109 protein-coding genes, 1 riboswitch and 3 other annotated features (2 of these 113 only partly in view) are annotated in these 115343 nt (G+C 38.5%); of the genes, 84 read left to right on the top strand and 25 right to left on the bottom strand.

What is annotated here, in order from left to right; translation table 11 throughout:
• A protein-coding gene (pckA, locus tag ACFX40_RS11910) for a phosphoenolpyruvate carboxykinase (ATP) (RefSeq protein ID WP_028411848.1) crosses the window boundary here: on the bottom strand, window positions 1-954 show its 5' portion. Its footprint begins 636 nt before the window's first position; only the first 954 of its 1590 coding nucleotides appear in the window; the start codon lies at window positions 952-954; its stop codon lies beyond the left edge, outside the window.
• A 374-nt stretch (window positions 955-1328) separates the two neighbouring features.
• A riboswitch (SAM riboswitch) is annotated at window positions 1329-1446 on the top strand.
• Between the two features lie 132 nt (window positions 1447-1578).
• Here pckA and metK point away from each other — a divergent pair.
• Entirely contained in the window at window positions 1579-2781 is a 1203-nt protein-coding gene (gene metK, locus ACFX40_RS11905; RefSeq protein ID WP_013059536.1) for a methionine adenosyltransferase, read from the top strand.
• 32 nt (window positions 2782-2813) lie between these two features.
• Here the strand turns inward: metK and ACFX40_RS11900 are convergent, their stop codons facing one another.
• From ACFX40_RS11900 to ACFX40_RS11890, 3 genes are all read right to left on the bottom strand, one after another.
• Window positions 2814-3959 carry a glycosyltransferase family 4 protein gene (locus ACFX40_RS11900; protein WP_377238718.1) on the bottom strand — a complete coding sequence of 382 codons (1146 nt, stop codon included), beginning with the start codon at window positions 3957-3959 and terminating at the stop codon, window positions 2814-2816.
• 18 nt (window positions 3960-3977) lie between these two features.
• A complete protein-coding gene (locus ACFX40_RS11895) occupies window positions 3978-4502 on the bottom strand; it encodes a phosphatase PAP2 family protein (protein ID WP_014457968.1) in 525 nt (174 codons plus the stop codon).
• Between the two features lie 191 nt (window positions 4503-4693).
• Complete coding sequence (locus tag ACFX40_RS11890) at window positions 4694-5221, bottom strand: gamma carbonic anhydrase (protein ID WP_377254983.1); 528 nt, start codon at window positions 5219-5221, stop codon at window positions 4694-4696.
• Between the two features lie 107 nt (window positions 5222-5328).
• Here ACFX40_RS11890 and ACFX40_RS11885 point away from each other — a divergent pair, with 107 nt between their 5' ends.
• Together ACFX40_RS11885 and ACFX40_RS11880 are read left to right on the top strand one after the other, a co-directional pair.
• Window positions 5329-6105, top strand: coding sequence for an alpha/beta fold hydrolase (locus ACFX40_RS11885; RefSeq protein WP_013059532.1), 777 nt, complete (start codon window positions 5329-5331; stop codon window positions 6103-6105).
• A gap of 31 nt (window positions 6106-6136) precedes the next feature.
• Window positions 6137-7195: a tetraprenyl-beta-curcumene synthase family protein gene (locus ACFX40_RS11880; RefSeq protein ID WP_377254980.1), complete on the top strand. Its 1059-nt coding sequence runs from the start codon at window positions 6137-6139 to the stop codon at window positions 7193-7195.
• Window positions 7196-7207: 12 nt separating this feature from the next.
• Here ACFX40_RS11880 and mnmM read toward each other — a convergent pair whose 3' ends face one another.
• Together mnmM and mnmL are read right to left on the bottom strand one after the other, a co-directional pair.
• Entirely contained in the window at window positions 7208-7777 is a 570-nt protein-coding gene (gene mnmM, locus ACFX40_RS11875; RefSeq protein WP_377254977.1) for a tRNA 5-(aminomethyl)-2-thiouridylate-methyltransferase MnmM, read from the bottom strand.
• The gene (gene mnmL, locus ACFX40_RS11870) at window positions 7774-8736 is read right to left on the bottom strand and encodes a tRNA modification radical SAM protein MnmL/YtqA (protein WP_377254975.1); all 963 of its coding nucleotides are present in this window, start codon (window positions 8734-8736) and stop codon (window positions 7774-7776) included. Before mnmL ends, mnmM begins: the two co-directional genes overlap by 4 nt.
• Before the next feature lie 169 nt (window positions 8737-8905).
• On the opposite strand from mnmL, the gene ACFX40_RS11865 reads away from it, so the two are divergent.
• The 7 genes from ACFX40_RS11865 (at window position 8906) to ACFX40_RS11835 (ending at window position 16438) form a co-directional block, all read left to right on the top strand.
• Window positions 8906-9169 carry a YtzC family protein gene (locus ACFX40_RS11865; protein ID WP_013059528.1) on the top strand — a complete coding sequence of 88 codons (264 nt, stop codon included), beginning with the start codon at window positions 8906-8908 and terminating at the stop codon, window positions 9167-9169.
• A gap of 12 nt (window positions 9170-9181) precedes the next feature.
• The gene (locus ACFX40_RS11860) at window positions 9182-9337 is read left to right on the top strand and encodes a hypothetical protein (protein ID WP_013059527.1); all 156 of its coding nucleotides are present in this window, start codon (window positions 9182-9184) and stop codon (window positions 9335-9337) included.
• A 158-nt stretch (window positions 9338-9495) separates the two neighbouring features.
• Window positions 9496-10683 (top strand): MDR family MFS transporter, encoded by a 1188-nt coding sequence (locus ACFX40_RS11855; RefSeq protein WP_033579590.1) that lies wholly within the window; start codon window positions 9496-9498, stop codon window positions 10681-10683.
• Window positions 10684-10838: 155 nt separating this feature from the next.
• On the top strand, window positions 10839-12161 hold the full coding sequence (locus ACFX40_RS11850) for a GntP family permease (protein WP_028411840.1): 1323 nt from the start codon (window positions 10839-10841) through the stop codon (window positions 12159-12161).
• Window positions 12162-12572: 411 nt separating this feature from the next.
• Window positions 12573-12791: a binding site (T-box leader), on the top strand.
• Window positions 12792-12855: 64 nt separating this feature from the next.
• Entirely contained in the window at window positions 12856-15270 is a 2415-nt protein-coding gene (leuS, locus tag ACFX40_RS11845) for a leucine--tRNA ligase (protein ID WP_377254972.1), read from the top strand.
• A 239-nt stretch (window positions 15271-15509) separates the two neighbouring features.
• Complete coding sequence (locus ACFX40_RS11840) at window positions 15510-15821, top strand: rhodanese-like domain-containing protein (protein WP_060747096.1); 312 nt, start codon at window positions 15510-15512, stop codon at window positions 15819-15821.
• Window positions 15822-16258: 437 nt separating this feature from the next.
• A complete protein-coding gene (locus tag ACFX40_RS11835) occupies window positions 16259-16438 on the top strand; it encodes a sporulation protein Cse60 (RefSeq protein WP_013059521.1) in 180 nt (59 codons plus the stop codon).
• A 4-nt stretch (window positions 16439-16442) separates the two neighbouring features.
• Here ACFX40_RS11835 and ACFX40_RS11830 read toward each other — a convergent pair whose 3' ends face one another.
• Entirely contained in the window at window positions 16443-17714 is a 1272-nt protein-coding gene (locus ACFX40_RS11830) for a BaiN/RdsA family NAD(P)/FAD-dependent oxidoreductase (protein ID WP_098249352.1), read from the bottom strand.
• A 210-nt stretch (window positions 17715-17924) separates the two neighbouring features.
• On the opposite strand from ACFX40_RS11830, the gene ACFX40_RS11825 reads away from it, so the two are divergent.
• Together ACFX40_RS11825 and ACFX40_RS11820 are read left to right on the top strand one after the other, a co-directional pair.
• Window positions 17925-19568, top strand: a complete 1644-nt coding sequence (locus tag ACFX40_RS11825) for a putative polysaccharide biosynthesis protein (protein WP_013085248.1) — start codon at window positions 17925-17927, stop codon at window positions 19566-19568.
• Between the two features lie 51 nt (window positions 19569-19619).
• A complete protein-coding gene (locus tag ACFX40_RS11820; protein ID WP_028410484.1) occupies window positions 19620-20336 on the top strand; it encodes a pseudouridine synthase in 717 nt (238 codons plus the stop codon).
• Window positions 20337-20558: 222 nt separating this feature from the next.
• Here ACFX40_RS11820 and ACFX40_RS11815 read toward each other — a convergent pair whose 3' ends face one another.
• Window positions 20559-20780 carry a DeoR family transcriptional regulator gene (locus ACFX40_RS11815; protein WP_013059517.1) on the bottom strand — a complete coding sequence of 74 codons (222 nt, stop codon included), beginning with the start codon at window positions 20778-20780 and terminating at the stop codon, window positions 20559-20561.
• A gap of 408 nt (window positions 20781-21188) precedes the next feature.
• On the opposite strand from ACFX40_RS11815, the gene pepV reads away from it, so the two are divergent.
• Window positions 21189-22592, top strand: a complete 1404-nt coding sequence (pepV, locus tag ACFX40_RS11810; protein ID WP_060747098.1) for a dipeptidase PepV — start codon at window positions 21189-21191, stop codon at window positions 22590-22592.
• A gap of 32 nt (window positions 22593-22624) precedes the next feature.
• On the opposite strand, the gene cysK is transcribed toward pepV, so the two are convergent.
• The gene (gene cysK, locus ACFX40_RS11805) at window positions 22625-23557 is read right to left on the bottom strand and encodes a cysteine synthase A (RefSeq protein WP_013085245.1); all 933 of its coding nucleotides are present in this window, start codon (window positions 23555-23557) and stop codon (window positions 22625-22627) included.
• A 190-nt stretch (window positions 23558-23747) separates the two neighbouring features.
• Between cysK and thpR the strand changes: the two genes are divergently transcribed.
• From thpR to ACFX40_RS11785, 4 genes are all read left to right on the top strand, one after another.
• The gene (gene thpR, locus ACFX40_RS11800; RefSeq protein WP_028410487.1) at window positions 23748-24302 is read left to right on the top strand and encodes an RNA 2',3'-cyclic phosphodiesterase; all 555 of its coding nucleotides are present in this window, start codon (window positions 23748-23750) and stop codon (window positions 24300-24302) included.
• A 135-nt stretch (window positions 24303-24437) separates the two neighbouring features.
• Complete coding sequence (locus tag ACFX40_RS11795) at window positions 24438-25364, top strand: hypothetical protein (RefSeq protein WP_028410488.1); 927 nt, start codon at window positions 24438-24440, stop codon at window positions 25362-25364.
• Between the two features lie 92 nt (window positions 25365-25456).
• A complete protein-coding gene (gene pulA / locus ACFX40_RS11790; protein ID WP_098331531.1) occupies window positions 25457-27598 on the top strand; it encodes a type I pullulanase in 2142 nt (713 codons plus the stop codon).
• Between the two features lie 191 nt (window positions 27599-27789).
• A complete protein-coding gene (locus tag ACFX40_RS11785) occupies window positions 27790-28584 on the top strand; it encodes a phosphotransferase family protein (protein ID WP_028410490.1) in 795 nt (264 codons plus the stop codon).
• A 6-nt stretch (window positions 28585-28590) separates the two neighbouring features.
• Here the strand turns inward: ACFX40_RS11785 and ACFX40_RS11780 are convergent, their stop codons facing one another.
• The gene (locus tag ACFX40_RS11780; protein ID WP_013059510.1) at window positions 28591-28869 is read right to left on the bottom strand and encodes a YtzH-like family protein; all 279 of its coding nucleotides are present in this window, start codon (window positions 28867-28869) and stop codon (window positions 28591-28593) included.
• Window positions 28870-28996: 127 nt separating this feature from the next.
• Here ACFX40_RS11780 and trmB point away from each other — a divergent pair, with 127 nt between their 5' ends.
• Window positions 28997-29647 carry a tRNA (guanosine(46)-N7)-methyltransferase TrmB gene (trmB, locus tag ACFX40_RS11775; protein ID WP_013059509.1) on the top strand — a complete coding sequence of 217 codons (651 nt, stop codon included), beginning with the start codon at window positions 28997-28999 and terminating at the stop codon, window positions 29645-29647.
• 75 nt (window positions 29648-29722) lie between these two features.
• A complete protein-coding gene (locus ACFX40_RS11770; RefSeq protein ID WP_028410491.1) occupies window positions 29723-30580 on the top strand; it encodes a YtnP family quorum-quenching lactonase in 858 nt (285 codons plus the stop codon).
• On the opposite strand, the gene ACFX40_RS11765 is transcribed toward ACFX40_RS11770, so the two are convergent.
• Window positions 30549-30860 carry a PepSY domain-containing protein gene (locus ACFX40_RS11765; RefSeq protein ID WP_028410492.1) on the bottom strand — a complete coding sequence of 104 codons (312 nt, stop codon included), beginning with the start codon at window positions 30858-30860 and terminating at the stop codon, window positions 30549-30551. The two genes, ACFX40_RS11770 and ACFX40_RS11765, sit on opposite strands and share 32 nt — an antisense overlap.
• A gap of 152 nt (window positions 30861-31012) precedes the next feature.
• Here ACFX40_RS11765 and ACFX40_RS11760 point away from each other — a divergent pair, with 152 nt between their 5' ends.
• The 8 genes from ACFX40_RS11760 to murC all read left to right on the top strand — a co-directional run bounded on the left by ACFX40_RS11760 (window position 31013) and on the right by murC (window position 40646).
• The gene (locus ACFX40_RS11760) at window positions 31013-32086 is read left to right on the top strand and encodes a M42 family metallopeptidase (RefSeq protein WP_272766890.1); all 1074 of its coding nucleotides are present in this window, start codon (window positions 31013-31015) and stop codon (window positions 32084-32086) included.
• A 58-nt stretch (window positions 32087-32144) separates the two neighbouring features.
• Window positions 32145-32669, top strand: a complete 525-nt coding sequence (locus tag ACFX40_RS11755; RefSeq protein WP_098524610.1) for a DUF84 family protein — start codon at window positions 32145-32147, stop codon at window positions 32667-32669.
• Window positions 32670-32822: 153 nt separating this feature from the next.
• Window positions 32823-33140, top strand: a complete 318-nt coding sequence (locus ACFX40_RS11750; protein WP_013059504.1) for a thioredoxin family protein — start codon at window positions 32823-32825, stop codon at window positions 33138-33140.
• A gap of 72 nt (window positions 33141-33212) precedes the next feature.
• The gene (locus tag ACFX40_RS11745) at window positions 33213-34025 is read left to right on the top strand and encodes a DUF1444 domain-containing protein (RefSeq protein WP_014457994.1); all 813 of its coding nucleotides are present in this window, start codon (window positions 33213-33215) and stop codon (window positions 34023-34025) included.
• 2 nt (window positions 34026-34027) lie between these two features.
• Entirely contained in the window at window positions 34028-34633 is a 606-nt protein-coding gene (gene ytpR / locus ACFX40_RS11740; protein WP_013085234.1) for a YtpR family tRNA-binding protein, read from the top strand.
• A 429-nt stretch (window positions 34634-35062) separates the two neighbouring features.
• Window positions 35063-38167 carry a DNA translocase FtsK gene (locus tag ACFX40_RS11735; RefSeq protein ID WP_377254968.1) on the top strand — a complete coding sequence of 1035 codons (3105 nt, stop codon included), beginning with the start codon at window positions 35063-35065 and terminating at the stop codon, window positions 38165-38167.
• Between the two features lie 338 nt (window positions 38168-38505).
• Window positions 38506-39159 (top strand): hypothetical protein, encoded by a 654-nt coding sequence (locus ACFX40_RS11730; RefSeq protein ID WP_013059500.1) that lies wholly within the window; start codon window positions 38506-38508, stop codon window positions 39157-39159.
• 185 nt (window positions 39160-39344) lie between these two features.
• Complete coding sequence (gene murC / locus ACFX40_RS11725; protein ID WP_013059499.1) at window positions 39345-40646, top strand: UDP-N-acetylmuramate--L-alanine ligase; 1302 nt, start codon at window positions 39345-39347, stop codon at window positions 40644-40646.
• 39 nt (window positions 40647-40685) lie between these two features.
• Here murC and ACFX40_RS11720 read toward each other — a convergent pair whose 3' ends face one another.
• Entirely contained in the window at window positions 40686-41801 is a 1116-nt protein-coding gene (locus ACFX40_RS11720) for an aminopeptidase (RefSeq protein WP_013085232.1), read from the bottom strand.
• Window positions 41802-42083: 282 nt separating this feature from the next.
• On the opposite strand from ACFX40_RS11720, the gene ACFX40_RS11715 reads away from it, so the two are divergent.
• From ACFX40_RS11715 to motS, 7 genes are all read left to right on the top strand, one after another.
• The gene (locus ACFX40_RS11715) at window positions 42084-42569 is read left to right on the top strand and encodes a DUF948 domain-containing protein (RefSeq protein WP_013085231.1); all 486 of its coding nucleotides are present in this window, start codon (window positions 42084-42086) and stop codon (window positions 42567-42569) included.
• A 27-nt stretch (window positions 42570-42596) separates the two neighbouring features.
• The gene (locus ACFX40_RS11710) at window positions 42597-43052 is read left to right on the top strand and encodes a YtxH domain-containing protein (RefSeq protein WP_013059496.1); all 456 of its coding nucleotides are present in this window, start codon (window positions 42597-42599) and stop codon (window positions 43050-43052) included.
• A gap of 213 nt (window positions 43053-43265) precedes the next feature.
• Window positions 43266-43589: a bacillithiol system redox-active protein YtxJ gene (ytxJ, locus tag ACFX40_RS11705; RefSeq protein WP_013059495.1), complete on the top strand. Its 324-nt coding sequence runs from the start codon at window positions 43266-43268 to the stop codon at window positions 43587-43589.
• Between the two features lie 329 nt (window positions 43590-43918).
• A complete protein-coding gene (locus ACFX40_RS11700; RefSeq protein WP_028410497.1) occupies window positions 43919-44995 on the top strand; it encodes a bifunctional 3-deoxy-7-phosphoheptulonate synthase/chorismate mutase in 1077 nt (358 codons plus the stop codon).
• Between the two features lie 558 nt (window positions 44996-45553).
• A complete protein-coding gene (ccpA, locus tag ACFX40_RS11695; RefSeq protein ID WP_025750682.1) occupies window positions 45554-46552 on the top strand; it encodes a catabolite control protein A in 999 nt (332 codons plus the stop codon).
• 53 nt (window positions 46553-46605) lie between these two features.
• Window positions 46606-47409, top strand: a complete 804-nt coding sequence (gene motP, locus ACFX40_RS11690) for a flagellar motor protein MotP (RefSeq protein ID WP_028410498.1) — start codon at window positions 46606-46608, stop codon at window positions 47407-47409.
• A complete protein-coding gene (gene motS, locus ACFX40_RS11685; RefSeq protein WP_098249344.1) occupies window positions 47399-48055 on the top strand; it encodes a flagellar motor protein MotS in 657 nt (218 codons plus the stop codon). Before motP ends, motS begins: the two co-directional genes overlap by 11 nt.
• Before the next feature lie 29 nt (window positions 48056-48084).
• Here motS and ACFX40_RS11680 read toward each other — a convergent pair whose 3' ends face one another.
• From ACFX40_RS11680 to ACFX40_RS11670, 3 genes are read right to left on the bottom strand one after another with little or no spacing between them, the layout of a single operon-like run.
• A complete protein-coding gene (locus ACFX40_RS11680) occupies window positions 48085-49248 on the bottom strand; it encodes an acetoin utilization protein AcuC (RefSeq protein ID WP_028410500.1) in 1164 nt (387 codons plus the stop codon).
• Window positions 49248-49889: an acetoin utilization AcuB family protein gene (locus ACFX40_RS11675; protein WP_028410501.1), complete on the bottom strand. Its 642-nt coding sequence runs from the start codon at window positions 49887-49889 to the stop codon at window positions 49248-49250. Before ACFX40_RS11675 ends, ACFX40_RS11680 begins: the two co-directional genes overlap by 1 nt.
• Window positions 49890-49919: 30 nt before the next feature.
• Window positions 49920-50552: a GNAT family N-acetyltransferase gene (locus tag ACFX40_RS11670; protein ID WP_098333415.1), complete on the bottom strand. Its 633-nt coding sequence runs from the start codon at window positions 50550-50552 to the stop codon at window positions 49920-49922.
• A 284-nt stretch (window positions 50553-50836) separates the two neighbouring features.
• Here ACFX40_RS11670 and acsA point away from each other — a divergent pair, with 284 nt between their 5' ends.
• Entirely contained in the window at window positions 50837-52552 is a 1716-nt protein-coding gene (gene acsA, locus ACFX40_RS11665; protein WP_028410503.1) for an acetate--CoA ligase, read from the top strand.
• Between the two features lie 139 nt (window positions 52553-52691).
• Window positions 52692-52902 (top strand) — a binding site (T-box leader).
• 75 nt (window positions 52903-52977) lie between these two features.
• Window positions 52978-54237 carry a tyrosine--tRNA ligase gene (tyrS, locus tag ACFX40_RS11660; protein WP_028410504.1) on the top strand — a complete coding sequence of 420 codons (1260 nt, stop codon included), beginning with the start codon at window positions 52978-52980 and terminating at the stop codon, window positions 54235-54237.
• 74 nt (window positions 54238-54311) lie between these two features.
• On the opposite strand, the gene rpsD is transcribed toward tyrS, so the two are convergent.
• Both rpsD and ACFX40_RS11650 read right to left on the bottom strand, forming a co-directional pair.
• Window positions 54312-54914 (bottom strand): 30S ribosomal protein S4, encoded by a 603-nt coding sequence (rpsD, locus tag ACFX40_RS11655; RefSeq protein ID WP_013059485.1) that lies wholly within the window; start codon window positions 54912-54914, stop codon window positions 54312-54314.
• Window positions 54915-55330: 416 nt separating this feature from the next.
• Complete coding sequence (locus ACFX40_RS11650; RefSeq protein WP_028410505.1) at window positions 55331-55810, bottom strand: GAF domain-containing protein; 480 nt, start codon at window positions 55808-55810, stop codon at window positions 55331-55333.
• A 217-nt stretch (window positions 55811-56027) separates the two neighbouring features.
• Here ACFX40_RS11650 and refZ point away from each other — a divergent pair, with 217 nt between their 5' ends.
• A complete protein-coding gene (gene refZ / locus ACFX40_RS11645) occupies window positions 56028-56675 on the top strand; it encodes a forespore capture DNA-binding protein RefZ (RefSeq protein WP_013059482.1) in 648 nt (215 codons plus the stop codon).
• On the opposite strand, the gene hisJ is transcribed toward refZ, so the two are convergent.
• Window positions 56667-57461, bottom strand: a complete 795-nt coding sequence (hisJ, locus tag ACFX40_RS11640) for a histidinol-phosphatase HisJ (RefSeq protein ID WP_377254965.1) — start codon at window positions 57459-57461, stop codon at window positions 56667-56669. The two genes, refZ and hisJ, sit on opposite strands and share 9 nt — an antisense overlap.
• 213 nt (window positions 57462-57674) lie before the next feature.
• Here hisJ and ezrA point away from each other — a divergent pair, with 213 nt between their 5' ends.
• Window positions 57675-59366: a septation ring formation regulator EzrA gene (ezrA, locus tag ACFX40_RS11635; RefSeq protein WP_013059480.1), complete on the top strand. Its 1692-nt coding sequence runs from the start codon at window positions 57675-57677 to the stop codon at window positions 59364-59366.
• Window positions 59367-59396: 30 nt separating this feature from the next.
• Here ezrA and brnQ read toward each other — a convergent pair whose 3' ends face one another.
• Window positions 59397-60752 (bottom strand): branched-chain amino acid transport system II carrier protein, encoded by a 1356-nt coding sequence (gene brnQ / locus ACFX40_RS11630; RefSeq protein ID WP_028410508.1) that lies wholly within the window; start codon window positions 60750-60752, stop codon window positions 59397-59399.
• Window positions 60753-60974: 222 nt separating this feature from the next.
• On the opposite strand from brnQ, the gene ACFX40_RS11625 reads away from it, so the two are divergent.
• The 4 genes from ACFX40_RS11625 to ACFX40_RS11610 all read left to right on the top strand — a co-directional run bounded on the left by ACFX40_RS11625 (window position 60975) and on the right by ACFX40_RS11610 (window position 65325).
• A complete protein-coding gene (locus ACFX40_RS11625) occupies window positions 60975-62117 on the top strand; it encodes a cysteine desulfurase family protein (RefSeq protein WP_253351905.1) in 1143 nt (380 codons plus the stop codon).
• Between the two features lie 6 nt (window positions 62118-62123).
• Window positions 62124-63335: a tRNA uracil 4-sulfurtransferase ThiI gene (gene thiI, locus ACFX40_RS11620; RefSeq protein WP_014458016.1), complete on the top strand. Its 1212-nt coding sequence runs from the start codon at window positions 62124-62126 to the stop codon at window positions 63333-63335.
• Between the two features lie 88 nt (window positions 63336-63423).
• On the top strand, window positions 63424-63612 hold the full coding sequence (locus ACFX40_RS11615) for an alpha/beta-type small acid-soluble spore protein (protein ID WP_013059477.1): 189 nt from the start codon (window positions 63424-63426) through the stop codon (window positions 63610-63612).
• A 123-nt stretch (window positions 63613-63735) separates the two neighbouring features.
• Window positions 63736-65325, top strand: a complete 1590-nt coding sequence (locus tag ACFX40_RS11610) for an amidohydrolase (RefSeq protein ID WP_377254961.1) — start codon at window positions 63736-63738, stop codon at window positions 65323-65325.
• Window positions 65326-65351: 26 nt separating this feature from the next.
• On the opposite strand, the gene ACFX40_RS11605 is transcribed toward ACFX40_RS11610, so the two are convergent.
• Window positions 65352-66152 (bottom strand): NAD kinase, encoded by an 801-nt coding sequence (locus ACFX40_RS11605; RefSeq protein WP_028410511.1) that lies wholly within the window; start codon window positions 66150-66152, stop codon window positions 65352-65354.
• A gap of 149 nt (window positions 66153-66301) precedes the next feature.
• Here ACFX40_RS11605 and sppA point away from each other — a divergent pair, with 149 nt between their 5' ends.
• From sppA to ACFX40_RS11565, 8 genes are all read left to right on the top strand, one after another.
• Window positions 66302-67312: a signal peptide peptidase SppA gene (gene sppA / locus ACFX40_RS11600; protein WP_013059474.1), complete on the top strand. Its 1011-nt coding sequence runs from the start codon at window positions 66302-66304 to the stop codon at window positions 67310-67312.
• Window positions 67313-67322: 10 nt separating this feature from the next.
• Entirely contained in the window at window positions 67323-67826 is a 504-nt protein-coding gene (locus ACFX40_RS11595; protein WP_013059473.1) for an RDD family protein, read from the top strand.
• Between the two features lie 235 nt (window positions 67827-68061).
• Window positions 68062-68760 (top strand): DUF2953 domain-containing protein, encoded by a 699-nt coding sequence (locus ACFX40_RS11590; protein ID WP_013059472.1) that lies wholly within the window; start codon window positions 68062-68064, stop codon window positions 68758-68760.
• 13 nt (window positions 68761-68773) lie between these two features.
• Window positions 68774-69241: a GerW family sporulation protein gene (gene ytfJ / locus ACFX40_RS11585; protein WP_028410512.1), complete on the top strand. Its 468-nt coding sequence runs from the start codon at window positions 68774-68776 to the stop codon at window positions 69239-69241.
• Window positions 69242-69417: 176 nt separating this feature from the next.
• On the top strand, window positions 69418-69912 hold the full coding sequence (gene tpx, locus ACFX40_RS11580; protein WP_013059470.1) for a thiol peroxidase: 495 nt from the start codon (window positions 69418-69420) through the stop codon (window positions 69910-69912).
• Between the two features lie 147 nt (window positions 69913-70059).
• The gene (locus ACFX40_RS11575) at window positions 70060-71052 is read left to right on the top strand and encodes a class I SAM-dependent methyltransferase (protein WP_098965592.1); all 993 of its coding nucleotides are present in this window, start codon (window positions 70060-70062) and stop codon (window positions 71050-71052) included.
• 196 nt (window positions 71053-71248) lie between these two features.
• Window positions 71249-72439: an acetate kinase gene (locus ACFX40_RS11570; protein ID WP_013059468.1), complete on the top strand. Its 1191-nt coding sequence runs from the start codon at window positions 71249-71251 to the stop codon at window positions 72437-72439.
• Window positions 72440-72667: 228 nt separating this feature from the next.
• A complete protein-coding gene (locus ACFX40_RS11565) occupies window positions 72668-73513 on the top strand; it encodes an EcsC family protein (protein ID WP_240717346.1) in 846 nt (281 codons plus the stop codon).
• A gap of 26 nt (window positions 73514-73539) precedes the next feature.
• Here the strand turns inward: ACFX40_RS11565 and ACFX40_RS11560 are convergent, their stop codons facing one another.
• Window positions 73540-73854, bottom strand: a complete 315-nt coding sequence (locus ACFX40_RS11560; protein WP_098965594.1) for a hypothetical protein — start codon at window positions 73852-73854, stop codon at window positions 73540-73542.
• 314 nt (window positions 73855-74168) lie between these two features.
• On the opposite strand from ACFX40_RS11560, the gene ACFX40_RS11555 reads away from it, so the two are divergent.
• The 7 genes from ACFX40_RS11555 (at window position 74169) to ACFX40_RS11525 (ending at window position 81024) form a co-directional block, all read left to right on the top strand.
• Complete coding sequence (locus ACFX40_RS11555; protein ID WP_013059465.1) at window positions 74169-75377, top strand: argininosuccinate synthase; 1209 nt, start codon at window positions 74169-74171, stop codon at window positions 75375-75377.
• On the top strand, window positions 75374-76762 hold the full coding sequence (gene argH, locus ACFX40_RS11550; protein WP_013059464.1) for an argininosuccinate lyase: 1389 nt from the start codon (window positions 75374-75376) through the stop codon (window positions 76760-76762). The genes ACFX40_RS11555 and argH overlap by 4 nt, the downstream gene beginning before the upstream one ends.
• Window positions 76763-76926: 164 nt before the next feature.
• A complete protein-coding gene (locus ACFX40_RS11545; protein ID WP_013059463.1) occupies window positions 76927-77094 on the top strand; it encodes a hypothetical protein in 168 nt (55 codons plus the stop codon).
• A gap of 150 nt (window positions 77095-77244) precedes the next feature.
• Complete coding sequence (gene ald / locus ACFX40_RS11540) at window positions 77245-78366, top strand: alanine dehydrogenase (protein ID WP_013059462.1); 1122 nt, start codon at window positions 77245-77247, stop codon at window positions 78364-78366.
• Between the two features lie 113 nt (window positions 78367-78479).
• Window positions 78480-79157 carry a metal-dependent hydrolase gene (locus ACFX40_RS11535; RefSeq protein WP_377254957.1) on the top strand — a complete coding sequence of 226 codons (678 nt, stop codon included), beginning with the start codon at window positions 78480-78482 and terminating at the stop codon, window positions 79155-79157.
• 232 nt (window positions 79158-79389) lie between these two features.
• On the top strand, window positions 79390-79626 hold the full coding sequence (locus ACFX40_RS11530; protein ID WP_028410516.1) for a hypothetical protein: 237 nt from the start codon (window positions 79390-79392) through the stop codon (window positions 79624-79626).
• Window positions 79627-79707: 81 nt separating this feature from the next.
• Window positions 79708-81024 (top strand): CBS domain-containing protein, encoded by a 1317-nt coding sequence (locus ACFX40_RS11525; RefSeq protein WP_013059459.1) that lies wholly within the window; start codon window positions 79708-79710, stop codon window positions 81022-81024.
• A gap of 26 nt (window positions 81025-81050) precedes the next feature.
• On the opposite strand, the gene ACFX40_RS11520 is transcribed toward ACFX40_RS11525, so the two are convergent.
• Complete coding sequence (locus ACFX40_RS11520; RefSeq protein WP_013085203.1) at window positions 81051-81347, bottom strand: YtpI family protein; 297 nt, start codon at window positions 81345-81347, stop codon at window positions 81051-81053.
• Window positions 81348-81598: 251 nt separating this feature from the next.
• Between ACFX40_RS11520 and ACFX40_RS11515 the strand changes: the two genes are divergently transcribed.
• Complete coding sequence (locus ACFX40_RS11515) at window positions 81599-82537, top strand: DHH family phosphoesterase (RefSeq protein WP_377254953.1); 939 nt, start codon at window positions 81599-81601, stop codon at window positions 82535-82537.
• A 38-nt stretch (window positions 82538-82575) separates the two neighbouring features.
• Here ACFX40_RS11515 and ytrI read toward each other — a convergent pair whose 3' ends face one another.
• Together ytrI and ytrH are read right to left on the bottom strand one after the other, a co-directional pair.
• On the bottom strand, window positions 82576-83094 hold the full coding sequence (gene ytrI / locus ACFX40_RS11510) for a sporulation membrane protein YtrI (protein WP_028410519.1): 519 nt from the start codon (window positions 83092-83094) through the stop codon (window positions 82576-82578).
• Window positions 83091-83426: a sporulation membrane protein YtrH gene (gene ytrH, locus ACFX40_RS11505; protein ID WP_013059455.1), complete on the bottom strand. Its 336-nt coding sequence runs from the start codon at window positions 83424-83426 to the stop codon at window positions 83091-83093. The genes ytrI and ytrH overlap by 4 nt, the downstream gene beginning before the upstream one ends.
• Before the next feature lie 141 nt (window positions 83427-83567).
• Here ytrH and dnaE point away from each other — a divergent pair, with 141 nt between their 5' ends.
• The 7 genes from dnaE to ACFX40_RS11470 all read left to right on the top strand — a co-directional run bounded on the left by dnaE (window position 83568) and on the right by ACFX40_RS11470 (window position 93822).
• Entirely contained in the window at window positions 83568-86918 is a 3351-nt protein-coding gene (gene dnaE / locus ACFX40_RS11500; RefSeq protein WP_334038298.1) for a DNA polymerase III subunit alpha, read from the top strand.
• Between the two features lie 200 nt (window positions 86919-87118).
• Window positions 87119-88348 (top strand): NADP-dependent malic enzyme, encoded by a 1230-nt coding sequence (gene ystJ, locus ACFX40_RS11495; RefSeq protein WP_013059453.1) that lies wholly within the window; start codon window positions 87119-87121, stop codon window positions 88346-88348.
• A gap of 79 nt (window positions 88349-88427) precedes the next feature.
• Complete coding sequence (locus ACFX40_RS11490) at window positions 88428-89030, top strand: FadR/GntR family transcriptional regulator (RefSeq protein WP_016765715.1); 603 nt, start codon at window positions 88428-88430, stop codon at window positions 89028-89030.
• 227 nt (window positions 89031-89257) lie between these two features.
• Window positions 89258-90139 (top strand): acetyl-CoA carboxylase, carboxyltransferase subunit beta, encoded by an 882-nt coding sequence (gene accD / locus ACFX40_RS11485; protein ID WP_013059451.1) that lies wholly within the window; start codon window positions 89258-89260, stop codon window positions 90137-90139.
• Entirely contained in the window at window positions 90133-91110 is a 978-nt protein-coding gene (gene accA, locus ACFX40_RS11480) for an acetyl-CoA carboxylase carboxyl transferase subunit alpha (RefSeq protein WP_013059450.1), read from the top strand. The genes accD and accA overlap by 7 nt, the downstream gene beginning before the upstream one ends.
• A 479-nt stretch (window positions 91111-91589) precedes the next feature.
• Complete coding sequence (gene pyk / locus ACFX40_RS11475) at window positions 91590-93350, top strand: pyruvate kinase (RefSeq protein ID WP_028410522.1); 1761 nt, start codon at window positions 91590-91592, stop codon at window positions 93348-93350.
• Window positions 93351-93429: 79 nt separating this feature from the next.
• Window positions 93430-93822, top strand: a complete 393-nt coding sequence (locus ACFX40_RS11470; protein ID WP_025750656.1) for an FxsA family protein — start codon at window positions 93430-93432, stop codon at window positions 93820-93822.
• A gap of 39 nt (window positions 93823-93861) precedes the next feature.
• Here the strand turns inward: ACFX40_RS11470 and ytvI are convergent, their stop codons facing one another.
• Window positions 93862-94971 carry a sporulation integral membrane protein YtvI gene (ytvI, locus tag ACFX40_RS11465; RefSeq protein ID WP_060745479.1) on the bottom strand — a complete coding sequence of 370 codons (1110 nt, stop codon included), beginning with the start codon at window positions 94969-94971 and terminating at the stop codon, window positions 93862-93864.
• Between the two features lie 113 nt (window positions 94972-95084).
• On the opposite strand from ytvI, the gene ACFX40_RS11460 reads away from it, so the two are divergent.
• The 19 genes from ACFX40_RS11460 to thrS form a co-directional block, all read left to right on the top strand.
• A complete protein-coding gene (locus ACFX40_RS11460; RefSeq protein ID WP_013059446.1) occupies window positions 95085-95546 on the top strand; it encodes a DUF441 domain-containing protein in 462 nt (153 codons plus the stop codon).
• Window positions 95547-95906: 360 nt separating this feature from the next.
• Window positions 95907-97025, top strand: coding sequence for a citrate synthase (gene citZ / locus ACFX40_RS11455; protein ID WP_016765709.1), 1119 nt, complete (start codon window positions 95907-95909; stop codon window positions 97023-97025).
• 75 nt (window positions 97026-97100) lie between these two features.
• Window positions 97101-98393 carry an NADP-dependent isocitrate dehydrogenase gene (gene icd, locus ACFX40_RS11450; protein WP_255255780.1) on the top strand — a complete coding sequence of 431 codons (1293 nt, stop codon included), beginning with the start codon at window positions 97101-97103 and terminating at the stop codon, window positions 98391-98393.
• Window positions 98394-98421: 28 nt separating this feature from the next.
• Window positions 98422-99360, top strand: coding sequence for a malate dehydrogenase (gene mdh, locus ACFX40_RS11445; RefSeq protein WP_013085194.1), 939 nt, complete (start codon window positions 98422-98424; stop codon window positions 99358-99360).
• Window positions 99361-99493: 133 nt separating this feature from the next.
• Window positions 99494-99970, top strand: coding sequence for a MaoC family dehydratase (locus ACFX40_RS11440; RefSeq protein ID WP_028410524.1), 477 nt, complete (start codon window positions 99494-99496; stop codon window positions 99968-99970).
• 178 nt (window positions 99971-100148) lie between these two features.
• Window positions 100149-100865, top strand: a complete 717-nt coding sequence (locus ACFX40_RS11435; RefSeq protein WP_013085192.1) for a response regulator transcription factor — start codon at window positions 100149-100151, stop codon at window positions 100863-100865.
• Window positions 100858-102630 (top strand): two-component system histidine kinase PnpS, encoded by a 1773-nt coding sequence (pnpS, locus tag ACFX40_RS11430; protein WP_098249335.1) that lies wholly within the window; start codon window positions 100858-100860, stop codon window positions 102628-102630. The genes ACFX40_RS11435 and pnpS overlap by 8 nt, the downstream gene beginning before the upstream one ends.
• Window positions 102631-102958: 328 nt before the next feature.
• Window positions 102959-105586 carry a DNA polymerase I gene (polA, locus tag ACFX40_RS11425; protein ID WP_116372542.1) on the top strand — a complete coding sequence of 876 codons (2628 nt, stop codon included), beginning with the start codon at window positions 102959-102961 and terminating at the stop codon, window positions 105584-105586.
• A 21-nt stretch (window positions 105587-105607) separates the two neighbouring features.
• Window positions 105608-106441, top strand: coding sequence for a DNA-formamidopyrimidine glycosylase (gene mutM / locus ACFX40_RS11420; protein ID WP_013085189.1), 834 nt, complete (start codon window positions 105608-105610; stop codon window positions 106439-106441).
• A gap of 60 nt (window positions 106442-106501) precedes the next feature.
• Window positions 106502-107131, top strand: coding sequence for a sporulation membrane protein YtaF (ytaF, locus tag ACFX40_RS11415; protein ID WP_028410526.1), 630 nt, complete (start codon window positions 106502-106504; stop codon window positions 107129-107131).
• 23 nt (window positions 107132-107154) lie between these two features.
• Complete coding sequence (coaE, locus tag ACFX40_RS11410) at window positions 107155-107751, top strand: dephospho-CoA kinase (protein ID WP_016765703.1); 597 nt, start codon at window positions 107155-107157, stop codon at window positions 107749-107751.
• Window positions 107752-107969: 218 nt separating this feature from the next.
• Window positions 107970-109001 carry a glyceraldehyde-3-phosphate dehydrogenase gene (locus tag ACFX40_RS11405; protein ID WP_013059435.1) on the top strand — a complete coding sequence of 344 codons (1032 nt, stop codon included), beginning with the start codon at window positions 107970-107972 and terminating at the stop codon, window positions 108999-109001.
• 422 nt (window positions 109002-109423) lie between these two features.
• Complete coding sequence (speD, locus tag ACFX40_RS11400) at window positions 109424-109804, top strand: adenosylmethionine decarboxylase (protein ID WP_013059434.1); 381 nt, start codon at window positions 109424-109426, stop codon at window positions 109802-109804.
• A 93-nt stretch (window positions 109805-109897) separates the two neighbouring features.
• Window positions 109898-110284, top strand: a complete 387-nt coding sequence (locus tag ACFX40_RS11395) for a hypothetical protein (protein WP_013085185.1) — start codon at window positions 109898-109900, stop codon at window positions 110282-110284.
• A 243-nt stretch (window positions 110285-110527) separates the two neighbouring features.
• Complete coding sequence (gene nrdR, locus ACFX40_RS11390; RefSeq protein ID WP_013059432.1) at window positions 110528-110989, top strand: transcriptional regulator NrdR; 462 nt, start codon at window positions 110528-110530, stop codon at window positions 110987-110989.
• Window positions 110990-111061: 72 nt separating this feature from the next.
• On the top strand, window positions 111062-112489 hold the full coding sequence (locus tag ACFX40_RS11385; RefSeq protein ID WP_028410528.1) for a replication initiation and membrane attachment family protein: 1428 nt from the start codon (window positions 111062-111064) through the stop codon (window positions 112487-112489).
• Window positions 112490-112521: 32 nt separating this feature from the next.
• Window positions 112522-113454, top strand: coding sequence for a primosomal protein DnaI (gene dnaI / locus ACFX40_RS11380; protein WP_016765700.1), 933 nt, complete (start codon window positions 112522-112524; stop codon window positions 113452-113454).
• Window positions 113455-113550: 96 nt separating this feature from the next.
• Entirely contained in the window at window positions 113551-114411 is an 861-nt protein-coding gene (gene ytxC / locus ACFX40_RS11375; protein ID WP_060745474.1) for a sporulation protein YtxC, read from the top strand.
• A gap of 60 nt (window positions 114412-114471) precedes the next feature.
• Window positions 114472-114720, top strand: a binding site (T-box leader).
• 44 nt (window positions 114721-114764) lie between these two features.
• Window positions 114765-115343 carry the beginning of a threonine--tRNA ligase gene (gene thrS / locus ACFX40_RS11370; RefSeq protein ID WP_153253804.1) on the top strand. Its footprint extends 1380 nt past the window's final position, so only the first 579 of its 1959 coding nucleotides appear in the window; its start codon is at window positions 114765-114767; the stop codon falls past the right edge of the window.

Below are 115343 nucleotides of genomic sequence, written 5' to 3'. Positions count from 1 at the left end.
ATTCTCTGTTAAACTATTATCATTGTAATCTGCTACTTTCGTATTTTGATTTAACACTACATTTTCCAGTACGGCGCCGAAGCGAATTGCATTGAAAATTTGGGGTTCTTTTTCTTCGGAAAGCTGAATGCACTTCGCGTAGCATCCTCCTTCAATATTAAATACACCAGAGCTTGACCAACCGTGCTCGTCATCTCCGATTAAACGACGGTTTGCATCAGCAGAAAGCGTTGTTTTACCCGTTCCAGATAAACCAAAGAATAATGCAACGTCACCTTCTTCTCCTACGTTAGCAGAACAGTGCATGGATAGAATATTGTTTTGAGGAAGCAAGAAGTTCATCACTGAGAAAATAGATTTTTTCATTTCACCAGCGTATTCAGTTCCTCCAATTAGCACAATACGTCGCTCTAACGAAAGAATAATGAAGGTTTCAGAGTTCGTCCCGTCTGTTTCAGGATCAGCTTTGAACGTTGGAGCTGCTACAATTGTAAACGGCTTCACATCATCATTTGTTTTTTGTTCGGCTGAAGGGCGAATGAATAACTGCTGAGCGAATAGGTTGTGCCATGCAAATTCATTAACTACTTGAATTGGTAACTGATACTTTTTATCAGCTCCAGCATATCCATTAAAAACAAAAAGTTCATCCTGCTTCTTTAAGTGAGTTAAGACTTTTTTGTATAGCGCATCGAATCGCTGAGCAGAAATTGGCTGATTGACAGGTCCCCATTCAACCGTTTTTGAAGACACAGCATCGCTTACAATAAATTTATCTAAAGGAGAGCGACCTGTATATTTTCCGGTTTCGACTGACACAGCACCTGTAGAAGTCAGCGTTCCTTCGCGTCGAGCTAGAATTTTTTCAACAAGTTGTGGAACAGATAATTGGTGTTTTGTTGTTTTTAATTGAAGCAAACCATTTAATTCGATAGACATATCAACAGTACTCATGTGCACTACCTTCCTTTTTTAGCTATTATTTATTCATTAATGTTTGAAATTTATAATTAGTATAACACATTTATTTAATTATTCTATACTATTTAACTAAAAATGTTTGTGTATTATAAAAAAATGTACGTTATACCTATTTTAGACACATGTATATGTGCTAGGAGCGAAAAAAGTGAAGCTGTTTTAAGTGAAAGCCTCATTTTGATCTGTCTTATTAACCAAACTTAGTGATAATTCTTAATAAGATGTACTATTTCGTAATTTGAGTATGTTACATTAAAACAGATTCAAACATAAAGAGATGATTTCCATTTGAATGTTGTTGACAGTGAAGCGCTTTTTCATGTATTATATGTCCTTGAACGGATACTCTCTTATCCCGAGCTGGTGGAGGGACAGGCCCTATGAAACCCAGCAACCATCGTCATTTTTTTGTGTAGACGATAAGGTGCTAACCTGATGCAAGGGCACAACCTTGATCGATAAGAGTGAAAGGCTTATGTAGAATTTGATACCTTTCCTCGATACAAGGAAAGGTTTTTTTATATTTTTTAACGTGTAATGAAAATAAGGGAATGAGTACCGTATCACAATGTATCGTATTTATAAGGAGGAAAACTGATGTCAACACAACGTCGTCTGTTCACGTCAGAATCTGTTACAGAGGGACATCCCGATAAAATTTGTGACCAAATTTCTGACTCAATTCTTGATGCTATCCTAGCAAAGGATCCAAATGCTCGTGTTGCTTGTGAAACAAGCGTAACAACTGGTTTAGTTTTAGTAAGTGGTGAAATTACAACTTCTACTTACGTGGATATTCCTAAAACAGTTCGTGAAACAATTAAAGGAATTGGCTATACTCGTGCAAAATACGGTTTTGATGCTGAAACTTGTGCAGTATTAACATCTATCGACGAGCAGTCAGCTGATATCGCTGCTGGTGTAGACCAAGCGTTAGAAGCACGTGAAGGTCAAATGTCAGATGAAGAAATCGAAGCAATCGGAGCTGGAGACCAAGGGTTAATGTTTGGTTATGCATGTAACGAAACAAAAGAATTAATGCCTCTTCCAATTTCATTAGCTCATAAACTTGCTCGCCGTCTAACAGAAGTACGTAAAGAAGAAATTCTTCCTTACCTTCGCCCGGATGGTAAAACACAAGTAACAGTTGAATATGATGAAAACAACAAACCTGTTCGCATCGATACAATTGTTATTTCAACTCAGCATCACCCAGAAGTAACGTTAGAGCAAATTCAACGTAACTTAAAAGAATATGTTATTAATCCAGTTGTTCCAAACGAGTTAATTGATGAAAATACAAAGTATTTCATTAACCCAACAGGACGTTTCGTAATCGGCGGTCCTCAAGGAGATGCTGGTTTAACTGGTCGTAAAATTATCGTTGATACTTACGGCGGATATGCTCGTCACGGCGGCGGTGCATTCTCTGGTAAGGACGCAACAAAAGTAGACCGTTCAGCAGCTTATGCAGCTCGTTATGTTGCGAAAAACATTGTAGCAGCTGATCTTGCTGATAAATGTGAAGTACAACTAGCATATGCAATTGGTGTTGCACAACCAGTATCTATTTCAATTGATACATTCGGTACAGGAAAAGTTTCTGAAGAAGTACTAGTAGACGTAGTACGCAAAAACTTTGACCTACGTCCAGCAGGCATCATTAAAATGCTTGATTTACGTCGCCCAATTTATAAGCAAACAGCAGCTTACGGCCACTTTGGTCGTACGGATGTGGAGCTTCCTTGGGAGTTCACAGACAAAGCGGAAGCATTAAAAACTCAAGCTTTAGCTAAATAATAAAAAAATCTCCGTGAAAACGGAGATTTTTTTTATGCCCATTGAATACCTGCAGCAGATTTTTCTACGACACCTTCATATTCTGAAAGCAAATGCTGAAAAATGGCGTCCCATGATTGAGTAAGAGCGTATTGCCTCGCTGCATGGCCAAAGTGAAGCCGCTGATGCAAATCATCGAGTAAATCTGTAATAGCCGAACTGAATTCTTCTAAGGAGTGAGGTTTGCAAAGGTAGCCGTTTCGCCCGTGCTGAACCATCTGTTTAACTCCTCCTGCATTTGCTGCCACTACAGGAGTTCCAGAAGCAAGAGACTCCAGTACAACATTTCCGAAGGTTTCTGTTTCTGAAGGAAAAACAAACAAATCAGATGATGAATAGATATGAGCAAGTTGCTTACCTTCAAGGAAGCCTGTAAATGTCATATGCTCAGATGCTTGCTGCTGCATTTGTTCTTTTAAAGGGCCGTCTCCTACAATAACCCAGTGAATTTGATGCCGGATATGATCCGGTAGAGATCGTGCGATTTTTATTAAAAAATCAGCGTTCTTTTCTTTAGCTAATCTTCCTACATACGTTAAAATGTAGGGCTTTTTAATATTATATTTAATACGAATATCAAAGCGGTCATAGTGGGGATGAAATAATTTATGATTTACTCCTCGCGACCAAATAGCTACGTTGTGAAACCCTTGTTCTTCTAGCTGCTGTTTGGTCACTTCAGAGGGAGCGAATATTTTTTGTACAGGTTTATAAAACCATTTCATATATTTTTGCAGTGGTATACGCATTTTTTCAAGTTCATAGTGAGATAAATAATCATCAAAATTGGTATGATAAGAGCCGACAAGAGGAACACCTAATCTTTTCCCGTAATAGGAGCCGCAAAGCCCCATTGTAAAAGGAGTGGCCAAATGAATAATAGAAGGATTGAATTCCTGCAGCTGCTTTTTAATTTTTAGAACGTTTGGCAATGAAAAGCGGCTGTTTGGATAAAGAAAAAACGGCATGCTGGGCGAACGGTGAACATACGTTGAAAATGACTGATCATGAGCAAATTCAGGAGCAAATACCTGGATGGGAATTTGCTTTGATTTGACGTACTGAGTAAATTGATAAAGTGTTTTAGCAGCTCCGTTAACTTCTGGAGCAAATGTATCCGTAAATAAAGCAATTCTCATTAGTACTCCTCCTATCAATTAAGTTAAAAATATGTTCAGTGAAACAGCACCTGAAAAGATGCCCAGTATCAGGCCTACCATGACATCCGTCGGATAGTGCAGACCGAGATAAATTCTTGAAATCCCTACCGTTACTGCAAGAGGCAAAAGAACAGCAGCGAAGGCTGGATAAACAATCATAAGAGGGGTAACCAACGAAAAAATAGCTGTTGTATGCCCAGATGGAAATGAATGATCTTTTAATGGATTTTCTAATACTTTTGTATGTTTTAATTGAATATAAGGTCGTTTTCTCGGATATAGTTTTTTAGCAATGGCCACAGGAATATGACTAACGGCTAGAGAAAACGCACAAGCGTAAGCGACGGATGAAGGATGCAGAAATAACAGCAAGCACGCTATCACAATGGTAAACGTGGCTCCGCCGGCGTGAGTGAGTAAACGTAAAAATCTATTTAAGTGCTTTCGATCAAAATGTTGGTTTACGCTTTTGAATAATCGGCATTCGGCATCGTATACATACTGAATTAACTTGGCTTTCATAGAGTCGCTCCCTTTTCAATAAATACGTCTTTATTATTCAGTTTAATCTTTAATTGTGGAGGCAGTACTAAAACGATGTAAATTAATATGGAAATTTCTTTACAATTGTGGAGAGAATAGAACATGATTGGAGAGTTTGTGGAGATACTAAAAAAATTCCCTCAGTATGACTTTCTGAGGGAACGTTTCCTTTATAATGAAGAATCAGATTTCTTAATAGACTTATAATACTGCCCTTTTTCTACATATTCTGTACGAATGCGCTGCATATCTTTTAAATCCTCTTCTGTAAGAGTGCGGATCACTTTAGCAGGTCGGCCGAGTGCGAGAGTATTAGGCGGTATTTTTTTACCGGGAGACACTAAGCTTCCAGCACCTATAAAAGCACCTTCACCAATTTCCGCACCGTCTAAAATAATAGAACCCATGCCAATGAGCGCGCGTTTGCGGATGATGGAGCTATGTAAAATAACTTGATGTCCTACTGTTACATCATCCTCAATAAGCAAAGGAGCATTTGGGCTTTGATGGAGTGTTGATTGATCTTGTATATTTACTCGTTTACCAATAATCGTAGGTGAAACATCTCCCCTAATAACAGTGTTAAACCAAATGCTGCTTTCTTCACCAATGGTGACATCTCCAGTAATCGTGACATAGTCTGCGATGAAGCAGCTGGGTGCAATGGTAGGCATTTTTTCTTTATACGGATAAATCATCAAATCATCTCCCTTTATTAGTTGAAAAAAAGTAGTAAATCTTCTAATGTAAGTGTACAAAGGTTTTTTAAGCAGGTAAACAAAAAAAGGAAGAAGGAGTAACTCAAATGCATAAATGGGAAGCAGTAAATCCAAAAGGCGTTATTGTCATGGTCCATGGAGCAGCGGAGCATCACGGACGCTATCGCTGGCTGATTGAGATGTGGCGTTCGGTTGGAATGCACGTAATTATGGGAGACCTTCCTGGCCAAGGCTTAACAACAAGAAGAAGAGGACATATCCTATCCTTTGATGAATATGTGTATGAAGTGGAAGAATGGGTACGTGAAGCGCAAAAATATGATTTGCCTATTTTCCTGTTAGGTCACAGTATGGGAGGACTAGCGGTTATTCGTACGCTCCAGACAAAAAACCTCCCTATATGGGGTGCGATTCTTTCCTCTCCTTGTTTAGGATTAAAAGAGCAAGTACCGGCTTATTTAGATATGCTATCTAAAGGGTTAAATAAAGTCATGCCGAACAAACTTTTCGATTTAGGTCTCACTGTTGAAAAAGCAACAAGAAACCAAGAAGTTCGAGATGAAGATGAAAATGACTCACTGTATGTTACAAAAGTTTCTGTAAGATGGTACCGGGAATTGATCCAAGCTGTCAACTTAGCTTTTAAAGATATCGATCGTTTGCCTGATGTCCCGCTTCTTGTGATGCAGGCAGGAGAAGATAAAATTATTGAAAAGCTGATTGTTAGGCAGTGGTTTGATGAAATAGAGCTAAGTGAAAAAATCTACAAAGAATGGTCTCAGCTGTATCACGAAATCTTTAATGAGCCTGAAAGAGAATACGTTTTTACATATGCGAAAAGTTTTGTCGATCTTCACATTTAATAAGTGCGGTAAGAAATTGAGGTGAAAATAAATGAAGATTCCGTCTCATCCTATTTCATTAATGAGAAAAATTTATCGAGAAGTGTTTCCTGTCGTTCATCATGAGCTTAATCATTGGCGTGAACGAGCAAAAGAGATTCCTAATAAAGAATTGCGTACTCAAGCATTGGCAAGTATCGATACAAAAACTTTTCATTGTGAAGGAGGCGGTATCCTATCGATTTTAGCGAAAGAAAACATGATTGAATGCGTGAAATTTATTGTTGCCTATCAAACAATCAGCGATTACTTAGATAACTTATGTGACCGCAGCAATTCGCTAGACCCTAAAGATTTTGCCGCCTTGCATGAATCGATGCCAGATGCGTTGACTCCTCATGCACCTCTTGGAGATTACTATCGTTTTCGAGCGGATAAAGACGACGGAGGATACTTAGCCGGACTTGTCCAGACTTGTCAGCAGTCCTTGCGAAAAGCTTGTAATTACCATATAGTCTCTTCACATTTATTAGAACTAGCTAAGTATTATTGTGATTTGCAAATACATAAGCATGTTGAAATCAAGGAAAGAGTTCCACGATTAGAGAATTGGTTCGATGCTCACCGGCACAGTGTTCCTGAAATGGAGTGGTATGAATTTTCAGCGTGCTCTGGTTCAACGTTAGGAATTTTTTGTTTAGTTGCCTATAGCTTTCAAGAAGAGATGACCGAAGAAATGACGCAGAAAATAAAAGCAGGATATTTTCCTTATATTCAAGGCTTACATATTTTACTCGATTATTTAATTGACCAAGAAGAAGATAAAGCAGGAGGAGATTTGAACTTTTGTTTTTATTATCCTCATTATCAGCAAATGATGGATCGCTTTTTGCATTTTGTCGTAAAAGCGGACGAATATGCTAAAAAACTGCCCGATTATCACTTTCACTGCTTTATCTATAAAGGACTCTTGGGCGTTTATTTGTCGGATCAAAAAGTGCGGGCACAAAAACATGTTCATGTGAATGCACGTAGGTTAATAAAAGCGGGGGGAGCCCTCAGCTACTTTTTCTATATCAACGGACGCTTGTACCGAATGTTAAAAAGATAAGCCATATACGGCTTATCTTTTTTCAATAGCAATGATGAAGGGAGGGTTGTTTTGCTGATTCATGAAACGATATTGTAAAACGTGAACGTCTTTTTGATCAAGATTTTGGACATATGTTAGTAAATCGTCTCTTTCTTGTTTCCCTTGTTCGTGTCCATGATAAATAACGAGCACAATCACTCCTTCAGGTGCTAGCAAATCAAGTAACTGCTCAATTGCAGAGATTGTTGTTTCAGAAGTGGTGACAATGTCTTTATCTCCACCTGGTAAATAACCTAAATTAAAGACAGCGCCCGTGACTCGTCCTTTAATAGAACGAGGAAGCATGTTTATATTGCTATGGCTTTCTTGGATAAGCGTGACTCGTTTTTCTACATGATGTTCTGTCAATCGCTGCTGAGTTGCTTGAATGGCTTGGGGCTGAATGTCAAATCCATATACATGACCTGTATCTCCGACTAAGTTGGCTAAGAACAATGTATCATGTCCATTTCCTGCTGTAGCATCAATCGCGACATCTCCTTCGGCCACAGCATTAGTGAGCAACGTGCGGGCAAAAGGCAGGATACGTTCTATTTTCATCTTTCCATCAACTCTTTTTCGTAATATTTTCCTTGATAGCTTTGGCGACGTTCGAGCTCTTGATCAATGGCATTTAATACGCTCCACTTATTTACGCTCCACATCGGTCCGATCATGAGGTCTATCGGTCCATCACCGGTAATACGATGAACAATCATCTCAGAAGGGATTACTTCGAGCTGATCGCATACAAGCTTTACATATTCTTCAAATGAAAGAAATTCAACAAGGCCCTTTTCATACTGTTTGACCATAGGAGTTCCTTTTAGTAAATGAAGCAGATGAATCTTAATTCCTTGAACGTCTAATTTTGCTACTTCCCGTACCGTTTCCATCATCATCTCAGGTGTTTCTAAAGGCAAACCATTAATGATGTGAGAACAAACGCGAATACCGTGTTTTCGAAGCTTTGCTACCCCATCTACATAGCATTGATGATCGTGTGCCCGGTTAATAAGCAGTGAAGTTCGTTCATGAACAGTTTGCAGTCCAAGTTCTACCCATAGATAAGTTCGTTCATTTAATTCAGCCAAGTATTCCACCACATCGTCGGGGAGACAGTCAGGGCGCGTGGCGATAGAAAGCCCAACAACTCCGGGAAGCTTTAAGACGGCTTCATATTTTTCACGAAGCTCCTCGACAGGAGCATGAGTATTAGTAAATGCTTGAAAGTAAGCAACGTATTTTCCGTCTTTCCATTTATGATGCATTTTTTCACGGATTTCGTTAAATTGTGTCACAAGATCATCCGCTCTGTTTCCAGCGAAATCTCCTGAACCGGCAGCGCTGCAAAACGTACAGCCGCCGTGAGCTACCGTGCCGTCTCTGTTTGGACAATCAAATCCTCCATCTAAGGCTACTTTAAATACCTTATGGCCAAAGTGGTTACGTAAGTGGTAATTCCAGGTGTGATAACGTTTGTTTTCAGATTTATACGGAAATGGGTTTGTCTGACTCAAATCAGCAACCTCCTTTTTACATGCAATATACATCAACAAATTGTATCAAAAACGTGAAAAAGTGCCAAACAAATTTAAGGATGCTTATATTTAACAGGTTCTTCTTGTCGTAAAGGGAAGTAAAGTTGCGCAAAATAAGACAGAAATGAACGAATAGGAGGAATAGAGAATGACAACTCGTCAAGCAGTGGATCAACTTATGCAACAGTGTGAAGATGCTATTCGCTTTGGACAAGGTCAGTTGCAGGAAGGCATGAAGCAAGAACATTATAACGACACTGAATATACAAAAGCACAGGAAAAATTAGAAAATGCTTATAAAGAAATTGAAGAGTTTTCTCACAGTGCAAATGCACAGCAAAGAGAGCAGCTATATCGCATGCGCCTGCAAGTTCAGCAGCTGCAAAATAAATTGATTACAACTCAGCATTAAGGAGAGGATTTTATGGCAACTCGTTCAAATCAAAATAACCCGGAACAAAAAACAAAAAACGGGATCAACAGCAATGATATTGAGCTAGGAAAAGATTTTGATCCTGTAAAAGAATTAAAAGCACGGAACAGCAAGCGTGCCCAGCCGGTTCGTTCGAAGCAAAAATAAGCGGTAAAAAGGTGATTTTGCATGATATTGTCATGTGAAATCACCTTTTTAAATAGTCAGCGAATTTCAAATAAATTGTCTATATGTAAAAGCATTGCGAACCCTTTAAGAAAAGACTAGAATGTACGTTGGCATTCGAATAGATAGGGGGGAGATCAATGCCCAAGTCACTTTGGTTTTTGATTATTGGTATGCTTGTAAACGTAACGGGAGCTTCGTTTTTATGGCCTCTCAATACAATTTATATAAATGAACATTTAGGAAAGTCGTTATCCGTTGCAGGAGTGGTTCTTATGCTGAACTCTGCTGCAAGCGTAGTGGGTAATTTACTAGGGGGAACGCTTTTTGACAAAATTGGAGGATATAAATCCATTTTATCAGGAATTATTATTACCCTTGTTGCATTAGTGGGACTGGTGTTTTTCCATGGTTGGCCTACATACGTTGTTCTCTTGGTTATTGTAGGATTTGGATCTGGTATTGTGTTTCCATCTATGTATGCAATGGCAGGCTCAGTCTGGCCACAAGGCGGAAGAAAAGCATTTAATGCGATGTACGTTGCTCAAAATGCAGGAGTGGCTATTGGCGCAGCGGTAGGGGGCGTTGTAGCATCCTATTCATTTACGTATATTTTCTTAGCTAATACAATTTTATACGTTATTTTTCTTCTTATTGCTATTTTTTCATACCGTCATATTTCGGTTACAGTTGGGCAAACGAATGTCCTTAATGAAGCCGGTAGTATTCAGCACAAAACGAAACTGACGGCCCTTCTTATTTTATGTACAGGATACGTATTATGCTGGGTCGCGTATGTTCAGTGGCAAACAACGATTGCTACGCATACGCGTGAGTTGAATATACCTCTTTCTAGCTACAGTTTGCTTTGGACGATTAACGGCATTTTAATTGTAGTCGGTCAGCCTTTGATTGTGCCTATCATTCAAAAAGTAGCAAAGACATTAAAAGTACAGGTTCTAATTGGAACGGTTATTTTTGTGGCTTCTTTCATCATCGTGGTGAATGCCACAACATTTTCGCAGTTCTTAACAGCAATGATTGTGTTAACAGTTGGAGAAATGTTTGTTTGGCCAGCAATTCCAGCTGTCGCAAGTCAGTTAGCTCCATCAGGAAAAGAAGGGTTTTATCAAGGCGTAGTCAACAGTATGGCTACTGCAGGTAAAATGATTGGCCCTCTCTTTGGAGGCATTATTTTCGATGCGTTTAATATGTCTACCCTGTGCTATTTATTAATTGCACTATTGTTATTTAGCATGTGTACAACATGGATATACGATTATAAATTAAAAGAAAAACGTCAGCGTTCACTAACCATCTCTAAATAAATAGAGGTGGTTTTATTTTTGACTGTTCAATAAACGTAGGAATGTCTTCAGTATTCCTTTAATAATATAGTAAGGGTCGTGACAAGCAAAGGAAGGAGTATATACCTGTAAAATGTAAGCGTTTTCTAATTATATGACTTCATGGGGGGCTAAACATGCTTAGTATGATTGGATTAATTGGAGGATTATTGCTGCTCATTGTATTAACGATGAGAGGCATGAATTTATTTATAGCAGGTCCGCTCAGTGCTTTAGTTGTTGCGTTAACAAGCGGAATGCCTTTATTTCCACAGCTGGTGAAAGAAGGAGAAGCAAATTTTGTTGGAAATTACATGTCTGGTTTCACAGGATTTATTGCTTCTTGGTATTTAATGTTTCTATTGGGCGCCGTCTTTGGAAAAGTGATGGAAGACAGCGGGGCTGCTGATAGTGTTTCTCGCTGGATTGTCAGTAAACTAGGAATGAAAAGAGCAGTGTTGGCGATTGTACTTGCCTGTGCGGTCTTAACATATGGAGGAGTCAGTCTGTTTGTAGTAGCATTCTCTGTCTATCCAATGGCTTTAAGCTTATTCAAACAAGCTGATTTGCCGAGGCGGTTTATCCCTGCTGCTTTAGCATTCGGTTCCGTTACGTTTACGATGACCTCGGCTGGATCGCCTGAAATCCAAAACTGGATTCCAATTGAATATTTAAAGACTAGTCCGTATGCAGGATGGGAAGTTAGTTTAGTTGTAGCGGTAGTGATGGCTGTATTCGGCTACTGGTGGTTAAAGCGCTTGATTTCAAAAGCAGTTAAAAATGGAGAGCGTTTTATATCACGCGAGAAAGATCCAGCAGTAACGGAAAATCAGTCTCTTCCTAATCCGTTATTAAGTTTGCTTCCGCTTGTGGTCGTGCTCATTATTTCTTTTGCACTTCATAAGCCGCTTCAGCAATCTGCGTTGATTGTCGCACTTTTAAGCGGTATTATTGTCACATACATTGTGAACCGAAAACACTTTAAAGGATTTTGGAATGCAGCATCAGAAGGGACGCTTGGAGCGTTAATTGCAATTGGGAATACAGCTGCTGTCGTAGGTTTTGGAGGGGTTGCTAAGGCTGTTCCCGCGTTTGGAGTGGCTGTAGATGCCATGACGCATATTCCAGGCAGTCCGTTGATAGGGGGAGCTATTGCGGTGAGTGTTATCGCGGGGATGACAGGTTCGGCTTCAGGAGGTCAGGCGATTGCTTTGCCAATTTTAGCCCCTCACTATCTAGATGCTGGTGTAAATCCAGAAGCTCTCCATCGTGTAGTAGCTATATCTTCTGGCGTATTAGATTCCTTGCCTCATAATGGTTATGTCGTCACCACAATTAATTCTATTTGTGGAGAAACTCATAAAGATGCGTATGGATCAGTTGCAGCGATGACGGTAATTGTTCCGCTTGTTGGTCTCGTACTTGCGATTATCCTGTTTTCTTTTGGATTTGGTATTTAATAATAGCTGTTAAAGAAAGTAGAGGCGGGGACAAAAGTATTTTAGCTGAAGGAAGATCCGAACGATAAATCGTTCGGATCTTTTCATTATTATGGTGAACTCGGCTTTTATGTGTTTAGTTGCTTTAAGCTGTTGATTGGAGCGCAAGATGAAGCCTTGCACGGAAATGAACAGTTTTGTAGCAAGGAGTCCAGATATCCTATTTATTCAGCTTTAGATAGGATTAACTTAATTATGTCTAAATCTCTTTGTTTGGCGTTGTATGTATGTTTTTGGGAGAAGTTGTTCATATATAAGAATGAAAGAGGGGATTTAGCAACAAAGCAGTGAGGCAGTGTAGAAACTTTTACAAAATCCGTTGAACAACTTGCAGTTTGCGAACATATTATTTACAATACAAGGTAGTATGATGTAAAAACTATGATAAGGAATAGTAGTGAACGAAGCGAGCTAAGAGAGCTGACGGGTGGTGCGAGTCAGCAAACGGGCGTTCATGAACTCACCTTGGAGTTGTAAATGTGAAGTAAAGTAACATTTACCGTCTATCCGCGTTAAGGAAAATGAGTGAGTACATAATTGTGCTAATTTGGGTGGTACCGCGGGAAGTTTATTCAACCTCTCGTCCCTTTGTTTGAGGGATGAGGGGTTTTTTAGTTTAATTAAATACAGCTGGAGCGTACAAGGAGGATTATGTATGGCTTTTAATCATGAAAAGATCGAACAAAAATGGCAAAAAGTTTGGGAAGAAAATAAAACATTTAGAACAACAGAAGATGAAGGAAAGCGTAAGTTTTACGCATTAGATATGTTCCCTTATCCATCTGGGGCGGGTTTACACGTTGGGCATCCAGAAGGTTATACAGCAACGGACATTTTATCTCGTATGAAGCGTATGCAAGGATACAATGTACTTCATCCAATGGGATGGGATGCATTCGGACTACCTGCTGAGCAGTATGCATTAGATACAGGAAACGATCCGGCTGAGTTCACTGAACTTAACATTAATAATTTCCGTCGTCAAATCAAATCGTTAGGTTTCTCTTACGATTGGGAGCGTGAAATTAATACAACTGATCCTAACTACTACAAATGGACGCAGTGGATTTTCTTACAGTTATATAAAAAAGGCTTAGCTTATGTGGATGAAGTAGCTGTTAACTGGTGTCCTGCGTTGGGAACAGTACTTGCAAACGAAGAAGTTATAGATGGCAAAAGTGAGCGCGGTGGGCATCCGGTTGAGCGTCGTCCAATGAAGCAGTGGATGCTTAAAATCACAGCTTATGCAGATCGTTTACTAGAAGATTTAGATGATCTTGATTGGCCAGAAAGTATTAAAGAAATGCAGCGAAACTGGATTGGCCGCTCTGAAGGAGCTCACGTTCACTTCACAATTGATGGATATGACGAAACATTTACTGTGTTCACAACGCGTCCTGATACGCTGTTTGGGGCAACGTATGCCGTTTTAGCACCTGAACATCCGTTTGTGGATAAAATTACGACAGCCGAACAAAAAGAAGCGGTAGAAGCGTATTTAGATCAAATTAAAAGCAAAAGCGATTTAGAGCGTACAGACTTAGCTAAAGACAAAACGGGCGTATTCACAGGTGCTTATGCAATTAACCCTGTAAACGGTGAGAGAATGCCAATTTGGATTGCTGACTATGTTCTAATGAGCTATGGTACAGGTGCAATTATGGCTGTTCCTGCTCATGATGAGCGTGATTATGAGTTTGCTGTTAAATTTGAACTGCCGATTAAAGAAGTAGTAGCGGGTGGAGACGTTTCAAAAGAAGCTTATACAGGCGACGGCGAGCACGTTAATTCAGACTTCTTAAATGGTCTAGACAAAGAAGAAGCAATTTCAAATATGATTCAGTGGCTTCAAGCAAATGAAAAAGGTGAAAAACAAGTAACATACCGTCTGCGTGACTGGTTATTCAGCCGTCAGCGCTACTGGGGTGAACCGATTCCTGTTATTCACTGGGAAGATGGCACAACAACGGCAGTTCCTGAAGATCAGCTTCCGCTTGTGTTACCAAAAACGACTGAAATCAAACCGTCAGGCACAGGTGAATCTCCGTTAGCAAACATTGATGACTGGGTGAACGTTGTAGATCCGGAAACAGGCAAAAAAGGGCGCCGAGAAACAAATACAATGCCTCAATGGGCAGGCAGCTGCTGGTATTACTTACGCTACATTGATCCAACAAACAGTGAAGCGTTAGCAGATGCAGATAAATTAAAAGAATGGTTGCCGGTTGATATTTATATCGGTGGAGCTGAACACGCTGTTCTTCACTTATTATATGCTCGTTTCTGGCATAAGTTTTTATATGATATCGGCGTAGTTCCAACAAAAGAGCCGTTCCAAAAACTGTTTAACCAAGGTATGATTCTTGGAGAAAACAACGAAAAAATGAGTAAGTCAAAAGGTAACGTTGTAAACCCAGACGAAATCGTAGAAAGCCACGGTGCAGATACGCTTCGCCTTTACGAAATGTTTATGGGACCTTTAGATGCATCAATCGCTTGGTCAACAAAAGGGCTTGATGGTGCACGCCGTTTCTTAGATCGTGTATGGCGCTTACTTGTTGACGATAACGGTGAATTAAGCAGCAAGGTTCAAGAAAGCAATGACACTACGCTTGAACGCGTGTATCACCAAACGGTGAAAAAAGTAACGGAAGATTACGAAGGCCTCCGTTTTAATACAGGTATCTCTCAGCTTATGGTATTCATCAATGATGCATACAAAGTTGACGTGCTGCCAAAGCAATACGTAGAAGGATTTGTGAAGCTATTAGCACCAATTTGTCCTCATACGACTGAGGAATTATGGAGCAAACTAGGTCACGAAGATACAATTTCATATGAGGCTTGGCCTGCGTTTGACGAAGCGAAACTTGTAGATGATGAAGTGGAAATTGTCGTTCAAATTAACGGTAAAGTACGTGCAAAAGTTAATGTACCTGCTGAGGCATCTCGTGAAGAGCTTCAAGATATTGCAATGGCTAATGAAGATGTTCAAGAGTTCATTGAAGGTAAGACAGTGCGCAAAGTGATTGCTGTGCCTGGTAAATTAGTAAACATCGTAGCTAATTAAGTATTCATGTAGAAAAGAACCCCTGACTAAAGAGCAGTCAGGGGTTCTCTTCTAGACCGAAGCGCCTGATGTCCGCCTTTCGGGTTTGACATCAGACGCTTAGTCAAACCTTTAACTACGATTGGAAAAGCTCAGGCAGGCTGCTGCTTAAGCTTTTCTTATTTAGTGGCATAAAGGTATTTGAGTTTGCTACAATAGCGATAGCAAGCTGAATGAAAGAATAGAGAGGAATGACGAAGATGGAAGAAGTAAAAGTAATTACGCCTGAGGAACTTCAAAAACGCGTTGAAAAGGGAGAAGAACTTCATTTAGTTGATGTGCGTGAAGATGAAGAAGTAGCAGAAGGAATGATTCCAACGGCTAAACACATTCGTATGAATGATATTCCAGCTAATGTGGATCATTTCGATAAAGACAAAGAATATATTTTCATTTGCCGTTCGGGCCGCCGCAGTGAAAACGTATGTTACTACCTTCAAGAACAAGGATATAAAGTAACAAATATGGTTGGCGGTATGTTAGAGTGGGAAGGAAAAACGGTTAATAAATAAAAAAGAGGCTGGGACAAAAGTATCTTAGCTGAAGTGAAAAATGAACCATTGATCAACATGTTTGATTAGTGGTTCATTTTTTTTGTTATGGTGAACATAGGTTTTATTTGTTTCGTTCCTTCTAGCAGTTGATTTCCTTGCAAGACTCCTGCGGAAAGCGAAGTCTTGCAAGGAAATCGACTGCCGTGTTACAAGCGGTTCAGCTCATGTATCCCATTTGTTCGCCTTTAGATTGGATTCATTTCGTTCCTCTTTTTTGAATGAAACTTCTGCCAACCGACTAAAATGATAGCAAGAAAACAAATGATGACTAAATCTATAAAAGCCCTCATAAAAATAGAAGTAGTAAGAGATTGAAAATCCGTACAAAAACCATCATCAAGAGAAACAGTCCATTCTGATTGAAACAAATTTGATAGGACAAGGTGGTAGAAGCTGTGATACAAGTAAAAATGTTTGATAAAGAGCATGAAAAAGATTTAGAATTTGCGGTGAATCGATTTTTACGGAAATTAGAGGATGAAGACGTCGTTGATATTAAATACCAGGTGACAGTGGATGTTGATCGTGATGAGCAGGTGTACTGTTTTTCAGCCATGGTTATGTATAAAGCCTAGCATATTATGCTAGGCTTGTTGCAAATTCTCCTGCATTACTCCCCGCCAAACGGCCTGTTACAAGAGCGGAAGTGATATTGTATCCTCCAGTGTATCCATGGATATCAAGAATTTCCCCGCAGAAGTAAAGGCCTTGCATAAATTTCGAAGACATTTCTTTTGGGTGAATTTCTTTAACAGATACGCCGCCTCCTGTGACGAATGCTTTTTCTAAAGAAAGCGTGCCGTTTACAGCAAATTCAAATCGTTTGCACAGTTTTGCAAATTCTCTCAGTTTCTCATGCTGAAGCTGTCCTGCTAGCGCTTGGCTATCAATGCCTGCCTGCTCGAGTAAAAACAATAGATAGCGTTCAGATACAAAACCTTTTAAGACATTTTTAATTGCTTTTTTCGGCTCTTCTTTTGTTGTTTTGACTAATTGCTGAAAAATATCTTCTTCGTTTTGGCTAGGAAATAAATCAAGAGACATTTGAACAGTGTTGCTTTTTTGTTTCTTTAACTCTTTAACAACATATTGGCTGCAGCGAAGAGCGGCAGGGCCAGAGATGCCAAAGTGAGTGAAAATCATATCCATTTGATGAGTAATGACAGGCTTGCCTTTTTTATTTAGCACGCTTAGTCCTACATTGCGAAGCGATAGACCTTGAAGCGTTTTGGTTTTAACAAAGTGTTCGCTAGATGTAATAGGAACTTCTGTTGGGTAAAGCTCAGTAATTTTATGCCCCGCATCTTTTGCCCATTGATAACCGTCTCCTGTCGAACCTGTATGAGGTACTGATTTTCCACCTACTGCAATCACAACGCTTTTCGTTTGGATTGCTTCCCCGTTTTGAAGCACAACTTCTTTCACGGTGTTGTTCTCATAGTTTACGCGTTTAACGGCTGTGTTTGTGCGAATCGTCACACGAAGACGGTGAAGTTCGCTAATTAATGCGTCAACAACAGATTGCGCTTTATTGCTGACCGGAAACATACGTCCGTGATCTTCTTCTTTTAATTTAATTCCAAGGCCTTCAAAATAAGAGATGATATCTTCGTTATTAAAAACAGAAAACGCACTGTATAAAAAGCGGCCGTTTCCTGGAATGTGTTTAATAAGTTCATCAATGGGAAGACGGTTTGTCACATTACAGCGTCCGCCTCCAGAAATGGCAAGCTTTCGTCCAAGTTTATTGCCTTTATCAATTAATAATACGTTTGCACCTGACTCACCAGCTGCAATCGATGCCATCAAACCAGAAGGTCCTCCTCCGATTACGACTACATCATATATCATACTTTCACCAACCTGTCTATTCTTAAAAAAATTTAGTTTGTTCACTGACAAATCTCTCAACATTGGATAAAATGGGCTATAGTCTTTGTTTTTTAGTTTGTTGACGAGTGCGAGTGAGTATAAGACCTTTCTTAGTGTATACTGTCACTTGCTTCTTTTCAATTCTATCATTATTATCAGTATGTAACATTAAGTATCGGAGGCAAACGTATGTCTGATTCAAAATTGTTAAGAGGGACCTTTGTGCTGACGCTTGGCACCTATGTATCCCGAATCTTGGGAATGATTTATTTATTTCCATTTGCGATCCTTGTTGGAACCGTAGGGGGAGCACTGTTTGGTTACGGATATAACCAATATGCTATTTATTTAAGTATTGCTACAGCCGGTATGCCAATGGCCGTATCGAAATTTGTATCAAAATATAATGCACTCGGTGATTACTATACGAGTAGAAGAATGTACCGGGCCGGCATGAAATTAATGCTTGTCACAGGAATACTTGCATTTTTACTTTTATATTCGTTAGCTCCTGTTATGTCTAGAATTACACTGGGAGGTTCTGATTTAAATAACTCCTTAGAAGATGTAGTAATGGTTATGCGAATGGTTAGTGTTGCGTTAATTGTAGTACCGATGATGAGTTTAATGCGAGGATTTTTCCAAGGTCACCAGTCTATGGGACCAACAGCTGTTTCACAAGTAGTTGAACAGCTTGTGCGGGTTGTCTTTTTATTGGCATCTACCTATATCGTCATCAAAGTTGTCCATGGAAGTCTTGCATTAGCCGTTGGATTTGCTACGATGGGGGCTTTTGTAGGAGCTCTTGCTGGACTGGCTGTATTAATTTGGTACTGGAAAAAACGAAAGCCTTATCTTGATAAAATGGTGAACGAGCAGACGGTAACGCCTACGCGTATTTCTACCGTATCCATTTTTAAAGAGCTGCTTACGTATTCATTGCCATATGTCTTTGTCAGCTTGGCTATTCCGCTTTATCAGTATGTGGACCAATTCACATTTAACCGTGCAATGGTAGCGGCTGGACAAAAAGAAATAGCAGAGTCAATGAACGGAATTGTTCAGTCTTATGTTCCAAAGCTTGTCATGATTCCCGTTTCATTAGCTACGGCGTTCGGTTTGACTCTTGTACCAACGATTACACGTTCCTTTGTGAATAAAGATTATAACGTACTGCAAAAGCAAATTGATCAAACATATCAAACGATTATGTTTCTTGTACTGCCAGCATCTGTAGGATTAATGGCTTTAGCTGGCCCAGCCTATACGTTTTTCTTTGGAACAGATGCATCGGATGCGGGTGGAAATGTCTTACTTTACTATGCACCGGTAGCTTTATTGTTCTCATTTTTTACGGTTAATGGAGCTATTTTACAAGGAATCAACAAACAAAAATATGCTGTTTTAAGTCTATTATTTGGATTGATTGTGAAAATTGTCGTGAACGTTCCATTTATTCTTATGTTCCACGAGATTGGTTCAGTTTTAGCGACAGCACTAGGCTATATCGTATCTCTTGTTTATATGTTTGCGCTTATTCAAAAACACGCAAAATATAACTACAGTGAGTTTATAAAACGATCTGTGCTTATTCTCATTTTTGTTGCGATTATGGGAATCAGCGTAAAAATTGTTGCAGCAGTGATTGGTCTGTTTACAACGCCAGGACGATTCTCTGCCACTGTTATTACGATTATAGGAGCAGCAGTAGGCGGCCTTATTTACTTTATTATTACCTATCGTTCAAGCCTGCTTGAAAAAGTAATGGGAGCGAGGGTAACAGGTGCAATTGAAAGAAAGATACTGCGCCGAAATAAACAGCGCAGTGCCTAAGAAGATGACTCGTTAGAGTCATCTTCTTTTCAAAAAAGAGGAGGATATTACATGCGTTTGGATAAATTGCTTTCTACCATTGGGTACGGAAGCCGAAAAGAAGTTAAAGGTCTTTTAAAGACTGGAGCTGTTAAGGTAGACGGTACAGCAGTTAAAGATGCTAAGGTCCACGTTAATCCAGATGAACAAGAAATAACTGTGCATGGCGAAGCCGTTTCTTACCGAGAATTTGTTTACTTTATGCTTCATAAGCCGCAAGGCGTCATATCAGCAACAGAAGATTCTCTTCATGAAACAGTTTTGGACTTGCTTGAACTTGACGATGCTGTGTATGACCCATTTCCGGTAGGGCGTTTAGATAAAGATACAGAAGGGCTCTTGCTGCTGACGAATGACGGTCAGCTTGCACATCAGCTTCTATCTCCTAAAAAGCACGTTCCTAAAACGTATTTTGCAAAAATTAATGCACCGGTGACTGAAGAAGATGCTGAAGCATTTAGACAAGGTGTCACTCTTGATGATGGATATGTAACAAAATCAGCAGAGTTAAAGATACTAACAAGCGGTGTGGAATCAGAAATTGAATTAACGATCGTTGAAGGGAAATTTCATCAAGTGAAGCGTATGTTTGAAGCAAGAGGAAAAAAAGTAACGTATTTAAAACGTTTATCTATGGGAGCTTTGCTATTAGACGAGTCGTTAGATTTAGGAGAGTATAGGGAGTTAACGGAAGAGGAACTAGCTTTATTGCAAAAATCAAATGCCTAAGAAGAGGCGAAAGAAAAAGGAACCTAAGTCTAAAATGGTTCCTTTTTTTGTCCACTTTGTCAGACAAGTGAAACATTTCACGTTAAAGCACTTAAACGAGTACCAACTCTGCTTGACGTGCAAATGGAGCGGGGGACTATGCACTCGTCCAAGTCTTGACTTTCTACTGCGTAGAATTTTATCTCTATATATAAATCACTTACTACCCTTGAAATAAACTTACTAGGATGACATCTTGACCTTCTTTTGCGTAGTCGTCCATGTACCGCGACTTGGGCTGCGAACTAAATCATTATATGCTAACACATTCAAGTCACGCTGAATGGTTCTTGGTGTAATACCAAATTCGTCTACGAGCTCTTGCGTTGTAACTGTTCCATTTTTACAAATGAACATATAGACCGATTTGATACGAGTTAGCATTCGATTAGTTGAAGGTTTCAAAAAACCACTTCCTTATTCGTTTTTCGTAAGGCACAACTTCTTTATAACTCTGAGATGTCAAGCACTATTTCAGTCCTTATCCTTATTGTACACAAAATCGACAGAAAAATAAAAGAGAAAACGCAAATTAACACAATATTTACAAAAAATGATATAAATATGTAATCCTTTCGTAACATCTCCTTCCTCTATTTGCACATTTTTTATAGTATATGTAAACAATAAACAAATAGAATCCGTTTTTATCGATTGTGCCTACAATTTATTTCCCGGAATTTTGACTCTGTAAACCTTTGATATGAAAGGAAAGAGACAATTATTTCTTTCTATATAAAGGTATGATAAAGTTAAATTTACCAATAGTAATGATAGATACAATCTGTAAAAGCAGGAAAAGGAGACAAACAGATGACGGCAATTAATTGGAAAGAGGAAGTTCAAAAAAGAGAAGCTGAAATTCTAGCTGAGACGCAGCGTTTTCTACAAATTAAAAGTGTTTTGACAAGCACAGAAAAACAAGAAGAGCCATTTGGACCTGGAATTGCTCAAGCGCTTGACTTTCTTTTAAATAAAGGAAAAAATGACGGGTTTTCCGTTAAGAACGTAGACGGATATGCAGGTCATATTGAAGCAGGAGAAGGGAAAGACCTTCTTGGCATTCTTTGTCACGTAGACGTTGTTCCTGAAGGAGACGGGTGGTCGGTTGATCCATACGGCGGTGAAATAAAAGACGGGAAAATTTTTGCTAGAGGAGCAATCGATGACAAAGGCCCAACGATGGCTGCTTATTATGCGATGAAAATTGTGAAAGATTTAGGGCTTCCTCTATCTAAACGGGTTCGAATGATCATTGGAACGGATGAAGAAAGTGACTGGAGATGTGTGGATCACTACTTCAACCATGAAGAGATGCCAACGATGGGATTTGCGCCGGATGCGGATTTTCCTATCATTTTTGCTGAAAAAGGCATTACAGACGTAGAAATTCGCCAGCAGCCAATTGAAGGAACAAAGGGAAGTGTTCAGCTTACATCATTTGTCTCTGGGCGACGCTACAATATGGTTCCTGATCTTGCAACAGCTGTTCTTGAATTCCATAGTGAAACGGATATTAAAAATAAATATGATCAATTTTTAAAAGATCAGTCTGTAAAAGGTTCAATAACAGAAAAGAGCGGTGTATACACACTTACTTTAGAAGGCGTTTCAGCACATGGCAGTGTGCCTGATAAAGGGAAAAATGCTGGACTTACGCTTCTTCGCTTTTTGCACACATTAGAACTTGATGAACAAGCTAACCAGTTTGTAGGTTATGCAAATGCGTATTTAGTCCAAGATGCACTAGGAGAAAAAATGGGCTTAAATCGCAAAGATGAGGTCACGGGTGATTTAACAATAAATGTTGGAATCATGTCTTACAATCAAGAAGAAGCGGGGCATTTTGGTTTAAACATTCGCTATCCTGTATCAGCTCATATTGACGACATTATTGATACGATTAAAGAAAAAAGTGAATCTTATCAAATGACCATCAAACATTTTACAGATTCTAAGCCACATCACGTTGATCAAAAACATGAGCTTATTCAAACGCTTCAAAAGGTTTACCAAGAACAAACAAATGAAGAACCTACACTTATTTCAATTGGAGGAGGAACGTATGCCAGAGCATTAGAAGCGGGTGTGGCATTTGGACCTCTTTTCCCAGGCCGTGAAGAAGTAGCGCACGAAAAAGACGAGTACATGGTAATTGAAGATTTACTTCGTGCAACAGCTATTTATGCACAGGCTATTTACGAATTAGCTAAATAAAAAAAGCGAACGCCTTTGCGTTCGCTTTTTTATTATTCAAATGAGAATAGGTCGCTTGATAAATAACGTTCACCTGTATCGCAAGCGATACATACGACCACTTGGTCAGGAGATAATTTTTTGGCTACCTCGATAGCAGCATAGCACGCAGCGCCAGATGAAGGACCGACTAAAATTCCTTCTTCAGAAGCCAAGCGTCGCGTAATATCGTAGGCTTGTTCATCTTTAATTTTTAAAATTTCGTCGTAAACATCTACATTAAGCGTATCAGGAATAAATCCAGGGCTTGTTCCTACAAGCTTGTGCTTCCCAGGTCTTCCTCCAGATAAGACAGGAGACCCAGCTGGTTCCACGACATGAACGGTCATATTTGGGTAGTTTTCTCTTAGGACTTCACCAGTTCCTGTAATCGTTCCGCCTGTTCCTGCAGTAGCAACAAAAGCAGATAGGTCTTTGCCTAACTCGTTCATTGCCTCGATAATTTCCTTAGCAGTCGTTTTCCGATGAGCATCAGGGTTTGCGTTATTTTCAAACTGCATGGGCATAAATGCATTTGGAATTTCTTTTGTAAGTTCTTCTGCTTTACGGATTGCTCCAGGCATTTTCTCATCACCCGGTGTTAGAACAACTTCAGCACCATATGCTTTTAACAAGTTAATTCGTTCTTGAGTCATGGTATCTGGCATGACTAAAATAGAACGATAACCTCTTGCCGCTGCATTCATAGCTAAGCCAATACCTGTATTTCCGCTCGTTGGTTCAATAATAGTAGAATTTTCATTGAGCAAGCCTGCTTTTTCAGCTTCCACGATCATATTAAAAGCAGCACGGTCTTTTACACTACGGCTTGGATTAAAAAACTCCAGTTTTAAGTAAACGGATGCTCCATCTGCAGGTTGAAGACGATTCAACTTAACAAGAGGTGTCTCGCCAATCAAATCAGCCATATTGTTAACAACTTTCATTTTTCTCATCCTTTTCTTATAAAAATTCTCTGTATTGTTTCTATGATAACACAAATTCTTATTTTTTAAGCACATGGCAAATTTTCAGAAAAACCTCTCTATTTCATCCGGAAAAACCTTTAAAATAGATCTAGCTCTTTTTGAACATAACCAATTGGGGAAAGATAATGAAAAGAAAAGGAGAGATTTGATGAAAGGTGATAAACACTATTTTATTGGAATCAATGTGCCTGTATCCATTGCACATCAGGCAGAAAATTGGGCAAAGGAATTAATACCTTTTCCTTTCAAACAATGGACATACCCTGACGATTATCATATAACGCTACATTTTTTAGGGTTTTTAGATGACAAAAAGGAAAAGCTGATTACCTGCTTAAAAGAAGTAGCCTTCCGTCATTCAAGTTTTTCACTGCAGACAGGTCAGTACGACGTGTTCGGTGCTTATAACAAGCCTAGAGTGCTTTATGTAAGCCTTAGGCCAAGTGATAAGCTTATGAATCTGCAAAGGGATATACAGGCCGTATGGGGAGATCTAAGCGGCTTATACGAAAAACGTCCTTATCGTCCTCATATTACGATTGCAAAGAAGTGGGGAGGGGAAGCGGGACTATTGGAAGAACAGTTAAAGCAAACGTCGATTGAAGAAGAGTTTCAAGTAAGTTCTTTTGCCCTTTTTGAAGTTCATCCTGCTAGCAAACCTAAATATAAAAAAATACTATCTTTTTCCTTGCAGTCACAGTAGCATATGAACATACAAGCATGGAGAGAGGTTATTTAAAAATCACTCTTATCAAAGGAAAGAAAGCGCCGATGATAATAGAGAAATCATCGGCGAACAAAGTTTTAGAGGAATTTTAATTAGGGGATTGATGTAAACGTGGCGCAGCTACTTAAGGTGCAAGATTATATTTCCCGTTATGAAAAAGACGTTTATTACTACACGTCTCAGTTTAATCACTTAAAAAAGCATAATTGGAAGAAAGCAAAGCAATTATTTGAAGAAGGGCTATTACATGAGCCGCCTGTACAAGAAGAAACGAAAGCTCAACGTTCATTTTTGCAAAAAGCAAAAGAGCGGTTTACAAGAAAAAAAGAAACGTGTGAAGTGGAAGAATCATTCCCTAGCGATAGCGTGGAAAATCAAGAGCTATTGAGGTTTACAACTCTTCCACAAACAGCGGAAGACTTGAAAATATTGTTTTTAGAAAATGTATTTGATCTTCAAATGAAATGGGCTACATCCACTTTATTTGAGTTCTCACAAGCAGATCGTAAATATTACCATGATGAAGCTCTCCGTTATTTTATTCAGCGCTTTCCTGATACGTGTCTCGTGATGTACAAGCCTGTTTTCCTGATTAATAAAGCTCCGGTAGAAGGAGATATCATTATTGTTACTCCAACAGAAACCCTCTGTATTTGTTTAATAGAAACATATAAAAGTGCTGTTTTTCAGTATTCAAAAGAAAATTTTTGGACAGAGTTAAGAGGAAGAGATCAAAAAAAGATATTAAATCCTTTAATTGGGTTAAATCGAACGGAGCAAATTGTCCGAAGCATCTATCGTACTCACGATATTGAACATAACGTAAAGAAAATATTACTGAGCAGAAATGGATACATTGATTACGCTGCGGAGCCTTATCAGGTTGAAGTTGTAGATGCTAGAAAGTATGAAGAATGGTTTTATGAACTTAGGAAATCTAAAGCACCTTTAAAGTTTAAGCAGATGAAAGCAGCTCAAGTATTGCTCGAACACAGCCAGAGTATTTATTTTGACCGGGAATTCGAAGCAGGTGAGTAATACGAACATTCACGCTATGAAAGTGCTTTCGTTTTTGCGTTTGCTACATATAATGCTACTAAAGAGGTAATTGGCATAAGGAGGAGAAAAGGATGACTGGTGATAATAAGTTTCAGGCTTATTTAGATCAAATAGATCGTATTACTCTTTTAGTTCCAACTTCTTATCATGAAGGTCAAATTGATTTTTTTGTGATTAAAAGTACACAAATACATGAGACCATCTCTATTGAAAACGTACATGAATTAGAAGGTTTTATCAAATATGAAGGCAAGGTTGAAGGTAGCATAGAAATTGGACAGTCGTACATTATCTGTGATAATTACGGGGAGAAAGTTCCGCTGCAGGTAGGGGCTGTTATACGAACCAAAGAGTTTGATGAGAGATTTTATTATAATCAAAATGATTTGGGTGCAGCATTTTATTCAGATCATATTATGATAAAAATTTGGGCCCCGACTGCATCAGCAGTGGTTTTAAAATTAATACATGCAAACAGCGGGAAAGAAGAACTGTACGTTATGGCTCGTCAAAGAAAAGGCGTATGGGAAAAGGAACTTCCTTTGGATAAAGAAGGGTATTATTATCGATTTTTAATAGATGTAAACGGCCGAACAAATGAAGCGGTGGACCCTTATGCCGTTGCAGCTACAGCAAATAGTGAATACGGAGTTCTGATAAACCTTCATACAGCCTATGTTCATCTCCATGAAAAGCCGCCTTTCCTTCAGCCAACGGATGCCGTTATTTACGAAATGCACGTTCGAGACTTTTCAATTCATCCTTCAAGCGGGATAGAAAACAAGGGTACGTACCAAGCTATTACTGAATCAAGCGGGCAGCCAGGCAAAACAACAGGTCTTCATTATTTAAAAGAGCTAGGAGTGACCCACCTTGAATTTCTTCCTATTAACGACTTTGGCGGAGTAGATGAATTAAATCCTCATGCTTCTTATAATTGGGGGTATAATCCATTGTTGTTTAATGTACCAGAAGGAAGCTACTCCGCTGACCCTTCAAATCCCGCCACTCGTATTGCTGAAGTGAAACAATTAATATCAACACTTCATCAACAGGGATTCCGTGTTATTATAGATGTAGTTTATAATCACGTATTTGTACGAGAAGAATCACCTTTTGAAAAAATTGTTCCGGGCTATTATTTTCGACATGATGAGTTTGGGATGCCTTCGAACGGGACGGGAGTAGGAAATGATTTTGCTTCTGAACGGAAAATGGCGCAAAAGTTTATTATCGATTCAGTATTATTTTGGATAAAAGAGTACGACGTTGATGGGTTTCGCTTTGACCTCATGGGGATTTTAGATATAGAAACGATGAACATCATTCGTGAAAAAATAAATGAAATTGATTCTACTATTTTGGTGTTTGGCGAAGGCTGGGATTTAAATACTCCTCTCCCCTACAATCAAAAAGCAATTATGGCGAATGCCCGCCAAACGCCTCAAATCGGCTATTTTAATGATCGCTTTCGAGATTCTGTAAAAGGAAGCACGTTTGATGTATATGAAAAAGGTTTTATCAGCGGAAATATTCATCAAAAAGAGACCGTGCAATCTGTGATAGCGGGGAGCATTCTGGATAAAGAAGACAGCCGGGCTTTATTTATAAATCCAGCACAATCAGTTAATTACGTTGAATCACATGATAATCATACGCTGTGGGATAAGTTAATGAATTCAAACGGAGACGAAGACGAAGACACTCGTAGAAGTCGTCACCGCCTTGCTACTGCTATTGTACTTCTTTCACAAGGCATACCGTTTCTTCATAGTGGTCAAGAGTTTTACCGCACTAAACAAGGCGTAGAGAACAGCTATAATTCACCTGATGATATTAATGCACTTGATTGGAATCGACGGATCAAATTTTCTCCTGATGTGAATTGGGTTCAAGAACTGATTCGTATTCGCAAACAGCACGGTGCATTTCGCTTGGGAGATGCTTCAGCGATTAGGCAGCATGTCTCTTTCCTAAACACGCCGCAGTCCGTTATTGGCTATTGCTTATCAAACGTATTGGCTTACGGTCCGTGGAAGAATATTATCGTGTTTTTTAATCAAGGCCTAATGGAAGAAAAAGTAGTTTTGCCAGAAGGACCATGGAAAATAGCACTTGATCATTGTAAAGTATATAAAAATGGGTATCCTACTATAGAGAATAATGCTATAAACGTTTCAAAGCTTAGCGTTCTTATTTTATTTCAAACGTAATTATTGTCTTCAACCACTTGACGAAAAAAGTGTGATGGAGATAATATTTATAAAGGATGGCTATTGATACATATCCTCAATAGCCGTCTTTTTTATTTACTAAGAAAATAACGTCATGATGTCTTAATAGATTGCTTTATTGAGTGAAATTTTTAAACGAAATGTGTGTGTTGAAATTGAAGGTGAATTGGTTGGAAGATATATTAGGAAGCGAATGGGAAATTACTCCTGCTGGCGGAGCGACAGGAGAAGCTTATTTTGCAAAATTTCAAGACCGAAAGCTTTTTTTAAAGCGTAATTCATCACCTTTTTTAGCAGTATTGTCAGCTGAAGGAATTGTACCGAAGCTCGTGTGGACAAGACGAATGGAAAATGGAGATGTGATCACAGCTCAGCACTGGCTAGATGGTCGAGAATTAAAACCAAAAGATATGAATTCGAGTCGAGTGACAGAATTGCTTAGTAAAATTCATCATTCAAACGAGTTATTAGATATGTTGAAAAGGTTGGGGAAAACACCGCTTCTTCCCGAAGACGTGCTAGCCGATATTGTAGAGAATGTGGACGAGCGACTTCAAAAAGAAAGTATTGTAGAGCAGGGAATCAGTTATTTACAAGCAGAGCTTCCGTCCGTTCAGACAGATAAATATGTTGTGTGTCACTGTGATGTGAACCACAATAACTGGATGCTTGGAGAGAATACGCAGCTATATTTAATCGACTGGGACGGAGCGATGATTGCAGATCCTGCTATTGATTTAGGTTTACTGCTTTATTGGTACATCAATCCATCTCAGTGGGAAGAATGGCTTGAGCATTATGGGGTTGAACTAACCGAGAACTTGAAAAAGAGAATGAAGTGGTATGTGATAAGTCAAACCATTTTATTCATTGAATGGCATCGTTCGAAAAATGAACATTCTGAAATGAATTACTGGCTTGAATATCTTCGGATGTTGCTCGTCAACGACATTCAAGCACAGTAGCAAAGATTATGACAAGGTAGATAGTTCTTGGACCCATTGTGATAAATTTTGTTGATTGGTTTGAATATGTTCGTCTAAATGAGCAGCACTTTTTGCATCTTGCGTGTATTTATACACGTTTTGTAGTGTTGCTTGTACGTCTGTGCTAGCGTATCCTTTTGCTAACATTGATTGAATTAAACGTTCAACCTGTTCACATTCCGCAACCGTTCCGCAGCAATCACTTTGATGATTAGATAAAATATCTTTTAATATATTCATTTGGTGTTCGGCATTTAAAGGCATTAAGCATCATCCTTTCTCATATGATGCTCTTATTTTTTTCTATCTAAACACAATTATGCATGAGAATGTCGGTTGTTTCGAATAACCGACATTTTCAATGCGTTAAAATACATTAAAGAGGTGCAACATGAGATTACGAAACAAACCTTGGGCAAAAGATAAAATTGCTGAAAACCCCCAATACGTGGTTCCAAACCCAGCAGAGTATAAAGGGAACTGGAAAGAGGTTTTTGGAAACGAAAATCCTCTTCATATTGAAGTAGGAACAGGAAAAGGCCAATTTTTAGTAGGGATGGCTAAACAAAATCCGCATATCAACTATATTGGAATTGAAATGTATGAAAGTGTCATCTTAAGTGCTCTAGAACGATTGATTGAAGAAGAGCTTCCAAATTTAAAGCTGTTGAATGTAGATGCTAACCATCTTAGTGAGTTTTTTGCAAAAAATGACGTGGATCGCGTTTATCTCAATTTCTCTGATCCATGGCCAAAAAAGAGACATGCCAAACGCCGTTTAACATACAAAACGTTTTTAAGCATGTATGAAAATCTGCTGGTTGATGGTGGGGAAATTCACTTTAAAACAGATAATCAAGGGCTATTTGAATATTCATTGACAAGCTTTTCAGAATATGGGCTTCTTCTCAAATACATTAGCTTAGATTTGCATAAAAGCGATTTTGAAGGCAATGTTATGACGGAATATGAAGAGAAATTTTCACAAAAAGGCAGCCGCATTTACCGCTGTGAAGTAAAATACCTGAACGAAAAAGACTGAGTTCCTCAGTCTTTTTTTGTTCAAAAAGAGAAAGAGATAGTGATAAAATAAAAAGGAATATAATGGAGGTGTAAAATGGAAACGTTAACAATAGGCGAATTAAAAGTGACATGGCTTCGTGGAGGGAATAATCATTTAGACGGAGGAGCAATGTTTGGTGTTGTTCCAAAAGAGCTTTGGACAAAAAAGTATCCTATCTCAGAAGGAAATCGAATTCCAATGAGGACTGATCCTTTGCTCGTTCAAACTGAAAAACACCTCATGTTAATCGATGCAGGCATAGGGAATGGTATGTTGGATGAGAAAAAAAAGCGTCATTTTGGTGTAACAGAAGAATCATTTATTGCTGAAGATTTACAAAAGTTAGGGTTCACGTGCGAAGATATTACTCATGTCATTATGACGCATCTTCACTTTGATCATGTGTCAGGCTTAACAAAATGCAGCAACGGACATTTTTCCTCTGCTTTTCCAAATGCAAGAATTTTTGTTAGTGAAATCGAGTGGAATGAAATGAGAAATCCTAATATACGTTCTAAAAATACGTATTGGAAACAAAATTGGGAATTTATTCAGCATCAAGTAATCACATTTAGCGACAAAGATGAAATTGTGCCTGGAGTAACGATTCATCATACCGGCGGTCACAGCGATGGTCATGCTGTAGTTGTATTAAAAGGAAACAATGACATCTTAGTGCATATGGGCGATCTTTTGCCAACACATGCACATCAAAATGTCTTATGGGTAATGGCCTATGATGATTATCCAATGACTTCGATTGAACAAAAGCAGCAGTGGCTAGCTTATGCCTATGAGAATCAAGCTTGGCTAAGTTTTTATCATGATGCTTTTTATCGAGCTGTAAAATGGGATAATAAAGGAGAAATAGTTGACGAAATTAAACGGATGGATTCAGCGTCAATTCAATAATAGAACCGCTTTTTTTATCAATGAAAAACTCGTAATGTTCCTGTTTTGCATCACGTGTTCTGATAATTCCACCCGTATAACCATAAAAAGAGAGACCATGTTTTTGAATGACTTTAGTCGTTGTTTCAATCCATGAGCCGTCAATTGCCCCATTTTGTTTAAAAGCGCTTTTAACAATCGTAAGGGCTTCCGATGAGGAAATTGACGACTTTCTTTTTTGAATAATATAAGCGCTTGCAAATCCGACTGCAGCTCCTGCTATTAGTTGAGTCCATTTCACGTTATTCACCTGCTTTTTAAGGATATGTTTTCATCATTATATCAAATTGTCGAATGCTTTGTTAAGTTGAGTCATAGAAGAGAAGGACTTAACTAGCAACTATTTCCGGTTTTCGATACAATAAAGAAAATGATACATAAAGGAGAGTATATATGAACAATGAAACGCTATCTCTATTTAAAACATTAACGGAGTTACCAGGTGCCGCTGGAAACGAACATCAAGTACGTTCATTTATGCGCTCGCAAATTGAACCCCTTGTAGATGAAGTCATTCAAGATGGGTTAGGAAGTTTATTTGGCGTTCGCTATAATGAAGAAAAAGGTCCTAAAGTAATGGTAGCAGGACATATGGACGAAGTAGGATTTATGGTTACGTCTGTAACAGATAAAGGAATGCTTCGTTTTCAAACTTTAGGAGGATGGTGGAGTCAAGTACTGCTAGCTCAACGCGTCCATGTTGTTACAAAAAAAGGTCCTATCACCGGCGTAATTGCTTCTATTCCTCCCCATTTATTAGACGAATCACAGCGCAACAAGCCAATGGCTATTAAAAATATGATGATTGATGTGGGCGCAGATAGCAAGCAGGAAGTAGCAGAAATGGGCATTCGTCCTGGCGATCAAATTGTACCGATTTGTCCGTTTACGCCAATGGCAAATGAAAAGAAAATACTGGCGAAAGCATGGGATAATCGCTATGGGTGCGGACTTGCGATTGAATTATTAAAAGAAGTAAAAAATGAAAAATTGCCAAATATTTTATATTCTGGAGCTACTGTTCAAGAAGAAGTAGGACTTCGCGGTGCTCAATCAGCTGCGAATATGATTAAACCGGATTTGTTTTATGCACTAGATGCTAGTCCTGCTAACGATACATCAGGCGATAAAAATGCATTTGGACAATTAGGAAAAGGCGTATTACTTCGTATCTTTGACCGTACGATGGTCACACATAGGGGAATGAGAGAATTTATTTTAGATACAGCTGAGACAAACAGCATCCCTTATCAATACTTTGTTTCTCCGGGAGGTACGGATGCAGGGCGCGTTCATACTTCTAATAATGGAGTTCCTTCTGCGGTCATCGGCGTATGTTCACGTTATATTCATACTCATGCGTCTATGATTCATGTAGATGACTATGCAGCCGCAAAAGAATTACTGATCAAACTTGTACGTTCTACAGACCAAACAACGCTCGATACGATTAAGCAAAACGGATAAAAAAGAACAAAGCAGCTGCTTTTGCGGTTGCTTTGTTTCATAATGACAGGAGAAAAAAATGAAAATTGCGATCGGAACGAAAAATCCAACGAAAGTAAATGCAGTAAAAAAAGTATTTGGAGATACTTTTACATATGTAGAGGTAGCCGTGCAGTCCGGCGTGTCGCCACAGCCTTTTTCTGATGAAGAAACCATTCAAGGAGCGATTAACCGCGCGCGTGCTGCTGTCAAAGAGACAGGTGCTGATATTGGCATTGGGCTTGAAGGAGGGGTGCAGGAAACGCCTCATGGCTTATTCCTTTGCAATTGGGGAAGTCTTGTTACCTCTAAGGATCTTGAACCGATTTTAGGTGGAGGGGCTCGTATTCGGCTTCCTGAAGCGGTAGCCGGTATGCTTCGTCATGATAAAAAAGAATTAGCCGAAGCTATGGAAGTGTATACAAACCAAAAGAATATTCGAAAAAAAGAAGGAGCAATCGGTATTTTTACCAACGGAAATTTAGATCGGACCGCTATGTTTTATCAGGTTGTTTTAATGCTAAAAGGACAGCTGGATTTTAGGACAAATCAAGCTGTTCAATAGGAATTTTCTTTGTAACCCTTTATAATAGAAAAGCATCAGTGTATGATAGTTGCAACAACTCATATACTATGTTTTGATGTAGAAGGATTAAATAATGTATAGGGCTTTAGCCGTTTAAATACGAAAGTAAAAGAAAAAGTGGAGGAAAGAAAAATGGAAAAAATGCAAACAATTGAACAATACAAAGAAATCATTAAAGAAGGAAAACATATCATGATGTTTTCAGCAGACTGGTGCCCGGATTGCCGAGTAATCGAGCCCGTGCTTCCAGAAATTGAGGCCAATCATAGCGAGTATACATTTCACTATGTCGACCGCGACGACTTTATCGACCTTTGTGCAGAATTAAGCATCTTTGGAATTCCAAGCTTTGTTGGTTACAGCAACGGAGAAGAAACAGGGCGTTTTGTCAGCAAAGACCGTAAAACAAAAGAAGAAATTGAAGAGTTTATTAACGGCTTAAATGCATAAATCAAGTGAAGACTGATAGCGATCTACAGCTATCAGTCTTCATACATAAAAATGAGAAAAGGAGGCGTAAATATGGCGAAAATGAATAGTCAAAAGATGAGAAAACTACTAGAAGAGCGATTAACGGGTGCGGATTGGTCATTTTTATTTGATCGTGAAAAAGATACGCTGCGCGTTGAACATCAGGAAACGAAAAAAGGTGTAACCATTTCTTTACCTGGGCTAATTGCAAAATGGGAAGAAAAAAAGGAAGCGGCTCTAGATGAAATGGTATATTATATAAAAGAAGCTCTTCGTGTTATGAACGATGAACAGCAGGTAACGGGAAAAGAAAAGCGCATTTATCCAGTTATTCGCTCAACGTCTTTTCCAGATAAATCGAATGAAGACGTGCCGTTGATTTATGATGAACATACAGCTGAAACACGCATTTATTATGCGCTTGATTTAGGCAATACATATCGTCTATTAGATGAGAAACTAATTCGTAAGGAAAATTTAGATCTATCCGCAGTGCGGGAAATGGCTAAATTTAATCTTCGCTCTTTGCCGATTTCACATAAAAAAGATACGGTAGCAGGCAATGACTTTTATTTTGTCAATCAGAACGATGGATACGATGCAAGCCGAATTCTTAACGAGGCATTTTTGCAAGATTTTGCTTCTAGTGTTTCGGGCACAATGGCTGTAGCAGTACCTCATCAAGATGTGCTGATTCTAGCTGATATCCAAAACGAAACGGGTTATGATATTCTTGCGCAAATGACCATGAGCTTTTTTGCAAGTGGACGTGTACCCATCACAGCTCTTTCATTTTTATACGAAAACGGTGAGCTAGAACCTATTTTTATTCTAGGAAAAAATCGCAGTAAAGGACGGGACTAATTATGAATCTTTTTTATAATAAAGAAGGTATCGGCGATACGTTAATCGTCAAGCTAGAAGATATCGCAATTGAAAATCGCACGTTTGAAACAAAAGGTGACGTTGTGCGTATCTTTGATCAAAAATCAAATACAACAGCTGGCTATAACATCTTTCATGCTTCTTCTAAGTTAAAAGTAGAGGGAAATGGTTCTCTTGAATTAACAGAAGAAATGGTAGAAGAAGTAAATCGTGTACTTAGCGAAAGCGGTTTTGAAGGTAAACTCGAAGTGGATTTATCTCCTAAATTTGTAGTGGGATATGTTCAAGAAAAAGAAAAGCATCCAAATGCAGATAAGCTGAACATCTGTAAAGTAGATGTTGGCACAGAAACACTTCAAATTGTGTGTGGAGCACCAAATGTAGACGCAGGCCAAAAAGTCGTGGTAGCAAAAGTAGGAGCGGTTATGCCAAGCGGTATGATCATTAAAGATGCAGAGCTGCGCGGTGTACCTTCTTCAGGTATGATTTGCTCTGCTAAAGAGCTGGCGCTTCCGAACGCTCCTCAAGAAAAAGGGATTTTAGTACTTGAAGACAAATATGAAGTAGGTCAACCTTTTCAAGCATAAAAGCAGAGTGCCATACTGATTTATAGGGCAAAAGCAGGATGTTTTTTTACACGTATATTTCAAAGCGTTACAGTTGCTGAAAAGCAATTGTCAATTCTTAAAAAGGTTTGATAAAATTAAAAGCCACTAGTATATACTAGTGGCTTTTTTCGTGTTTAATTATGAGTGCTAACTAGACGCGAAAAAATATTTTTGTAAAGAGGAATTTTACTGTATAAATAAGGGAAGCAAAATAGTAGATTTTATAGTAAGAGTTCAAGCATACGTGATAGAATGATAAATGAAAAGATAGTATATATATCCATCTCAGAGAATACTTTGAGGCCAAAGGTAAATAAAGGATACATGGATAGCTTTTTGTAGATATCGCAGCACTGCGGTATAAGAGGCTAAACGAAGTAAGATAGTCTGATAGAAAGAGTGATAAAAATGGGTTTTGTACGAAAAGTAATGGATTATTTACTAGGATACGAAGTGAAAGAAATCGTTGTAGACGAACATGGAAATACAACGGAAGAATACCCTTTAAATAGAGAAAAAACAATTCCTAAAAAGAAGGCTCCTAAGCCGAAACAAATGCAGTCAGTTCATCAAAAGCCAGTGATGAAAGCAGCGCCAAAACCTTCTGTTCCACACTCAGCCAGAACGCAAAAGCGGAGTTACAGTGAAGAGCAGCAAGATGTTCATACAAAAGTAGCTTATCAATATCCAAAAGGGACATTTCGTTTTCCTTTAATTGATGATACGGGAGAAGCAAAAAAGGCAGCAGCTCCTAAAAATGAACCAAGGCCTGTAGCAAAAAAGGCACCGGCTCCGTTTTATCAAGAGCCTGTTCGCAAGTCGGCGCTAACGCAGCCTAAGTCAGTATCTCAGCCGTTAAAAACGGTATCTGAAAAGAAAGAAGCGGTTCCGCAAGTAAGAAAACGTCCGTTTCGTCCGACTGAAATTCCTTCACCTGTTTATGGGTTTAATAAGCGGCCTTCTAATGTTGTACAAAAAGGAAGTGAGGAAGTAGTAGAATATGAGCTTCCGAGTACACAGTTATCAAAAGCTGCGTTTGAAGATGAAATTTACCGACGAGCGATGAATACAGCTGTTGTAGAGCCGTTAAGAAAACCACTTTCTAAGCCTATAGCCGAAGAAGCACCGATTCAAGAAACAGAAGAAATGATGCAACTATCTTCTCAGCGTTTTGCTCAGTGGAAGCAATATGAGGAAAATCAAAAAGAAAAGCTATCATTTCCTGAAGAAAAGCCAAGTTCTTCAGCAGCTGTAAAAGAACAGGAAGAGGTGCCAGCTTTTGAAGAATCACACACGGTCGAACCGTTAGTGGGACAAGAGAGAACTCTTGACTGGGATTTAGCGAAAGGTATGACAGCGGCTGAAGAAGTTACAATTTCAGAGGAACCGCGCCCGTCTGAATCATCAGTTTCTCTCCAACAAGAGATAGGAAATGAGACTGAAGAAGTAGAAGCAGAAACGTTGATGGACGGAAGCGCAGTGTTTTTACAAGCAGCAGAAGAAGTAGAAGCACTAAAGCCTAGAAAGAAAGAAGAAACTCCAGCTGCTGAGAAAGAAAGTGACGTCATTCTAGAAGAGCCAGCAAACAATGTTCATATGGAAGCAGAACGTGAGCTGAATTCTGAAAGTTTAAATTCATCGCAGCCCGCAGCTGACGAATGGCAACCAGAAGCGGCATCAGCTGTTGTTCACCAAGAGCTTGAAAATTCGGTGATAAAAGAGGAAGAGAGCAGTATGCAGGAAAGTCAAGAGTTACAAGAACAAGTACAGCAAGAGTCAGCTGTAGAACCTCTTGTACCTGCAGAACAGCCAGGAAATGCTGAACGAGCTCGCGGTAAGCGATTAGTGCCTTTTAACGTGATGATGCTGAAAAAAGACCGTACAAAGATGAATAACAGCGCTCGAGAAAAAAGTCAGCCGTCTCAAGGTTCATACCAAAGGCAGGAGGCAGAAGCTCTGCAAAAAAAAACGGAAGTAAGTAGGCAAGAAGAAGTTCACGGTGAAAAAACCAAAGAAGCGGTTCCCCAGGCTTCGTTAAAAGCTGAAGAACCTGTAAATGTAAAGGCTTCTTCTCCTTATGCATTTCCTGGAATGAACTTGCTTAACATTCCTCCAGCTGCTATTGAAGAAGATAATCAATGGGCGGATGAGCAGCGTGAGCTTTTGGATATGACATTAAAAAACTTTAACGTTCGAGCTAAGGTCGTAAACATCACGCAAGGTCCTACCGTGACCAGATTTGAAGTACATCCTGAACCCGGTGTGAAAGTGAACAAAATTACGAATTTAACAGATGATATTAAACTGAGCCTAGCCGCGCGTGATATCCGAATTGAAGCACCAATTCCAGGGAAAAATACGATTGGAATTGAAGTGCCAAATCGTCAAAGTAAGCCGGTGTTAATTCGTGAAATTTTGAGGCATCCTTCTTTTAGAAAAGATAACTCTCCTTTAACGGTGGCGTTAGGGTTAGACATTTCAGGAACGCCGGTTGTGACTGACTTGAATAAAATGCCTCATGGTTTGATTGCCGGAGCGACAGGGTCTGGTAAAAGCGTGTGTATTAATACTATTATCGTCAGCTTGCTTTATAAAGCTGCGCCGCACGAAGTCAAGCTTATGTTAATTGACCCTAAAATGGTTGAGTTAGCTCCTTACAACGGGATTCCGCATTTAGTCAGCCCAGTTATCACGGATGCTAAAGCAGCTACTACAGCTTTAAAATGGGCAGTAGAGGAAATGGAGCGCCGTTATGAATTGTTTGCACATGCAGGCGTACGTGATATTACAAAATACAACGAACGTGTAAAAGAACATAATGAAAAAAGCGGGGAGCTCCCATATCTAGTTATTATTATTGATGAACTTGCCGACTTAATGATGGTATCTCCTGGGGAAGTAGAGGAAGCTATTTGCCGTATTGCACAAAAGGCAAGAGCATGTGGCATTCACTTATTGCTTGCAACGCAGCGTCCTTCCGTAGATGTGATTACAGGCTTAATTAAAGCGAATGTGCCAACGCGTATTGCATTTTCTGTTTCTTCGCAAGTTGATTCACGTACAATTATCGACACAGGGGGAGCAGAGAAGCTACTAGGTAAAGGTGATATGCTGCTTCTTGAAAACGGCTCTTCTAAAAGCGTTCGAATTCAAGGGAACTTTGTTTCAGATGAAGAAATTGACCGCGTTGTAGATCATGTCAAAAAACAAATGAAGCCAACATACCTATTTGATCAAGAAGATTTGTTGAAAAAGCAGCAAAGCTTTGCTTCAAATGAAGAAGATGAGCTTTTCTATGAAGCATGCGAGTTTGTGCTAGACCAAGGCGGCGCTTCTACTTCCAGTCTGCAAAGACGCTTCAGAATGGGGTACAATCGCGCTGCGCGCCTCATTGACATGATGGAGCAGCAAGGCATTATTTCAGAAGCAAGAGGAAGCAAGCCAAGAGATGTGCTTATTACTGAAAATGAGCTTCAGGAAATGGAAAGTCAAACAGCCACTTCTACATTTTAAGCTGTTTTTCTACATGTAGGTTAAAAAAGAGGCTATGCAAAATCAGCAGAATACAGAATGGTGTGAGCTAACGCTCTGTCACTGTATCCGTCGCCTCTTTTTTCCTGCTTTAAGTTCGTTTATACAGAATTTGAGTAGAGATTTTGGGAGAAATCCATCAAGAAAAAAAGGAAAAGGTTTGTCAGAACTAGTAAAATGATTTACTATATGTAAGGATAATGTGTATGTTGCTTTTTTAGCATGTGATAGTTTGCTATCATTTCTCACCGGCAGAAACATATGAGCTGAAGGCGTATAAAGAGGACAAACTAAAATAATTAGAGTACGAGTGAAGAGTAATGACAGAAGAAAATCATGAACTGATTAACTTTAATGAAATTCGTGAACAAAAGCAGCTTCAGTCTGATAATGCTATTTGCGACTTTTACAATCAATATTTCTTTTTTGTGAACCGCTATACGAATATACGAGAAAAAGTGCGGGCTTCACATTTATTTAAAGAGTTAGTAAACTTGCCTCATGAGGCGCCTCTGTCTGATTCTCATGAACAATTATTTTTTCAGTGGTTTGCATTTGAATATGTAACCATTCAGGGGAAAACCCTGCTGCAGCTTTTTTTAGCTGATCAGGCGAAGCAGAAAACAGAGTCGTTTTTGATTCAAGGAGCCTTTTTTTTGACGAGTGTACTAGAGCCAATTATTGTGTCTAAAGTACCTAATTCGTTTTTCTTAAAAGGATATACCCCATTGACAAATGAGCAGGTTATCATCAAAGATGTAAGAGGAAGATTTGCAAATTTAGAGGAACAACAAGTAATTTGGATTCGAAAAATAAAATCAATCGGATATGACGTGTTAATTGACTCTTTCTTTTTAGGACATAAACAACGCATTGAACAGTTAGTAACGCAATATAATGACAAAAAAAATGCAATGACATGGCGCTCGTTTTTAAAACAGCAGGCTATATACTATGTGATGAAGCCAAAATAAAAGGCCGTTTCGCAAGGGAAGAGAGTAGAAATGGAGTCATGGAGTTATGTTATAAGAAGTGATATAATGTACGGATGTTATCGTGAAATCAGCAATCAAACGACATTTATATACGTTTGTAAGAGCAATTCTAGATAACCGTCATATACTGTCTTACAGATAGACGAATGTTGGAGGTTCTTTATATGACAGTTTACCATTTTGTAGGTATTAAAGGAACAGGAATGAGTGCGCTTGCGCAAATCCTAAACGATATGGGCTTTCAAGTTCAAGGATCGGATATTGAAAAAGAAATTTTTACGCAAAAAGCACTAGAGCAGCAGGGAATTCCTGTTTTACCATTTGATAAAAATAATATTAAAGACGGCATGACTGTAATCGCAGGAAATGCTTTTCCTGATACGCATGAAGAAATTGCAGAAGCAGCTTCAAAAGAAGGAGTCAAGCTTGTACGCTATCACCGTTTCTTAGGTGACTTTATGAAACAGTATACGAGTGTAGCCGTAACAGGAGCACACGGGAAAACATCCACAACGGGTATGTTAGCGCATGTGATTCAAGGAGCTGAACCTACTTCATATTTAATTGGAGACGGTACGGGTAAAGGTGTAAAAGACAGCAAGTATTTTGCGTTTGAGGCATGTGAGTATCGCCGCCATTTCTTATCTTATACGCCAGACTATGCAATTATGACGAATATTGATTTTGATCACCCTGATTATTTTGCCAATATCGATGATGTATTCAGCGCGTTCCAAGAGATGGCACTTCAAGTCAAAAAAGGAATTATTGCCTGTGGTGACGATGAACATCTGCAGCAAATTCAAGCGAAGGTACCTGTTCTTTATTACGGATTAGGCGAAGAAAATGATTTCCAAGCACGTAATATCGTAAAAAGCACAACAGGCACAACATTTGATGTGTTCGTTCGTAATACATTCCACGCATCATTTGAAATTCCAGGGTATGGCGACCATAACATCTTAAATGCACTTTCTGTTATTGCACTTTGTCATTATGAAGAAATTGATGTTGCTGTGCTGCAAGAGCGTTTTAAAACATATCAAGGTGTAAAGCGTCGTTTCAGTGAAAAGAACGTTGGCAAACAAGTGCTAATCGATGATTATGCACACCATCCAACGGAAATTAATGCAACGATTTCAGCTGCTCGTCAAAAATATCCAAACCGTGAAGTTGTGGCTGTTTTCCAACCGCATACTTTTACGCGTACACAAACGTTCTTAGAGGACTTTGCAGCAAGCTTACAGCACGCTGATAAAGTATATCTATGTGACATTTTTGGATCAGCTCGTGAGCATCAAGGTAAATTATCAATTGAAGATTTACGAAGCAAAATCAGCGGAGCTGAATTAATTAATGAAGAAACAATTGAATCGTTAAAAGACCATAATGAAGCTGTATTAGTATTTATGGGTGCTGGAGACATTCAAAAGTTTGAAAAACTATATCAGCAAACTGTATCATAAAAAAAGGCACTCAGGAGAGTGCCTTTTTTATTTCAAAGCTCATTTTAAATTTTCAGGATTTAACGCTTTTAATTCCTCAATGACAAATAGCCCGTCTTTACGAATTAACACGTCATCGAAATAAATCTCACCGCCGCCGTATTCTGGACGCTGAATCATCACCATATCCCAGTGAATATTTGACTTGTTTCCATTATACGCATCTTCGTAGCACTCGCCAGGAGTGAAGTGGAAGCTTCCGTCAATTTTTTCATCAAATAAAATGTCTTGCATTGGATGTTGAATATATGGATTTACGCCAATCGCAAATTCGCCAACAAAACGTGCGCCTTCATCCGTATCAAAAATGCCGTTGATGCGTTCTGTATCATTAGCGGTTGCTTCAACAATCTTACCGTTTTTAAATGTTAAAGATACATTTTCAAACGTAAAGCCTTGATAGTTAGAAGGAGTGTTGTAAGAAATTGTTCCGTTTACAGAATCACGTACAGGAGCGGTGTATACTTCACCGTCCGGAATGTTCATTTCCCCCGCACACTTCACTGCAGGAATATCTTTAATAGAGAACGTTAAATCTGTATTCTCACCTGTTAAACGCACTTTGTCCGTACGGTTCATGAGCTCAACTAAAGCATCCATCGCTTTGCTCATTTTGCCATAGTCTAAGTTACATACATCAAAATAAAAATCTTCAAATGCTTCTGTACTCATTTTAGCAAGCTGCGCCATTGAATCGTTTGGATAGCGAAGAACAACCCATTTTGTTTTTGGAACGCGAATTTCTCTATGTACTTTTTTACCGATCGTATTCCCTTGGATTTTCATTTTATCTGCGGGAACATCTGATTGTTCAAAAATGTTTGAACCGGAACGCAAGCCAATATAAGCATTCATTTCTTTCATCACATTTGCTTCAAAGTCTGCCATCATATTGAACTGCTCTTCTTGTGCACCGTTTAAAAGAGCTCGGTCTACCGAATGATCTTTTAGCAGTACAAATGGATAACCACCCGCCTTGTACGCTTCATCTACAAGTGCTGTCACAAGTTCGCGCTGAAGTCCAAAGTTTTCGATTAATACTTTTTCTCCTTTTTGAAGGCGAACAGAATAATTAATTAAATTTTTAGCTAATGTCGCAATTCTAGGGTCTTTCATAAATAGTGCCTCCTTAAAATAACAATGATTGGTGATTCACTTTCTATTGTACCCCACTGAGCTTATTTTGTTTGTTTTTATGCTTTAAAATCCTTTTTTTCTTTGGGAAGGGAAATAACTCATATATCGCGAAATAATGTAGCAATCTTCCCTTTTTCTGAATAAAAGCAGAGAGAATATGGTAAAGTTAAAGAGTCTATAGGGAATAGAAGGTTTAATTGTTTATAAAATTGGGAAAGTAGTTATAACAAGAGAGAAGAAAATAGGAGGTGCCTTGCACAGATGGTTATTATTCTTTATTTAAGCGCTGCTATTGTTGCCATTGCGATTTTTTACCTGGTGGTTTCCGTGTCCAAAACATTGAAATCCGTTCAGCACACATTAAATTCAGTGGCAGGTACTTTAGACGGTGTAGAAAAGCAAATGACAGGAATCACAGCCGAAACAACTGCACTTTTACATAAGACTAATCTGTTAGCTGAAGATATTCAGCGTAAATCCGAAGCGCTGAACACAGTGGTGGATTCTGTTAAAGGCGTAGGTGACTCAATCCAAGACCTAAATAAGTCTATTAAAAGCGTATCATCAAGCGTTTCAGAGAAAGTAGAAGAAAATAAAGAAACTGTTGCTCAAGTCGTTCAATGGAGCAATGTTGCATTAGACGTATGGGAGCGTATAAAATTAAGAAAACAGAAAAAAGTTGAAGCAGAGCCTGTACCTGTTGAAGTAAAAGAAAAAGCGGTTCAACGCTCACGCTCATTTTCATAAGGATGAACTTTAAAGGAGGAGACGCATATGTCAAACAAACCAAATAAACCAAACAACACTTCAAATAAAGGCTTTTTAGTAGGAACAGTGATTGGAGGAGTTGTAGGAGCTGCAACGGCATTACTACTTGCTCCAAAATCAGGTAAAGAGTTCCGTTCTGATTTAAATGAGCAGGCAGCTTACGTTCGTTTAAAAACGGAGCAAGCGAAAAACAGCGCTGTTGAAAAAGGACAAGGGTTTGCTCAAACGGCTAAGGAAAAAACGGCTGGTTTATCACAAACACTGTCTGAGCAATCTTCACAAGTAGTGGACAAGGTGAAAAACTTCCGTAAAGTAGATCCTGAACACGAAGCATTACCGCCAACAAGCTTAGAAGTGCTTGCTGATGAAGTTGAGTCTCAAAGCAACGAAGACGTTCAGCAGAAGCTAACAGAAGCTCAAAAAGCACTAGATGAAGTGGAAAGCACAGTGCCACGACCATAATAAAGAATCAAAAGCGTTTACCCTATAGGGTGAACGCTTTTTTTGTATGTAATGTAGGTGGGATAACAGCAAGTAAATAATTTTTTCATTGCAGAAAAAAACTCCACCTTATAAATGAATTTATGAGTATCATACATAAAGCTGAGCACTCTTTTTGTATGGAAACGGTCAAACCATGTAAACTTAAGAGTAAGTACAGAAAGGGTGAAAAATATGAAAAAAATTTCAACAGTTGAAGAGTTCGAACAAGTTGTAAAGGAAAACAATCGCTTTTTATTTTTAAAACACAGCACAACGTGTCCAATTAGTGCAGCTGGTCATGAGGCATTTTCAGCGTTTGCTTCTAGTCATGAAGACATTCCTTCTTATTATCTTCATGTTCAAGATTCACGTGATGTATCTAACTATATCGCTGAGACGTATGAAGTGAAGCATGAATCACCTCAAGCGCTTCTGTTTGAAGATGGAAAAGTGAAGTGGCATGCTTCTCACTGGAACATTAACGAAGACGAATTAGCGAAAAACGTAGCTCACTAATCAAAAAAGTATTTTAGTGAAAGAAAAATCCGAACATTAATCGTTCGGATTTTTTCATTGGCATGGTGAACGTAGGTTTACTGTATGACAAGCAATCCATAATAGATTGTTTATCCCATTTGTTCGCCTTTAGATTGGAGCGATTTAGCTATGACTCAACCTCTTTTTTTTTATAAGCTGATTGCGGTTTCATCCGCTTTTTCGTACAATAGATGTAGTTTAGCACATAAAAGCAGAGAAGCCCCTTACATATATCCTCCATCATCTATCATCTTATGTAGTAACCCTGCTAAACGGATTTTTTAAAATCAGTGAAAGGGTGGACGTACATGACGAATTCAGATCTTCAGCGTTTGCGATCTCAAATTGACGAAGTAAATATGAAATTGTTAAAGCTTATTAATGAGCGAGGCGAGCTTGTTCAAGAAATAGGAAAGTTAAAAGGAATGCAGTCAACCAAACGGTTTGATCCCGTTCGTGAACGAGCAATGCTTGATGCGATTTTAAGCAAAAATGAAGGACCGTTTCAAACGTCTACGCTTCAACATATTTTCAAAGAGATTTTCAAAGCTCATTTAGAGCTTCAAGAAGATGATCATCGTAAAGCACTTCTTGTATCCCGTAAAAAGAAGGCGGAAAATACAATTGTTACGGTAAAAGGAGAAACAATTGGTGACGGACTTCAGCGTTTTGTAGCAGGACCTTGTTCCGTTGAAAGCTATGAGCAAGTAGCAGCCGTAGCAAAAGTGGTGAAGCAGCAGGGCGTGCGGATGCTTAGAGGAGGAGCTTACAAGCCAAGAACATCTCCTTATGATTTTCAAGGCCTTGGCTTAGAAGGACTGCAAATTTTAAAAAGAGTAGCTGACGAATACGATTTAGCTGTTATTAGTGAAATTGTCGACCCCGCTGATATTGAAACAGCTGTAGAATACGTAGATGTGATTCAAATTGGTGCTCGTAATATGCAAAATTTTGAGCTGTTAAAAGAAGCGGGTGCGGTGAAGAAGCCTGTCTTATTAAAGCGAGGCTTAGCCGCTACGATTGATGAGTTTATTAATGCTGCTGAATACATTGTTTCAAAAGGAAATGATCAGCTGATTTTGTGTGAACGAGGAATTCGTACGTATGAGCGAGCAACGCGAAATACGTTGGATATTTCAGCTGTTCCCATTTTAAAACAAGAAACTCATTTACCTGTTTTAGTCGACGTCACGCATTCAACGGGAAGACGAGATTTACTTGTTCCAACGGCTAAAGCGGCTCTTGCCATTGGAGCAGATGGAATTATGGCGGAGGTTCATCCAGATCCTGCGGTAGCACTTTCAGACTCAGCTCAGCAAATGGATATCCCGCAATTTACAGAATTTATGAAGCAGCTAAAACCTATATGTAACTTAAATTTATAAAAAAACGTAAAAATGAAAAATTCGTATACTTTTATGACAAGTTTGAAGCACTTAATGGTTTCAAGCTTGTTTGCCTTTCGTTATAATAAAGATAAGCGAAATTATCCCGTATTTTGAAAACAGTCGATAACTTTTGTCAAAATAGGAAATAATAAGTGCAAATCCAAAAAACAAGAATTTATGAAATTCTCGTGAAACTTGTCGGAAAAAGGCGGTAAATACGTTGCGATGAAGCACATAGTATCGTATAGTAGTTACAGATATTCGCTATCATTCTGTGAGTGCATATGATATAAATTCGCGATTCACTTTTTTTATTTACTTAATATACACCGTCTTTTACATTGTTACATATAAACTGGTAAAATTGTCTTTGCCACGTAATAATAAGAGCATAACAGGAATGATTTAGATGCATACAGGGTATCTAGGCTGTATGTAAGAGTGAAGGAGCTAGAAATAGCCATTCTATAAAGGAAGATGGATTTATATACGTAAATACAAGAAATGGAATAAGGATAAAATAAACGAAATGTTTTTCGATAAGGAGTGTTTGTTGTGAACGTAACAATTTATGATGTAGCAAGGGAAGCAAGCGTGTCGATGGCAACGGTTTCTCGTGTGGTAAACGGAAATCCAAATGTAAAACCATCAACTAGAAAAAAAGTATTAGAAACAATTGAAAGACTAGGCTATCGTCCGAACGCAGTAGCGCGTGGATTAGCAAGTAAAAAAACAACGACAGTAGGAGTTATCATTCCTGATATCTCAAATATTTTCTATGCAGAATTAGCGCGTGGAATCGAAGATATTGCAACGATGTACAAATATAATATCATCTTAAGTAACTCCGACCAAAATCAAGATAAAGAACTTCACCTTTTAAATAACATGCTTGGCAAACAAGTAGACGGAATCATCTTCATGAGTGGGAACGTAACGGAAGAACACGTAGAAGAGCTAAAAAAATCACCGGTTCCAGTTGTACTTGCAGCATCAATCGAATCAACTAACCAAATCCCATCTGTAACTATTGACTATGAACAAGCAGCTTTTGATGCAGTGCAATCACTAATTGACAGCGGTCATAAAAATATTGCATTCGTTTCAGGTACGCTAGAAGAACCAATCAATCATGCGAAAAAAGTAAAAGGGTACAAGCGTGCTCTTACTGAAAGCGGATTGCCTGTACGTGATTCTTATATTGTAGAAGGAGACTACACGTACGATTCAGGTATTGAAGCGGTTGAAAAACTATTAGAAGAAGCTGAAAAGCCAACTGCTATTTTCGTTGGAACGGATGAAATGGCATTAGGCGTTATTCACGGGGCACAAGATCGCGGGTTGAATGTACCAAACGATCTAGAGGTTATCGGTTTTGATAACACAAGACTTTCAACAATGGTTCGTCCTCAGTTAACATCTGTTGTACAGCCAATGTATGATATTGGTGCAGTAGCGATGCGTCTCTTAACGAAATACATGAACAAAGAAACGGTAGACAGCAGCATTGTACAGCTTCCTCACCGCATCGAGTTCAGACAATCAACAAAATAATACCTGTGAATGAATAAGAACGAATCCAAAGTTCAGACACGGGGAGATAGAATATGAAAAAAGTTGATATGCTCACACCTATAGGGATACTAATTGGTATCTCTATGGTTGTGTTTGGGGTTATTTCAAGTGGAGGAATGAGCGGTTTTTTAGCTTTTATTGATGTACCATCGATTTTAATTGTACTGGGAGGCGTTTTTGGTACGCTTTGCGTGAGCTTTCCTTTAAAACAATTAAAAAATATGGGAAGAGTAGGGAAACAAGCGTTTCAATCTAAAGAAATAAACGTAGAAGAAATTGTAGGAACATTTGTACATTTATCGGAAAAAGCGCGTCGAGAAGGACTTCTATCGTTAGAAGCAGAGCTTGAACAAATCGATGATTCATTTGTGAAAAAAGGTATTTTGCTAGCCATTGATGGAGTAGAACCGGAAATGATTCGAGAGCTGCTTGAAGCTGAAGTAGCTGCAGTGGAAGAAAGACATGCGAGAGGTCGAAGTATGTTTGAAAAAGCAGGCGATTATGCCCCCGCTTGGGGAATGATTGGGACGCTCGTTGGGCTAGTGCTAATGCTTAAAAGCCTTAACACTCCTTCATCGCTTGGGCCTAACATGGCAATTGCTCTTTTAACGACTTTCTACGGGGCGCTGCTTTCAAACTTGTTTTTTCAGCCAATCGCAGCTAAATTAGCTGGTAAAACGGAACATGAGCTTTTTGTTAAAGAAGTAATTATTGAAGGTGTCATCGGCTTGCAGGCGGGTCAAAATTCTCGCTTTGTGCAAGCAAAGCTAAAAGTATTTGCCCCTGTTGAAAAACGAAAGCTGGAAGAAAAGAGAGAACACGTTCGTGAAGCGTAGAAGAAAAAGGTATTCGGCACAGTCGCCAAAATGGATGGTAACATTTGCTGATTTGGTGACGTTAATATTAGTTTTTTTTATTTTACTATTTTCAATGTCTAGCGTTGATAATCAAAAGTTTCAGACCGTTGTCAATTCGCTTACAAACGGTGGCTCATTAGCTTCTGTAGAAAAGAGCCAGCAGTCTCAAAAGCTGGATAACATTTTAGCAAAAGTGCAGGATTACCTGAAGGAAAATAAGCTTCAGAATGTCATTACCGCTAAGCGAGATGAACGCGGAGTTGTGCTTATTTTACAAGAACAGGTGCTGTTTGAGACAGGACAAGCGGACATTTTGAAAAAAGGCACCCCTTTTCTGGATGAATTAGGAAGGTTATTCAGTACTATTCCAAATGATATTAAAGTAGAAGGTCATACCGACAATCGACCCATTCACACCTATCGCTATCCATCTAATTGGGAACTATCGGCAGCGCGTGCTAGCGGCGTCATACGTTATTTAACGAACCATTTTTCTCTTTCTGCTAACCGCTTTGAAGCACTTGGATACGGAGATACGAAGCCGCTTGTTCCGAACACGTCTAATGGAAATCTACAAAAAAATAGACGCGTCGAAATTATTATTTCAGATCCCGAAGCACAGTGAAAAAGGCCATACGCTTGTATAGCCTTTTTTTAAGAATGAGATGTATGAGAACGAATAGGATAAAGAGCGCGCTCAAGAGTTTGAGCGTTTTTTTCTGTTATTTCGGGTTTTCTTGGAATTGGCTGATAGATATTAGGTTCATCATCCCACTGCGTGCAAACGGGATGAGGCGATATTTTTGTCCATTTTTCAAGCCATGACAGAGGAAGCATGCCTTCTGCCTTTCGTTCAATCATTTCAAGCCAAATGAATGACCAAGCCCGAGGAACAACCCGCCAAATATCATAACCTCCTCCGCCAACCGCAATCCATCTTCCCTGACAGTATTCATGGGCAATTTCATGAGCAATTTTAGGAATCTCACGGTATATTTTTGTGGTGCCGCATAAATGAGTGAGCGGATCGTAATAATGAGAATCGGCTCCATTTTGTGTCAAGATAACATCTGGTTTAAAAAAAGCAGCTACTTCTTTTAAAGAGGTCTTATAAACGTCGAGCCAAGACTCATCTTCCGTATAAGCATCAACAGGCACATTAAATGAATAACCATAGCCTTCACTGTGCCCGCGTTCGTTAACGTTTCCCGTGCCTGGAAACAAGTAGCGTCCCGTTTCATGAATGGAAAGAGTACAAACGGAAGGGTCGTCATAAAATGTCCATTGCACACCGTCACCATGGTGAGCATCTGTATCGACATAGAGAACACGCGCGTTGTACTTTTGCTGCATATATTTGATGGCTACCGCGCTATCGTTATAAATACAGAAGCCGGAAGCTTTTCCTCGAAAGCCGTGGTGCAATCCTCCTCCTAAATTTAGAGCATGCTTAGCTTTTCCAGTCATCACATAATCTACAGCAGTAAGCGTACCCCCAACTAAAAAAGCACTGGCTTCATGCATGTTTGGAAACATAGGTGTATCTTCTGTTCCAAGACCAAAATCTGCTGCTTTTTCAATAGAAAGCTCGCCGCTTCCTGCTAATTTTACCGCTTGAATATAGCTAGTATCATGGACAAGCTGAAGTTCTTCATCAGATGCCATCCGCGGTAATACAATATCTTGATTGCCTAAAGCGCCAAATTCCCGTAACAGTTCATATGTTAGTTGAACACGAAGCTGGTTAAACGGATGATTATTGCTGAATTTGTACGAAAGAATATCATCTGAATAAATAAATACAGCATTACTAGTCATTACGTCATCTCCGGTAATTTAGGCCACAACACCTCATAGCCGTTTTCTTTTAATGTATTTATACTAATCAATGGATTAATAGCTTGAATGCGAAGCACAAGGATTTTATATCGTTCATCTACATCAGGGTAGACAAGTACGCTTAAGATGTTTGTTCTCGTTGAAGCAAAGAGAGACGTAACTTCAGCGAGAACACCAGCCTTATTTTCTACTTTTATTTCAATTTGTGAACCTGGCTTATTAGTGCCGGTAAGCTGAATAAACGTATGTAATAGATCTCTTTCGGTAACAACGCCTACTAACCGCTTGTTTTTGGTGACGGGAATACAACCGATTTGATGTTCATAAAAAATACTTGCAATTTCTTCAACAAAATCAAGAGGGTGAGCTGTAATGACTTCTGTTTGCATAATCATCCGCACGGGTTCAGATAGAAGAGCAGATGTATAAGTATTATCTAAAATAGATGGACTTGCATCTCTTACGTCTCGATCAGAAATGATGCCAACTACGTGATGAAGGTCATTAACGATAGGGATATGTCTAATCTTATGTGTATCTAAAAGTTTCATAGCTTCAGCAATCGTATGGTCGGGGGTTAAGGTAACGAGATCAGTTTTCATCATCTCTTCAACAATCATCAGACACAGCTCCTTTTCTTAAAGGTCAGCTTAATACATAAAGCGATTTCGAAAGCGCAGGCTATCAAATTCTTGTATGCTTTTTTGAGGTACTCTGCTCCCGATTCTTACCATCAAACAATTAGCAGGGTGGGAGCTAATCTCCGGATCATCTGTGGCAAACCACGTCAGTCCGCCTTTATTCATCATTTTTTCCATAATTTTGCGGTAGTCCCACACATTTAGCCCTGTTCCTTTTAAATCCCAATGCCAATAGTATTCTGTCGTAATGACAATATAATCTTCCATTGCATCATCCATCATAGATACGATAAGCAGGTTTTTACCAACAGCGCAGCTGCGAAATGGAGCGGCTACCTCTATAGCTCCTAATTCGATTAAATTCTCCATATTTCCTTCCGACCATCGTTCTAGAGGATCGGGATATAAAAAGGTTACATAACCAATGATTGTATGATGATGGCGAGCAATAATGATTCTACCTTCAGGCAAGTTGGCAATCTCGATCAATGCTTCTTTTTGCTGTTCAGGTGGACGAAAGGCCGTTAGTTGCTCATGAAAATCAAGTTGTTGCAAGGTCTTGGAGGAGACAGGTCCTTCAATAACAATTGCTCCAACAGCTGTTTTTAGTTCTTTCATATTGTATGTTTGGGAATGTTTCACATGAATCACCACCTTCAAGCAGTCTTATCTGTATTATAATACAAAAAAAACTCTATATTAAAGCGTTTTCAAAAAATTAAATAAAAGAAAAGGAGTTTTTTAAAAAACATAGAATAGGAAATTAAAAGAGATTCTTGTTAATTCGACACTTCTATAACAAAGGTTGTCATATAACAAGGGAGACTATTATCCCAATTCCGACAAATAATTTTTATAAAATTGTGAAAAGTCTATTTTTGTTATATAATAGGTTTGTAAATTTTATACGTAAGGGGGAGTTTGTGATGAAGGTGGAAGCGCTTCCTGTAATTGAAGGGGTATACAACTTACAGGACTATGATAAAACGTATCAAACCTTTGACTGGTCACAAGTGGAGAAGGAATTTTCATGGCATGAAACAGGTAAATTAAATGCAGCTTATGAAGCAATTGATAAGCACGCAAACTCTACGCGTAAAAATAAAGTTGCGCTTTACTATCGAGATGCGCAGCGCAATGAAAAATATACATTCAAAGAAATGAAAGAATGGTCAAACAAAGCCGCGAACGTGCTAAAACAAGCAGACGTAGAGAAGGGAGATCGCGTGTTTATCTTTATGCCTCGCTCTCCGGAACTTTATTTTGCATTGTTAGGCGCGGTGAAGCTTGGCGCTATTGTTGGGCCTTTATTTGAAGCGTTCATGGAAGGTGCAGTAAAAGATCGTTTGCAAGACAGTGATGCAAAAGTGTTAATTACGACGCCTGAATTGCTGAGCCGCGTTCCGGTGAAAGATTTGCCAGCTTTAAAACACATTCTCCTGGTAGGGGAAAATGTAGGAGAAGAAGGCATTCAACTAGATTTTCTGAAGCGATTAGAAGCGGCGAATAAAGAGGTGGAAATTGAGTGGGTAGATAGAACAGATGGTATGCTGCTTCATTATACATCAGGTTCAACTGGCAAACCAAAAGGGGTGCTTCACGTTCATAATGCAATGCTTCAGCATTATCAAACCGCTAAGTGGGTGCTCGACTTAAAAGATGACGATGTGTATTGGTGTACAGCAGATCCCGGTTGGGTAACGGGGACTTCCTATGGGATTTTTGGTCCTTGGCTTGCTGGAGCAACCAATGTGATTGTGGGAGGACGATTTAGTCCAGATGCATGGTATCAAGCACTTGAAGATTTTGGCGTAACGGTTTGGTACAGCGCACCTACAGCTTTTCGTATGCTAATGGGTGCTGGTGATGACTTAGTTAAACGCTATGATTTAAGTAATCTCAGACATGTATTAAGTGTGGGAGAACCGTTAAATCCTGAAGTGGTACGCTGGGGAATGAAGGTGTTCCAAAAACGTATTCATGATACGTGGTGGATGACCGAAACTGGAGGTCAGACGATTTGTAATTATCCGTCTATGAAAATTAAGCCAGGGTCTATGGGGAAACCAATTCCAGGTGTACAAGCAGCAATCGTTGACGATCAAGGACAAGAGCTTCCACCTTATCGAATGGGTAACTTAGCAATTAAAAAAGGCTGGCCATCTATGATGCATACGATTTGGAACAACAAAGAAAAGTATGAGTCATATTTTATGCCAGGTGATTGGTACGTATCAGGTGATTCGGCGTATATGGATGAAGACGGTTATTTTTGGTTCCAAGGCCGAATCGATGATGTTATTATGACGGCAGGAGAACGCGTGGGGCCATTTGAAGTAGAAAGTAAGCTTGTTGAACACCCTGCTGTAGCAGAAGCGGGTGTTATTGGTAAGCCTGACCCTGTGCGTGGGGAAATTATTAAAGCATTTATCGCACTTAGAGATGGGTATGAATCTTCAGATGAACTGATTGAAGATATTCGTCAATTTGTGAAAAAAGGGTTAGCTGCTCATGCAGCCCCGCGTGAAATCGAGTTTAAAGATAAGCTACCTAAAACACGAAGCGGTAAAATTATGCGTCGCGTTTTAAAAGCTTGGGAATTAGATTTGCCAACGGGCGATTTGTCAACGATGGAAGACTAAGGAGTAAATGTTTCAATCTTTGTAGGGAAAATAAGTGATTTCTATAAAGTTCAAACAGCCAGCTGTTTGAACTTTTTTTTGGACTTGAATTTTAAAATGAAATCATTCATAATTGTGGGGTGTAAACTTTTAAATAAAATAAACTGCAGTGATAGGAAGAAGTAATACTTGTCTCCCTGTTTAAGAGAGCTGATGGTTGCTGAAAATCAGTACATAGACAAATATGAAATACGTCCTTGAGCATCTTTTGTGAACTTACAGTAGCAAAAGACGGGTAGACCGTTACATCATTTAAGTGGGAAATAATTTATTTCCAAATAGGGTGGTACCGCGATATTTTCGTCCCTTCTTTTTTAAGAAGGGGCGTTTTTTATGTTGTTCAACAACTTGTAACGAGCAATTAGATAAAGGAGAGAATATATAACATGGATATTTTACAAGATCTTGAGTTTCGAGGGCTCATTAACCAACAAACGGATGAAAAAGGTTTAAGTGAACTTTTGAGTAAAGAGTCTGTTCGTTTGTACTGTGGATTCGATCCGACAGCCGACAGCCTTCACATCGGCCACATGCTTCCTGTTTTAATTTTACGTCGCTTTCAACAAGCTGGACATCAACCAATTGCATTAGTTGGTGGAGGTACGGGTCTTATTGGAGATCCAAGCGGTAAAAAAGCAGAGCGTACGTTAAATGAAAAAGAAACGGTTGCCATGTTTAGTGAGCGTATTAAAGGTCAGCTTTCACGCTTCTTAGATTTCGAAGAAGGTGAAAATGCAGCAGTTATTGCAAATAACTATGACTGGATTGGCTCATTAGATGTTATTACATTCCTACGAGATATCGGTAAAAACTTTGGTATTAACTATATGATGGCAAAGGATTCTGTTCAATCTCGTATCGAATCAGGCATTTCATTTACGGAATTTAGCTACATGATTTTACAGTCATACGATTTCTTGAATTTATACCAAACATATAACTGTAAGCTTCAAATTGGCGGCAGCGACCAATGGGGAAATATTACGGCTGGCTTAGAATTAATTCGTAAATCAGAAGAAGATGCAAAAGCATTTGGATTAACAGTTCCGCTTGTAACAAAAGCTGACGGAACGAAGTTCGGTAAAACAGAAGGCGGAGCAATTTGGTTAGACGCTGAAAAAACAAGTCCGTATGAATTCTACCAATTCTGGATTAATACAGATGATCGTGATGTTATAAAATATTTAAAATACTTTACATTCTTATCACACGAAGAAATTAATGAATTAGCAGCTTCTGCAAAAGAAGCTCCTGAAAAACGCGAAGCACAAAAAGCACTAGGGGCAGCGATGACTACGCTTGTACACGGTGAAGAAGCTCTTGAGCAAGCAATTCGTATTTCGCAAGCTTTATTTAGCGGAAGTATTTCAGAGTTAACAGCAGAAGAAATTAAGCAAGGATTCAAGGATGTTCCTTCTTACACGCATACAGGTGAAGATATTGGTTTAATTGATTTACTTGTAGAAAGTAAAATTTCTCCTTCTAAACGTCAAGCACGTGAAGATATTTCAAACGGTGCGATTTACTTAAATGGTGAGCGCGAGCAAGATTTACAAAAAACAGTAGGTGCAGAAGACCGTATTGAAGGTCAATTCACAGTGATTCGTCGAGGCAAGAAAAAATATACGCTTATTCAATACGCATAAAAAAAGGCCGAAAGGCCTTTTTTTATATATATAGACAGTGAAAAAGCCGCTCCATAAGGAACGGCTTTTTACTATTAACGAGAGTAGAACTCTACGATTAGTGCTTCGTTGATTTCAGCAGATAATTCAGAACGCTCTGGTAAGCGAGTGAATGTACCTTCTAATTTCTCAGCGTCTACTGTTAAGTAGTCTGGTACGAAGTTGTTAACTTCAAGCGCTTCTTTCACGATTGAAAGGTTGCGAGATTTTTCGCGAACACCGATCACTTGACCAGGTTGTACACGGTAAGATGGGATGTCAACGCGTTTACCGTCAACTAAAACGTGACCGTGGTTAACTAATTGACGAGCTTGACGACGAGTGCGTGCAAGACCCATACGGTATACTAAGTTATCAAGACGAGCTTCTAAAAGAATCATGAAGTTCTCACCGTGCTTACCAGTTAATTTACCAGCAGCAACGAATAAGTTACGGAATTGACGCTCAGTTACACCATACATGTGGCGTAATTTTTGCTTTTCTTGTAATTGTAAACCGTACTCAGAAATTTTCTTACGTTGACCTGGGCCGTGTGGACCTGGAGCGTAAGGGCGTTTTTCTAATTCTTTACCTGTACCACTTAGAGAAAGACCTAAGCGACGAGAGATTTTCCAACTTGGACCTGTATAACGAGCCATGATGACTCCTCCTTGTTTGTGTTTTTATTTTATGCAAAACAAAAACAGACACATTCTAGCGATATGCTCATTTTGTTTTCATGTACCATCGCTCTAGCAGCAGAGAGTTACACGATACACCATCTTGTTAAAAGAATTGCTACTTCTGTAAAACAATCTTTTAATGAGGAACAAAATGAAAAAACATAAAGAAGATTGTATAAGCTGCAATATTTCACACAACGAGTATTATAGGTGTTTCCTCGTATAAAGTCAAGGAAGATTGAAGATTAAAAGAATGTAAAAGAAAGGATATATTCTTTTGAAGGATGCAAGGAGAAGAAAGAACATAAGAAAACGGTGGTGATGGGCTAATCAAACGTTTGTTTAATAAGCAAAAACCGCTGATATGCAGCGGTTTTTTTGCTTATTCATATTCAAAGAAAAGAAGTGAGTTCTTTGACGAATTCTTCAAGATACTGTTGATCGATTTCATCAAAGCGTTTCTTGATTGGACTGTCAATATCAAGAACACCTAAAAGTTTACCGTCTTTTACCATTGGCACAACGATTTCAGATTGAGAAGCAGCATCACATGCAATGTGGCCAGGGAATGCATGAACATCTTCGATTCGCTCTGTTCTTTGATTTTGAGCTGCTGTACCGCATACGCCTTTTCCAAGTGGAATGCGAACACAAGCCGGCAGCCCCTGGAAAGGACCGAGTACTAACTCGTCGTCTTCCATTAAATAAAAACCTACCCAGTTTACTTCATTTAAAAATTGATTTAGTAAAGCTGAAGCATTTGCTAGATTAGCAATTGTATTGCTTTCTCCTTCTAATAAGGCGCGTAATTGCTTAATTACTAATTCATAATCCTTTTGTTTTGAGCCGCTGTAGTTTTCGACATTAAACAATGTATTCTCCTCCATTCAACATAAGATTTAATGAATTTTTATCAGGAAACGTCAGTTTTAACGCTACTTTGTCGATAAAAGATTACAGGAACTAAAAAGCCTATCACGAATTATGTAGAGAGGCTACTAAAATCCTTTTTAAATACTGTAACGATTTCTACACAATTTTGCAATCATATGTGTTTTGTAAAAATAAATCGAAATGAGGTGTAGATAGATGGCTGTACAGTCAAAAACGAAAGAGAAAATTATTGATGCGGCTGTTTCTCTTTTTAACGTAAAAGGTTTTGATGGTACGTCGGTGCGCGAGATTGCAGGGAAAGCGAAAGTGAACGTAGCGAATATTTCATATTATTTTCATAGCAAAGAAGGATTGCTTGAAAGTTTAGTGATTTCTTATTTTGAAGGTTATATTGGGGTACTGGAGCAAGCATTCCAAGAAATGAAAAAGCTGTCTTCAACAGAAAGTATGATCGTGATGATTCGAGCTATCTTACATTACCAGCACGAAAACAGGCATATTGCCCGGCTTGTATATAGAGAAATCTCTCTTGACACGATTTTAATTCGAGAAGTTATGACTACGTATTTAACTAAGGAAAAATACTACTTAAAAACAATCCTTGAAAGAGGGATGAAAGAAAAGGAGTTTCGAAAGCTGCACGTTTCCTTTACAATCATTGAGCTTAAGGGAATGCTATCTATGCCTTATCTTCATCCTCAGTACCTAAGTGAAGTTCTTCATATATTGCCCCACGAACCGTATTTTGTTCAGCAATATGCGATTGAGCTTGAGCAATGGGTGCACACAACGGTATGTTTGCCATATGAACGGACAAACAAACTGCGCGTTCAATTATCCTAAATGGAGCTCTCCATAGCCTTGGCCTAAATCCTTCGCACAGTGGGCGTCTGACCCATATACGAGAGGGATTTTTTTCTGTTGGGCTGCTTTTACGACAAAGGGAGCTGGATACGCTTCCTTGCACAAAGGCTTAAACAACCCTGCACCATTATAGTCCAAAGCCAGATCTTTCATTTTTATTTCATCGAGTATTGATAAAATAATAGGGGAAAGCGTGTCTTCATATGGAAATTGAGTTTGAAATTTATGTACGAGTGTCATATGCCCAATGCGCTTAGGCTTATAAACGCCTAAATTGGCCTGTACAGAGCGTAATACCGTGTTGTAATACTTATCATATACTTTGCTTACGCTGCCAAATTTCTGTACAATATGTGCAAATACGTCAGAGCTAAAATCTAGGCAGTCATATCCTTCTTCATGTTTTAAGAAGTGGACAGAAAGGATGCTGTCATCGAGATAAGGACCATACTCGTTTAAGAAATCTGTTGTTTCGTGTTCAAATCCTTCAATAAAATCAACTTCCAATCCGATATTAATGCGAATATCGCGCTCAAATTCTTTTTTAACTTGCTGTACGTTTTGAATGTAGCGATCAAGTTTGTCAGGATCCATTCCGCTGTCGCGATTAGGTGTCGGATCACTGAAGCTTTTTGGTAATGGAGCATGCTCTGTAAACGAAATCTCGTCAAAGTTCAGGGAAATCGCCTGTTCAACATATTGGTGCAATGAATCAGGTGAACCGTGTGGGCAAAATGGAGTATGAATATGTTTGTCAACTTTCATAAAAAATGCCTCCTTTTTTCTTCTTTTTCCATTGTAACGACACAAAGTGACTCCATGCCAATATTTTGTATAAAAAAATTTAATTTTTTGCTCAAAAGTTGGACTTTACATGGTATCATAAAAACATTGACGCAAAAAAATTTAAAGGATTAAATTCACCCTTTTTATAAATAAGAAACTTGTCATGTAGAACGCACTGTAAGGGGGCTTAGTATGGAATTCATTATAGCACTAATCATACTTATTATCGGATTAGTTGTGTACGGAATGTTTTCACGTAAAAAGATTTATCAAGAAATTGATCGCCTGGAAACGATCAAAGTCGAATTAGCAAATACGCCAGTTGCAGAGGAAATTTCAAAAGTAAAAGAATTGAACATGACAGGTCAAACTGAAGAGCTATTTGAACGTTGGCGTGAGCAGTGGGATGAAATTATATCAACTAATCTCCCGAAAATTGATAAAGAACTGTTTGAAACGGAAGAAGCAGCAGATAAATACCGATTTAAAAAAGCGAAGCAGTTGTCTATACATATTGATCAAGCCTTAGAACAAACCAAGATAGATATTGAAAACATACTTACTGAACTTCAAAATTTAATTGGTAGCGAACAAGATAATCGATATGATATTGAGGAATTAAATCAGCTTCACCGCCATGTGAAGAAAAAATTGCTCGCACATCGGTATTCCTATGGAAATGCTGAAAAAACGTTAGAATACGCAATTAATACATCTAAAGAGCAGTTTAAAAAATACGAAGAAGAGACGATTAACGGAAACTATCTTCAAGCACGTGAGATTGTTCTTCAATTAAAAACTGATTTAACAGCTATTGATTCGTATTTAGAACAAATTCCTAAAGTGTTAGTTGAGTGTCAGACCACTCTTCCTGTTCAGTTCAATGAACTGCTTGACGGGTTTCGAGAAATGAGTGAGCAGGGATATGTGTTAGATCATCTGCAAGTAGAAGAAACGGTAGAGCTTTTAAAACAAGAAACTGCTGAAATTATTGCAGATATTGAAGAATTATATGTGGAAGAAGCGATTACAAAACTAGATGATGTGAATGAACGCTTAGAGCAATTATATGACTCACTTGAGCATGAGGTTTTCTCCTATCATAAAATGAACCGTGAATCTCATACGGTATCTAACTTCCTTCGTATGCTTCAAGAACGAAACCGTGAACTTCGTGAAGAAACGCTATTTGTACAGCAAAGCTATCATTTTAAAGAGCGCGATTTAGACGTATATTATAAAATGGACCGCGAACTAAAACGATTGACTAACTTGTACTATAATATTTCGGACAAGGTGGCGGAGCACAATTTAGCCTACAGTGTGATCCAAGAAGAACTCGAAGACGTTTCCAAACAGCTTAACCAATTAAAAGAATCTCAGGAATCCTATAGCGATATGCTACAAGCTCTTCGCAAAGATGAGCTCTCAGCTAAGGACAAAATAGAAGAACTGAAATCTCAGTTGATTGAAGCACGACGCCTTATTCAAAAAAGCAACCTTCCTGGTGTTCCTGAAGAATATAAAGTGCAGCTTGAAAAAACGGTTCATATCTTAAATGAAGTAACCGCTAAGCTGAAAGAAAAACCGCTTAATATTCAAGCTGTTCAATCTTTACTTGAAGATGCTGTTGGTTTTGTTCAGGATACATTTGATGAAACAGAGGCAATGTTAGAAGAAGCGCGACTCGTTGAAAGAGTGATTCAATATGGTAACCGTTATAGAAGTACTCATCATTCGATTGCACAGTCTTTAGAAGAAGCAGAAGAAGCATTTCGTCATTACGAATACAAAGAAGCATTAAAACAGGCATCTGCAGCTATTGAGCAAGTAGATCCTGGTGCGCTGGATCGTATACAGCGTATTGTATCTTCACAGAGTTAAAAAGCTCGTGTCCAAAGGACACGAGCTTTTTTATGACGCTTTTCTTTGTATACGATCTGTGTGATGTGTACCTCTTGCAATACTAATAATATAGCCTATGAAGGCGGCAATGACTGTTGGAATGAGCCATCCAAGGCCTTGGTTATAAAGCGGCAAATAGTTTTTGAAAAAGTCGTCTATGCCTGTTAGGATAATTCCTGCTGCTTTTAACCCATCAAAAATGCTAAGAATCGAGCTAATGATTACGGCTGTCACATATACTTCTCGACCAAACGAAATGGCTCTTTCAATTAACGATAAAGCAATTAGCGTAATGGCAATAGGGTATACAAAGGTCAAAATAGGTATGGAAATAGAAATTAATTGAGTAAGCCCTACATTTGAAATAACAGCACTAAACAGCATTAAAATGACAACAAATGTTTTATATGACATGCTCGGCACCAGCTGCGTGAAAAATCGTGCGCAAGCAGAAGTTAATCCGATGGCTGTCGTTAAACAAGCAAATGTAATAGCAAGTCCTAAAATAATGGTTCCAAACGAACCGAATAATGTTGTAGCTACAGCTGTTAAAATAGCTCCTCCATTTTCTTTCATACCAATTGCTTCTACGCTTGAAGCACCGATGTAAGCGAGAGAGAGATAAACGAGAGCTAACCCAGCAGCAGCAATCAATCCGGCTTTTATACATATCGAAGCAAGTGTTCGTTCGTCTGTGACGCCTTTTTCCTTAATACTGTTGATAACAACGATGCCAAATACGAGAGCTGCGATTGTATCCATTGTCAAATATCCATCAATAAAGCCACCCGTAAATGGAGAGGCTATATATTTGGCGTGAGGTTCTTGAAAAGAACCCATAGGGGTCATTAAACTTTTGATAGCTAAAAGAGCTAATACTGCCAGCAGCAAAGGAGTTAGGATTTTTCCTATGCGATCAACAATTTTAGTTGGATTCAATGATAAATAAAGTGTTAGGCCAAAGAAAATAACGGTATAGACAAGTAAAGGAATCTTGCTTGCAGCCGCATTTTCTGATAAAAATGGTGTTACGCCGATTTCAAACGCTACCGTATCTGTTCTTGGTATACCAAAAAAAGGACCGATTGCTAAGTAAAGCAATATAGTAAATGAAATTCCGAAAATAGGGTGAACTTTTTTAGCTACTTCGGTAAAGTTTCCGTTACTTTTAGAAACAGCAATTATACCCATAAGCGGAAGTCCTACACCTGTAATGAGAAAACCAATGATGGAGCTCCAAGTGTGTGTTCCTGCTTGCTGTCCGAGTAAAGGAGGAAAAATCATATTTCCTGCTCCAAAAAAGAGAGCGAACAGCATAAGGCCGATGGCAAATATTTCTTTATTAGTAAGTGCTTTGGTTTTCATAATGCCTCCTAGTGTATCTTATGATGATAATTAAATTTTCTGACTTTTTAAAAACTAAAAGTACGTGATACATACTATCATATTTATGAAATCATATATAGGTTTTTTTGAAAAAATCTAAATAGTTTATCAATAATATAAGTAACGTTCAATTTAAAAAAGTATCAAGGTATGTTATGATAATACGTTGTTCCGAAAAAATGAAGAAGGGAGCGCGCATCCTTGATTTATTTAGATAATAGCGCTACAACAAAACCCTATAATGAAGTCATACAATCTTTTACTAAAGTAGCTACAACTTATTATGGCAATCCATCCTCCCTCCATCAATTTGGCGTACAGGCGGAGAATTTGTTGAGCCGTTCGCGTGAGCAAGTAGCAGAATTGCTGCATGTAACGTCAAATGAAATTATTTTTACATCTGGAGGAACGGAAGGGAATAATTTGGCTATTAAAGGCGTAGCGATGCAATATAAAAGCCGAGGTCAGCATATCATTACGACAAATATTGAACATGATTCTGTTCATGAACCATTCAAGCAGTTAGAAGCCCTAGGATTTAACGTTACGTATGTTCCGGTAGATTCCAGTGGATTTGTATCACCTGCGGCTATTGAATCAGCTATTACGGATGAAACCATTTTAGTATCTGTTATGCATGTAAATAATGAAATTGGCACCATTCAGCCAATTGAAGAAATTGGACAGATGCTGACGAACTATTCGAAGGTGCTTTTTCATGTCGATGATGTGCAGGGGATTGGAAAAGTTCCGCTTTCTTTAGCGGATCATAAAATTGATTTATGCACATTATCAGGACACAAAATTCACGGCTTAAAAGGGACGGGAATTTTATATAAACGAAATGGAGTTCAGCTTCATTCGTTGCTTAGCGGAGGCTCTCAGGAAATGCAGCATCGATCAGGCACGGAAAATGTGCCGGGAATCGTAGCATTTGCTAAAGCACTTCGTTTAACACTTGAACATGCTGCTCAAAATCAGCAAAAAATGCGGAAAATAAAAGCAGAACTGATGGACAAACTTTCTGCTCACGAAAGAATCACGATGAATACGCCGAATGAGCATTCGGCACCTCATATTATAAATTTTACAGCACAAGGTATTAAAGGTGAGGTTTTTGTTCACGCTCTTGAAGAAAAAGGAGTGTTTGTATCCACTACATCTGCTTGCTCATCAAAGCGAAAAAAGCCAAGCAAAACGCTTTTAGCTATCGGTAAAAATTACGAAGAAGCCGATCAGTCCATTCGATTGAGCTTGTCAGGATTAAATGATTATAATGAAGTAACGCCCATTGTAAATGCTATTTTCACAGTAATTGAAGATCTAAAGAAAGTAATGAGGTAAAAGATTATGATATATAACCATATTTTAATTCGGTACGGAGAAATCTCAACCAAAGGACAAAATAGAAAAAAATTTGTTGCTCAGCTAAGAAAAAATATTGTAACGGCTCTTAGTGCATTCCAAAATATTCACGTAAAATACACAAGAGACCGCATGTATATTCACTTAAACGGTGAAAATCACGAGCCTATCATCGAACGTCTTCAGCAAATCTTTGGTATTCAAAGCTTTAGTTTAGCATTAAAAGTTGAAAATGAGCTTGAAGCGATTCAAGAAGCAGCGTTAGAAGCAATGAAAGAATTTGATATAGAAGGAAAAACATTCAAAGTATCTACTCGAAGAGCGTATAAACAATTTCCTCTTGATACAAACGAATTAAATTATGCAGTAGGAAGTCATATTCTACGAAATACAGAGCATCTACAGGTAAACGTAAAAGAACCAAGCGTAAATGTACGAGTAGAAGTGAGAAGTGAAGCAACGTATATTACATGTTTTGATTATCGCGGAGCAGGAGGTCTTCCAGTTGGTACGAGTGGAAAAGCGATGCTGATGCTTTCTGGAGGAATTGACAGCCCGGTTGCAGGATACTTAGCTATGAAGCGCGGTTTAGAAATAGAGGCGGTTCATTTTTACAGTCCGCCTTTTACAAGTGAACGTTCTAAGCAAAAAGTCATCGATTTAACGCAAAAATTAACGGCTTATCACGAAAAAGTAAAGCTTCACATTGTACCGTTTACAGCTGTACAGCAAGCGATTCAAAAGCAAATTCCAGAGAATTATACCATGACCTCTACACGTCGTATGATGCTTCGAATTACGGACCTTATTCGTGAAAAAAATGAATCATTAGCTATCGTAACTGGCGACAGCTTAGGACAAGTAGCTAGTCAAACGGTTGAGAGCATGTATGCGATTAATGAAGTGACTAATACGCCAATTTTGCGTCCGCTTGTAACAATGGACAAAACAGAGATTGTTGAAATTGCCCGCAAAATTGATACACATGAAATTTCGAATCGACCGTATGAAGACTGCTGTACAATCTTTACGCCAAGCTCACCAAAAACGAAGCCAAAGCGTGAAAAAATAAATCGATACGAACAATTTTATGATTTTGAAACATTAATTCAAGAAGCGGTAAATAATGTAGAAACGCTTGAGATGACAGCTTCTTCGGCTACAAATACCGCAGACAGCGTAGAAGATTTGTTTTAAAAGTTAAATTTCATAAAATTACCAAAAAAATAATGTATGATGCCATGTGTTTTGACACAATCTATATTCAACAAGGAGGTGAAAACACATGGCAAACACAAACAAATTAGTAGCTCCTGGTTCAGCAGCTGCTATCGACCAAATGAAATACGAAATCGCTTCTGAATTCGGTGTAAATCTTGGACCAGAAGCAACAGCTCGCGCTAACGGATCTGTTGGTGGAGAAATCACTAAACGCTTAGTTCAAATGGCTGAGCAACAACTTGGTGGTAAATAAGTCATATTAATTAAATAATGATGGCTAAAAAGAGTGGGGGAAACCTCACTCTTTTGTCTTGTTTGTTTTGTCACGTATAATAGAGACAAGATCAAGCTTTATAAAGTAAAGGAGATGTTGGCGATGGGGACTTTATTTTACGGCGGCAAAATATATACGATGCTAAAAGAGGGTGAACATGTAGAAAGCGTATATGTAGAAAAAGGATTCATTAAAGATATAGGCGCAGAAAAAGATCTAAGAATCAAATGGGGTGCTGAGATTAACAAAGAAGTACACCTCAAAGGATATCCAATGTATCCGGGCTTTGTAGATAGCCATCTTCATTTAATTGGTCACGGTGAAAAGCTACTTAGGCTTGATTTGTCTCAAGCTACTTCTAGGGAAGACGTGCTGATGCGCGTTCGACAAAAAGTAGAGAGTACACCAAAAGGAGAATGGGTAATTGGAGAAGGGTGGGATGAAAATCAGTGGGAAGATTCCTCTTTGATTCAGTATCAAGATCTTGATCAACTTTCAACTGAACATCCGATTATGTTGAAGCGAGTCTGTCGTCACGGATTAGTAGTAAACGGGACTGCTCTTAAAATAGCCGGGATTACAGCTGAAACACGTGACCCGGAAGGAGGTATTATCCAGAGGGATGAAGCAGGAAATCCTACTGGTTTTTTGGCTGATCAAGCGCAAGAATTAGTAACGGGTCATATTCCTCAAGTATCAGAAGCATACATTCGACAAGCTCTTTCAGTAGCCATTAAAGATTGTGTTCAGCACGGATTGACGGGTGGACATACGGAAGATTTAAATTATTATGGAGGCTTTTTGCGTGCATATCAAGCATTTCAAGACGTTATTCATAAAGAAAAGCAGCTGTTTCGTGCTCATTTACTTGTTCATCATGAAGCAGTAGATGATATGTATACATACCTTGAAAAAAAGAAAGACACATCCGCTTTTATTGAAATAGGGCCAATGAAAATTTTTGCTGATGGTTCTCTCGGCAGTCAATCTGCTCTTTTAAGCTTTCCATACAAAAGCGACCCATCTACAAGAGGTATAGCTATTCAATCACTAGATGAATTAAAACAGCTAGTGAGAAAAGCAAGAGAATTGGGCATGACGGTTGCAATTCATGCGATTGGTGATTTAGCGTTTCAATATGTAGTAGAAAGCATCGAACAATATCCTCCTCAAACAGGGCAAAGAGATCGTATTATTCATGCGCAAATTCTACGAAAAGATTTAGTTGAGCGTGTAAAAAAGCTCCCGGTTGTATTGGATATTCAGCCTCGGTTTTTAGCCAGTGATTTTCCATGGGTCATTGAAAAAATTGGAGAAGAGCATTTGGACTATTGCTATGCGTGGAAAACGTTATTGGACGAGGGCGTTATGTGTGCAGGCGGATCGGATGCGCCTATTGAACCTATCAATCCCATGTTAACAATTCATGCAGCAGTTTCTAGAAAAACTTCTCCAAATAGCTCGGTCGTTTACATACCGTCTGAGCGACTTACAGTATTTGAAGCTGTTCAGCTGTTTACTTTAGGAAGCGCGCAGGCCATTCATCAAGAGGACAAAAAAGGATATGTTCAAAAAGGCTATGTAGCTGATTTTACCGTATTAGAAAGAGATCTGTTTAAGATACATGTAGATGATATCCCATCGGTACAGGTGCAGATGACTGCTATTAATGGAGAAATTGTATATCTATAATAAAAAGCGCCCTTGGGCGCTTTTTATTATAGAAATGTACGCTTAACTCGTTGCCAGAAAGAGTTATCTTTCAGTTTAACCGTTTTAATTTGACGGTCGCTTAAACGAATTTGAACTTGATCAACTTGGCGTGCATTTAATGCTTCGTTATCTATTCCAATAATTGGACTGTGGTTGTTGTCATTGGATAGCTTTAAAGTGAGCGTATGCTCAGCGCTTAGGATGAATGAAGATCCTAATGTACGATAGTTATTATTATTTAACGATGCCAATTCGCTGACTTGCATACAAGGAATTAACGGATCAACTACGGCTCCACTTACCGATTTAGTATAAGCCGTACTGCCTGTTGGTGTTGAAATAATCATCCCATCCCCACGGAATGTTTCAAAGTGATTTTCATTAATAAAAACATCTAGACTGAGTGTTTTTATCACACCTGATCGAATCGAACATTCATTTAAGCAATAAAAAGAAGTTCCTTGATCAATTTGAGTTTGTAAAACGGGAAATCGACGTACTTCTATATTTTCTGTCGTAATAGCTTCAATCATTTTATCCGTTTCATCGATATGAAAATCGCAGTAAAAACTTAGTTGATCTGAAGTTGTGACACCAGCATATAAGCAGTCATCTCGAAAGCCAGATTGACGGACAGCCTGTAAGAAAGCGCCGTCACCGCCAATACTTACAATGATGTTAGCGCTGTCGAAATGATCTACTACTTGAAAGTCATATTGTTTTGCAAGTTCAATAAGTGGACTTACAAGCGCCTTTGTTTCCTGGTTTTTTGGATGAAAGAAATAAACGTTGCGACGATTTGGCATAGATAGTTCCCCCTTGTTTGTCTGATATGTAAAATATTAGCGATAAAGTAAACTTTTTAAAAAAAGTTTGTTACAATAATTATAGCATTATTGCTTTAAGAATTAAAAGAATAATCTTTTAATTCTGACACCTAAAAAGGAGGATTTTCATGAACAAAAAAAGGTGGATTGCTCTTTTAATTGCGGCCTGCTTATTCATTTTTTCTGCGATTGTTAATATTGGTTTTTCAGTCAAAGAAGAAAAAGATGACGGTCTGGCAGGCATCTTTGGAGGAGACGACAGTGAACTATCAGAAACAGTTATCGAAAAAGGGAATGCAGCTAAGAAAATTGCAGTGCTAGAGGTCAATGGAACGATTCAAGATACAGGAAGCGGTTCCTCTCCGCTTATGTCCCAAAATGGTTATAACCATCAAGCATTTTTAAAGCAGCTAGAGGCTGCAAAAAATGATAAGGCAGTTAAAGGAGTCATTATTAAGGTGAATTCACCGGGCGGCGGCGTCGTTGAAAGTGCTGAAATACATAAAAAAATTGAAGAGCTGAAGAAAGAAACGAAAAAGCCAGTGTATATTTCAATGGGATCAATGGCTGCTTCAGGAGGCTATTACATTTCAACAGCTGCTAATAAAATCTATGCAATCCCGGATACTTTAACAGGTTCACTAGGGGTAATTATGCAAAGCGTTAACTACGGCAAGCTGGCTGATAAACTAGGAGTAGAATCTGTCGTGATTAAAAGTGGGGCTCATAAAGATATTATGTCTCCAACAAGAGAAATGACCGGAGAAGAAAAAGAAATTATGCAAACACTTGTAGACAACTCGTACGATGGTTTCGTCAATGTTATCTCTGAGGGACGTCACTTGTCTAAAGAAAAAGTGCGTTCTATCGCAGATGGACGAGTGTACGATGGACGTCAGGCTAAAGAGCTGAAGCTGGTCGATCAACTAGGGTATTTTGAAGATGCGGTAACAGGAATGGAGAAAGATTATAAGTTAAAAGGTGCACAAGTAATTCAATACAATCAAGGATTCGGACTGCCTTCTTGGCTTTCAATGAGCATGCAAAAAGTAATAGGTGGAGATGAACAAGTCACTGCAATGTTAAAAACATTTGCGCAGCCAAGCTCTCCGCGCCTGATGTATTTATATGCAGAATAGAGGTGGGAACATGGAAAATCAGTCTCATTCAACCGAATCAAACGACAATATAAAACATGAGCCAGCGGTAAGTACTCCAATAGGTAGTGAATTCCATTATGCAGGATTTTGGATGCGCTTTTGGGCATACCTTTTAGATCTAGCCGTGGTAGCTAGCTTGAACTCTCTGCTGATCAAGCCCATTTTCCATTTAGCAGGTATTTCTCGAGGAGATGGATTTTTTTCTCCCTATACGATTGTAACGGTTATTATCTTTTATGGTTATTTTGTTTTAATGACCAAGTATTTTGGCCAAACGCTTGGAAAAATGGTGTTTGGGCTTAAAGTAGTATCGCTGAAAGACTCCACTTTAACTTGGCCTGTTGTGCTGTTTCGTGAAGGAGTTGGACGTTATATTTCTAAAACGGTTTTTTTGCTTGGCTATTTATTAGTTGCGTTTTTACCTAAGAAGCAAGGAGCTCATGATTACTACGCAGATACAACTGTTATACATGAAGGTACAATCAGCAGATAATAAAAAGAGGCTGGAACAAAAGGATTTTAGACGAAGTGAATAACGAACCACTGATCAAGACTTTTGATTAGTGGTTCTTTTTTTTTGTTATGGTAAACGCAGGTTTCATTTGTTTAGATTCTTCTAGAAGTTGATTGGATTCATTTCGTTATGTCTCCACCTCTTTTTATTGTTTCCATAAGGTTTAATATTCTGTGTTTTGGAGATAATGTGAAGCTAAGAAGGAGTGAAGGATGTGCTATGGCTTTTATGGATATTGCTAGCACTTTTAATTGTTATTGTACTTATTGTATGGACAAAAATCACGCTATTTGTAGATCTTCACCATGTCCGAGATAACGATTATTACAGAGTGAGACTCAGGGCTTGGTTTGGTCTTATTCGCTATACATATGAAATTCCGGTAGTGAAAGTGAAAAAAGATTCTCCTCGTTTGCTTGTTGAAAAGAAGAAAGGAATGGGTGATCAAGGAAAAGAAGACGAGAATTCATGGAGTGATTATTCTGTAGAAGACGGGCTAAGCATGTTAGAAAATGCGAAGCAATTCCTTGAACAGGTAGTCGGTTTTCATAAAATTTTTCGTCGTTTCTTACAGAAAGTGACGGTAAGTGATATTAGATGGCACAGCCGTTTCGGTTTAGGTGATGCTGCGTTAACAGGCGTACTTACCGGCGCTGTATGGTCTGCAAAGGGGGGCATAGTTGGTATAATCAGCCGTTATATGAAATTAAAAGATATGCCTGTCATGAGCGTTACTCCTGTATTTCAACATCTTTGGTCAGAAACGGTATTTGAGTGCATAATTTCTTTTCGAGTTGGTCAAGCTATTCTAGTAGGTTTACGGACCTTGAGATATTGGCGGCATACGTCCAAAAAGCGTCGCAAAAGATGGAAGTCGTCAAATAAGAACAAGACACACTCTGTGAAAACATAAGGAGGTTATCTTAATGGCAGAACATCCAATTAAAAGTTTAATGTCGACAGCTATGGAAAATTTAAAGGAAATGATTGATGTCAATACAATCATTGGTGATCCTGTAGAAACACCTGATGGCAGTGTTATTTTAACTGTCTCAAAAGTCGGTTTTGGTTTTGCAGCGGGCGGAAGCGAGTTTGGAGTAGAAGGACATGCACCATCTTCTCCAGGACAGCACCAGCAAGAATCAGCTCATCCGTTTGGCGGAGGTAGCGGTGGCGGTGTATCGATTACGCCAATCGCCTTTTTAATTGTGAGTGGAAGCGGAATTAAAATGCTTCACCTTAACGAAAGTACACATTTATATGAAAAGATTCTAGATACAGCACCTCAAGCGATTGAACGCGTGCAGCAAATGTTCAAGCGCAACAATCATCAGCAGGATCAGCACAATCAACAAAGTCAGCATCATGACAGTTCAAATGATTTTAATTTGTAGAAATAATATAAAGCTTTGCTTGCTTCTTTAAACGGTAAAAGAAGCAGGCGAAGTCTTTTTTTTTGCGCTTATTTTTTAGGATACAGCTCCATGTTTTGTATGTCATTTAATTGCAATATAGAGACAGACAAGCTAATATGAACAGTGTACATACTTATTTAAAGGAGGAATTATTCGTGACTAAATTTAAAGGTAACGATGTAACATTATTAGGAAATCAAGTAAAGGTTGGAGACAAGGCGCCAAACTTTACGGTTTTAGCAAATGATTTATCAGAAGTAACGCTTGACAGCACAAAGGGTTCTGTTCGCCTAATTAGTGTAGTTCCTTCTATTGATACTGGAGTTTGTGATGCGCAAACTCGTCGCTTCAACGAAGAAGCAGCTAAATTAGATAACGTAAAAGTATTAACAGTAAGCGTAGATTTACCGTTTGCTCAAAAGCGCTGGTGTGGTGCTAATGGCATTGATAATGTTCAAACTTTATCTGACCACCGCGACTTATCATTCGGAGAAGCATATGGTGTAGCTATTCAAGAATTACGCTTATTAGCTCGTTCAATCTTTGTAGTAGACTCAAATGACAACGTAACGTATGTTGAGTACTTACCAGAAGTAACTGAGCATCCGAACTACGAAGCAGCAATCGAAGCAGCTAAAACAGCTAAGTAAGATTGTCAGTGGCGTTCGGCAGAAGGCGGAAAACAATGTTTTTCGCCTTCTTTGTGTTTTAAGAAGTTTTTATGATAAAATATGATGTTCCAAATAGGACGTTTACTCATTTATATAGATATTATTTCATTACACAGGAGGCAGAATATGAGTCAGTTAGCTAGTATGGAAAAGCTATTTGGTGTAATTGATCAAACAGCTATTATTTTAAGAAAAGAACTAAACTGCGTATATTTAGAAGCAGTAGCTGAAACGGGAGAAAATTTGTTTCAAGGAACTATTTTACAAGAAGAGCTAGATGAGGTAACTAAAAAACGTTTAAAAAAAGAATACGATTCAATCACACTTGATCATTTTGAAAAAGAAACGATTCGAAAAGCGTATCAGCTAGCTATTTTAAAAGGCATGAAAGAAGCAGTTCAGCCTAACCATCAAATGACGCCTGATGCTGTAGGACTATTTGTCAGCTACCTAGTTGGAAAGTTCATGGCAGGAAAAGATAAATATACGCTTTTAGATCCCGCAGTAGGAGCAGGGAATTTATTAACAACCATTTTAAACACACACGCTGCGTCAATTGAACACGTATACGGTGTAGACGTGGATGATTTATTACTTCAATTAACATATGTAAATGCAAATTTACAGAAGCACGGCGTTCAATTATTCAATCAAGACAGCTTACAGCCGCTTTTTATTGATCCTGTGGATTTAGTTGTCTGTGACCTGCCGGTTGGTTATTATCCAAACGACGAAGGGGCAAAAGAGTATAAGGTAAGAGCTGAAGAAGGTCACACTTATGCTCATCACTTATTTATTGAACAAAGCTTGCGCCATGTAAAAGACGGAGGATACGTAGTGGCTCTTATTCCAAATAACTTGTTTGAATCTGAACAGTCTCATTTATTACAGCCGCTCTTAAAAGAGGAAGCAATCGTGCAAGGGATTATTCAGCTGCCGCTTTCAATGTTCAAACAAGAGCAGGCTGCTAAAAGTATTATGGTTCTTCAAAAACAGGGAGAAGGAGTAACAGCACCTGAAAACGCGCTGCTTGTGAATTTGCCGAAGTTCAGCAATCGAGAAGCAATGAGTGATATTATGGCTCAAATGGACCAATGGTTCCGAGTGAATAAAAAGTAAGTCTTTTTCGAAAATAATGAATATTTATCGGTAGCGTTTTCATGATGTATAGCTCTTGAAATCTATTGTCGTGAATGATTAAATGAATAAGGATAGAAATCGTGTCGAAATGCATAGAATATTGTAGAGATTACACTTTTATGTTCTGTTCGTTATGTTTATGATGCACGTATAATAAAGAAGGAGCTGTTTTTTTATGTCAAAAATCATGGCAATCAACGCCGGCAGTTCTTCACTTAAGTTTCAATTATTTGAAATGCCAAGTGAGACGGTATTAACAAAAGGTTTAGTAGAACGAATTGGTTTAGATAACGCTGTTTTCACGATCTCGGTAAATGGTGAAAAACAAACGGATATTACAGAAATCCCTGACCATGCTGTTGCAGTTAAAATTTTAGTTGAAAAGTTACTTTCTCAAAACATCATTCAATCATACGATGAAATCACTGGTGTAGGTCACCGTGTAGTACACGGCGGAGAGAAATTTGCTGATTCTGTTTTAATCACAGATGAAACACTAGCGGAAATTGAAGCTTTATCTGATTTAGCACCGCTTCACAACCCAGCAAACATTGTGGGAATTAAAGCGTTCCAAGATATTCTTCCAAATGTTCCAGCTGTAGCAGTCTTCGATACAGCATTCCATCAAACAATGCCAGAAAAATCATTCTTGTACAGCTTACCGTACGAGTACTATGAAAAGTATGGCGTTCGTAAATACGGTTTCCACGGCACATCTCATAAATATGTTTCTGAGCGTGCAGCTGAGCTTCTTGGCCGTCCAATCGAACAATTGCGCTTAATTTCTTGTCACTTAGGTAACGGTGCAAGTATCGCTGCAATTGAAGGCGGCAAGTCAATTGATACATCAATGGGCTTCACACCATTAGCTGGTGTAGCAATGGGAACTCGTTCAGGTAACATTGACCCTGCATTAATTCCATTTATTATGGAGAAAACAGGAAAAACTGCTGACGAAGTATTAAATGTATTAAATAAAGAAAGTGGTCTTTTAGGTGTATCTGGTATTTCTAGTGACCTACGCGATCTAATCAAAGCAAGCGCTGAAGGCAATGAACGCGCTGAAACAGCACTTGAAGTATTTGCTAGCCGTATTCATAAATATATCGGTTCTTATGCTGCTCGTATGTCTGGTGTAGATGCAATCATCTTCACAGCAGGTATTGGAGAAAACAGTGATGTTGTACGTGCTCGCGTTCTTCGCGGTTTAGAGTTCATGGGCGTTTATTGGGATCCAGCTTTAAATAGTGTACAAGGAGAAGAAGCATTTATTAGCTACCCTCATTCTCCAGTTAAAGTTATGGTTATTCCTACGGACGAAGAAGTTATGATTGCACGTGACGTTACTCGTTTAGCGAATATTTAAGTTCATAAAGTGCCTCTTCAATGCATGAATTCTCATAAATTGTCAGGCAAACTAACGAAAAGCTGATTTCCTTGTTAGGAAATCAGCTTTTTTATATAGCGTCAGTAGCTGACGGTTAAAAGAAGGTTTACAACGTATAGAAGAAAGAAATAATATAGGAAGCAAAATGTAACGGATGTATTATTTGTTATAATAAAAATAAAACTACTTATTTCTTGAAAGGGTGACATGATGATACTAACGAATCGCGAAGAACAGCTTTTAGAAGAAATCTATAAATGGGAAGAGAGCTTACAGAGTGTAGAAGCAACTGAGATGGAGTTATTATACGAAGAGTGGTTAGAAAAAGGGCTTAACTTAATTCCAACTTCTGTTCGCGAGACCTATTTACATAAAATTGATGAGGGACTCTTTCAGTTAACTGCATTAATTCAAGGTACGGAAATGCAAACTCAAGCGACAAAACGAATTATTGAAACTGCTCGTGTATTCAAAGAGGATATCACAGATCTGTCAGAAATGAATTCCCTTCAAGTAGATCAGCTTTCTTATATATGCGAACAGCAAATGGCCAAGCTTCGATTGTATGCGCTGAGTCAAGGAGCACTTTCAGGAACCGGACAATCGCTGCTGGTCGGTATTGATATACCTGCTGTTTTATGCATGAATATTCAAGCGGTGCAACAGGCAGCAATGAGCTATGGCTATCATATCCAGACTCCTTCAGAGCTGATGCTAACGCTAAAAGTTTTCCATGCAGCAACGCTACCTAGACACCTTCAGGCTGAGGGGTGGCATCAATTAAAGAGTGAGTTAAGCCAAGAATTTGACCCGTATTTTTATGAAGGTGTTGATCAAATTGTAGATAAAACGTGGCTGCAAAAAATCGTTGTGCAAATCGGGAAAACGCTAGCTATATTGGCTGCAAAAAGAAAAGTTTACAATCGTTTGCCAGTGGTGAGTATGATGGTTGGCGGAGGTATGAATTACCGAATGGCCAAGCAAGTGACAGATTATGCAAAGCGCTTTTATCAATACCGCTATTTGCTGGATAAGAAAAACGAGTCTCATTAATTTTTCATGAGACTCGTTTTTTTTGTCTATCCGTGAACATTTTTTGATATTTCCTCATTTGTTCGATACCAAATCCACAAATCATTAATAATAGAAGCAAGCTCTCCTATCTCGCTATTTAATTCACAGGAGCGGATAAAATTAGTCTCATCTTCTAACGCCGCTTGTTTTTGATTAATACTCGTTTCTAAAGATTGAATTTTGTCTGGAATCTGCCCCCGAATGGATTCCCATGTTAGGAGAATATCCTGCTGAACTTTTTCAGAATAGAATGTCCATTCTCTTTCAAGAGCAGGAATTTTTATACCGAGTCTGTTGTCATAAGTAAAAAAGCGCTCCATTTTTTCACCTCTTCCCTTCCATTTTATACAATGACAAAAGCCAGAGCTACTGTAAGTGAAAAATAAATCATTTATACTTGGTTTATGCATATAAATATACACAGTATGTAAGAAAGGAATATTCATTCATGTTTATTTTTACAGTATTTTAAGAGATTTTACCCTGTTAAATTAAAATAAATGTGAATTTATATACTTTTTTTTGAATAACTATTGAAAATAGATTAAAAAGTTGTTAAAGTAATAGTAGATTAAATGAATAAAAATTAAAACGGTTGTATTAATATATATATAATTTGTAGGAGGAATAGATAATGAGTAATCCAAAAGTTGTTTTAGCATATTCCGGAGGTTTAGATACGTCAGTTGCAATTAAATGGTTACAGGAAAAAGGGTACGATGTGGTAGCTTGCTGTTTAGATGTAGGCGAAGGAAAAGATTTAAAATTCGTTAAAGAAAAGGCCTTAACAGTTGGAGCGGTATCATCATATGTGATTGATGCAAAAGAAGAATATGCCAATACATTTGCGTTAGCAGCACTTCAAGCACACACATTATATGAAGGAAAATATCCATTAGTATCTGCACTATCTAGACCGCTAATCGCTAAAAAGCTTGTGGAAGTAGCGGAACAAGAAAATGCAGTAGCTGTCGCACATGGATGTACGGGAAAAGGAAATGACCAAGTGCGTTTCGAAGTATCAATTAAAGCATTAAATCCACATTTAGAAGTTTTAGCTCCTGTTCGTGACTGGAAATGGTCTCGTGAAGAAGAAATCGAGTATGCAAAAGAAAAGAATATTCCAATTCCAATTAACTTAGACAGCCCATTTTCAATTGACCAAAACTTATGGGGAAGAAGTAATGAGTGTGGCGTTCTTGAAGATCCTTGGGCAGCTCCACCTGAAGAAGCATATGACCTAACGGCTTCTCTTGAAAACACTCCGGACACAGCGGATGTAGTGGAAATTGAATTCGTTGAAGGTGTTCCCGTATCATTAAACGGTCAATCTTACACGCTAGCTCAGTTAATTCTAGAATTGAACGAAATTGCAGGTAAGCACGGAGTCGGACGTATTGACCATGTAGAAAACCGTCTTGTGGGAATTAAATCACGTGAAGTATATGAGTGTCCAGCTGCTATGACATTAATTAAAGCGCACAAAGAGCTTGAAGATTTAACATTAGTGAAAGAAGTAGCGCACTTCAAACCAGTAATTGAGAAAAAATTAACAGAAGTTATCTATGAAGGTTTATGGTTCTCTCCATTAACAAATTCACTGCTTGCATTCTTAAAAGATACGCAGCAATATGTGAACGGAACAGTGAGAGTAAAACTATTTAAAGGGCATGCTATCGTAGAGGGACGTAAATCTCCTAATTCTTTATACAATGAAAAACTTGCAACATATACAAAAGAAGATGAATTTGATCACAATGCAGCAGTTGGTTTCATCTCATTATGGGGACTTCCAACACAAGTGAGCAGCATGGTAAATCAAAAGAAGGTGACAACGGTATGACCAAACTTTGGGGAGGGCGTTTTACGAAACGCCCTGAACAATGGATTGACGAGTTCGGTGCGTCGATTTCATTTGATCAGCATCTTGTAGAAGAAGATATTGAAGGCAGTTTAGCACATGTAACAATGCTTGAGAAATGCAGTATTCTTTCTGGAGATGAAGCGTCACAAATTAAAAAAGGCCTTCAAACACTGCTTGAAAAAGCTAAGAAGAAAGAATTAACATTTTCTGCTCAATATGAAGATATTCATTTGAATTTAGAAAAGTTATTAATTGATGAAATTGGTCCGGTTGGAGGAAAGCTTCATACGGGTCGAAGCCGTAATGATCAAGTTGCTACAGATATGCACTTATATTTAAAAAAGCATGTTCAGCAAATTGTAGGGCTGATTGAAAATTTAGAAGATGTACTGCTTACAAAAGCAGATCAGCATGTTGAAACCATTTTTCCAGGCTACACACATTTACAGCGCGCGCAGCCGGTTTCTTTTGCTCATCATTTAATGGCTTATGTTTCAATGTTCAAGCGCGATGCTGAACGTTATGCGGAATCACTGAAGCGTATTGATTTATCTCCTTTAGGAGCAGGAGCTTTAGCTGGTACGACATTCCCAATTGATCGTCACTATAGCGCGGAGCTTCTAGGCTTTAATGGGATTTATCAGAACAGTATGGATGCTGTGAGCGATCGTGACTTTATTTTAGAGTTTTTAAGCAACAGTTCTATTTTAATGATGCATTTATCTCGTTTTTGTGAAGAGTTAATTTTATGGTCTAGTCAAGAATTTCAATTTATTGAAATGGATGATACGTACGCAACGGGCAGCAGTATTATGCCTCAAAAGAAAAATCCTGATATGGCGGAGTTAATTCGTGGTAAAACAGGACGAGTATATGGTCATTTATTTAGCTTATTGACTGTGTTAAAAGGCACGCCTTTAACATACAACAAAGACTTGCAAGAAGATAAAGAAGGCATGTTCGATACGGTTACAACGATTGAAGGATGTTTGACCATTTTTGCTGGCATGATCGAAACAATGACAGTAAAAACAAATGTTATGGAAAAAGCTACGAAACAAGATTTTTCAAATGCAACGGAATTAGCTGACTATCTTGCTTCAAAAGGTATGCCGTTTCGTGAAGCACATGAAGTGGTTGGGAAACTGGTTCTCGTTTGTATTCAGAAAAATATCTACCTAATGGATTTGCCTCTTGAGCAATATAAGGAAGCGTCAGATTTATTCGAGGAAGACATCTATCATGTATTAAGTCCAAAAACAGCTGTTAATCGCCGCAATAGCGCGGGAGGAACAGGATTTGAACAAGTAAAAAAAGCAATTCAGCTAGCTAAAGATGAATTGCATGAAAAAACATCGATATAAAAAAGTTATCAAAACGTCCGCAGAAAAATCTGCGGGCGTTTTTTGATGTGAGATAAATGGTATAACTAGAGCATTTAAGAAGAAAATAGAAAAGATCATGTAAGGGATTATGAAGTAAAGTTCACACTCGTAAAGAAAATAAAGTGAAAAAGGAGAAGTGACATATGAAAGACAAAAAACATCCGCAGCATGTATATGAATATGATTTCGAAGGAGAAAAAGAGACATCAAGACAGCTAATGGATTCTTATTCAAGCGGCGTCATTGGCGATGCTATGGCTTCTGTAGTCGAAAATCCAGAAGCACAGAGTGATAACGAACTATATGAATAACTAGATGCATATACTGTATATAGACTAAGAAAAGCAGGATTATGCTGAGCTCTATCGAAAGGTAACGTCATAGTAAATCCGGTTTTCTAAAGGATTTGGTGTGGCGTTCTTTTTTCAGTTAATCACTGATATAAGAAAAGAGGGATAAAGGTGAAAATTGGAGTGCCGAAAGAAGTAAAAAACAATGAAAATCGCGTGGCTATTACTCCAGCTGGTGTTACAGCTTTAGTTAACGGTGGGCATGATGTATATATTGAAACACAGGCAGGAGAAGGCTCTGGATTCCATGATGAAGATTACACAAATGCAGGAGCTTCTATTGTAAATACTGCAAAAGAAGCGTGGGATGCTGAAATGGTTATGAAAGTAAAAGAACCGATTTCAGAAGAATACGGATATTTTCGTGAAGGACTTATTTTGTTTACCTATTTACATTTGGCAGCTGAAGAAGCATTAACGAAAGCATTGATTGATAAAAAGGTGGTAGGCATCGCTTATGAAACTGTACAGCTTCCAAACAAAAGCTTGCCTCTGTTAACTCCGATGAGCGAAGTTGCAGGAAGAATGTCTTCTCAGATTGGAGCTCAATTTTTGGAGAAAACCAAAGGTGGCAAAGGGATTTTATTAAGTGGAGTTCCAGGCGTGCAAAGAGGAAAAGTAACAATTATTGGAGGAGGAGTAGCAGGAACTAATGCTGCTAAAATTGCGGTCGGATTAGGGGCTGATGTTACAATAATTGATTTAAACGCTGATCGCCTTCGCCAGCTTGATGATTTATTTGGTAAAGAAGTGACGACATTAATGTCAAATCACTACAATATCGCACAATCTGTAAAAGAGTCAGATTTAGTGATAGGAGCGGTTCTCATACCGGGAGCTAAAGCGCCAAAGCTTGTCACAGAGGAAATGGTTCAAACGATGTCAAAAGGGTCCGTTGTAGTTGATATTGCTATTGATCAAGGGGGGATTTTTGAAACAACTGATCGCATTACCACTCACGATAACCCGACTTATTCGAAGCATGAGGTCTTGCATTATGCTGTTGCTAATATGCCAGGAGCTGTTCCACGCACGTCGACCTTGGCACTGACCAACGTAACGGTGCCTTATGCTCTGCAAATAGCAAGTCAGGGATATAAAAAAGCGTGCTTAAAAAACCCTTCCCTTCTTCAAGGCATCAACACCCTAAATGGGTTTGTCACTTACGCGGCTGTAGCAGATGCACACGGTCTCACTTACGCTGATGCAACAACTTTATTAGAGCAAGCATAATAAGGCATGTTTTTGCGCAGTTTGTGATATGATAGCCGCGTATTCACTTGTTTTGTAACTAAAACGGACGGGTAGAATATAGAAAAGGTTAGTGTAAAAGGAGAGAATAACTGATGCACGTTTCTTATCATGGACATTCTGTTGTTAAAATTGAAACAAAAGGAAAAACAATTTTAATTGACCCGTTTATCACTGGAAATGAATTAACAGATTTAAATGCTGAAGATGTAAAAGCAGATGTGATTTTACTGACTCATGGCCATAATGATCATGTAGGCGACACGGTGGAAATTGCTAAGCGCAGCGGTGCACTTGTTGTGGCAGTAGCAGAATTAGCTACATATCTTAGCTGGCAAGGCTTAAACGTACATCCAATGAGCATAGGCGGAGCCTATACATTTGATTTTGGCACGGTGAAATTGACCCAAGCTTTCCACGGTTCAAGTTATACAGAAAATAATGAGAAAATTATTTATACAGGAATGCCGGCTGGTTTGCTTTTAACGATTGAAGGAAAGACAATTTATCATGCTGGAGATACGGGTTTATTTTCTGATTTGAAGTTAATTGGTCCCCATGAGCCTGACGTAGCATTTCTTCCAATTGGAGATAACTTTACAATGGGACCTGAAGATGCAGCTATCGCAGCGGAATGGGTGCAGGCAAAGCTTGTTGTGCCAATTCACTACAATACATTTCCTGTAATTAAGCAAGATCCTCATCAATTTGTTGAGTCATTATCTGATATTGAAGGAAAAGTATTAAAAGTTGGAGAAGGATTGGATCTTTAATCATAGATAGAGGCTGGGACAAACCGATTTCAGTTAAAGTTAAAAAAGAACGAGTAATCGATAATATCGATCACTCGTTCTTTTTTTATTGTTATGGTGAACGTAGGTTTCATATTTGTTCGTCTTTGGATTGAATCGATGCAGTTATGTCCTAATCTCTTTTTATTTGCAAAGAAACGTTCTGCTTTTTTTACTTCCCTGCATACGATAGTAATAATAAGGAGGGAGAGCTATGGAAAAAAATCGAGTTATTTTATCGCTTTTATTATGCGGAGTGATGCTTTACTATGCAATGCCGCACTTAGTGTTAACAACTTCGAGTTTGCAAGGGGTTTTTAGCATAAGCTGGCTTACCTTTGCTCTTTTTGTAGCCGGAGGCAATTTGTCATCACTGCTTTATGCACCGCGCCGCAAGAAGGCAAGTATTCAAAAAAATAGTGCGAGAAAGCCTTTGCGTCAAAGAGGTTAGATTGAATCCATTTCACTTCCCCCGTATAATAAAAGAAAAGACATATGAAACGTAAAAACGTTTTAGAAGGGTGAAGTACACGTGGCGACAAAACATGAGCAAATTTTACAGTATATCGATTCGCTTCCAATTGGTGAAAAAATTTCAGTGCGCCAAATTGCCAAAGAACTGAATGTCAGTGAAGGCACGGCGTACCGAGCAATAAAAGACGCGGAAAATAAAGGATATGTTTCAACGATTGAACGAGTTGGGACCATTCGAATTGAACGAAAGAAAAAAGAAAACATTGAAAAGCTCACGTTTGCTGAAGTAGTAAACATCGTGGATGGACAAGTGCTGGGCGGACGTGAAGGCTTGCATAAAACGTTAAACAAGTTTGTTATTGGAGCGATGAAGCTTGATGCTATGATGAGATATACCGAGGCCGGAAACCTTCTTATCGTAGGGAATCGAGTAAACGCTCATGAATTAGCTCTTGAAGCAGGAGCAGCCGTGTTAATTACGGGCGGCTTTGATACGGAAGAATGGGTTAAGAAGCTTGCGGATGATCTTAAGCTTCCTATTATTTCAACGAGCTATGACACGTTTACAGTTGCAACGATGATTAATCGTGCTATTTATGATCAGCTGATAAAAAAAGAAATTGTGCTTGTAGAGGATATTTTAACACCTATCTCTGAAGCGGTTAGCTTGCAGTTAACCGATACGATTGAAAAATGGCATGAATGTAACGATAAGACTCACCACAGTCGTTTTCCTGTAGTGGATCAGCATATGAAAGTTCACGGTATGGTCACCTCAAAAGATGTTATTGGATATGACCTTTCTACTTCAATTGAAAAAGTAATGACGAAAAATCCGATGACGGTTCACGGGAAAACATCGGTCGCTTCTTCTGCGCATATGATGGTATGGGAAGGGATTGAAGTGCTGCCTGTAGTGGATGATTACCACCGGCTAGAGGGCATTATCAGCCGTCAAGATGTTTTAAAGGCGCTGCAAATGATTCAGCGTCAACCGCAGGTAGGAGAAACTATTGACGACATTGTAACCAATCAATTTATGGATGTGCAAGAGACAAAAGAAGCACCGGTGTATCGCTGTGAAGTAACGCCACAAATGACGAATTATATGGGGACTATTTCATACGGAGTTTTCACTACTATTGTAACGGAAGCCGCCAATCGTGTTCTTCGCTTATATAAAAAAGGTGATTTGGTTATTGAAAACATCACCGTTTATTTTATTAAGCCGGTTCAAATTGAAAGCGTAATTGAAATTCGCCCTAAGCTATTAGAACTTGGTCGGAAGTTTGCTAAATTAGATGTAGAAGTCTACAATGCCGGGGTTGTAGTAGGGAAAGCGATGATGATGGCTCAGTTATTGGAAAGAGTATAAAAAAAGAAGCTGCTTTGCAGCTTCTTTTACATTTGACCAGCTTCTTTTATCGCATAAGGCTGATAGTACTTGTAAGCTTTGATACCTGCTAATATACTGCCTGAACCGAATAATACAAATAGTATACCGATGATAAGCGAAAGGCTTGTTTCGTAAATAAACCATTGATTGATTCCAAAAAATAATACAAAAGAGCCAAGACAAATACTCGACTTAGCGGAAATCCACTTTCGTTCCATTGGGCGTTTCGAACGTACGTATTTTACTTTTAAATACATGTAGAAAACAAAGGACACAACGATTAAAATCATAAAAAATGGCACAGACGCCCCTCCAGTCCGGTGTATTTCTATCCGTAATGTTTCTAGATGTTAGTAATGCGTAGTGTTGAAAGTGTTTACATTAGTATCTATTATTTTACAGGTAGATGACAGAAAATTCTACTATTGATTGATTCTTCTTTCAAAAAAGAGAAGAGATATGATTTAATAAATAATATGGATACAGCGCTGTGGGAATGTAAGTGCACGTGGTGCATACATAAAATAAGAACAGTATTGACAGGAGAGAGAAAATGAAAGCACAAATATTAGAAGCTATTAAGCAGTTTGACACCATCATTGTTCACCGGCACATTCGTCCAGATCCAGATGCATACGGATCTCAGTGCGGATTAGCGGAATTGTTAAAAACATCTTTTCCGGAGAAGAAGGTATACGTAACGGGAGAAGAAGCGGAGTCATTAAAATTTTTATACCGGATGGATGATATCGCTGATGAGACCTATGAGGGTGCGCTTGTCATTGTTTGTGATACGGCTAATGAAGCACGAGTATCAGATCAGCGCTACGTAAATGGAAAAATGGTCATTAAAATTGATCACCATCCAAACCAAACTCCTTACGGTGATTTGCTTTGGGTTGAGACGTCTGCTTCTTCAACAAGCGAAATGATTTATGAATTTTACTTAGAAGGAAAAGAAAAGGGTTTATCTCTGAATGATGAAGGAGCAAAGCTGATCTTCAGCGGTATCGTCGGAGATACGGGTCGATTTTTATTTCCAAATACAAAGCCGAAAACGTTTTGCTATGCAAGTGAATTGATTCAATATGGTTTCAATTTTAAAGATGTATATGATCAGTTATACAAAACAAAAGAAAACGTCGCTCACTTACACGGATATGTGCTGCAAAACTTTACGATGTCTCCAGCAGGAGTTGCTCATATGAAAATTCCAAATGAAATTCTTCGAAAATATGATGTGACACCAGCTGATGCTTCTCAGCTAGTCGGTTCGTTAGGGCAAATTGATGGAGTAAAAACGTGGGTGTTTTTTGTGGAGGAAGAAAATCAAATTCGTGTTCGCCTTCGTTCAAAAGAGCTTGTCATTAATACAATTGCTAGAAAATACAATGGAGGAGGCCATCCTCTTGCGTCCGGCGCTTCCATTTATTCATGGGAAGAAGTAGAGCCTTTACTACTTGATTTAGAAGAGCTCTGCAGTCAGCAGTAATCTGTAAAATAAGCCGTTGATTTTAAATCAGCGGCTTTTTATAGTACTTTTTCCATCTTTTTAATTCGAACTTCAATCGAAAGCGTTGTATAAAAATAAATTTGATGAACTTCAACTTCATAAATCGTTTTATCGAATTCGTATTTTTTATTTTCAATTGCTTTTTTTAAGATATCCCTGCTTCGATACGCACTTTCAATATCTTGGGCAATTAAGTGCTGTGCTTCTTTGTCCACACTTTTTTGAATATTGTATTCAACCACAGAGTTTACTTTATAACGATTGCCGTTTACTAATTTTACTTTCACATTCTGAATAATTAAATGCTGCTTCATTTCCTTGTTTAATGCTTTTACATCTTCTTGCCATGCGCTAATTTGCAAATTTGCTTTTTCTAGCTTATCATTAGCAATTCGAACTTCTTCTAGCTCTCTATCTCTTGAAACGCCATAAATCGTTAAAAACACACCCCAGCTAACAATTGCTCCAATGACTATACCGGCAAAAAAACGCTGCCAGTCGGAGCGCTTGAACATTCGCTCGCTGGGTACCCTCATACAAAATGCTCCTGAGTTAACCACTTGATGATAAGAGCCCCGGTCTGAGCTCCTCCCATAGCGGATAGAATTAAAAGGATTTGTTTGAATACATCTTTTGTGGCTCCTTCAAAGAGTCCTCGCTCAAAGCTGTAAAACGTATCAAATGTTCCTCCAATTGCTCCGACAATTGCCCAGATTTTCAAACTATTGCTGAGGGTATGCATGACGTATAAAGGAGATTTTCCAATTAAAAACCCCGCAAATGCTCCAATTAATGAACCGCCTAAAATAATACCTAATGAAGTGAAGTAACTCCAAATGAAAAGAGACATAAAAGGCTCTTTTGTCATGACGTGTCCTCCTTTACTAGTTTATCAATGAATCACGCTTCCTACATATATATGGACAAACGCTCAGAGTTATGTAATTTGTCTACGCCGGCAACAAAATTTATAATAAGAATAAAGAATTAAAGAAAGGTGGGAAGTCCTGTGCCTTTTGTTCACTTGCAGCTTCAAAGTTCTTATAGCTTATTAAGCAGTTCCGTTCGTATTCATGAGCTTGTAGAAACAGCTAAGAAAATGAACTATGAAGCGATTGCTTTGACTGATGAAAACGTGATGTACGGAGTCATTCCTTTTTATAAAGCCTGCATGAAAGCGGGGATCAAGCCAATTATTGGGCTCACATTATCAATCCTAGAACATGAAGAAAGCGAGCGAGCGTACCCTTTAGTTTTGTTAGCAGAAAATGATAAGGGATATGAAAATCTATTAAAACTAAGCAGTTTAGTTCAAACCAAGGAAAAACACGGTGTAAATAAAAAATGGCTCCATCATTACAGCGGCGGGTTGATTGCTATTACACCCGGTGTAACTGGAGAAGTTGAAACTCTGCTAGCAGAAAACAAACTTCAAGATGCTAAGCGAGTGCTTCAATTCTTTAAAAAAGTATATTCGCAGTCTTTGTATATATCGATACAGCGCCACGGACAGGATGAAGCTTTTATAAATCAGCAGTTAACGGAACTTGCTGCTGAAGAAAATATCCCGCTTGTTGCGACGAATCAAGTGAAATATTTAAAAAAAGAAGATCGGGATGCGTATGAGTGTTTAGCAGCTATTCGAGACGGAGAGAAATTACATAGCGATGAAGAGGTAAAAAGTAAGAGCAGCGAGTACTATTTCAAATCACCTGATGAAATGGAAGATCTCTTTCATGACCAGCATTTTTTAATAGAAGAAAGTATAAAAATCGCAAGACGATGCGAGCTCGAAATTTCTCTAGGCGTAATGTCCATTCCAAAATATCCTGTTCCCCCGTCTGTTACATCATCAGCCTACTTGCGCACTCTCTGCGAAAAAGGATTGCAAGAAAGAGTTCAAGTGATCACGGAACAATATGAGGAACGCTTGGATTATGAGCTGAACATTATTGAAAATATGCGCTTTAGTGATTACTTTCTTATCGTATGGGATTTTATGAATTATGCTCATGAACACGGTATTTTAACGGGCCCAGGCCGTGGTTCAGCGGCAGGCTCACTGGTCTCATACGCCTTGCGAATTACAAATGTTGATCCAATTCAGCATCAGCTTTTATTTGAGCGCTTTTTAAACCCTGAACGTATTTCGATGCCTGATATTGATATTGATTTTCCTGATAACAAACGAGATCAAGTCATTCAGTATGTGGCTCAAAAATATGGAGCGCTGCATGTAGCTCAAATCATTACATTTGGAACATTAGCAGCTAAAGCAGCCGTACGTGATGTAGGGAGAGTGATGGGATTTGATCAAGAAGCGCTAAACAAAATGTCCAAAGCGATTCCAACTAAACCAGGTACAACGTTGAAAAGCGCTCTTCGTGATTCAAGAGTTCTTCAAGACTATTTATCTGAAAATGAAGCCAGAAAACAATGGTACAACATTGCCATGAAGATAGAAGGGCTGCCAAGGCATACTTCTACGCATGCAGCAGGCGTTGTGATTAGTGAGAAGCCGCTGACGCAATCTGTAGCTGTACAAGAAGGACATGATGATGTATATCTGACGCAATATCCAATGGAAGCTCTGCAAGACGTTGGGCTTTTGAAAATGGACTTTTTAGGTTTGCGCAACTTAACCATTTTAGATCATATTTTAAAGAAAATTGAGCGGGACATGAATCGAAAGCTGGCACTGTCTCATATACCGTTTAACGATCAAAAAACTTTTGAACTGCTGAGTAAAGGAGATACGACCGGTATTTTTCAGCTAGAGTCAGATGGAATGAGAAGAGTGCTTCAGCAATTAAAACCTACAGAGCTAGAAGATATTGTAGCAGTTAACGCGCTGTATAGACCTGGTCCGATGGAAAATATTCCAACCTATATTAAGCGCAAGCATGGAGTGGAGAAGGTAATATATGATCATCCTACGCTTAAAGGCATTTTACAATCGACGCACGGCGTTATCGTGTATCAAGAGCAAATTATGCAGATTGCTTCAAAAATGGCCGGTTTTTCTCTTGGAGAAGCAGATTTGTTGAGAAGAGCAGTTAGTAAAAAAGAACGGGCAGTGCTGGATCGTGAACGAGCTCATTTTATCCAAGGAAGCAAGAAGAAAGGATATGACCTATCCGTTGCTAATCGAGTGTATGACCTTATTGTGCGTTTTGCTGATTATGGCTTCAACCGAAGTCATGCTGTTGCTTACAGTATGGTAGCCTATCAGTTAGCTTATTTGAAAGCACATTACCCGCTGCAGTTCTTTTCAGCTTTACTAACGAGCGTTATTGGAAATGAAGGAAAAATTGCTCAATATATTAATGAACTAAAAAGAAAAAAAATACAAGTTCTCCCGCCTTCTATTAACAAGAGCATGTATTCGTTTAACGTAGAAGGTGAAAGTATAAGGTATAGCCTTGCAGCCATTAAACATATTGGTGCAGCAGCTATGCAGGAAATAACAGAAGAGCGAAAGAAAAAAAGATTTGAAGACTTATTTGATTTTTGTGCCCGTGTTTCACAAAAAGCCGTGAATAAAAAGGGGCTTGAAGCTTTGATTCTATCTGGAGGCTTTGATGAGTTCGGAGAAAATCGAGCTACTTTATTAGCAACGATTGATGTAGCGTTTGAACATGCAAGCTTGGTACTCCCAGATGATGACTTTGGATTTGGAGATGAATTTTCGTTAAAGCCTAAATATATGGAAAGAGAGGAACTGAAAATAGAAGATCGGCTTCAGTATGAAAAAGATATGCTAGGTTTTTATTTATCAAGCCACCCTGCTTCTCAGTATGAAGCCCTGAATTCCTTTTATTCTGTTGTTTCTCTTCACGATATGAAAGAATACGCTTCAGGAAAAGCGGTCTCTCTTTTAGTATTTGTGTTGGAAATTCGCGTCATTCGAACGAAAAAAGGAGAGCAAATGGCCTTTTTACGCATCACGGATGAAAGTGGAGAAGGAGAAGTTGTTGCGTTTCCCCGCGTATTTGAGCAGAATCGTCTGCTGTTTGAACAAGGGAAAGTTTTACTGATACATGGAAAGATAGATGAAAGAAATGGGCAGCAGCAAATTGTTTGTCAACGTGCTGAAGCTGCTAGCGAGGCGGTTCAAAAACTACCGTCAGAAGAATTATACTTACGTATAGAAACAAAGCAAGGTACAGAAAAGCTGCTTCATACTATTTACCAGCACTTTCAGTCTCATAGAGGGAAAATTCCTGTGAAAATTTATTATGAGGCAGAACGTCAGTTGGTCAAGCTTCCCGTTCACTATTCTATTGAACGAAGCGACGAGTTAATAAAAACTTTAAAAGCAATGCTAGGAGAGAAGCACGTTGTGTTCAAGAAGATATAGTCTTTACAGATTTCATGTGATGTTATATGGTAAAATAGTTAAAAAAGTGGTCTGACCACCGTTTTTTATGAAATATACGAATTAGATGCGTTTTTCTTGAAATGAAATGCAATTGGATTTATAACATCATATGAGTGTGGGAAAGAACATGGTTCAGGCGCAGTATTTGTTATCATTTTGTTTATTGGGAGTGAAATTCATTGTCTTTACGTGAAGAAGCATTGCATATGCACCGCATTAACAAAGGTAAACTAGAATCAAAGTCCAAAATTCCTGTTCGAAACGCAGAGGATTTAAGCCTTGCTTATTCCCCTGGTGTAGCAGAACCTTGCAAAGAAATATATGATGATGTAAACAATGTATATGAATATACGATGAAAGGAAATATGGTAGCTGTTGTATCTGATGGCACTGCCGTATTGGGCTTGGGCAATATAGGTCCTGAAGCTGCTCTGCCAGTAATGGAAGGGAAAGCTGTCCTTTTTAAAAGTTTTGCCGGCGTAGATGCATTCCCAATTTGTTTAAACACGACAGATGTGGACAAAATTATAGAAACTGTTAAATTGCTAGAACCTACTTTTGGAGGCGTTAATTTAGAAGATATTGCGGCTCCTAACTGTTTTGAAATTGAAGAGCGGTTGAAAAAGGAAACAAATATCCCGGTTTTTCATGATGATCAGCATGGGACGGCTATTGTTACGGTAGCGGGCCTTCTTAATGCCCTGAAGCTGACAGGAAGAAAAATGTCACAAATCAAAGTGGTAGCAAATGGAGCAGGAGCTGCTGGCATTGCTATTATTAAATTATTATACAGCTATGGAGTGCGCGATATCATTATGTGTGATTCCAAAGGAACGATTTATGACAAGCGTCCTCACGGCATGAACCGTATAAAAGATGAAGTTGCAGCCTATACAAATCGAAGCAAAGTAGAAGGTACGTTAGCTGATGCCTTAGAAGAAGCTGACGTATTTATTGGAGTTTCGGTTGAAGGAGCACTCACACCGGAGATGATTGGAAAGATGAATCCAGACCCAATCATTTTTGCAATGGCAAATCCGGTGCCTGAAATTATGCCAGAAGAAGCTAAAAAAGCTGGCGCGAAAGTAATCGGCACCGGACGTTCTGATTTTCCTAATCAAGTGAACAATGTCTTAGCGTTTCCGGGGATATTCCGAGGTGCACTAGATGTACGTGCTACTCATATTAATGAAAAAATGAAAATGGCTGCAGTTGAGGCCATTGCTAATTTAATTACGGAAGAGGACTTGAATACAGACTATGTAATTCCAGGTCCATTTGATGCACGAGTGGCTCCGGCAGTAGCCGCCGCTGTTGCAAAAGCAGCTATGGAAACAGGCGTTGCCCGAATAAAGGTAAAGCCAGAAGCCGTAGCTGAAAACACACGTCGCTTAGCGATTATTGAATAAGGTTACATCAACTGTTCTTTGACAGGCATGATGCTTCAAGCATGCCTGTTAAAGTAATGTAAAGTGAGTGGTAGTAAACTTGAAGAATGAACGTTCAAAAGTATATGTAGAAATTCTAAAACAAATTCGCCAGCTAATGGAAGACGATCGTTTAACTACGGGGGATAAAATCCCGTCAGAACGAGAGCTTTCTGAACGGTTAGGCGCAGGACGTTCTTCCGTTCGAGAAGCGCTCAGAGCGTTAGAGCTAATTGGGTTGATTGAAACTAGAAGAGGTGAAGGTACGTTTATTAAAGAAGTAGGGGATCATCAATTTATTGATTTATTAGCTACTTTTTTAGTACAAGACGGTAAAACAAAATCAGATTTAATTCAAACGAGATATATTCTTGAAAAGAGCTGTTTGTATTTTGTTTTAGCGGAACAGGACGAAATCAATGTTTCGAAAGCAATTCAAAAGCAGAATGACGATTGTTTGAAGAACTTGTTTGACTATTTGTTTTCTTTGCAGCCTAATCGGCTACTACACCGAATCTGGCTGATTATTTGCCGTTTTTCTCAAACTTTTCAACAAAACTCAGCGCCAAGCGACATTCTGATAAGTGAATTAGTAGAGGCGTTAGCTAAAAAAGATGAAGCAGCTGTATTAAATCTTCACCATCAGTGCTACAAACAAGTGTGAAAGAAGGAATTTGTCGAAAGAGACATGCCATCTTTCTACACAAAATCAAACAGTCATCTAGTAAAGTAAATAGCAACTAATAAAGTGAAGCGAACAATTCGTCCAATTTTTGTCTATCCGTCACTTGATTTGTATTTGAGGCGGATTTTCACAACTTGTAAATAGTAGAAGAAGAGGAAGAATAAAGGTTCTTATGATAAAGAAAAGAACCAAAAGGAGGTTACACCTTGTTACGAGATTTATTTACAAAAAACACAAAAACTCCAAAAAAACGAAAATATGCTACGATTCCTTCTGAGCATATGAGACAAGATGTACCTGAAGGAATTATGACCAAGTGTAAAAAGTGTAAAAAAATAATGTATACGAAAGAGTTAAATAAAAACTTAAAAGTATGCTTAAACTGTGGATATCATCATCAAATGACAGCACCAGAGCGTATCGAAAGCTTAATCGACAGCGGAACGTTTGTTGAATACGACAAAGATATGACGTCAGAAAATCCTCTTGGGTTCCCTGATTATCTTGAAAAGCTCGAAAAAGATCGTGAGAAAACTAATTTAAGTGAAGCGATTGTTACGGGTGAAGGAGATATTGAAGGCATTAAAGTAGTAGTTGCTGTTATGGATTCACACTTCCGTATGGGAAGCATGGGTTCTGTAGTCGGCGAGAAAATTACTCGCGCCATTGAAAAAGCGAAGGAAATGCATGTTCCATTCCTTATTTTTACAGCTTCAGGCGGTGCACGTATGCAAGAAGGTGTTCTGAGCTTGATGCAAATGGCTAAAACTAGCGCAGCTCTTAAAATGTTCAGTGATGAAGGCGGCTTAATCATTTCGATTATGACACATCCTACTACAGGGGGCGTGTCAGCAAGCTTTGCTTCGTTAGGTGATTATAATTTAGCCGAGCCGGGCGCGTTAATTGGCTTTGCTGGAAGACGTATTATTGAACAAACAATTAGAGAAGAGCTTCCAGAAGATTTTCAGACGTCGGAATTTCTGTTGAAGCATGGTCAGCTAGACGGAGTTATTGACCGTCATGATTTAAAAGAAACGTTAACAACTATTTTAGATATACACGTAGCAGGAGGTGACATCGAGTGGTAAGCGAATTAGAATTTGAACGTCCAATTGTCGAGTTGCGAAACAAGATTGCAGAGCTTAAAGAGTTTGCTAAAAACACAGAAGTGGATTTATCTAGCGAAATTGATAAGTTAGAAAATCGCTTAGAAAAAGTAGAAAACGATATTTACAATCATCTAAGCCCATGGAACCGTGTTCAAATTGCTCGTCATCCTGAGCGTCCTACAACACTCGATTATATTTCGCGCTTGTTTACAAACTTTTTAGAGTGTCATGGAGATCGCTTTTATGGAGATGATGAAGCAATCGTAGGAGGAATTGCCAAGTTTAATGGCGTGCCTGTTACCGTGATTGGACATCAGAGAGGTAAAGATACGAAAGAAAATATTCGCCGTAATTTTGGTATGCCTCACCCTGAAGGCTACCGTAAAGCACTGCGTCTAATGAAGCAAGCGGAGAAATTTAACCGCCCAATTATTTGCTTTATTGATACAAAAGGAGCTTATCCAGGAAAAGCGGCAGAAGAGCGCGGACAAAGCGAAGCTATTGCGAAAAACCTTTTCGAAATGGCTGGCTTAACTGTACCTGTTATTTGCATTGTAATTGGAGAAGGAGGAAGCGGGGGAGCCTTGGCATTAGGTTTAGGAAATCACCTTCATATGCTTGAGAACTCCACGTATTCAGTTATTTCTCCAGAAGGAGCGGCAGCCATTCTTTGGAAAGATTCTTCTCTTGCGAAAAAAGCTGCTGAAACGATGAAGATTACAGCACCAGATTTGAAAGAACTGGGTATTGTAGATGAAATGGTTTCAGAGGTAAAAGGTGGAGCTCACCGAGATATCGATGCACAAGCTGGATACATGGAGGGCATTATCAAGAAATCATTAAAAGAGCTGATGAATTTATCAAAAGAAGAGCTAGTGGAAGAGCGTTATTTAAAATACAAAAAAATCGGACAATTTGCAGCTGAAAACGATGCCATTACTATAAAATAAAGAAACGTGCACTCTTGAAAAATAAGGGTGCGCGTTTTTGTGCGGTTTGTATAGCCCTTCTCTATTGTGTTTACAAGTTCTTCGTGGTATTTTATAGACAGCAAAAACCTTTAAGTAAAAGTAGAAAAAGAGTGTTTTTTAAAAATTTCCTATGGTTATTAGCAGCTGTGCGAGCGTTTGTCTTTTCTCCAAAACGTGAGATATATAAGACATATCAGGCAGCAAGTATTGCTGTATGAATTGCAGGGAATAGTAAAACAAGAAGCAAACGATGAAGAAATTCATCGTTAAAGTGCTGTGTATTTGTTTGCTATTTGATTCAGCGCTACGTAGGTATTTCATAAGTTACACGTAAAGCAAGGTGAACAAGTCAGGGCAACAAAGTATTTGTTCACAGCCTGCTAGTACAAGGTTAGTAAAAGAAATAGCTATTTGCCCTATCTAAAGAGTAAATAGTAAATATATAGGAGGAAATTTGAATGCGTAAAACTAAAATTGTATGTACTATTGGACCAGCGAGTGAAAGTGTAGAAAAATTAGTTGAACTAATTAACTCAGGCTTAAACGTTTGTCGTCTAAACTTCTCTCACGGTGACTTTGAAGAGCACGGTGCACGTATTGTTAACATTCGTGAAGCTGCGAAACAAACAGGTAAAACAGTAGGTATCTTACTTGATACAAAAGGACCTGAAATTCGTACAAACACAATGGAAAATGGTGCAATTGAGTTACAAGAAGGCTCTGAAATCATTGTTTCTATGACAGAAGTAGTGGGAACAACTGAAAAATTCTCAATTACATATCCAGGTCTAATTGAAGACGTACACGTAGGATCAAAAATCCTTTTAGATGACGGTTTAATCGGTCTTGAAGTACTAGAAATCAATAAAACTGACGGTGAAATCAAAACAAAAGTACTTAACCCAGGTACATTAAAAAATAAAAAAGGTGTAAACGTGCCAAACGTAAGTGTAAACCTTCCTGGTATCACTGAAAAAGATGCTAACGATATTGTATTTGGTATCGAACAAGGCATTGATTTTATCGCTGCTTCTTTTGTGCGTCGCGCATCTGATGTATTAGAAATTCGTGAACTACTAGAAAAACACAATGCAGCTCACATTCAAATCATCTCAAAAATTGAAAACCAAGAAGGCGTAGATAACATCAAGGAAATTCTTGAAGTTTCAGACGGTTTAATGGTTGCTCGTGGTGACTTAGGAGTAGAAATTCCTGCTGAAGAAGTACCATTAGTACAAAAAGATTTAATCAAACAATGTAATGCGCTTGGCAAACCAGTTATTACAGCTACACAAATGCTTGATTCAATGCAACGCAACCCGCGTCCAACTCGTGCGGAAGCAAGTGACGTTGCCAATGCTATCTTTGATGGTACAGATGCAATTATGTTATCTGGTGAAACAGCTGCAGGTTCTTACCCAGTTGAAGCTGTACAAACAATGCATTCAATCGCTTCTCGTGCTGAGCAAGCTCTAAACTACTCTGAGATTTTACAACAGCGCAGCAAGCAAGTTGGCCCATCTATTACAGATGCAATTGGACAATCTGTTGTACACACAGCGCTTAACTTAAACGCTAGTGCAATCGTAGCGCCAACAGAAAGTGGTTATACAGCGAAAATTGTTTCTAAATATCGTCCGCAATCTCCAATCGTAGCTGTTGCAGCAAACGATTCTGTTGCACGTCGTCTGTCTCTAGTATGGGGTGTTACACCAGTTGTTGGTGAGCGCGTAAATACAATTGACGATATGTTAGATCACGCTGTAAATGACGCAGTAAAAACAGGCGTTGTAGCACACGGCGACTTAGTGGTTATTACAGCTGGTGTTCCAGTTGGAGAATCAGGTGCAACGAACTTAATGAAAGTTCAAGTTGTAGGTGACGTTCTTGCTAAAGGACAAGGAATTGGTCGTAAAGCAGCAGTTGGTAAAGTAGTTATTGCTAAAACTGCTGAAGAAGCAAATGCAAAAATGACTGAAGGTGCTATCCTTGTTACAAACAGCACAGATCGCGATATGATCAGTGCAATTGAAAAAGCAGGGGCTCTTATTACAGAAGAAGGCGGTCTAACAAGCCATGCAGCTGTAGTAGGGTTAAACTTAAGCATTCCTGTCATTGTAGGCGTAGAAAACGCAACAAGCGTATTCTCAGAAGATCAAGATATTACAGTTGATGCTTCACGCGGTGTTGTATACAACGGACACGCAAGCGTACTGTAAGAACACGTAGATGATAGAAAAAAGAGAAGGGGAATCCTTCTCTTTTTGTTTAGGCAATTCAATAAGCGAAGAGGTGATGATGGTGAGGAAGCTCCTTCCGCTCCTTCTTATTGTACCTGCTGTTGAGGTAATGATTTTGATTTATTCAAGTCATCTCATTGGTGTAATGTCAACATTTTTACTGATTATTGCTACCAGTTTTATTGGTGCGTTTCTAGCGAAAAAACAAGGAACATCTCTTTTTCAAAAAGCACAGCGTCAGATGAGCCAGGGACATGTTCCGAGCGGTGAAATCCTTGATGGTATGTGTGTACTATTTGGCGGACTGTTTCTGCTGTTTCCAGGCTTCTTGACAGATGTTGTAGGCTTTATCTTTTTACTGCCGTTTACACGCAGAATCGTTAAGCCTTTCCTTTTAACGTGGCTAAGAAGATTTTTTCAAGGACGTAATCGAATGACGATTATTCGTTAACTAGAAAGTGTGTGAAAGAAGCTTCTTTCACACACTTTTTCATTTTCCTATAATAAACTGCCACGTTTCTTTAAAAACCCCCGTTGTATGAAGAGTTTTTAGAATAACAAGAATAACAGGGCCAACTATTAATCCGAAAAATCCAATCAGTTGATATCCTACAAATAAAGCAATTAATGTAGCGAGAGGATCAAGACCAATGCTTGATGACAAAATTTTTGGTTCCATAATTTGTCGCTGCACAAGTACTACAGCATATAGTACCGAGAGCCCTACAGCAAATGACATGTTATCTGTTGCAAAGGCATAAATCATCCAAGGAACAAAAACCAGTCCTGTTCCGAGGTAAGGAAGAATATCTACTAAGCCAATTAATAAAGCGACCGTAATAGCATAATCAACCCTAAGAACAAGTAAACCAAAAAGAACGATGATTGTGGTAATCGAAATAAGCGTAAGCTGAGCTTTAATAAAACCAAACAGTGCATTTTTAAGCTCCACAACAACTGTCTGTCCATTTTCTCTTACTTTTTTAGGAATAAACACGCTGCTTTTAGCCATCAGCTTGTACCAATCTTTACTAATAAAAAAAGTAGCCAGCAATGAAAAAATAATCACAGTCGCTGCATTAGGCAATACGGATAAAAGTACTGGGATGCTTTGCAATACATTTTGCAAAAAATCGCCCACGGTTTGAGCGATATGGTTGCCTACCCCTTTAATGTTCGATAAAATAGTTGCTTGCTGACCGGTATTTAAGTTATTAAACATAGAAGTAATGCGTTCATAAAACGGAAGTATTTGTTCTGTAGCAATATTTTCAATAAATATGACCACTTCTTTGAAATTTGTGGGAACAACTTTCGCTAAATACGTACTTCCTGCAATGATTTCTGTGATAAGTAACGTAATAAGTCCGGCCAAAAGAGAGAAGATAAGAACCATTGACAGTAAAACAGCTAAGTAGCGGGGTAAGCGCAGCTTCAATTCAAATAGATTAACCATAGGGTTTATAAAAAAAGCGATGCAGCAGGCGATAATAAATGGATATATGAGAGAAGAGACATAATAACTAAGAAATATAGATGCTGCAATAATTGCCAACACACAAGCTAAGCGAAATAGTCGGTGTAAATGAAGCTTGTACACAATAAATAGAGGCCTCCTTGTAAACGATAGTTAACAAAAGAAAAAGCTACTCATAAAATATTTACGTAATACGCTTTAGATTTATCACAATAAAAAAAGAAAGGATGAGTAAAATGTTCTCACAACCCATGCTTTTTTTAGCTGTTTTACTCGTAATTGGATTAGTGGCTAAAAATCAATCATTAATCATTGCAGTTGCATTTTTACTTATTTTAAAATTAATCGGGTTAGACGGTAAGGTTTTTCCGTTTCTACAATCAAAAGGAATTAATATTGGAGTAACGGTTATTACAATTGCCGTTCTTGTGCCGATTGCAACAGGAGACATAGGATTCAAACAATTAGGAGAGGCTGTGAAATCTTCTTATGCCTGGATTGCTCTAGGAGCGGGAATTGCTGTAGCAATTATTGCCAAATATGGACTTACACTCTTGGAAGATGATCCGCATATTACGACTGCTTTAGTTTTTGGCACAATTCTTGCTGTGGCGCTGTTTCAAGGGGTGGCAGTAGGTCCGTTAATCGGTGCTGGAATTGCTTATTTATTTATGAAATTAACCGAACTTTTTTCGTAGAAATTTTTGTATAATAATAATTTTTTTAAAATTTCTTCTCTCTTTTGATTCACAAAAGTCAGATAATTGTTTATAATATATTTTGAGGCCGCATCTTTTTACATACAATTGTATGTTTTACCTATAGGGCTGTAACAAAGCAATGACACATGCAGATGTTTTGATTTTGTGTGTTATTGAAACAAATGGAAATGTAAGCATTTTCTTTACGTGGGGTAAAGGAATGTTCTTCCAAGATATATATTCAAAAGAGGCGCTTCGTATATCATTTAATGTCTAGTTGAGCAGAGGCTCAATTTTGTTTTTCACGTTTTACACAGAAAGGTATGGGGAATTTTTTCTGTAAAGGAGTGGAGATTTATGACAGCAACTCGAGGTCTAGAAGGGGTAGTCGCTACAACGTCAGCAGTAAGTTCAATTATTGATGACACTTTAACATATCAAGGCTACAATATTGATGATTTAGCGAATTATGCAACATTTGAAGAAGTGGTGTATTTACTATGGCACGGAAAATTACCTAACAAAGAAGAATTATCTGTGTTTTCTAGATTACTAGCAGAAAACGCTAAATTACCCCAAGAAGTCTTAGATCATTTCAAAACTTATCCAATTAAAGATGTTCATCCAATGGCAGCTTTAAGAACAGTCGTATCACTATTGGGGTTGTATGATCCTGAAGCTGATTTAATGGATGAAGAAGCAAATTATCGCAAAGCTGTTCGTTTGCAAGCACAATTACCAACGGTGGTAACGGCTTTTTCAAGAGTCCGTAACGGATTAGAGCCAATTGAACCAAACGAAAACTATAGCATTGCCGCTAACTTTTTATATATGTTAACCGGCGAAGAGCCAACTGATATCCAAGTAGAGGCATTTGATAAAGCACTTGTCTTACACGCTGACCATGAGCTAAATGCTTCAACTTTTACAGCTCGTGTCTGTGTGGCAACGTTATCCGATATTTATTCAGGAATTACAGCCGCTATTGGAGCGTTAAAGGGTCCTCTTCACGGGGGAGCGAATGAAGCTGTTATGAAAATGTTGTCTGACATTCAAACAGTTGAAAACGCAGAACCTTACATTCGCGAAAAGCTCGCGAAAAAAGAAAAGATTATGGGATTTGGACATCGTGTGTATCAACAGGGTGATCCTCGTGCCAAGCACTTGAAAGAAATGTCTGAAAAACTTACCAAACAAGCAGGAGATACAACGCTATACGATATGTCAGTAAAAATTGAAGAGATCGTAACAGGCGAGAAAAAGCTTCCGCCAAACGTTGACTTCTATTCAGCTTCTGTATACCACAGCTTAGGGATTGATCACGATCTATTTACTCCGATCTTTGCCGTAAGCCGCGTATCAGGATGGATTGCTCACATTTTAGAGCAGTATTCAAACAATCGTTTGATTCGTCCAAGAGCTGATTATATCGGTCCTGGAAAACAAACGTACATTCCGCTTGAAGAGCGCAGCTAAACAATGTGACGAAGGTGCTCACGTTCGTTGAGCACTTTTCCATAAGTGAAAGTAGACAAATTTTTTAAGGAGGTCATTCTCATGACAAAAGGTGAACAAATTTCTGTAGCAAACGGCGTATTAAACGTACCAAATAACCCAATTATTCCATTTATCGAAGGTGACGGAATTGGTCCGGATATCTGGGCAGCAGCTTCTCGCGTATTAGAAGCAGCGGTTGCAAAAGCATACAATGGTGAAAAAGAAATCGTTTGGAAAGAAGTATTAGCAGGTGAAAAAGCATTTAATCAAACTGGCGAATGGTTACCGGAAGAAACGTTAGATGCAATTCGCGAATACATAATTGCAATCAAAGGACCATTAACAACACCAGTAGGCGGTGGAATTCGTTCTCTAAACGTGGCATTGCGTCAAGAATTAGACTTATTCACATGCTTACGTCCTGTTCGCTACTTTGACGGCGTACCTTCTCCAATTAAGCGCCCTGAAGATACAGATATGGTTATCTTCCGTGAAAATACTGAAGATATTTATGCTGGTATTGAATATGCGAAGGGTTCTGAAGAAGTACAAAAGCTTGTTTCATTCCTACAAACGGAATTAGGCGTAAATAAAATTCGTTTCCCTGAAACTTCTGGATTAGGTATTAAGCCTATTTCTTCTGAAGGAACAGAGCGTCTTGTGCGTGCAGCAATCAACTATGCAATTGAACAAGGACGCAAGTCTGTTACGCTTGTACACAAAGGTAACATTATGAAATATACAGAAGGCGCATTTAAAAATTGGGGCTATGAGCTAGCTGAAAAAGAATTCGGCGATAAAGTATTTACTTGGGCTCAATATGACCGCATCGTTGAAAAAGAAGGTGCACAGGCTGCAAACAAAGCTCAAGCAGAAGCAGAAGCAGCAGGAAAAATTATTGTAAAAGATTCAATTGCTGATATCTTCTTACAACAAATTTTAACTCGTCCACGTGAATTCGATGTAGTAGCAACAATGAATTTAAATGGAGATTACATTTCAGATGCATTAGCAGCGCAAGTTGGTGGTATCGGAATTGCTCCAGGAGCAAACATCAACTATGAAACTGGACATGCTATCTTTGAAGCAACTCACGGTACAGCACCTAAATATGCTGGTTTAGATAAAGTAAATCCATCTTCTGTATTATTATCAGGTGTGTTAATGCTTGAACACCTTGGCTGGAATGAAGCAGCGGATTTAATCATGAAATCAATGGAAAAAACAATTGCTTCAAAAGTAGTAACATATGATTTCGCACGTTTAATGGACGGCGCAACAGAAGTGAAGTGTTCAGAGTTCGCTGATGAATTAATTAGCAATCTAGGAAAACAAGTAACAGTTTAATAGCTATTCATTTAGGGGAGGAATTATAATGGCAAATATGCGTAAAAAAGTATCTGTTATCGGAGCGGGCTTTACAGGAGCTACAACTGCTTTTTTAATTGGTCAAAAAGAGTTAGCTGATGTTGTATTAGTTGATATTCCGCAATTAGAAAATCCAGCTAAAGGTAAAGCGCTGGATATGTTAGAAGCAAGTCCTGTACAAGGATTTGACGCTAACATTACAGGAACAGCCAACTACGAAGACACAGCTGATTCTGACATTGTCATTATTACAGCTGGTATCGCGCGTAAGCCAGGTATGAGTCGCGATGATTTAGTAACAACGAACCAAAAGATCATGAAGTCTGTTACTCAAGAAGTTGTTAAATACTCACCAAACTGTCATATTATCGTGTTAACAAACCCGGTAGATGCTATGACGTACACAGTATTTAAAGAATCTGGTTTTCCTAAAAACCGCGTAATCGGTCAATCAGGTGTATTAGATTCTGCACGTTTCCGTACGTTCGTAGCGCAGGAGTTAAACATTTCGGTAAAAGATATCACAGGTTTTGTACTTGGTGGACATGGCGATGATATGGTACCTCTTGTACGCTACTCGTATGCTGGCGGTATTCCTCTTGAAACGCTTATTCCAAAAGCGCGCCTTGAAGCAATTGTTGAACGAACACGCAAAGGCGGCGGCGAGATCGTTAACTTATTAGGCAACGGAAGTGCGTACTATGCTCCTGCTGCTTCTTTAGTGGAAATGACAGAAGCGATCTTAAAAGATCAGCGTCGTATTTTACCAGCGATTGCTTACCTAGAGGGTGAATATGGTTATAACGGCATCTACTTAGGTGTTCCAACCGTATTAGGAGCTGCAGGAATTGAGCAAGTAATTGAATTAGAACTGACTGATTCTGAAAAAGCTTCTTTAGATCAATCAGCAAAATCAGTTAAAACTGTCATGGGTGTATTAGCTTAATACAATAAAATAGGTTTGAGTATAGGTTTTTATCAATATTCAAACAATATTCACAAGGAAAATTCGGGGGAAACCTCGAATTTTTCTTGTATATAAAGAAAAGCTATTACTATATACAAAAGGTGGAATGATGATGGTATTAGGTAAAAAACAAAAAATAGGTCGAAGTATTGAAGATATAAAAGTTGGAGAAAAATTAACGCTAACTGAACGAATTGAAGATAAAGATATCTTATTGTACTTAGGGCTGACAAATGATTCTAACCCTTTATACATTCAGCATGATTACGCATCTCAGACACCTTTTAAGAAACCTATTGTGCCAAGTATTATGATTACTGGTATTATGACAGCAGCCATTTCGAAGTATTTGCCCGGACCTGGAAGCCACGTTGCAGAACATACGGTAGCCTTCCCCAAAAAGATTCATCACTATAGCACGATTGAATTTTTATTTGAAGTGACAGAGGTAGATGTTTCTTCTAGAACTGTTACGATTGAGGTGGAAGCGGTCAATGAGCAAAAAGAGAAAGTAGTAACGGCGCAGTTTCTTGTGTATCCGCCGTTTAGACTTCCATCAGTGGAGACACACGACTTTGAAAATTTTTAAAATGCCGTAAATATTTATAAGTATAGAAGAAACTCTTTGACCCTATTTTCTGAAAATGTTGAAATGTATTGGAGAACGAGGCTAAAACATTGTATGATAAGAGAAGATAAATAGAAAATAATATCATTTGGATGAAGCTGCGGTTTAATTTAACTAGATGGAGGCTTATATCGTTAATATGAGTAAGAAATTATTAGTCGTAGATGATGAACAATCAATTTCAACATTATTACAATATAATTTACAACAAGCTGGCTTTACAGTAGAAACAGCTGAAGACGGGGAAGAAGGATACAACAAGGCACTAGAAGGAAAACCGGATTTAATTGTGTTAGACTTGATGCTTCCTAAGATGGATGGAATCGAAGTTTGTAAAAAGCTTCGTCAGCAAAAAGTGATGACGCCTATTTTAATGTTAACTGCAAAAGACGATGAGTTCGACAAAGTATTAGGGTTAGAGCTTGGCGCAGATGACTACATGACGAAACCATTTAGTCCTCGAGAAGTAGTAGCGCGTGTAAAAGCCATTTTACGCAGAACACAAATTATTGCTCAGGAAAATGAACAAGAGGAAGATGGCGAACGCATCATGATCGGTGATTTAAAAATTCTTCCAGATCATTATGAGGCCTACTTTAATCAAGAGCAGCTTGAGCTTACTCCAAAAGAATTTGAGTTATTATTATATTTGGCAAAATACAAAGGACGGGTATTAACTCGTGATCAGCTGCTAAGTGCAGTGTGGAATTATGATTTTGCTGGAGATACGCGAATTGTAGATGTGCACATCAGCCATTTGCGTGAGAAAATTGAACATAATACGCGAAAACCTGTTTATATAAAAACGATTAGAGGATTAGGATATAAACTGGAGGAACCAAAGGTAGATGAATAAATTTCGTTCAAGGCTACTTTTGGCTCTATTAGTACTTATTATTATTGTATTAGTAGGTCTTGGCCTGCTGCTGGGACAGTTGTTTAAAAACTTTTATTTTCAGACGTTTCAAGAGCGAATGGAAAAAGAGGCAAAGCTTGTAGAAATGTACATTAGCGAAGAAGGTATCACAAGTCCTGCTTTAAAATCTAAAGTTGATCAAATCAGCCATTCGTTAAGTGTACGAACGACTATCGTTCAAAAAGACGGAAAAATATTAGTTGACTCAAATCCAGGTAGCAAGCAGCAAAGAATCGAAAAAAGTATCGTAATCCAACAAGTATTAAAAAAGCAGTTAAACAGTAAAAAAAGCTTTGATCAAATTAAAGAAGATTACGACTTATATTACTATGGTATCCCGCTTATTATAGAAGGTAAGCAAGAGGGATTTGTTGTGCTGAGTACATCGTTTGATTCATTAAAACAAGTAAATCAGCAAATTTGGGGCCTTCTTATTGGAAGCTTAGGTCTAGCTTTGATTGTGATTTTACTCTTAGGTGTAAAGATTATGGGACGCTATACCCGTCCTATTGAATCGGCAACCAAAGTGGCTATGGAACTTGCAAAAGGGAATTATAAAGCTCGTACATATGAAGATTATGTAGATGAAACAGGGATGCTGAGTCAGTCTATTAACGCACTTGCTCGTAATCTGCAAGAGTCTATCACTAATCAAGAAATGCAGCAGGACAGGCTGCGCACGCTAATTGAAAATATGGGAAGCGGTATGCTTCTTATCGATAGTAGAGGCTATATAAACTTAGTAAATCGAGCTTATAAAGAGCAGTTTCATATACATCCGGATGACTTCCTTTATCATTTGTATTACGAGGTATTTGAGCATAAAGAAATCATTAAGCTTGTGGAAAAAATATTTATGACGGAAGTAAAGGTTCGAAAACAAGTGGTTCTGCCTTTAAATATTGAACGAAGATATTTTGATGTTTACGGAGCGCCGATTATTGGCTTAAACGATGAATGGAAAGGGATTGTGCTTGTTTTCCATGATATTACTGAGCTGAAAAAGCTAGAACAAGTTCGCCGTGACTTTGTAGCGAATGTGTCTCATGAACTAAAAACTCCTATTACGTCTATAAAAGGGTTTAGTGAGACATTGTTAGACGGTGCCATGGAAGATCCACAGCTGCGCCAGCAGTTTCTATCTATCATTTTAACGGAAAGTCAGCGCATGGAGAGCTTGATTCAAGATCTTTTAGATTTGTCTAAAGTTGAACAGCAAGGGTTTAAACTAAGTATTCATTCAGTAGATCTGAATACGCTTCTTTACGAAGTGACGATAGTGCTATCAAACCGAGCGACTGAAAAAGAAATCACGCTAACGTTAGATACGCTTCCTGAAGAAGCGTGGATTGATGGTGACAGTCAGCGCCTTATGCAAGTGTTTGTTAACTTAATCGGCAATGCGCTCATGTATACAATGCCTGGAGGAACTGTTCACGTTTCGCTTGAAGAGGAAGAAGAAACGATTACAGTTCATGTTCAAGATACAGGTATCGGTATTGATTCTGATGAAATTTCACGTATTTTTGAGCGCTTTTACCGAGTAGATAAAGCAAGAAGCCGTAATTCTGGAGGAACAGGTCTTGGATTAGCAATTGTTAAACATCTTGTTGAAGCTCATAAAGGGGAAATTGAAGTGAAAAGTGAAGTCAATAAAGGGACAACTTTTTCGGTCAAGCTGCACAAGTATTTGCCGCAGATGTAAAATGTTTACGTTCCTTTTACAATTTATTTAATGTAGCTTAATAATTAATTGATACAATTTTTCATGGAAACCCCTTCATCCAAGGAGCCAATGTGTAAGGCGAAAATAGCTTTAACCGTGCTATTTTCGCCGATTCTTTTTGACAATTTCTATCCATTCACATGTTACACCGCCTAAAATAACTAGGCGGTGTTTTTATTTTATGATGTACAAATCTTATCACCACATGAAAATAAAACGTTGAATTCAAGAGTACTTTTTGTTCTTAAAGCTTATTGTTTGCTAAAATAAAGGTAAGATAAGAAGAGAGCGAAATGGAGGAACATGAATGACACAAAAACTAGTATTAATTGACGGGAATAGTATTGCCTACCGTGCATTTTTTGCTTTGCCGCTTTTAAACAATGATAAAGGAATACATACAAATGCCATATATGGCTTTACTACAATGCTGACACGTATCTTAGAGGAAGAGAAGCCGACGCATTTACTTGTGGCATTTGACGCAGGGAAAACAACGTTTCGTCACAAAACATTTACAGAATACAAAGGAGGCAGACAAAAGACGCCTCCTGAACTTTCAGAGCAGTTTCCCTTTATTCGTGAGTTATTAGATGCATATGGGATTAAGCGTTATGAACTGCCTGATTATGAAGCAGATGATATTATCGGTACACTTTCAAAACAAGCTGAACAAAAAGGAATGGCCGTAAAAGTCATTTCCGGAGATAAAGATTTACTTCAGCTTGTGTCAGAACATGTAACCGTAGATATTACGAGAAAAGGAATTACGGATGTCGATTCCTATACGCCTGCAGCCATTGATGAAAAGTATGGTATTACGGCTGCACAAATTATTGATATGAAAGGCCTTATGGGGGACAGCTCGGATAATATCCCAGGCGTGCCCGGAGTCGGCGAAAAAACAGCCTTAAAGCTATTAAAAGAGTTCGAAACGGTTGAAAATGTATTGAAATCTATCGATCAAGTCAGCGGTAAAAAATTAAAAGAAAAGCTAGAAGATAATCGTGAATCAGCCATCATGAGTAAAAAGCTTGCAACGATTTATTGCGAAGCGCCTCTTGAAGTATCTGTAGAAGATGCAAAGTATGACGGGTTTGAATCTTCAAAGGTCATCTCATTATTTAAAGAGCTTGGGTTTAATTCTCTGCTTGCTAAATTTGGTGAATCAGCAGAAGAGGAAGCAGATTTTGAAGAACTGACGTTTGAAATAGCGCAGGAAGTTCACGATGATATGTTAACAAGCGAAGCAGCTCTGATCGTAGAAGGGTATGAAGAAAACTATCATCACAATCAGCTGCTCGGTTTTGGAATCAGCAACAAAAATGGCCACTATTTTATTGATAAAGATACAGCTCTTTCATCTTCTAAATTTAAAGCGTGGTTAGAAGATGAACGTGTAAAAAAGACGGTGTTTAATGGAAAACGCACGATTGTATCGTTAAAATGGGCGGGGCATGAAATTAAAGGAATTGAACATGATGTAATGATTGCTTCTTACATCTTGAATCCTGCTGAGGCAAATGATGACCTAGCGACAATTGCAAAATTAAAAGGGTATCATCAAGTGCAATCAGATGAAGCTGTGTATGGAAAAGGAGCTAAGCGAAGCATTGCGGAAGCTGATCAGCTAGCTGAGCATGTTATAAGAAAAGCAGCCGCCGTCGCTTATTTAAAAGAAGTGTTAGAAAAAGAATTGGTTGAAAATGAACAGTTTGAGCTGTTTGAGAAGCTTGAAATGCCTCTTGCCATTGTCCTTGCTGATATGGAATATCAAGGGGTGAAAATTGACCGGGCGCGTTTAGATGAAATGGGCGAAGATCTTCGAGAACAGCTTGAAAAAATTGAAGCGAAAATCTACGAATACGCTGGACAAGAATTTAATATTAATTCGCCAAAGCAGCTAGGAGTTGTTCTTTTTGAAAAAATGCAGCTTCCAGTCATAAAGAAAACAAAAACAGGCTATTCCACATCAGCTGATGTATTAGAGCAATTAGCTAGTACCCATGATATTATCCCAGAGATTTTACAATACCGTCAGCTAGGAAAATTACAGTCTACGTATATTGAAGGATTAAAAAAGGTTATTCATGAAAGCGATGGAAAAGTTCATACCCGCTTTAATCAAACATTAACTCAAACGGGAAGGTTAAGCTCAGTAGATCCTAACTTGCAAAACATCCCGATTCGTCTTGAAGAAGGTAAAAAAATAAGAGGTGCGTTTGTGCCTTCACAGCCCGATTGGTTAATATTTGCGGCGGATTATTCACAAATTGAGCTGCGCGTACTGGCTCATATTGCAGATGATGAAAAGCTAATCGATGCGTTTAAGCATGACTTAGATATCCATACGAAAACAGCGATGGATGTGTTCCACGTCGAAAGAGAAGAAGTAACGTCGAATATGCGCCGTCAGGCTAAAGCAGTTAACTTTGGAATCGTCTATGGCATTAGTGATTACGGTTTATCGCAAAGTTTAGGAATTACAAGAAAAGCAGCGGCTACTTTTATTGAACGCTATTTAAAAAGCTTCCCTGGTGTACAGGAGTATATGGATACGATTGTACGCGATGCAAAAGAAAAGGGATATGTAACAACGCTCTTGCACCGCCGACGTTACTTGCCTGAAATCACGAGCCGAAACTTTAACCTCCGCAGCTTCGCTGAGCGTACGGCGATGAATACGCCTATCCAAGGGACGGCAGCTGATATTATTAAAAAAGCAATGATTGAAATGGATAAGCGCTTAAAAGATGAAAATCTTCAGGCTAAGCTGCTGCTTCAAGTACACGATGAGCTGATTTTTGAAGCCCCAGAAGAAGAAATTAAAATTTTAGAGAAAATCGTACCAGAAGTAATGGAGAACGCTTTAGAGTTAGAAGTTCCGTTGAAAGTAGATTATTCTTACGGAAAGACTTGGTACGAAGCAAAGTAGTGGAAAAAGGATGTGACAAACGTGCCAGAATTACCAGAAGTTGAAACCGTCAGACGTACGTTAATTGAATTAGCCAGTGGAAAGACCATTGAGCGTGTAACAGTTAAATGGCCCAATATTATCAAACGTCCTGAACAAGTTGAACAGTTTTGTGACGCGCTTGTTGGACAAACCATTCGAGATGTTGAACGCAGAGGTAAGTTTTTGAAAATTGTGCTCGATGATTATACCATGGTTTCTCATTTACGTATGGAAGGTAAATATGCTCTCCATGAGAATGCAGAAGAACCAGATAAGCATGTACACGTCTTTTTTCACTTCACCGATGGAACAGAATTGCGATACCGGGATGTAAGGAAGTTTGGTACTATGCACTTATTTAAAAAGGGAGAGGAAGATCTGTTTCCTCCTCTTATTGGCCTTGGACCTGAACCGTTTGACGAAACATTTAATCCAAGTCAATTAAAAATGAGAATCGGCAAAACTTCTCGAAAAATCAAGCCGGTTTTACTCGATCAAAATGTCGTGGTTGGGCTTGGAAATATTTATGTAGATGAAGCACTGTTTCGCGCAGGGATTCATCCTGAACGAGTGGCCAGCCAATTAACAGACGAAGAGTATGAAAAATTGTACAAAGAAATTGTAGCGACTCTTCAAGAAGCTGTGAAACAAGGAGGCAGCACGATTCGCACGTATGTAAATACACAGGGACAAATAGGCATGTTTCAGCAGCAGCTTTATGTGTACGGAAGAAAAGGCGAATCTTGTAAAATGTGCGGTACGCCAATTGAAAAATTTGTTGTAGGCGGTAGAGGAACACATATCTGCCCAAATTGTCAGCCGGCTAAAAAATAACAATGGATGGGCTCCTTTCATATACTACGTATAGACAGAAAGGAAAGGAGTCCTCTCATCATGATAACATTTTCTTTACTTATTCTTGCTTTTGCCGTAAGTCTTGACAGCTTTAGCGTTGGCCTGACGTACGGACTTCGAAAGGTGAAAATCCCGCTGAAATCCATTTTTATTATTTCATGTTGCTCAGCATTTTCTTTAATGTTTTCTATGTTTTTAGGAAAAGTACTTACGCATCTATTTTCAGTGGATGTACTAAATAAAGTAGGCGGAGGTATTCTTGTTCTGCTTGGGATGTGGATTTTATACCAGTTTTTTTGTCCGGCAGATTCATCTCGAGTGAAAGAAGAAAAAACATTAGTGAAAATTGAAATTAAGTCAATTGGCCTAGTCATTAACGTATTGAAAAAGCCAATTGCAGCAGATTTAGATAATTCAGGTTCCATCAATGGAATTGAAGCATTTATACTTGGAATTGCATTATCTCTTGATGCATTTGGAGCAGGGTTTGGAGCGGCTTTATTAGGTTATTCGCCGTATGCTCTAGCAATTGCTGTAGCTCTTATGAGTTCTCTTTTTTTAAGTGCGGGCATACAGTTTGGCAAGGTTTTTTCACGTTTATCATGGATGAAAATGTTCTCGTTTGTACCAGGAGTTCTGCTCATTATTTTAGGTATTTTTAGATTTTAAATAAAGAGATAAAGGAGAGACCAATGTCTATTGTAATTGGATTAACGGGCGGAATTGCAAGCGGAAAAAGCACGGTAACCGGAATGCTACGAGATATCAATATTCCGGTAATTGATGCTGATCACATTGCAAAAGAAGTCGTAGAACCAGGAAAAGAAGCATACAAACAAATTGTCGAGACGTTCGGCCGCTCTATTCTTCACGAGAATGCGGAAATCAATCGAGCGGCTTTAGGGGAAATTGTGTTTTATCAAGAGGAAGAACGTAAAAAGTTGAATGCAATTGTACATCCTGCCGTAAGAAAAGAAATGCTTTCTCAAAAGGAAAGCTATATAGAGGAAGGTTACGAAGCCGTTGTATTAGATATTCCGCTGCTGTTTGAAAGTGATTTGACACACTTAGTCGATAAAGTAGTGGTTGTATATGTCGATGAGTCTGTGCAGCTAGAAAGATTAAAGTCACGTAATAATCTCTCAGCGGAAGATGCTTATGCGCGTATCCATGCACAGCTGCCTTTGATTCAAAAAGTAGCTTTAGCCGATGCGGTGATCAATAACAACGGTCCTGTAGAGGAAACAAAACAACAGCTTTTAAGTATATTAGCCCTATGGCTAGATTAAAGAGTGAATGATTGCATTCACTCTTTTTTTATTGGGAATATTTAAGGACTTCTAAAAAAGAATGTGTTAAATATCTGTTCTCGCTATATACATATAGTAAAACTTAATTAAAATAATTTATTAAAAAAAATTAATATTATTCACTTTTTAAATATTTATGTTATACTATTCAATATAAAAAGTTAAATAGTATAACACATATAGAGAGGGGTATAGCCATGAAAGCACGTATTGCCATTAATGGTTTTGGGAGAATAGGAAGAATGGTGTTTCGCACAGCGATTATAGAGGAAAATTTAGATATTATTGCAATAAATGCATCTTATCCAGCAGAAACGTTAGCACATTTAATCAAATATGACTCTATACACGGACCATTTAATGGAGATGTCAAATGTGATGATGATGCGCTAATTGTTAACGGTAAAAGAATTCAGCTATTAAATTCACGTGATCCGCTGAATTTGCCTTGGAAAGAGCTTGGGATTGATTTAGTTGTTGAAGCAACGGGGAAATTTAATTCAAGAGAAAAAGCGCAGTTACATATTGAAGCAGGTGCGAAAAAAGTTGTGTTAACGGCACCGGGTAAACAAGAAGATATTACCATTGTGATGGGCGTAAACGAACGAGAGTTTGATGTGAATCAGCATAACATTATTTCTAATGCCTCTTGTACGACAAATTGTCTAGCTCCAGTTGTCAAGGTACTAGACGAAGCGTTCACAATTGAAAACGGTTTAATGACGACCGTTCATGCATATACAAATGATCAAAAGAATATCGATAATCCGCATAAAGATTTGCGAAGAGCCCGTGCGTGTGCTCAATCAATTATTCCTACAACAACTGGAGCAGCCAAGGCACTTTCATTAGTTCTTCCACATTTAAAAGGAAAGCTTCATGGGATGGCGCTTCGTGTACCAACGCCGAACGTATCGCTTGTCGATTTAGTTGTGGATGTAAGGAAACCTGTGACGATGGAAGATGTTAATTTAGCGTTTATTAAAGCTGCTGAAGGGCCATTAAAGAATATTTTAAATTTAACAATGGAACCACTCGTATCAATTGACTTTAATACAAATCCTCATTCAGCTATTGTAGATGGACTATCCACGATCGTAATGGAAGATCATAAAATTAAAGTGTTAGCTTGGTACGATAACGAGTGGGGCTACTCTCAGCGCGTAGTCGATTTGGTAAGATATATTGCTGCAGAAATGCGTAATGGATCAAAAATAAGAGTAAGCTAAGAAAGCTATTGATTGCTTTTAAAAAAACAGGGAGCTATCGCCCTGTTTTTTTTGTTTTTATTCAAAAGAATAGGGAAAAGCAATAAGATAAGCATGCAAAGGGGTGTTTATTTTCCTCAATTTTAATAAAAAATTAATAGTCGTTTAGAAGCTTTTACACACTGTTTCACGAGAATACAGGGGTAATTTGTATAGGTCTATCTGCAAGAACAATCTTTAATAAAATCAAAACACGTATTGCAAAATAAATGTAAACAAAGTATACTATGTTTCGTGAACTTCTTGTGTACCTTTCGGTGATGTGGCTACTTAAAGGGTTAGGACCTCTTTGGACTAACTTTCCCCCGTGGTAGTTAACATGCTATATGGCGAAAGAACTTCATGTTTAACGATTAAAAATTGTTAAAGGGGGAAATATCATTATGGAAACAATGGGTCGTCATGTCATCTCAGAATTATGGGGATGCGATTTCGATAAGTTAAATGATATTGATTATATTGAAAAAACGTTTGTTGATGCAGCTTTAAAATCTGGTGCGGAAGTTCGCGAAGTAGCGTTCCATAAATTTGCACCTCAAGGTGTAAGTGGCGTTGTTATTATTTCAGAATCACATTTAACGATTCACAGCTTCCCAGAGCATGGTTATGCAAGTATCGATGTTTATACTTGTGGTCATTTAGATCCTACAATCGCAGCAGATTATATTGCAGATGCTCTAAGTGCACAGACACGTGAAACAATTGAATTGCCACGTGGAATGGGTCCTGTTCAGGTAAAACAAACTAAAGCGAATGCACTTTAATAGTGTCGATTGATTACGTAAGTTAAGAGGTGTATTACACACCTCTTTTTAGTATATAAATTTTTAATACGCAAAAACAAAGGGGATAACAACATGGGGGTAGTACAAGCAGTTAAATCTTTATTTTCTAATCATGTAGAAACAAGCGATCACCATTCAGATCCGACTCTAAAAACGCATTATTATAAAACAACGGCTGGGAATGCATTTAAGCAAGTTCATGAAATGTTGAAGCACATGCAAGGGATAGAGATACTTGCTGCATATGAAGAGCGAGGAGAAATTAGCTTAAACGTTGTAAAAGGAAGAAAAGCTTTTGTTGTGATTACCATTATTAACGTACGTCCTCTTGAAACCGCTATCGATTTTTCTGCTACAACAGAATCAAAAGTGGTGCCGGTTGATTTTGGTTTTAGTAAAGAACTCGTACGTACGCTTTATAAGAGCTTTGATCAAAAACTTATTCCTCTTTCTTCGTAAGTTCCTTGTCATTTTTGAATTTCAGGAAATAAAATGGGGAAATTCCTTTTCCTTTACTTGTATTCAAGCCTTGTTTTCTATAAGATGGAATAAAGCAAATCCTTTAATACAGCATCGTGTTTGTTAAAGGAAATGATGATAAAAATCATAATGAATGGCGAATAGCCGGCTAACATAGATGGAAATTAACTTATATAAGAGAAAATAAAAAGAAAAACAAGGTTTATTATTGGAGCTGAGAATATGAAGTGCCCATCCTGTCATTACAATGGAACGAGAGTGCTGGACTCGCGCCCTGTAGAAGAAGGCCGCTCTATTCGTAGAAGACGTGAATGCGAAGAGTGTCACTATCGTTTTACAACTTTTGAGAAAGTAGAAGAACTTCCGTTAATTGTTGTAAAAAAAGATGGAGCGAGAGAAGAGTTCAGCAAAGACAAAATCCTTCGAGGGTTAATTAAGGCGTGTGAAAAACGCCAAGTAAGCTTAAAACAATTAGAAGATACCGTACACGATATTGAAACAGAGCTGCGCAGTCAGGGTACATCAGAGGTGCAGTCAGATGTGGTAGGAGAAATGGTGATGGAGCGATTAGCTGCTATCGATGAAGTCTCTTATGTTCGATTTGCTTCTGTATACCGACAATTTAAAGACATCAATGTATTTATTGATGAATTAAAAGATTTAATTAAGAAGGAACGACTGTAAAAGAGCTATTGAAGTATTCTTTAGGCTCTTTTTTTGTCATTTCTATTACTTTAAAAGTAGGTAGGGAACGACATGAAAGAACAACATTGGAAAGAAATGATACCGGTCGATCGTTATGTTGTTCGTTCGAACGGCATACTGCAGGAATACGACCGAAAGATTTTAACCATGCTCTATCAGCCGTTGGTGGGTACGACCTGCTTTGGTCTGTATATGACGCTATGGAGCGAGCTGGAACAAGACCGTTTATGGGGGAAAGAGTCTACACATCATCATCTAATGTCAATGATGCAAATTAATTTGAAAGCTATTTACCATGAGCGGTTAAAATTAGAAGGCATTGGTTTGTTAAAAACATATATTAAGGAAGAAGATGATGTTCGTGTGTTCATTTATGAGCTCATTCCTCCTCTTACGCCCCATCAGTTTTTTAACGACGGTGTGTTAAATGTATATTTATATAACCGACTTGGAAAATCCATCTTTCAAAAAGTGAAAAATTATTTTTCGGATTCACTCGTCGATGACCAATCGTTTAAAGATGTCACGCATTCATTTAACGATGTATTTAAATCAGTTAAAGCAACAGAGCTGGCTCCAAGTTTTCAGTCTGAAAGCAAGGATGTATTTTCTCCTGATGCTCAAACGGACTTTGTGGATTCCTCCAAACGCGCTTCTATTGAGATGAGCCCGGATTCCTTTGATTTTGATTTATTTTTAGCAGGTCTAACAGATTCAATGATTTCGAAAAGGTCCATTACATCTAAAGTAAAACAAGCGATTGAAAAACTAGCTTTTTTATACGGTATCGATCCTCTTCAAATGAAAAATGTGGTGCTCGATTCGCTAAATGAGAACGATCAAGTTGATATTGAATTGCTTAGAAAAGCAGCACAGTCCTTTTACCAATTTGAAAATGGAGAAGCACTTCCAAATCTAAGCGAACAAATTCAGCCGCCTATGCTTCGTACCATGCAGGAAAAGCAGCCGCAGACAAAGGAAGAGCAGCTTATTCAACAGCTTGAAGTGACTTCTCCTCGACAGCTTTTGATCGAGTTTTCCGGGGGAGCAGAGCCTTCAAAAGCAGATTTGCAAATGATTGAAGAAGTGATGTTTAACCAAAAACTTTCACCAGGGGTAGTAAATGTTCTGATTTACTATGTTATGCTAAGATCCGATATGAAATTGTCTAAGAGCTATGTAGAGAAAATTGCTGGACACTGGGCGCGCAAAAAGGTCCAAACTGTTCAAGATGCCATGAATTTAGCTAAAAATGAACAGAAAGAATATCAGAATTGGACTGAAGCAAAGCAAAATAAAAAAACGGCTGGACGAAAGATTGTGCGTAAAGAAATGGTGCCAGAGTGGCTGAGCGATGAAGAAAAAGAAGAGAAAAAGCAGCCTTCAAAAGAAGTGGACGGATTTGAAGAAGAAAAACGAAAGCTACAAGAAGAGCTCAAGCAGTTAGATCAAGAGCTAAAACAAAAGCATAAAGAATAAAAAGCAGGTATGATAGAGACGAGGTGAAAAAGATGAAGCCTATCAATGATTCACTAAATCAGTTAGTGAACAAAAAGGATTTTAAAGCACGCTTAGAAGCGTTAAGAAACAGTATCCTGTCTAATCCTGAAGTTAAAACATTTTTACAAGAGCATCGCCATGAGTTAGATGAGCAAATGGTCGACCGAGGTCTGATGAAGATGCATGAATTTATCGACCAAAGCAAATGCTGTGACAAGTGTCCTTCTCTGCAAAGCTGTGTCAACATGGTGAAAGGATACCACCCTCAGCTGGTTGTAAAAGGCCGTAATATTGATTTACAGTATGAACGCTGTCCTAGAAAAGTACAAGAAGATGAGCGAAAAGAACAAGAATCTTTTATTCAGTGTATGTACGTGCCGAAAGAAATTTTACAGGCAACAATGTCTGATATCGAAATTGAGCAGGGAAGATTTGAGGCCATTAAACTAGTAAGAGATTTTGTGCGAGAATATGAGCCAAATAAGAAAATGAAAGCTTTGTATTTACACGGTTCGTTTGGTGTGGGGAAAACGTATTTTCTTGGAGCAATTGCCAATGCGTTAGCCGAAAAGAAAGTGAAATCTACCATTCTGTATGTCCCGGAGTTTTTGCGTGAGTTAAAAGGTTCGTTTCAAGATCAAAGCTTCAATGAGAAAATAGAGTATGTCAAAAAAGTACCGGTTCTTATGCTTGATGATCTCGGAGCAGAATCCGTAACGAGCTGGATGCGAGACGATGTGCTCGGAACCATTTTACAATTTCGCATGCTCGAAAATTTGCCGACATTTTTCAGCTCGAATTTAAATTTTAAAGAGCTTCAACATCATTTGACTTATACCCAAAGAGGCGAGCAGGAAGAGCTCAAAGCCGCTCGTGTCATGGAACGAATTAAGTCTCTAGCCGTTCCTGTTGAAATGAATGGAGAGAATAAACGAAATAGATGAGCAGGTCGTTTTACATTTCTTGTAACGACTTGCTCATTTTTTTGCATGTTGCCCCATATACATTAATAAAGCGTGTCCAAAGGGGGGCTATGAGGAATGAAAATATTCTTTAAATATGTAGAAGACGCAGTCGTTGTATATGAGTCTTTATGCGCGAAGCGAAGCGCTTTATCATATGGTTCACAGTGCTTGAAGCTGGTGAATAATCAGCTTTTAGTCATTGATGAGACATACAATAGAGAGGCCATTTTACAAGACATGGTGATACCGGTATTAACACACGTAATTTTAAAAAAGAAAGAAAAAAAGATGATGGTAAACATATTAAAAGAACAATTTTTCTATTCAGAAGAGGAAGAGCAAGATTTGCTGCTTCAAATTATGGGGGGGATTATGGAAGGAGAGAGAGGCGAAATCCCTCAAAAAACATTTTCTTTTCCAAGAGAATTACTTATCCGCCAGGCTCTTCAAGACTTCTTCATTCATAATGTAACATTCACCTTTGAGTCTTTTCTCCAATTCCGTTTAAAAGAATATCAAGAGCGGCTGCGCTATTATGCCGAGCTGGCGATTGATGAATATAAGCTTGAACAAGACTATCAAATTCTTATTCATCAGCTGCGTCAAGCAGCTAATGAAAGACAGTCATCTACAGGCGATGTGTATGTAATGCACTTGAATAAAAACAAGTTTGTACTGTACGACCACAACAATAGATATGTTCCTGAACGTGAATGTGCAGCTCTAGCAGAGGCCTTTTTATCTGAACAAGAATCATTATACATAGACTCAACTATTATCGCGCCTTTGCTAAGTTTATCTCCAGCTGCTATTCATCTGTATAGCGACCAGCATGATCATGATTTTGTATATACCATTCAAAATATCTTCCAAGAAAAAGTCATGTTATACGAAAAAAATGAATTTCCGTTTGATCAAAAGCAAAATATAACGTGAAAGGTTGATTTCTATTTTGAAAATGAATATAATAAATGCATATTGAAAAACAGCTATATGTTACAAGTTATGATGAGGACATGAGTGTATATTTACGGTTTGTAGAGAGGGAGATCCAGGCTGAAAATCTCCTAACACGGAATATATTCTTACCACCTCTAAACTTCAGTAGTAAACGAGCAGAGCCTCTAGTAATTACTGACGGAATTTCCGTTATAAAACCTCGAGCCGCTTCGGGTTCTTTGGGTTATCCAAGATACGAAGAGGAAACAAGGGTGGTACCGCGTGTATACACAACTCGTCCCTTTTTATAGGGGACGAGTTTTTTGTTTTTACAAAAAGTTTATTCAGTTATGTTAAAGGAGTGGAAAGTTGTGTCAGAAGTAATCAAAATGACATTCCCTGATGGAGCTGTTAAAGAGTATCCAAAAGGATCATCAACAGAAGATATTGCGGCTTCTATTAGCCCGGGATTAAAGAAAAAAGCATTAGCAGGCAAAGTAAACGGCGAGCTGCTGGATTTACGTACGCCAATTGAACAAGATGGCAGTCTTGAAATCATTACGCAAGATGCTCCTGAAGCGCTTGAAATTATGCGTCACAGTACAGCGCATTTAATGGCTCAAGCAATCAAACGTTTATACAAAGATACAAAAGTACAGCTAGGTGTAGGGCCGGTTATCGAAAACGGTTTTTACTATGACATCGATATGGAAGAATCAATTACTCCTGAAGATTTAGGTAAAATTGAAAAAGAAATGAAAAAAATCGTTAATTCAAATATTGAAATTGAACGAAAAGAAGTTTCTCGTGAAGAAGCCATTCAACTTTTTAAAGAAGTTGGCGATGAACTGAAGCTTGAATTGATCGATGCGATTCCAGCAGGTGAAAAGGTTACGATTTACCAACAAGGCGAATTCTTTGACCTTTGC

It is taken from the genome of Priestia sp. YIM B13552, assembly GCF_042787775.1.
GTDB classification, from domain to species: domain Bacteria; phylum Bacillota; class Bacilli; order Bacillales; family Bacillaceae_H; genus Priestia; species Priestia megaterium_E.
This window is presented reverse-complemented; position numbering and strand designations above follow the sequence as displayed.

Coding starts and splice junctions, on each gene's coding strand:
- ACFX40_RS11615 (WP_013059477.1), top strand. CDS start 63,424: ATGGCAAACACAAACAAATTAGTAGCTCCTGGTTCAGCAGCTGCTATC.
- ACFX40_RS11710 (WP_013059496.1), top strand. CDS start 42,597: ATGTCAAACAAACCAAATAAACCAAACAACACTTCAAATAAAGGCTTT.
- ACFX40_RS11515 (WP_377254953.1), top strand. CDS start 81,599: ATGAAAGCACAAATATTAGAAGCTATTAAGCAGTTTGACACCATCATT.
- ACFX40_RS11675 (WP_028410501.1), bottom strand. CDS start 49,889: ATGATTGTTGAAGAGATGATGAAAACTGATCTCGTTACCTTAACCCCC.
- ytpR (WP_013085234.1), top strand. CDS start 34,028: ATGAATCTTTTTTATAATAAAGAAGGTATCGGCGATACGTTAATCGTC.
- ezrA (WP_013059480.1), top strand. CDS start 57,675: ATGGAATTCATTATAGCACTAATCATACTTATTATCGGATTAGTTGTG.
- ACFX40_RS11745 (WP_014457994.1), top strand. CDS start 33,213: ATGGCGAAAATGAATAGTCAAAAGATGAGAAAACTACTAGAAGAGCGA.
- ACFX40_RS11405 (WP_013059435.1), top strand. CDS start 107,970: ATGAAAGCACGTATTGCCATTAATGGTTTTGGGAGAATAGGAAGAATG.
- ACFX40_RS11860 (WP_013059527.1), top strand. CDS start 9,182: ATGGCAACTCGTTCAAATCAAAATAACCCGGAACAAAAAACAAAAAAC.
- ACFX40_RS11700 (WP_028410497.1), top strand. CDS start 43,919: ATGACGAATTCAGATCTTCAGCGTTTGCGATCTCAAATTGACGAAGTA.
- ACFX40_RS11395 (WP_013085185.1), top strand. CDS start 109,898: ATGGGGGTAGTACAAGCAGTTAAATCTTTATTTTCTAATCATGTAGAA.
- trmB (WP_013059509.1), top strand. CDS start 28,997: ATGAGATTACGAAACAAACCTTGGGCAAAAGATAAAATTGCTGAAAAC.
- ACFX40_RS11900 (WP_377238718.1), bottom strand. CDS start 3,959: ATGAGAATTGCTTTATTTACGGATACATTTGCTCCAGAAGTTAACGGA.
- cysK (WP_013085245.1), bottom strand. CDS start 23,557: ATGAAAGTTGTTAACAATATGGCTGATTTGATTGGCGAGACACCTCTT.
- dnaI (WP_016765700.1), top strand. CDS start 112,522: ATGAAGCCTATCAATGATTCACTAAATCAGTTAGTGAACAAAAAGGAT.
- ytrI (WP_028410519.1), bottom strand. CDS start 83,094: ATGAGGGTACCCAGCGAGCGAATGTTCAAGCGCTCCGACTGGCAGCGT.
- nrdR (WP_013059432.1), top strand. CDS start 110,528: ATGAAGTGCCCATCCTGTCATTACAATGGAACGAGAGTGCTGGACTCG.
- ACFX40_RS11720 (WP_013085232.1), bottom strand. CDS start 41,801: ATGAAAGACCCTAGAATTGCGACATTAGCTAAAAATTTAATTAATTAT.
- ACFX40_RS11885 (WP_013059532.1), top strand. CDS start 5,329: ATGCATAAATGGGAAGCAGTAAATCCAAAAGGCGTTATTGTCATGGTC.
- ACFX40_RS11435 (WP_013085192.1), top strand. CDS start 100,149: ATGAGTAAGAAATTATTAGTCGTAGATGATGAACAATCAATTTCAACA.
- ACFX40_RS11535 (WP_377254957.1), top strand. CDS start 78,480: ATGCACGTTTCTTATCATGGACATTCTGTTGTTAAAATTGAAACAAAA.
- pepV (WP_060747098.1), top strand. CDS start 21,189: ATGACGGCAATTAATTGGAAAGAGGAAGTTCAAAAAAGAGAAGCTGAA.
- ACFX40_RS11470 (WP_025750656.1), top strand. CDS start 93,430: ATGGTGAGGAAGCTCCTTCCGCTCCTTCTTATTGTACCTGCTGTTGAG.
- ACFX40_RS11855 (WP_033579590.1), top strand. CDS start 9,496: ATGCCCAAGTCACTTTGGTTTTTGATTATTGGTATGCTTGTAAACGTA.
- ACFX40_RS11530 (WP_028410516.1), top strand. CDS start 79,390: ATGGAAAAAAATCGAGTTATTTTATCGCTTTTATTATGCGGAGTGATG.
- ytxC (WP_060745474.1), top strand. CDS start 113,551: ATGAAAATATTCTTTAAATATGTAGAAGACGCAGTCGTTGTATATGAG.
- mnmM (WP_377254977.1), bottom strand. CDS start 7,777: ATGAAAATAGAACGTATCCTGCCTTTTGCCCGCACGTTGCTCACTAAT.
- ACFX40_RS11595 (WP_013059473.1), top strand. CDS start 67,323: ATGGAAAATCAGTCTCATTCAACCGAATCAAACGACAATATAAAACAT.
- ACFX40_RS11865 (WP_013059528.1), top strand. CDS start 8,906: ATGACAACTCGTCAAGCAGTGGATCAACTTATGCAACAGTGTGAAGAT.
- ACFX40_RS11385 (WP_028410528.1), top strand. CDS start 111,062: ATGAAAGAACAACATTGGAAAGAAATGATACCGGTCGATCGTTATGTT.
- pnpS (WP_098249335.1), top strand. CDS start 100,858: ATGAATAAATTTCGTTCAAGGCTACTTTTGGCTCTATTAGTACTTATT.
- acsA (WP_028410503.1), top strand. CDS start 50,837: ATGAAGGTGGAAGCGCTTCCTGTAATTGAAGGGGTATACAACTTACAG.
- ACFX40_RS11575 (WP_098965592.1), top strand. CDS start 70,060: ATGAGTCAGTTAGCTAGTATGGAAAAGCTATTTGGTGTAATTGATCAA.
- ACFX40_RS11850 (WP_028411840.1), top strand. CDS start 10,839: ATGCTTAGTATGATTGGATTAATTGGAGGATTATTGCTGCTCATTGTA.
- polA (WP_116372542.1), top strand. CDS start 102,959: ATGACACAAAAACTAGTATTAATTGACGGGAATAGTATTGCCTACCGT.
- thiI (WP_014458016.1), top strand. CDS start 62,124: ATGATATATAACCATATTTTAATTCGGTACGGAGAAATCTCAACCAAA.
- ACFX40_RS11820 (WP_028410484.1), top strand. CDS start 19,620: ATGCGTTTGGATAAATTGCTTTCTACCATTGGGTACGGAAGCCGAAAA.
- thpR (WP_028410487.1), top strand. CDS start 23,748: ATGAAAGGTGATAAACACTATTTTATTGGAATCAATGTGCCTGTATCC.
- speD (WP_013059434.1), top strand. CDS start 109,424: ATGGAAACAATGGGTCGTCATGTCATCTCAGAATTATGGGGATGCGAT.
- motP (WP_028410498.1), top strand. CDS start 46,606: ATGAAAAAAGTTGATATGCTCACACCTATAGGGATACTAATTGGTATC.
- ACFX40_RS11565 (WP_240717346.1), top strand. CDS start 72,668: ATGATGATACTAACGAATCGCGAAGAACAGCTTTTAGAAGAAATCTAT.
- ytaF (WP_028410526.1), top strand. CDS start 106,502: ATGATAACATTTTCTTTACTTATTCTTGCTTTTGCCGTAAGTCTTGAC.
- ACFX40_RS11715 (WP_013085231.1), top strand. CDS start 42,084: ATGGTTATTATTCTTTATTTAAGCGCTGCTATTGTTGCCATTGCGATT.
- mdh (WP_013085194.1), top strand. CDS start 98,422: ATGGCAAATATGCGTAAAAAAGTATCTGTTATCGGAGCGGGCTTTACA.
- ACFX40_RS11880 (WP_377254980.1), top strand. CDS start 6,137: ATGAAGATTCCGTCTCATCCTATTTCATTAATGAGAAAAATTTATCGA.
- ACFX40_RS11780 (WP_013059510.1), bottom strand. CDS start 28,869: ATGCCTTTAAATGCCGAACACCAAATGAATATATTAAAAGATATTTTA.
- ACFX40_RS11750 (WP_013059504.1), top strand. CDS start 32,823: ATGGAAAAAATGCAAACAATTGAACAATACAAAGAAATCATTAAAGAA.
- ytrH (WP_013059455.1), bottom strand. CDS start 83,426: ATGACAAAAGAGCCTTTTATGTCTCTTTTCATTTGGAGTTACTTCACT.
- pulA (WP_098331531.1), top strand. CDS start 25,457: ATGACTGGTGATAATAAGTTTCAGGCTTATTTAGATCAAATAGATCGT.
- ACFX40_RS11610 (WP_377254961.1), top strand. CDS start 63,736: ATGGGGACTTTATTTTACGGCGGCAAAATATATACGATGCTAAAAGAG.
- ACFX40_RS11545 (WP_013059463.1), top strand. CDS start 76,927: ATGAAAGACAAAAAACATCCGCAGCATGTATATGAATATGATTTCGAA.
- ytxJ (WP_013059495.1), top strand. CDS start 43,266: ATGAAAAAAATTTCAACAGTTGAAGAGTTCGAACAAGTTGTAAAGGAA.
- refZ (WP_013059482.1), top strand. CDS start 56,028: ATGGCTGTACAGTCAAAAACGAAAGAGAAAATTATTGATGCGGCTGTT.
- metK (WP_013059536.1), top strand. CDS start 1,579: ATGTCAACACAACGTCGTCTGTTCACGTCAGAATCTGTTACAGAGGGA.
- ACFX40_RS11460 (WP_013059446.1), top strand. CDS start 95,085: ATGTTCTCACAACCCATGCTTTTTTTAGCTGTTTTACTCGTAATTGGA.
- ACFX40_RS11680 (WP_028410500.1), bottom strand. CDS start 49,248: ATGACTAGTAATGCTGTATTTATTTATTCAGATGATATTCTTTCGTAC.
- ACFX40_RS11605 (WP_028410511.1), bottom strand. CDS start 66,152: ATGCCAAATCGTCGCAACGTTTATTTCTTTCATCCAAAAAACCAGGAA.
- ACFX40_RS11570 (WP_013059468.1), top strand. CDS start 71,249: ATGTCAAAAATCATGGCAATCAACGCCGGCAGTTCTTCACTTAAGTTT.
- ACFX40_RS11890 (WP_377254983.1), bottom strand. CDS start 5,221: ATGATTTATCCGTATAAAGAAAAAATGCCTACCATTGCACCCAGCTGC.
- ACFX40_RS11840 (WP_060747096.1), top strand. CDS start 15,510: ATGGAAGAAGTAAAAGTAATTACGCCTGAGGAACTTCAAAAACGCGTT.
- argH (WP_013059464.1), top strand. CDS start 75,374: ATGACCAAACTTTGGGGAGGGCGTTTTACGAAACGCCCTGAACAATGG.
- ACFX40_RS11730 (WP_013059500.1), top strand. CDS start 38,506: ATGACAGAAGAAAATCATGAACTGATTAACTTTAATGAAATTCGTGAA.
- tyrS (WP_028410504.1), top strand. CDS start 52,978: ATGGATATTTTACAAGATCTTGAGTTTCGAGGGCTCATTAACCAACAA.
- rpsD (WP_013059485.1), bottom strand. CDS start 54,914: ATGGCTCGTTATACAGGTCCAAGTTGGAAAATCTCTCGTCGCTTAGGT.
- ACFX40_RS11560 (WP_098965594.1), bottom strand. CDS start 73,854: ATGGAGCGCTTTTTTACTTATGACAACAGACTCGGTATAAAAATTCCT.
- coaE (WP_016765703.1), top strand. CDS start 107,155: ATGTCTATTGTAATTGGATTAACGGGCGGAATTGCAAGCGGAAAAAGC.
- sppA (WP_013059474.1), top strand. CDS start 66,302: ATGAACAAAAAAAGGTGGATTGCTCTTTTAATTGCGGCCTGCTTATTC.
- ACFX40_RS11555 (WP_013059465.1), top strand. CDS start 74,169: ATGAGTAATCCAAAAGTTGTTTTAGCATATTCCGGAGGTTTAGATACG.
- ACFX40_RS11825 (WP_013085248.1), top strand. CDS start 17,925: ATGTCTGATTCAAAATTGTTAAGAGGGACCTTTGTGCTGACGCTTGGC.
- ACFX40_RS11895 (WP_014457968.1), bottom strand. CDS start 4,502: ATGAAAGCCAAGTTAATTCAGTATGTATACGATGCCGAATGCCGATTA.
- hisJ (WP_377254965.1), bottom strand. CDS start 57,461: ATGAAAGTTGACAAACATATTCATACTCCATTTTGCCCACACGGTTCA.
- ACFX40_RS11735 (WP_377254968.1), top strand. CDS start 35,063: ATGGGTTTTGTACGAAAAGTAATGGATTATTTACTAGGATACGAAGTG.
- citZ (WP_016765709.1), top strand. CDS start 95,907: ATGACAGCAACTCGAGGTCTAGAAGGGGTAGTCGCTACAACGTCAGCA.
- leuS (WP_377254972.1), top strand. CDS start 12,856: ATGGCTTTTAATCATGAAAAGATCGAACAAAAATGGCAAAAAGTTTGG.
- ACFX40_RS11770 (WP_028410491.1), top strand. CDS start 29,723: ATGGAAACGTTAACAATAGGCGAATTAAAAGTGACATGGCTTCGTGGA.
- murC (WP_013059499.1), top strand. CDS start 39,345: ATGACAGTTTACCATTTTGTAGGTATTAAAGGAACAGGAATGAGTGCG.
- ACFX40_RS11440 (WP_028410524.1), top strand. CDS start 99,494: ATGGTATTAGGTAAAAAACAAAAAATAGGTCGAAGTATTGAAGATATA.
- brnQ (WP_028410508.1), bottom strand. CDS start 60,752: ATGAAAACCAAAGCACTTACTAATAAAGAAATATTTGCCATCGGCCTT.
- pyk (WP_028410522.1), top strand. CDS start 91,590: ATGCGTAAAACTAAAATTGTATGTACTATTGGACCAGCGAGTGAAAGT.
- ytfJ (WP_028410512.1), top strand. CDS start 68,774: ATGGCAGAACATCCAATTAAAAGTTTAATGTCGACAGCTATGGAAAAT.
- ACFX40_RS11755 (WP_098524610.1), top strand. CDS start 32,145: ATGAAAATTGCGATCGGAACGAAAAATCCAACGAAAGTAAATGCAGTA.
- ACFX40_RS11830 (WP_098249352.1), bottom strand. CDS start 17,714: ATGATATATGATGTAGTCGTAATCGGAGGAGGACCTTCTGGTTTGATG.
- ACFX40_RS11760 (WP_272766890.1), top strand. CDS start 31,013: ATGAACAATGAAACGCTATCTCTATTTAAAACATTAACGGAGTTACCA.